Here is a 110,528-nt window from a genome sequence, read left to right as displayed (position 1 = left end):
CCTTCCCCTACGAGGAGCGGAAGATCGCCTCGGTGTCGCCGGCCCGGCTGGGCCTGACGGGCAGCGGCAGCGGTGAGGTGTTCGCGCTGGCCATCGACCCGGAGCAGGCGCTGCTGGAGTACCTGGACATGTTCTACAAGCTCGGCCGGGCGGGCAAGGCGCTGAAGAAGCTGGGCGCCATCGACTTCGCGACCACCGTCGCACCCGGGCTGCGCGACGTACTGCTCACCGGCAAGGCGTGCGAGGCCGCGCGGCGCAAGGGCCCGGACGGCCGCCGGGCCTATGACGCGGTGGTGATGGACGCCCCGCCGACCGGACGCATCACCCGCTTCCTCAACGTCAACACCGAGGTGGCCGGCCTGGCCCGGTTCGGTCCGATATACAACCAGGCGCAGGCCGTGATGCGGGTCATCAGGTCACCGGAGACCGCCGTCCACCTGGTCACCCTGCTGGAGGAGATGCCGGTGCAGGAGACCGTGGACGGCGTGGGCGAGCTGCGCGAGGCCGGGCTGCCGGTCGGTGGCATCGTGGTGAACATGGTCCGCCCGCCGGTGCTGGACGAGGCCGCCGTACGGGCGGTCGACGGCGACCACCGCGAAGAGGTGGCCCGCGCCCTGGTGGACGCCGGGCTCGGCGGCCGGTCGCGCACCGCGACGGTCACCCGCGCCCATGTCGAACCACTGCTCGACCCGCTGCTGGACCAGGCGCGGGAGCACTCGGAGCGGGTACTGCTGGAGCGCGAGCAGCGCGCCGACCTGGCGCAGCTCGATCTGCCCTCGTACGAACTGCCGCTGCTGGGCGGGGGCGTGGACCTCGGAGGTCTCTACCGGCTGGCGGCGGAGCTGAAGGAGCAGGGGGCGGCGTGACCGCGCGGACGGACAGCAAGGGCACCAAGGGCAGTACGGACAGCACGGGTGGCGGGACGGCCACCGCCGAGACCGCTCTGGACGTCGACGCGCTGCTCGACGACCGGGAGACCCGGATCATCGTCTGCTGCGGCTCCGGGGGCGTCGGCAAGACCACCACGGCGGCGGCGCTCGGGGTGCGGGCGGCGGAGCGGGGCCGCCGGGTGGTGGTGCTCACCATCGACCCGGCGCGGCGGCTGGCCCAGTCCATGGGCCTCAGCGAGCTGGACAACACCCCCCGGCCGGTCAAGGGCGTCGCCGCCGACAACGGCGGCGAGCTGTGCGCCATGATGCTGGACATGAAGCGGACGTTCGACGAGATCGTCCTGGCCCACTCCGACCCGGAGCGCGCCCGGACCATCCTGGAGAATCCCTTCTACCAGTCGCTGTCGGCCGGCTTCGCCGGGACGCAGGAGTACATGGCCATGGAGAAGCTCGGCCAGCTGCGGGCCCGGGACGAGTGGGACCTGATCGTGGTCGACACCCCGCCCAGCCGCTCCGCGCTGGACTTCCTGGACGCGCCGAACCGGCTGGGGTCGTTCCTGGACGGGCGGTTCATCCGGGTGCTGATGGCGCCGGCCAAGGTGGGCGGGCGTGGCGCGATGAAGTTCCTCGGCGTCGGGATGGGCCTGGTCACCGGGGTGCTCAACAAGGTGATCGGCGCCCATGTGCTCAGCGATGTGCAGACCTTCGTGACGGCGTTGGACTCGATGTTCGGCGGCTTCCGGGAGCGGGCCGACCGCACCTACAAGCTGCTGCAGGCGCCGGGCACCGCGTTCCTGGTGGTGGCCGCGCCGGAGCGGGACGCGCTGCGCGAGGCGGCGTACTTCGTGGACCGGCTGGCGGCGGACCGGATGCCGCTGGCCGGGCTGGTGCTCAACCGGGTGCACACCACGGGCGCCCCGCAGCTCACCGCCGAGCGGGCGTTGGCCGGCGCCGAGACCCTGGAGGAGAACGGCCACGACGAGGACGGCGGCGGTGCGGGCGAGAACGGGGGCGCGGCGGCGGCTGCCGAGGCGGTGGCCGCCGGGCTGCTGCGGCTGCACGCGGAGCGGATGCAGGTGATAGCGCGGGAGCGGCAGACCCGCGACCGCTTTGTCTCGGTCTATCCGGACGTGGCCATCACCGAGGTGCCCGCACTGCCCGGCGATGTGCACGACCTGGACGGTCTGCGGCGGATCGGGGCGCGACTGAGCACGGCGTCGGCCTGAAGGCGTCGGCCTGGACGGACCTGGTGGGGGTGGGGCGGCCGTCAGCCGGCTTGCGCGTAGTCCGGAGCGCCGACGGTCACCTGCTGCTCGTACTCGGTGCGCGCGGTCTCCAACAGCCTGCGCCAGGAGGTGACCGTCGGACGCCGGCGCAGCAGTGCCCGGCGCTCGCGCTCGGTCATCCCGCCCCAGACCCCGAACTCCACCCGGTTGTCCAGCGCGTCGGCCAGGCACTCGGTGCGCACCGGGCACCCGCTGCACACCGCCTTGGCGCGGTTCTGCGCCGCCCCCTGGACGAAGAGCTCGTCCGGATCACTCGTGCGGCAGGCGGCCTGCGCGCTCCAGTCGTCAACCCAGCTCATGCTGGCGCCGTCCTCTCCCGAATCGAGGCTCCCCCACGGCGGCAACGGCGTGTCGACCGCTGCCAGTTGAGGACGTTACGGAAGAACGAGGGCTGGCAACAGCCCCTTCAGGCCCAATCTGGGATGGTCCGAACGGACTATGCGTGCCGAAGATGTCACTCGCTGGAGTGATGCCGAACGAGGCTCAGCCCAGGTACGCCACGGCAGACGGGAGGGGGCTTCGGGGGCCTCCGACCGACGTACGACGTCTGGCATATGCCTGCGATCCGGGCAAATCTCATCACCCACAAGAGTGAACACCGAGAGATCGCGGAACTTGTCGCAAGCTTGTGACAAGCCTAGGCGAACACATGCCCACCTGTCCGGGATTCCCAGGACGTAGTCTCTTCCCATGGCACCGAAGCGATCCGGGTCTCCCGTGGACAAGGCCAAACTCGCCGTGAACTTCGCCGGCGTCAGCGTCCTGGCGGGCCTCCTCACCGCCGGACTGGCGCTGCCCGCCGTAGGCGCCCTCGGCCTGACGGCGAAGAACACCGCCAAGAGTTTCGAGGACATCCCGGACGACTTCAAGGCACCGCCGCTGTCCCAGGCGTCGTACATCTACGACGCCAAGGGCGGCCTGATCGCCAAGATCTACGACCGGGACCGCACCATCCTCAAGCTGGACGACATAGCCCCGGTGATGCGCCAGGCCCAGGTCGACATCGAGGACGCCCGCTTCTACCAGCACGGCGCCATCGACCTCAAGGGCGTGCTCCGCGCCGCCACCAAGAACGCCGAGTCCGGCGACGTCCAGGGTGCCTCCACCCTGACCCAGCAGTATGTGAAGAACGTCTTCATCGAGGAGGCGGGTGACGACAAGGACAAGTTCCTCGAAGCCACCCGGCAGACCATGGGTCGCAAGATCCAGGAGCTGAAGTACGCGATCAAGCTCGAGGAACAGCTCACCAAGGACCAGATCCTCACCAACTACCTCAACATCACCTTCTTCGGGAACCAGGCGTACGGCATCGAGGCGGCGGCCAACCGCTACTTCAGCACCCACGCCAAGGACCTCACCCTCCCGCAGGCGGCCATGCTGGCCGGTCTGGTGCAGAACCCCACGGCCTACGACCCCACCCTCCACCCGCAGGCCGCCAAGAACCGGCGCGACACGGTGATCCGGCGGATGGCCGACCTCAAGCACATCACCCAGGCCGAGGCCGACAAGGCGATAGCCACCCCGCTGACGCTGAAGTACTCCGCCCCGCAGAACGGCTGCATCACCGCGCAGAAGGGCATGGGCTTCTTCTGCGACTACGTACGGAACGTGCTCCGGACCGACCCGGTCTTCGGCAAGACGAAGGCGGACCGCACCAAGCTGCTCTCCCGTGGCGGCCTGCGGATCTACACCACGCTCGACCCCGCGACCCAGGCAGCTGCCAACGCGGGGGTCACCAGCAGGGTGTACGCGAGCGACCGTGATGTCGCGGCGATCACCATGGTGAAGCCGGGCACCGGCAAGATCCTCGCCATGGCGCAGAGCCGCCCGTACGGCCTGGACACCAAGAAGCACCAGACCCAGGTCAACTTCAGCGTCGGAAACGACCTGGGCAGCGGCAACGGCCAGCCGGTCGGCTCGACCTTCAAGCCGATCCTGGCGGCCGCGGCGATCGAGGGCGGTACGCCGCCCACCCAGGTGTTCTCCTCGCCGAACAAGATGGACTACCCGACCATGTCCACCTGCGACGGCCAGTGGGTGGCCAACGGCGACCACACGCAGAACGAGAGCGTGAGCGAGGTCGGCCCGTACAGCATGCAGGAGGCCATGAACAAGTCGATCAACACCTACTTCGTCCAGCTGGAGCAGCAGATCGGCCTCTGCCCGGTGACGAAGATGGCCGAGAAGCTGGGACTGGGCGTCCAGGCCACCGGCGCCAAGATCGACCCGGTCGCTTCCCTGACGCTCGGCGTGTTGAACTACTCGCCGGTCCAGATGGCCAGCGCCTATGCCACGTTCGCCGCCCGTGGCACCCACTGCAAGCCGATCGCCATCACCTCCGTCGTCTCCGGCAGCAAGCGGCTGGCCGTGCCCAAGGCCGACTGCCAGCAGGTGATGTCGGAGAAGACGGCGGACACCATCAACACCCTGCTGTACGGCGTGACCCAGGACGGCACCGGTACCACGGCCGGCCTGACCGACCGCGACAGCGCCGGCAAGACCGGCACCACCGACGCGGCGGGCCACACCGGCCCGATGAACGCCTGGTTCAGCGGCTACACCCCCGACCTGGCCGCCTCCGTCTGGCTCGGTGACCCCAACCAGCAGAAGACGATGCTCAATGTGACCATCGGCGGCAGGTACTACAGCCAGGTCTTCGGTGCCGACGGTCCCGGCCCGATCTGGAAGGCCGCCGTGTCGGGGGCCCTCGCCGGGACGCCCGCGAGCTCCTTCAACAAGATCTACATCCCCAAGCCGCAGCCGCCCAAGCCCGCAGACGACGGCAAGGGCAAGGGGGACGACGGCAAGGGCGACGACGGCAACACCCACGGTGGCAACACCACCATGGGCCAGACCATCGCGGGCCTCCCCGGCGGGGGGATCTCGCTGCCGCCCGGCTTCGGCGGCAACCACGGGGGCCGCAACAACACGACCGGCAACACCACCGGTGATGCGACGGGTAACGCGACCGGCAACACCACCGGCCCCTGACCACCGCTCCTCGCACGACGAAGGGGCACCCCGGATCTCCCGGGGTGCCCCTTCCGCTGTGTACGGGCTACTTCTCGTACGGGTGCTGTGTACGAGCGCTGCGTACGAGCGCTGCGTACGAGCGCGCTCAGCCGGCCAGGGCCCGCTTCACCGCCGCCGCCACCCGGCCGCCCTCGGCCCGGCCGGCGACCTTGGGGTTCACCAGCTTCATCACGGCGCCCATCGCCCGCGGCCCCTCGGCACCGCCCGCCGCCGCCTCCCGTACCGCCTCGGCCACGATGGCCGCCAGCTCGTCGTCGCCCAGCTGCTGCGGCAGGTAGCCGGCCAGCACCTCGCCCTCGGCCCGCTCCCGCGCGGCCGAGTCGGTGCGACCGGCCTGGCCGAAGGCGTCGGCGGCCTCGCGGCGCTTCTTCGCCTCGCGGGTGATGACCTTGAGCACCTCGTCGTCCGAGAGCTCGCGGGCGACCGTACCGGCGACCTCCGCATTGGTGATGGCGGTGAGCGTCAGCCGGAGCGTGGCCGAACGCAGTTCGTCCCGGGCCCTGATCGCGGCGGTGAGGTCCTCCTGGAGCTGCTTCTTGAGCGTCATGCCCACATTGTGCCCACAGCCGCCGCCGGGTCGCGCCGCATTAACCCCGCCACGTCGACGGCACGTCGACGCCCCACCGTGCCAACACCCCGTCGCGGCACGGCAGTCGGGCGCAACCCTCCCCGCTCGCGGCGCGTCGTACTTCCCGGATCAGTCCGATCATCAGCCCAGTTCCGAAACGGAGCACCCATGAGTTCCGGGTTCACCGGCGTCCGCCGTCTGGCGGCCGCCCTGACCACCACCGCCGCACTGCTGGTGGTCGTCCCGGCCGCGCCCGCCCAGGCGGCCCCCGCCGGTCCCTCCGGCATCAGCGCCAAGGGAGCCATCCTGATCGACGGCTCCAGCGGCAAGGTCCTGTGGAGCAAGGCCGCCGACACCAGCCGGCAGATGGCCAGCACCACGAAGATCATGACGGCCATGGTGGTCCTGGACACCAAGGGCGTGAACCTCAAGCGCAAGGTCACCATCAAGAAGCAGTACCGCAGCTATGTCGCCGCCAAGGGCGCCAGCACCGCGGACCTGCGCACGGGGGACAAGGTCACCGTCGGCCAGCTGCTCTACGCGCTGATGCTGCCCTCCGGCTGCGACGCCGCGTACGCGCTCGCCGACACCTTCGGCAGCGGCAAGACCACGGCCGCCCGCACCTCGAACTTCATCGCCAAGATGAACAGCAAGGCCAAGTCCATGCACCTGAAGGGCACCCACTACGACTCCTTCGACGGCATATCCGCCAAGGGGAAGAACTACACCACCCCGCGTTCGCTGGCGCTGCTGACCAAGCACGCCCTGGGCAACAAGACCTTCCGTACGGTGGTCAGCACCACCAAGACCCGGCAGAAGGTCAGCAATGGCCGTACCTACACCTGGTACAACACCAACAAGCTGCTCGGTGCCTACAAGGGCGCCATCGGCGTCAAGACCGGCACCAGCACCCCCGCCGGACCCTGCCTGGTCTTCGCGGCCAAGCGGGGCGACCGGATGGTGATCGGCGTCCTGCTGAACGACAAGGCCAACCGGTTCACCGACGCCGCCAAGGTGCTCGACTGGACGTACGGGGTCAAGAAGACCGCCACCACCTTCGCCCCGCGCAGCCTCCCGGCGGGCGCCCCCACCGACTGACCCGGCTCCCCCGTTTCGCGCCCCCGCGTACGCGCTCGGGGGGCGGCTCGGAGTGGGTCTCCGGGCCGCCCCTCGGGCCACCGCGCCCGCCCGGCGTCTGCGATCATGGAGTGATGCGACCGCTGTACGCCGTGCCCCTGGGAATCGCCGCCACCGGCGCCGCCTGCCTCGCCTACTCCGCGGGCTACGAGGTACGCGCCTTCCGCCTGCGCCGCGTGGAAGTACCGGTACTGCCGCGCGGCGCCCGGCCACTGCGCGTCCTCCAGGTCTCCGACATCCACATGGTCTCCGGCCAGCGCCGCAAGCAGCGCTGGCTGCAGAGCCTGGCGGCCCTCCGCCCCGACCTGGTCGTCAACACCGGCGACAACCTCTCCGACCCGGAGGCGGTCCCGGAGGCCCTGGACGCCCTGGGCCCGCTGCTGCGGTTCCCCGGCGCGTACGTCTTCGGCTCCAACGACTACTACGGGCCGGTCGCCAAGAACCCGCTGCGCTACATCAGCGCGCGGCTCTCCGGCAACCACGGCCTGAACGCCTCCGACGGCACCGCGCGCCGCGGCATCACCGGGGCCGTCCACAACCCCTGGGAGCAGCTGCGGGACGGCTTCGACGCCGCCGGCTGGCTCAACCTGACCAACACCCGGGGCCGGCTCCGGATCAACGACCTGGAGATCGCCTTCACCGGGCTGGACGACCCGCACATCCGCCGGGACCGCTACACCGCGGTCGAGGGCGGCCCCGACCCGTCCGCCGACCTCTCGCTCGCGGTCGTCCACGCGCCCTACCTGCGGGTACTCGACGCCTTCACGGCCGACGGCTACCCGCTCATCCTGGCCGGGCATACCCACGGCGGCCAGGTCTGCATCCCCTTCTACGGCGCCCTGGTCACCAACTGCGACATCGACCCCGACCGCGTCAAGGGCCTCTCCACCCACACCGCCGCCGGCCACCGCGCCCACCTGCACGTCTCGGCCGGCTGCGGCACCAACCGCTACACCCCGATCCGCTTCGCCTGCCCCCCCGAGGCCACCCTCCTCACCCTCCTCCCCCGCCCCTGACCACCCAGCCGCCCCACCCCCGCAAACCGGATTTCGTCTCCCGCCGCAGGTCCGGTAGAGTTCTACTCGTTCCGCCGGAGACGGCGGGACACCGGGGTGTGGCGCAGCTTGGCAGCGCGCTTCGTTCGGGACGAAGAGGCCGTGGGTTCAAATCCCGCCACCCCGACCCAATGCAGAGGGCCCACCGGAGAGATCCGGTGGGCCCTCTTGGCGTTGTGCGTCGCGGCGTCGCGGCGGTGCGGCTGGGTCCGGCTGGATGGGTCGGGGGCTCCTGCTTTTGCGTGGAACCTATGGCGAGGGTGGCGACTCTTACGCAGTAGGTGCCAACGGGCGCCGGATGGATGCGGCCGGTCGGGGAGCCGCGCCGAGCGGAGGGAGCCTGGCAGGGTGGCAGATCGCAGCGGGGTAGCTTGCCGCCGGTCGCTTTTGCGGGTGGTGGTTCGCTTCCGGGGGTGGTGGCGGCGGTCAGTGGCCGTCGTGCAGCAGGGTGATGTCGCCGGTGCCGCTGGCGGCGGAGATGGTGTGGGCGTCGTCCTGGGCAGTCGGCAGATCGCCCCGGTGGACGGTGCCGACGCGGCTGGAGAGGTCCAGCCGGTAGCCGGTGGGGCCGTCGGGGAGGTGCAGGGTGACGTCCCCGGACCTCGAATCGGCGCTGACCCGGGCGGGGACGGCCGCGAAGGAGAGGTCGACGTCGCCGTTGGTGGTCCGGGCGCTGATCTGCCCGGCGTGTACCGCAGTGGCGGCGATGTCGCCGTTGGTGGTGCGGAGGGTGACCGCGGCAGCGGTGCCGCCGCCGGTGGCGGCGATGTCGCCGTTGGTGCCGGTGATGCTCAGTGGCGTGCTGAAACCGCTCGCGTCGACGTCCCCGTTGCCGCCCTGCACGGTGACGGTGACATTCCTCGGTACCTGCACCACATGGTGGACGGAGCAGGAGCCGAGCCCCCAGCCGCAGTCGACCTTGAGGTTGAGCGTGCTGCCGCTGAGGGACCAGGAGACATTCGCCCCGCCGCCGGCCTTCCAGATCTTGATGCGGCGCTCCACCTTCACCTGGTCGACGTCGGCCGGGGCGAGGGTGAGGTCGGTGTTCTGGGCCACGATGGTCAGCCGGCTGCCCGAGAGGGCGAAGGACCGGTGGTCCGGGTGGGGATCGCTGTCGGCGGCGCCGGCACCGCACGCCGTGGTGGCGGCGGCAAGCAGGGCCACCAGGGCGGCGGCCCCGGCGGTGGTCCGGGTGCGCCTGCGGTGCTGGCTGTCCGTGGTCATCGTTCGCTCCCCCTTGGTGGTGTGCGAACGACACTACGGACCGAGGCAGGGCCTTCTCGATCCGGTGCGCCGGTGGATCGGGGGTGGGGGAAACCCCCGTACGCCGCCCGAGGGCACCGGGAGGGCCGGGGGTCAGACCGGCCGTACGGCAGTCGGCTCGGCGGTCCCGGTCTGGGCGGTCCCGGTCTGGACGGTCCCGGTCTGGGCGGTCCCGGTCTGGACGGCTCCGGCGTCGGCAGTCGGGCCCTCCGGCTCGGGGATGAGCCCGAGCGCCAGGTCACGGGCGGTCTCGGCCTCCCGGCGGGCCAACCGGAACCACATGAAGACCACAAAGCCCGCAAAGACGAACCACTCCAGCGTGTAGCCCAGGTTCTGGAAGGCCCGCAGGGTCAGGCCGTCCCCGCCCTCCGGCTGCACGGTGGGTACGGCGGTGAGACCCGCCGGCGCGTCGTCGGCGGCCACCCAGCCGTCGTAGACGCCGTACGGCAGGACGTTGACCAGGGTCGCCGGGCTGATCATGCCCAGCTGACCGGCGGGCAGCCCACCGGCCACCGCGCCGTCGGTGCCGCTGGTCTCCGGGGCCTGGAGACGGCCGGTGACCGTGACCCGGCCGGTGGGTGCGGCCGGCGGCGCGGCCGTGCCCGGGGCCCCGGCGTGCCAGCCGCGCACCACGGCCACGGCGGGCCCGTCCGCCGTACGCAGCGGGGTGAGGACGTAATAGCCGTCCTTGCCGTCCACGCTGCGCTGTGGGACCAGCAGTTGGTGGGCGGCGTCATAGCTGCCGATGGCGGTGACCTCCCGCCCCACGGTGTCGGTGCGGACCTGCGCCGGGCTGCCGAGGACGGTCGCCAGCGGCGCCGCCGCCACCGGGGCGGCGGCGGCCCGGTCGGTGTCGCGGTGGGTGTCGACCCGGTCCTCGAACCGTCCGAGCTGCCAGGTCCCCAACCACAGGCAGAGCAACACGGCGATCAGCGCGAACGCGTTGAGGCCGATCCAGCGCGGGGTCAGGAGGAACCGGTACATCCCCCCACGGTAACCACCGCGCCCACCGGCACTCACGCGCGGGTCCATCCGACACCCCGACCGACAACCCCGCCCGGCACCCCGGCTCGGCCCCCGCCGGCAGCCCGGCCGCTAGCCGGCGGGCAGCAGGCCCGTACGGTAGACCGTCCCCGAGCAGGCGCCCGAGATCGTCACCGGGCCCACGGTCGGGGCGCCGGTGGACGCGGTGTGGCTGAGGCTGACGCTGGTCACCGTGCTGGGTGGCGGTTCGCTGGAACCGCCGCCGTCCGGTGCCGCAGCCCCGCCGTCACCGGTGGTGGACTGGTCGGTGTCGGTACCGGCGCTGCTGCTGGTGGTCGGGGGGGTGGTAGTGGGGACGACGGTGCACGCGGTGCCGTTGGCGCCGTCCGGTACCCAGCCAAACCGCACCAGATAGGACCCACCGGGCTGGAGCACCAGGCTGTCGGAGGCCGCCGAGGGATCGGGCAGCCCCCCGGCCGGGTCGCCGCCGGTGTGCGCCAGGACGGGGACCCGCGACGCGTCGGTGCCGGATGCCCCGCTCACGTACACCGTGCCCGCGCCGTCGACCGTGCACGCCGCGTCGGACGAGTTGACCACCGAGAACGAGCCGTAGACCGTGCTCGCGCCATCGGAGGCCGACACCTGGGCCGCACCCGCGCCCAGCTGGTCGCCCCGGCAGGTCGGCACCTCCGTACCCTTCGCGGTCGACCAGTCGGTGACGTCCGGCCCCCCGGCCGGAGGCGTCGGCACGGACTGTCCGATGCCCGGTCCGCCCGCCGCTGCGGTGGCGCCGCCGCCCGGCCGGTGGTCGGGCGGCGCGGAGACGGACCCGGTGGGCTCCGGCGTCGGCGTGTCGGTGGGCAGCACCAGGGCACCGTCGGCCGACGGCTGGGAGGTCGGCCCGTCGTCGCCCAGGCCGCCCACCGGCCGGGTGGCGACGCCACGGTCCGCGACCGGGTCTCCGGTGGCCGAGCGCAGCGCGGGCACCGCGGCGACCGCCAGCAGCAGTACGGCGGCCGTCCCGGCCCACGCCTGGCGGCGACGGGCCCGGCGGCGCGGTACGGCGCGCTGGATGTGCTCCAGCGTGCCCGGTGTCGGGTGCAGGTCGCCCACCGCGCGGTGCAGCATGCGGCGCAGCTCCTGCTCGGCGGCGTCCATCCCGGCCTCGCCGCTGTGCAGGTCGTGCACCCCGTCGAGGTCATGTGGGCGGTCGAGGTCGTGTGGGCGGTCGAGGTCGTGCACGCCGTCGAGGTCGCGCGGGCCGTCGGCGGCGGAGCCGCCCCGCACCAGGCGGAGCCGGACGGCCCCGGCCGGTTCGCCCGGCGAGGCCATGGGGGGCGTCGGGGGGACCGGGATGGCCGGGCTCTCCCGGTCGGCGGCGGGCCCGTCGCCGGGCGGCGGGCCGGAGCGTTCGTCGCCGCTCATGTCTGCGCCTCCATGGTGACCCGGAGCGCCGCCAGCCCACGCGAGCCGTACGCCTTGACCGAGCCCACCGACACCCCCAGCGTCTCGGCCACCTGAGCCTCCGTCATGTCGGCGAAGTAGCGCAGTACCAGGACCTCCCGCTGGCGGCGCTGGAGGCCGCGCAGGGCGGCCTTGAGCTCGTCGCGCTCCAGCGCCTCGTACGCCCCCTCCTCCGCGCTGGCCATGTCCGGCATCGGCTTGGGCAGCAGCCGCAGGCCGAGGATGCGGCGGCGCAGGGCGGAGCGGGACAGGTTGACCACGGTCTGCCGCAGGTAGGCGAGCGTCTTCTCCGGTTCGCGGACCCGGCGGCGGGCGGAGTGCACCCGGATGAACGCCTCCTGGACGACGTCCTCGCAGGAGGCGGTGTCGTCCAGCAGCAGGGCGGCCAGCCCGAGCAGCGACCGGTAGTGCGCCCGGTAGGTCTCGGTGAGCAGGTCGACGGTGGTGCCCTCGGCGGTGTCGGCCGACGCCGGCTCCATGCGGTCAGCCGGTCGGCGCACGGCCGGGAAGGGCGTGATCACGGCTGCTCCACCGGCGGGCGCGGCTGACGGAGTGCGGGCTGCCCGGGGTGCTGCCACGGCGGCCGGCGCTGCCGCGAGGGCGAACAGGACGGGCTTCCTCCGGGTCGCGGGGCGGCCGGACACGGCTGCGGCGAGCAGAGCCGGACGCGGTACGCCGACCGCCCGGACGGCTCGGCCGCCCGCTCCGCCGACACTTCTGCTCTCCACTCCCAGCATCTCCGCCACGACTGTTGGACACTCGACCCCCCGTCACGGTTGCACTCACCCGGTGTGTTTCTCGTCCGGCTGCATCCCATCCGGCAGCGCTGCTCAGCCCGCGCTGCGGGGACGGCGGCTGCCCGTGGTTGCACCACCGTAGTCGGGTGCGGTCCGGCCATCACAGGGCCCCCTCCTGCTGCGCGGGGTGCATCAGTGCAGTTCCGGGGCCTATCCGGACAAAGCAGAACCCCCTCGGAAGAGCCCGGTGGACTCTTCCGAGGGGGACACGCACCAGAGGGTGCGAACGGTTGCGGCCGGACCGCCCCCGATCAGCCGGCGGTCAGCTCCGCTGCCACGACCTCGGCGATCTGGGCGGTGTTCAGCGCGGCGCCCTTGCGCAGGTTGTCGCCGCACAGGAACAGGTCCAGCGCGTACGGGTCGTCGATCGAGCGGCGAACCCGGCCGACCCAGGTCGGGTCGGTGCCGACCACGTCGTTGGGGGTCGGGAACTCCCCGGCCGCCGGGTTGTCGTACAGCACCACGCCGGGGGCGTCGCGCAGGATGCCGTGCGCCCGCTCGACGCCGACCTCGTTCTCGAAGACCGCGTGCACGGCCAGCGAGTGGGTGGTGATCACCGGGATGCGGACGCAGGTCGCGGAGACCTTGAGGTCCGGCAGGCCGAGGATCTTGCGCGACTCGTTGCGGACCTTGAGCTCCTCGGAGGACCAGCCGTCCTCCTTGAGCGAGCCCGCCCACGGCACCGCGTTGAGCACCAGCGGCGCCGGGAAGGGGCCGGTGTCGCCGACGGCGGCGCGCAGGTCGCCGGTGGCGGTGCCCAGGTCCGTACCGGCGACCTTGGCGATCTGGTCGCGCAGGGTGTCGATGCCGGGCTGGCCGGCGCCGGAGGCCGCCTGGTAGGAGGCGACGACCAGCTCCTTGAGGCCGAACTCGGCGTGCAGCGCGCCCAGGGCGACGATCATGGAGAGGGTGGTGCAGTTGGGGTTGGCGATGATGCCGCGCGGCCGGTTGCGGGCCGCCGGGGCGTTCACCTCGGGCACCACCAGCGGTACGTCGTCGTCCATCCGGAAGGCGCCGGAGTTGTCGACCGCGATCACGCCCTTGGCGGCGGCGATCGGCGCCCACTGCGCGGAGACCTCGTCCGGCACGTCGAACATGGCGACGTCGACGCCGTCGAACGCCTCCTCGGAGAGCGCGATGACCTCGACCTCCTCGCCGCGCACGACCAGCTTCTTGCCGGCCGACCGGGGCGAGGCGAGGAGGCGGATCTCGCCCCAGACGTTCTCCCGGGTGGAGAGGATCTCCAGCATGACCGTGCCGACGGCGCCGGTGGCGCCGACGACGGCCAGGGTGGGCTTGCGGGCGGGGTCTGCGGCGCTCATCGGCCGGTACCTCCGTAGACGACGGCCTCGTCGGACTCGCTGTCCAGGCCGAAAGCGGTGTGAACGGCGCGTACGGCCTCGTTGACGTCCTCCGCGCGGGTCACCACCGAGATGCGGATCTCGGAGGTGGAGATGAGCTCGATGTTGACGCCGGAGCCCGACAGCGCCTCGAAGAAGGCCGCGGTGACGCCCGGGTTGGAGCGCATGCCCGCGCCGACCAGCGAGATCTTGGCGATCTGGTCGTCGTAGCGGAGCGACTCGAAGCCGACCACGGCTCGGGCCTTCTCCAGCGACTCGATGGCCTTGTGGCCCTCGGTCTTCGGCACGGTGAAGGAGATGTCGGTGAGACCGGTGGCGGCCGCCGAGACGTTCTGCACCACCATGTCGATGTTGATCTCGGAGTCCGCGATGGCGCGGAAGATGCGGGCCGCCTCGCCCGGCTTGTCCGGCACGCCGACGACCGTGACCTTGGCCTCGGACGTGTCGTGGGCGACTCCGGAGATGATCGCCTGCTCCATCTCGCCCCCTTCGGGCTTCGTCGGCTTCTCGTTGCTGACCCAGGTACCCACGTGGCCGGAGAACGACGACCGTACGTGGATGGGCATGTTGTAGCGGCGCGCGTACTCCACGCAGCGGTGCAGCAGCACCTTGGAACCGGACGAGGCAAGCTCCAGCATGTCCTCGTAGCCGATCCAGTCGATCTTGCGGGCCTTCTTCACCACCCGGGGATCGGCGGTGAAGACGCCGTCCACGTCGGTGTAGATCTCGCAGACCTCGGCGTCCAGCGCGGCGGCCAGTGCCACCGCGGTGGTGTCCGAGCCGCCGCGGCCCAGGGTGGTGATGTCCTTGCTGTCCTGGGACACACCCTGGAAACCGGCCACGATCGCGATGTTGCCCAGATCCAGGGCATTGCGAATGCGGCCCGGTGTCACGTCGATGATGCGCGCCCGGTTGTGGACCGAGTCGGTGATCACGCCGGCCTGGCTGCCGGTGAACGACTGGGCCTCGGGGCCCAGCGATTTGATCGCCATCGCCAGCAGCGCCATGGAGATGCGCTCTCCGGCGGTCAGCAGCATGTCGAGCTCGCGGCCGGCAGGGATGGGGGACACCTGCTCCGCGAGGTCGATGAGCTCGTCCGTAGTGTCGCCCATCGCGGACACCACGACGACGACCTCATGGCCGGCCTTCTTGGTGTCCACGATTCGGCGGGCGACGCGCTTGATGCCCTCGGCATCGGCAACGGAGGAGCCGCCGTACTTCTGCACGACAAGGCCCACGTGCGCTCCTCGATCGGTGTGTCTTGCGGTCGACCCAGTCTAACGACGGAGCCCCCCGTACCACCTGGATTCCATATGATGAGACGCCTGTTCCAGTGGGCGGTCCGGAGACCCGCCGCAAACCCCCGTGACCAGCCCCACGACCCGCCCGCCCGCCGCACCGGCCCGGCTCAGCGGGAGCCGTCGCCCGGCCGGCCCAGCTCGGCCGCCATCAGCGCGCCGGCCTGCGCCTCCAGCTGCTCGTCGGTGAGGCCGTCGTCATCGGTGTCGGTGCCGTCCGGGATGTCGCCCAGCGGGCTGTCCAGCCGGACGTGGGCCACCAGCGACTGCAGGGCGCGCAGCACGCCCGTACAGGTCGAGCCCCAGTTGGACAGGTACGAGAACTGCCACCACCACATGGCCTCGCTGACCCGGCCCTCCCGGTAGTGGGTCAGGCCGTGCCGCAGGTCGGTCACCACCCCGGCCAGGTCGTCGGAGATCCGGAAGGTGGCGGGCTTCTCCGGCGGTCCGTACGGGTCGAATACCTCGTGGTACACGTCGATCGGCGCCAGCAGCTCGGCGAGCAGCTCGCGCAGCTCGTCGCCGTCCGGCTCCGGGCCGGTGTCCGGCTCGAACCGGTCGTCCGGCAGCACGTCCTCGATCGCGCCCAGCCGGCCGCCGGCCAGCAGCAGCTGCGAGACCTCCAGCAGGAGCAGCGAGACCACGCTGCCGGGCTCGTCGCCCTTGGCGACCTCGTGCACGGCCAGCACAAAGCTGTTGATCGAGTCTGCGATCTGCACCGCGAACTCGTCCGGCTCCGCCTCCGGGGCGTGCCCAGAGGTGTGCTCCAGCGTCTGGTCTCCGGTGATTCCCACGGTGTGTTCCAAGGTGTCCTTCGAGGGGTGTCCCGGGGAGCGCCCGGCGGCGGTCCGCGGCGAGTGCTCCGGCGAGTGCTTCGAGGAGTGCTTCAGGGAGCGTTCCGAGGCGGTTTCCGGAGAGTGTTCCGGGGTGTGTACGGCGTCAGACATCGAGCAGTCGTCTCCCTTCGAAGGCCCGGCCGAGGGTGACCTCGTCGGCGTACTCCAGGTCTCCGCCCACCGGCAGCCCGCTGGCCAGGCGGGTCACCTTCAGGCCCATCGGCTTGCACAGCCGGGCCAGGTAGGTGGCGGTGGCCTCCCCCTCCAGGTTGGGGTCGGTGGCCAGGATCAGCTCGGTCACGGTGCCGTCCGCGAGCCGGGCCAGCAGCTCGCGGATGCGCAGATCGTCGGGGCCGACGCCCTCGATCGGGCTGATCGCGCCGCCGAGCACGTGGTAGCGGCCGCGGAACTCGCGGGTGCGCTCGACCGCGACCACGTCCTTGGGCTCCTCGACCACGCAGATCAGCGCCGGGTCGCGGCGCGGATCGCTGCAGACACGGCACTGCTCGGACTCCGCCACATTGCCGCAGACGGTGCAGAACCGCACCTTCTCCTTGACCTGCTGGAGCGCGTGGGCCAGCCGCCGCACATCCACCGGGTCCGCCTGCAGGATGTGGAAGGCGATCCGCTGCGCGCTCTTGGGCCCGACGCCGGGCAGCCTGCCCAGTTCGTCGATCAGGTCCTGAACCACGCCTTCGTACACGCGTCATGCCTTCCGTGAGCCGCCGCCGGCGGCGGAGGTGGCCATCATCCAACGAGTCGGGCGCCGGACACACCCGTCCGACGCCCGAGAATCCTGTGCCTCTCCTCAGAATGACAGGGTCGGCACGACTGGTCAGAACGGCAGACCGGGGATACCGCTGCCGCCGCCGCCCAGGCCCTGGGCCAGCGGGCCGAGCCGGTCCGACTGCATCTTCTGCGCGGCGGCCGTCGCGTCCCGCACCGCCGCCAGCACCAGGTCGGCCAGCGTCTCGGTGTCCTCCGGGTCCACGGCGGCCGGGGCGATGGTCAGCGCCACCAGCTCACCGGCGCCGGTCACCGTCGCCTCCACCAGGCCGCCGCCGGCCGTACCGCTCACCTTCGCCTCGGCCAGCTCCTGCTGGGCCTGGGCGAGCTCCTCCTGCATCTTCTGCGCCTGCTTGAGCAGCTGCTGCATATTGGGCTGGCCACCACCGGGGAACACGGCTCACTCCTGCCTGAGAACGACTGCGTCGTACGACACGTCGAGCCTACGTGCTCGCCCGGCCGTCCGGGGGGCGGCCTCCGGGTTGGGTCGGCCACCGGGTTCTGGGGCGCCCGACCGGCCGGCGGCCCGGGTGCTGCTCACTGGTGGCGGATCTCCTCCAGGATGGTGGCGCCCAGCTCGCGGACGATGAGGTCCTGGCCGGAGAACGCCTCCACCTGGGGATCGGGGATGTCCTCCTCCGGGATGTCATCGTCCTCCGGCGGGCCGGGTGGGGGCGGTGCGGCCGACGGCGGGGCGGCCCTGGTCGGGGCGGGTGCGAGGGGCTGCGGCGCTGCCTGCGGGGTGGGGTCCGGGGCGGACGGGGGCGGGGTCGGCCCGGCGGCCGGGACGGGTGCGGGGGGCCGCGGGGCGTCGAAGCCGCCGTTGCCGCCCCAGCCACCGCCGTTACCGCCGTTGCCGCCGTTGCCACCGCCGGGGGCGGGTGGCGGTGCGGTGCCGCCGGACGGATCCACGATGCACTCGATGCGCCAGTCCGCGCGAAGGGTCTCGGCGATGACCTGGCGGAGGATGTCGTCGCTCTTGCTGTTGACGAAGCTGTCGCGGGCGCCGGGGTTGACGAAGGAGACCTGGAGCACGCTGCCGTCGAAGCCCGCCACCTGGCCGTTCTGGCTCAGCAGGATCCAGGTGAAGCGGCGCTTGCTCTTCACCGCCTCCAGGATCTGCGGCCACAGCTGGCGGATCTGGGCCGCTCCCTGCTGGGTGGCGGCCGTGGGCTGGGCGGCGGGCGGCGGCATGGTGGGCGCGGCGGGCGGCGGCGCCTGCTGGGCGGGGGCGGCGGGGGTCTGGGCGGCGGGGGTCTGGGCGGCGGTCTGGGTCGGAGCCGGCGCGGGCGCCGGGGTGCCGCCGCCCGGCGTGAAGCTGCGCGGGACCGGCCAGGCCCCGGGCGCGGCGGCGGGAGCTGCGGCCGGGGTGGGCGCGGGTGCGGGGGGTGTGGCGGGCGCGGGCGCTGCGGCCTGCGGTGGGGCGGCCGGTACGGGAGCGGCCTGGGCCGGGGCCGGCGGGAACGGCGCGGCCAGCGGCGGCGTCGCCCCGGCCGCGAATCCGCCCAGTGCGGCGCGCCGCTCCAGCTTGTCCAGCCGAGCCTGGAGGGACACCTCGTCGTCGTACGCGCCGGGCAGCATCACCCGGGCGCAGATCAGCTCCAGCTGCAGCCGGGGCGCGGCATTGCCCCGCATCTCCGTCAACCCGGTGTTGACCAGGTCGGCGGCACGGCTGAGCTCGGCCGCGCCGAACGCGGCGGCCTGCTCCCGCATGACATCCACCCGGTCGGCCGGGGCGTCGATCAGTCCCTTCTCCCCCGCGTCCGGCACGGCGGCGAGGATCACCAGGTCGCGCAGCCGCTCCAGCAGGTCGGCGACGAACCGCCGGGGATCGTGGCCGCCCTCGACCACCCGGTCCACCACCTGGAAGACGGTCGCGCCGTCGTGCGCGGCAAAGGCGTCGATCACCTCGTCCAGCAGCGTGGCGTCGGTGTACCCGAGCAGCGCGGTGGCCATGCCGTACGTCACACCCTGCTCGCCGGCCCCGGCCAGCAGCTGGTCCATCACCGACATCGAGTCGCGGACCGACCCCGCGCCGGCCCTGACGACCAGCGGGAAGACGCTCTCCTCGACCTCGATGGACTCCCGACCGCAGACCTCGGCCAGGTAGTCGCGCAGCGTGCCGGGCGGCACCAGGCGGAACGGATAGTGGTGGGTACGGGACCGGATGGTCCCGATCACCTTCTCCGGCTCGGTGGTGGCGAAGATGAACTTCAGATGCTCCGGCGGCTCCTCGACCACCTTCAGCAGCGCGTTGAAGCCGGCCGAGGTGACCATGTGGGCCTCGTCCAGGATGAAGATCTTGTACCGGCTGTGCACCGGGGCGAAGAACGCCCGTTCGCGCAGCTCACGAGCGTCGTCCACACCACCGTGCGAGGCGGCGTCGATCTCGATCACGTCGATGGAACCGGGGCCGCCCCGCGCCAGGTCCGTACAGGACTGGCACACCCCGCACGGGGTGGGCGTGGGCCCCTGCTCGCAGTTGAGACAGCGGGCCAGGATGCGCGCGCTGGTCGTCTTACCGCAGCCGCGCGGGCCGCTGAAGAGGTAGGCGTGGTTGACCCGGTTGTTGCGGAGAGCCTGCTGGAGCGGACCGGTCACATGCTCCTGACCGATGACCTCCGCGAAGGTCTCGGGGCGGTAGCGGCGGTACAGGGCGAGAGACACGCCACCGACGATATAGGGACGGACCGACAACCGGCGTACCCGGAGACGACAGGACCCCCCGTGCACCCGCCAGAGCTCACCTACCCTTGCTGCCTTCCGGCCCTGGGGGGGTTCAGCGAGATGACGCCGCACGAGGGGCTGGCACCAAGAGTAGCGGATCCCAGCCCCACCCCCCACCACCCCCAGCCGTGCACGAGCACCCTCCGGCATCTAGTAAGCTCTCCCACGGAGGATTCGCCTAGAGGCCTAGGGCGCACGCTTGGAAAGCGTGTTGGGGGCAACCCCTCACGAGTTCGAATCTCGTATCCTCCGCACCCGCCCACCTGGGCAAACGAAAGGCCCCGACCGCTCAGCGGTCGGGGCCTTCGTCGTTCGCAGTCTCATCTGTAGTCTCAATGCTCCTGTTCAGGAGCCTCCGGGTCGCTGCCGTCCGCGCCCTTGGCCACCTGCCAGATGAGCCCGCCCACGCGCTTGGCGACGTCCTTGAGGATGCCACCCGTCACGTGCTGGTAGCGCGCGGCCATGGCCGTGGACGACCACCCCATGATCTGCATGACCACGCGCTCCGGGACACCGAGGATCAGCAGCACCGTGGCGGCGGTGTGCCGGGCGTCGTGCAGCCGACCATCCCGCACCTTGGCGTCGGCGAGCAGCCGCTTCCACGTGTCGTAGTCAGTGCTCGGCACCAACGGCCGCCCAAAGGGGGAGGTGAAGACGTACCCGCTGTCGTTCCACTCCTGCCCGGCCCGGCGGCGGTCGCGCTCCTGCTCCTCCCGGTGCAGCTCCAGCAGCCGGATCAGTTCGTCCGGCAGGCCGATGACCCGGCGACCGGCCTTCGACTTGGTGTTCGCGGTGTCCTCGTTCCTCCGCAGCCGCTGCTTGCAGTAGCCCGGCTTCCGGCCGCAGTCGCCCCCGCAACCGTGCTTGTACTTCGGCCGGAGCCGGTTCTTCCGCACCCGCAAGGTCCCGGTCTTGAGGTCCACGTCCATCCAGCGCAGACCCAATGCCTCCCCCTGCCGGAGGCCCAGCGCGAGGGCGATGGACCACCGGGTGCTGTTGGGCAACTTGGTGGCCTCGGCTAGCAGGCGCTGCACCTCCTCAATGTCGTACGGCTCGACCTCCTCTTCCTCGATCCGGGGCGGCACGGCGAGGGACGCCACGTTCCGAGTCACGTGACCGCGCCGGAGTGCGTGGTTCAGCGCGGTGTGGACCGTGCGGTGGACCTGGTGGACCGTGGCCGGCTTGCTGCCCTTGGACCGCATCTTCGTATAGAAGCGCTCCAAGTGCTCCGGCTCCAGCTTGTCGAGTCGGTGCGCGCCGACGCCGGGGATCAGGTGGACCCGAACAGCTACCTCATAGCCGCTGTACGTGGTGTCCCGCACGGACGGCTTGGCGATCTCCTCGACCCAGTGCAGCAGCCACGCCTTCAACGTCCAAGGCTTCCCGGGCTTGCGGACCTTCCCTGCGTCGCGCTGCTTCTCCAACTCGCGGACCTTGCGGATGACTTCGGCCTCGCCGGCCTTGCTCATCACGTGGCGACGGTCGGGCCTGCCATCGTCGCGGACTCCAACGGTGACACGACCGTGCCAGTAGCCGTCACTGCCGAAATAGACGGACGACGTACCGTCAGGACGCTTGGAGCGCTTGGCCACAGACATTTCTCCTCACGCTGCGATGGGGGTGGTGTTCTTCTGCATGCGGCTGCGGGTGAACTCGACAACGGCCTCGGCCGGCACGCGCCGGGCCCGGCCAATCGGGATGGTCTCGATCTCGCCGTCGCGGATCAGGGCGTACATGGTGGTGCGGCCGATGCTGAGTCGGCGGGCGGCCTCTTCGACGGTGAGGGCGACGAGGGTGAGGTCGTGGTCAGGGTGGCCCCCGGGAGCGGTGACGGTCACTGCGGCTACTCCTTGGCAAAGGGGAACGGGCTCCGAGAGTTCGAGGGGCTTTTCGCGGTGCGCTGTCCGAGGTTCGGATTTCTGCGTCATTGCGTCATCAGCGTCATGCGGGTCTGTGACCTGGGGCTTTGCATGACATGGCGGTCGGGGGCTGCGTCATGGGTACGTCATGGGCTGCGTCATCGCATGACGCAGATGACGCAGGATGACGCAGCGGCCGTCTTCTGCGTCATGGCTGTCGATGCAGGCCAGGGGCCGTTTCCCCGGGCTGCATGACGTACATGACGCAGCGTCTTCCCTCTTAGGACAAAGGAGGGGGTGTCTGTAGTGGTTGGTGCCCCTCGGAGCGTGAAGAAGGAGCCGCTGCGTGGCGCGCCTGGGGCGCTCCGCCGACCAGCAAGAAGAGCACCAGCCACCGGGTGCTCTTCTTGCTTGTCCGGGCGACGTTGGCGCGGGTCAGAGCGTCTGATGCTGTTCGTGCGGGGGCTTGGTGGTCGGGCGGGCCATTTCGAGGTAGCGGCCTTCGCTCGTGCGGCCGGTGTCGATGAGGACCTGGCGGGCGGCGAGGGTCGGTTGGAGGCGCTTGAGGCGGTCGGAGAGGACTTTCCCGGTGGTCGGCCAGCCCTTGGGCAGGGGGCGCAGTTCGTCGCTGCCGTAGAGGCGGCTGAGGCGGTGCAGCCACTCGGTGGAGGTCATGCGCTGCGCCGTGCCCGGGGCGATGGTGTCGGCGTGCTTGAGGACGGTCTGCGCGAGGAGGTCGCCTTCGATCACGTCGTCGTTGAGGTCGTCCAGGCTGGCCCGGTAGGCGGCGAGCGCCCCGAGGCCGGTCGCGGCGTCGAGCTGCGCGCACAGGTGGGCGAAGTCCGCCATCCGCAGGTCGGTCGGGGTCTCCGCCTCGGCCGCGCGGACCTTGACCGCGAGGTCGAGCAACGACCCGAGGACGGCGGGCAGCACCTCCGCGTACTCCGCCCACAGCTCCGCCTCGGTGCGCCTGACGCGGGGCCGCTCCAGGCGCAGCGGTAGGAGCCGTTCAGCGAGGTCGGGGCGGATGACGCCGACGTCGATGCCGGTCAGGAGCAGGGGCCGGCGGTAGCTGGCGCGGTGCACGTCCCCGTCGGTGAACAGGGCTCGCTTGACGCTCTCGGCCCCGGTGACGATGCAGCACATGGCGTCGGAGAGGTCGGGGGTCATGTGGGAGAGGTTGTCCAGGGCGGTGACCCATCCGGCCGCGACCGCCGCGATCAGGTTCTCCTCGTCTTTCGGTGCCCGGCGCAGGTCACCGCTCATGCCTTCGATGATCCTGACGAGCATCCGGCCGCCGGTGGACTTGCCCGCGCCCTGCGGGCCGGTGAGGAACGGGGCGGGGACGGGCACGGACGGCCCGAGGCAGCCGATCAGCCAGGCGATGGCGAGGCATTCGGTCTGGGCGTCGGTGAAGTTGCACAGGCGTAGCAGGAGGTCGATGCCCTTGCCGTCGGTGTCCTTGGCGGGCACAGGGAGTTCGCCGGTGAGCTGGGTGCGCCGCCAGCAGACCTCACGCGGGTCGGGGACGGCGATGTCCCAGGCGGTGGGGTGGATGCGGACGGACAGGCCGTCGGCGCGGCCCAGGTCGAGCCAGGTCGCCCCGTCGAATCCGGGGGCGACGCGGATGTGGACGGGCTGCACGTCCTCGGACAGGGCGAGCGCTTCGATCAGGTCCAGGGCCTCCTTGAGGGCGGTCCCGTTGAACACGCCGATCCCGTCCCGGTACAGGCCGACCATGAGTTCCTGGCGGTGGCTGCCCGTCGTGCCCTGGGAGCGGATCGGACGGGCCACGGGGTGGCCGGTCTTCTGGGCGTACACGGTCCCGTCGGCGGTGCGGAAGTACCGGAAGTGCGCTTGCGCGTAGTCCGCGATGACCTCGCGCGCGGGAGTCTTGTCGTCCTCGGCCACGGCTACAGTCCCAGCCGGTCACGGGCGTTGGCCCAGGCGTCGGCGCAGTGCCGGGCGGTTTCGCCCTTGGCTTGCGCGGCGGTGAACAGCCTGGTGGTGTGCGTCTCGGTGAGGCAGCCGCACCGGCCGTGCGTGGCCAGCACCGCCAGGAACGTGCGGTACACGGTGGCGTGCACCGCACCGGACGCCTCGGTGATGCGCTGCTCGGCCATGGCGATGCCACGGTCCAGGTACGTCCGGGTGCGGTGGGGGCACGTGCCGCCCCCGGCCGGTGCGGGCACGGTGAGGGGAGCCGGCCGGACTGCGGCGGGCTCCTTCACGGCCAGGGCGCGGACGACGTCCGGCAGGACGGTGACGGGGCCGGTGCCGGGGCCGACCCACCGGGCGTAGGCCATCGTGGACTTGATGTCCACGCCGGGCCGCACCGCGTTGGCGGAGCGCATGACGCCCCGGTACAGCCAGTGCTCACCCCTTGTGGTGCGCACGGTCCGGGTGGCGGGCAGGGCGGCGTGCGCCCACGCGATGGCGCCCGCGCTGTCGAGGTCCACGACGGTCAGGCCCGCGCCGCCGGGGTGGTAGGCCACTGCGGCCGCCTCCCGCCACGCCCGCGCCCACGCCTGCGAGCTGATGACGCCGGGGTCGGTGGTGGCGGCGGCCCAGCCGTGGCAGGGGGCGGGGCAGGTGCAGGGACCGGCGGTCTTCATGTTCGGTCGGCCGCCGCACGCGTTGTCCACGCAGCACCGGCAGTTGCCGAACGGCACCTTCCCGGCTCGCAACGGCAGCACGGGCACGCCATCGGCCGCCAAGGACAGAGCGGTGGGCAACTGCTCTCCCCGAGTGCGGGTCGGTTGAGTCACGAGAGTCTCCAGTTCTCTGGGCGGGGGTGGACACCCGGCCGGTCCGGGTGTCCACCGGGGTTGTCAGGCGGTGCGGCGGGAGGCCGGGCCCGGTGGGGTCGGGTTCTGGTCAGTACCTGCGGCGGGCGCCGCGGTGGTACGCGGACCGCGCAGCTTGCGCGGCTGCGCCCCGGCCACGGCGCTGGATCTGTTCGGGGAGGACCGCCAGGTCCTCCAGGGCGACGTGCAGCTCGGCGGTGCGCGGGTGCGGGTGCCCGGCCTGCCGGTCGAAGTCGGCCAGCAGTTCGGCCACGATCGCGTGCACGCGGGCGAAGCGGGGTTCGCCAAGCGGGTCGGCGGACACCTCGGTGTACCCGGCCTTCGACACAGGACCCGCCACCTCGACGCGGTCGCCATGGTCGGCGGCTGCCCACCGGCCGGTCCCCGGGTCCTGCGACGCCGCAGTCAGTTCGTGCATCCACTGCCGGGCCTTTTCGTCGAACCGATCGCCGGTTTCCTCCCAGTGCCGGCCGTCCGGGCCGCGATAGATCGTCGTCATGGTGCTCTCCTCCTGTTGGCTTGGCGGGCGCCGCAGCCGGAGCGTCAGAACAGGCCGTCGCCGGTCCCGACATCGCGGGCACCCGCCGACAGGGGCGGGTGCCCGCATGATGGTCAGAACAGAACGTCAGTGACGGCGCCGGTGCCGGCCGCTTCGCCGCCGCGCACGGCAGCGGCGGTTTTGCGGGTGTGGTCGTGGCAGGTGGGGCACCAGGCGGCCAGCTCCCCGGCGGGGAGGGCGGCGGCGCGGTGCGCCGGGAGGCCGAGCAGGGCCGGGTCGGCGGGCGCGGCCAGCAGGCGCACCCGGCCGCCGCCGTGACGGTGGCTGTGGCCGCCGTGCTCGCGGTCGCACCGGCCACCGCCCCTCGTGTGGGGGTCGCCGCACTGGCCGGTGCACTGGCACCGGTGGCCGGCGGTGTGCATGACGGCCCGCCACGCGGGGGTGGCGGCCAGCGGCGGGCGGGCGCGGGGGGTCATGTCATGCACCACCCGGAGTCGCACAGCCCCTCCCCGCCGTCGTCTTCGAGGTCGAAGAGGGTGTCCACGCCGTCCGGGATCGCCTCCCGCAGGGGCTTGGCGAAGCGGGTCAGGAACACGTGGTCCTTGCCGAGCTGGTCGCGGCGCCGGTTCAGCAGCTCCTCAAGCTGGCACGACTTCTCGAACAGCTCGGGCTCGCTACGGCGCATCTCGTGCCAGGACTCCGCGCGTTTGAACGGGCAGAACCAGCAGGACGACTTCGGGGGGACGGGCAGCCCCGCGTCGCGGATGATCCGGGTGCAGTCGGTGCGGCGGATGCCCAGGTCCAGCAGCGGGTAGTCGATCCGCTCGTGCGGCTCGCACCGCCGCCGGTTGGCCCGGTGGATCTCATCCACCGAGATGCCGATCCCCACCGTGGCCGGGGCCTGGTCGGTGGCGCCGCGCCGCTTCAGCTCCCGGGCGATGACCTGGATCTTGTAGTCCGCCGTGCAGCTCCTGGTGCCCGGCGCCCCGTTGGACATCCGCACCGGGATCTTCAACGACTTCGATCCCTCACGGGTCAGCTCCCCGAACAGGGTCCGCCTCTCGCCGGAGCGGACCATGACCCGGTCCAGCTCCACCAGCTCGATGCCGTGCGCCTCGGCGTACGGGCGGGCGTACCGCTCGATGTACTCCAGCGTCGCGGGGTTCTCCGAGTCGAACCCGACGTTGGCGAACAGGAACAGCCGGAAGTCGATCCGGCCGGTCGCGGCCAGCACCAGCGCTGCGGTGGACTGCACCCCGCCGCCGAAGGAGAACGACCGCAGACCCCCCACACCGGCCGGGGCCGGGGCAGGCTCGGTGGGTGTGGTGGTCATGCCGCCACCTCCTCTTCCCGCACGGCCGTGCCGGCGGCGGTGGTCAGGTGGGTGGCGGCCCGGGTGCCGATCAGCTCGGTGTAGGCGGGTGGGATGGCTTCGGCGATCTCGCGGCGCACGTCGGTCCAGCCGATGCCCATCGCGGCCTGCCACTGGGCGACGGTGCCCTTGCCGCCACCTTCGCCGTACACGGCGAAGTACGGCCCCTCGTACCACCGGCCGTGGCGCATCCCGGCGACCCTGCCCCGGTGCGGCCGGTGCGCGGGCCGCGCCATCGACCAGCCGCCCAGCTCGAAGTTGCGGTGCCGGATGACGGCCAGGTCGAACATCTCGCCGCACAGACACAGGTCCACCCGCATCCGCGCGGTGGCCCGGCCCGGCGGCTGCTCGATCACGTACGGCCGCCCGGCGACGCGCAGCGCGGCCCGGGTCGGCTCCAGCAGGTCCGGATACCGGCCGCCCCGGCCGGCGTTCGTCCCGGCCGTCAGGGTGCAGTCGTGCTGGCACGGCGGGGAAGCGTGGACCAGGTCGAAACCGTGCCCGTGCCCGGCGATGAACGCGACCGCGTCACCCTGCGTGAACGCGAACGGGTAGTTCGGCTGGTCGATGATGTCCACGCCCAACACCCGGAACCCGGCCAGGTGATAGCCCATCCCGGCACCGCCCGCGCAGCAGTAGGCGTCCAGCACGGTGAGGCCGTTCCACGGCCGGGCCGGGAGCCACCCGGCCGCCGGACGCGCGGCGGCGAACAGAGCGGCCGTCATCGGACGCTCTCCGGGCCGGTGGTGGCGGGGCGGTTGCGGCGCCAGCGGCGCGGTGCGACGGGGCGGGTGGGGGTGTCGGCCAGTTTCCAGCCGCCGCCCTGGTGCTTGGCGGCGTACATGGCGGTGTCGGCGGCGGTCAGGGCGTCCGTCAGGGCGGTGCCGGGGGTGGCGAGGTGGCCGCCGATGGAGGCGCCGACCGGCAGCAGCTCCGATCCGTAGGGAACCGGCCGGGTGAGCCGGTGGTGCAGCCCGGACAGCTCCGTAAGCGGTCCCACCTGGCCGTAGGGGTCGATAGGGGCAGCAGCGGTGAACTCGTCGCCGCCGAACCGCCCGACCGCCCCAGCCGGTGTGGCCCAGGCCCGGAGGCGGGCAGCGGTCGCGGTGAGGACAGCGTCGCCGGCGGCGTGGCCGTGGGTGTCGTTGAGGGCCTTGAAGCCGTCGAGGTCCACCAGGACCACCAGCACGGCGGGGCCGTTCCGGGTCAGGCGGGTGGCCCGGGTGGTGAACGCGTCGCGGGTGTGCAGGCCGGTCAGCGGGTCACGCCGGGCAGCGTCCAGGCGGCGGGCCATGACGGTGGCGGTGGCAGCCCATCCGGCGAGCGGCAGGCTCGCGGCGAGGACGGCCGGAAGATGGCGCTGCGCGGGCAGCGCGATCGGGTGCATCCTGGGATCTCCTGTCTCGCTTACTTCGGGATCAGGGGCCCGGGGCGGTCGGGAAGTTTGGTGACCTGTCGGCCGTCCCGGGGTTGCGCTGTACGTCAGGCCGCGTGCCGCAGCGGCGTTGCGGTGGTGTGGTGGCGGTGCAGGGGGATGACGGGGGCGAGCGGGGCGGGCGCCTCGGTGGGCTGGCCGCCGTCCGGGGGCGGGGGGTCGTCGTCGGGGCCGGTGGTGGCGCGGTTGGCGCGTTCGGCGGCGAGCATGGCCAGGACGGCGGCGCCGTGGCGGGCGTTGCGGCGCCAGGCCACGGCCAGGGGCGGCAGCATGAGGGCGGCGGGGGTGGTGGCGACGACCACCGCCAGCGTCTGCGGGTTCACCGGACCCCCTCGGCGGCGGCGAGGGTGATCAGGGCTGCGAAGTCGGCGCCGAGCCAGGCGAGGCGGGCGTCGATGCCGTGCCAGGACTCGGCGTCGATGGACATCAGGGCGGCGACGGCGGTGGGCCGGTCGCCGCCCGCCAGGGCGGTGAGGGCGTCGCGGAGGTGGGCGGCGGCCAGGGGGCGGATCGGCGGCGGTGCGGTCATGGCGGTGGTCCCCCTTCCCGGGGGTCAGTGGAGGTTGGCCAGGGCGGTGAGGGCGGAGGCGAGGGCCTGGTTGACGGGTCCGGCGAGTCCGGTGGAGGCGATGGTGAAGCCGGACAGCCACACCGCCAGGGCGGTGCCGAAGCCGACCCGGCGCGTCCAGACCAGGACTGCGGTGATCAAGCCGAAGACGAACGCGGTGGACAGGGTGATGAGCACGGCGGGACTCCTGCTCTGTCGGGCGGGGTGCGGGATGCCCCACGCGTTGACGTGGGACACCGGGACCACGGGCGGTCGGGGTCAGCGGGTGCCGGCGCGGTAGGCGCGGCGCCAGAGGTTGTAGAGGTGGCGGCCGGTGCGGATGCGGTGGCCGGTGGCGTGGCAGCGGCGGCAGTCCTTGCCCCGGCGGGGCCTGCCCTTGCGGTCGGTGGTGGTGTGGAAGCCGAAGCCGCCGCAGGTGCGGCAGCGGGCGAACGGGTTCGCCGCACACAGAGCGGCGTAACCAAGAGTGACGATGCTCAGGCAGGCGAAAGCGAGCAGCAGCAGGGCCATCGGGAGCCTCCGGGACCGGAATCAAGGGTTCTCGCAGGTGGGGTGCTAAGCGCTAGATCACTGGTGGAGAACGGTTCGGGGTGCTATCGGGGGTGCTTGCGCAAGCGGGGGACGGGTGCTTGCGCAAGCACCCCCGGCCGGTCAGCCGGCGGGCCGCTTCTGGTCACGCTCCGCGATCGCCGTGGAGATGGCGGACCGGTCGTAGCCGCGCCGGTTGACGACCTTGCCGTCGATCCGGCGGGAGATCTGCCCCGGCTCGATGCCCAGCGGCCGCAGCGCCGCCGCGAGCTGCTCCGGGGCCCAGCCGTCGTAGCGTTCCGGCCGCAGTGCGGCCAGGGCGGTGGTCAGGGTCTCGCCCCATACCTTCGTCTCGCCGGTGGGCCAGACGGCGTCGAGGTCGTCCAGCAGGGTGGCGTTGGGGTCGGAGCGCTCGGGTGCCTGGCCGGCGGCGTGGCCGGTGAGGGTGCCGGCGGCCTTGCGCATGGCCAGGGCGCGCTTGGCGATGGCCTCGGTGGCGGGGGTGTCGAGGTAGGCGGTCTTGACCACGGTGGGGGTGGCGGTGGCTCCGGCGAGGTAGCCGAGCCCGGCATCCACCTCCGGGCGGAAGGTGGTGGCGCGGATGCCGTTCTTGTACGCGGACGTGCCAAGGATCATGTCGTTCTCGACCTGGCCGGCGACCCGCAGGCAGAACCGGATCGACACGTTGCCGGAGACGCCGGTGGGCAGCGAGTCCTTGTCGGGGCGCTGCGTCGCCAGGATGAGGATGACGCCGAAAGCGCGGCCGATCTTGATGATGAACTCGGCGTCGTCCCCGGCCTGCTTGCCGAACTTGGGGTGGGCGAACAGGTTCTGGCACTCGTCCACGACGCAGACCAGCGGGTGCAGCCCGCTCCGCCGGTCCGCGATCTCCCGCGTGACCCGCTTGTCCGGGCACAGGTCCCTCGGCAGCTTCTTGAGCGCCCCGGTGCGGCGCATCACCTCCTTGCGCAGCAGGGCCAGCGACTCCGACGCGTACTCGATCGAGTCGTCGTCGATCCCGGAGACGAACCGGTGGCTGACGGGCTCGAAGGGGTCGAGGTCGCCGGAACCCTTCAGCTCGTGCGTCCACATCTCGGCGGTGGGGTCCAGCGCGGCGCCGGCGGCCAGCACCCGCACCGAGCTGGTCTTGCCCTGGCCGGGCTGGGAGCCGAACAGCACGTTGTGCTGCACCAGCGGCACCGCCACCCACTGGCCGCGCGGGTTGCGGCCGAACGGCACGGGCTTGAACAGGTCGTGCCGGCCGGTCTTCTCCAGCGGCCACGCGATCTTCTCCGCCTTGGACAGGTCCCTGTCCCCGACCCACAGCACGAGCCGCCCTTCGTGCTCGTCCGCGTTGCCCTCCGGCCACACGCAGCCCAGCGGGCGGCGCAGCCCGGAGGCCAGGCGCTTGCGGCGCTCCATGATGTCCCCGGCCGTCACCCCGTGCGGGAGGTCCACGTCCGCGCGCCAGCCGGGGCCGTCGCGGGTGATGGGCGCGGGGAAGGTGATCTCGCCCTTGCCCATGCCGCCGATGCCGAGCGCCAGCAGGGCGCGTTCCACGATGTCGGAGGTCAGCCGGGGCACGGCCGTCTTGGACACGGCGCGGCTGATGAGCGGCTGGTCGGCCGGGGCCCCGGCCCAGCCGAGTACGGAGACCGTGGCGGCGGCCAGCGCGAGGTGGGTCCAGCCGGGGGTCATGACCAGCAGCACCGCCACGAACGCGATGCCGAACGCCCCGGCCAGGGCGGCGAGCAGCGCCCGCAGGCGGACCTTGGCGTCGCGCTGGCGGGTGAGCCGCAGGTACAGCTCCGCGTCCTCCTTGCGGACCGCCACCGCCCGCATCGGCGCGCCCTGGGCGTCGGCCACCCAGCGGCCCGCGCCGCCGACCACCCGCACCGCCCCGCGCGGGGCACGGGCGGCCAGCCGGGCGGCGTACAGCGGGGACCGGGCCGCGTGGTAGGCCGTGGTGTGCGCGGCCTGACCAGCGGCCCAGCGGGCGGCGGCGCGGAACTCCTCCCGGTTGCTCGCCCACTTCGGCAGGACCGGCTCCCGCCGCCGCTGAACCACCCCGGGAGCCGGGTGGGCGGCCGGGTCGTCCACGTAGACGGGCTGATCGGGGTCGTCGTCCGCGTCCGGGACGGTGTCCACCGGCCCCACAGCGGAGCCGTCCGGACCGGTGCGGCGGGCGGTACGGGCCTTGTCCAGGTCCACCACCTCACCCCCACCCGTCGCGGGGCCGGCGGCGGTGGGGAAGTCGGTGTTCATGTCCGCTTCCAGACGGGCGAACAGGTCGTCGTCCGGGTCGGGGGCGTCGTGGTTCACTGCACGTGCCTCTCTGTGTGAGGTGCCCGGGGCGGCCGGTCGCTTGGCCGTGGACGGCCGCCCCGGGGCGTATTCAGGTGTCAGGCGCGGTCGGTGCAGTCGGCCTGGCCGCAGGTGCACGGCACGTCGATCCGGTCGCGGATCGGGCCGAGCGTCGCGGTGACCACGGTGTCGGCGGCCCGGCCGCCGGTCTGCCCGGCGACGGCCTTTCCGGCGGTGTGGGCGGCGGACGCGGCACCGTCGAGCGCGCGTGCGGCGGTGCGGGTGAAAAGGCCCACGGGGACGTCCTCTCGGTGGTGTGCGGGGCCGGGGCTGTCCCGGCTCCCCGCCCCGCCCGGCGCTGGTCCGGGCGGGACAGGCAGCCGGTCAGGCGGCGGCGATCAGGGCGGCGGCGGTCTCCCACCCGTGGTGCCATGCCTGGTCCAGCAGGTAGGCGCCGTTCATGCCGTGGTCGGCCAGGCCGTAGAAGCGGGCCTTGCCGGTCCGCTCGGCCAGGTGCTTGAGGGGGCGGCGGCGGTCGGCCGCGTAGTGGGTGAGTGCGGACAGCGCCAGCGCGGCGGCGGCGCGGGACGGGCGCAGCCGGATGCCGAGGGTGCGGGTGCCGAGCAGCAGGGCGGCGGCCTGTACGGCGGCGTAGGAGGCGACGTGCGCGGCGCAGGCCCGGCGTCCGGCGGCGGCGGTGTGGCCGTGCTCGGGGTCGTCGTGCTGTCCCTTGGTCGTGGCCTGGTGGTCGGACTGGACCCAGTGGTCCGCGATGTCGGCGGCGGTGCGCAGCAGGGCGTAGGAGACGGCGAAGCGCGCCGCGCGGTCGATGTGGTCGAAGCTCATCGGGGTGTCCCTTTCAGGCGGCGGGGGTCTGCTGGTTGCGTACGGCGCGGATCTGCTTGGCGCCCCATTCGGGGGACAGGCCGTAGTGGCGGCCGATGTCCGTGGGTGAGGGGGCGAGTCCGGCGGTGAGCAGGCGGCGGATGTGCTGGCGGGCGGCGGCCCGCTTGGACGCCATCTCGGTGCCGTCCGGGGTGTACGGCGATGTACGGGGCTGTACGGGGGCCGTACGGCCGGTTTCCGGCTGTGCGGGTGTACGCGCGCTGGCCTGGATGTACGGCTCCGTACGGGGCTGGTCGTCGGGGATGTACGGCCCGGTGAGCGCGGCGATGGGCCGGGCGGTGTCGAACGCGGCGTTCAGCTCGGCGGCGACCGTCACCGCCGGGGAGGTGCGGGCGATCGGCCGGGTGAGGACGTCCAGGGCGGCGGAGGTGGCGCCGTACCCGTCCGGGGCCTTGGCCAGGAGTTGCCCGACCGCGGCGGCGGCCTTGTGGTGCCGGGCAAGGAGGTCGGCGGTGATGCCGGGTTCGGCGCCGTGCACGGCCCGCCAGGCCAGCGTCCACGCCCCGTCGGGGTCCAGGGTGCCGACCGAGGCGGTGCGGATGCGGTCCGCGAGCCGGGCTACCGTGCGGTGGTGGCGCCTGCGGGCTCGCTCCGTGCGGGCCTCCAGCGGGGTGCGGCCGTCGTCGGCGGTGGACTGCGACCGCCGGTAGGCGTCCCACAGGATCGGCGCGGCCAGCGACCCCAGCGCGGCGACGATCCCGAACTGCGGCCCCCACATGGCGGCCCCGTGGGTGAGGTTGATCCCGGCGGCCAGCAGCGCGGACGCCCAGGTGCCGGTGTGGTGGAAGCGGGCCGACAGGCCCCGCTCCTCCCGCCGCCGCCCCTGGACCGCGAACGCCCACGTCAGCGCCTCCGGCACGATCCCGCCCGCCACCGCCATCGGCCAGACCCACGCGGTGCGCAGGAACCCGATCTGCGCCGGCAGCGCGATCGACACCGACAGCACGATCACGGCGACGGTGACCAGCAGCTCCCGCCGCCCCATCACCGCGTCCCGCGCCGCCTGCCGGGCGGCGGTGCGGCGGGCTCGGCGCTCGGCTCGCTCCCGCTCCCGCTCGGCCCGCTCCGCACGCCGGGCCTCCGCTTCGGCGGCCCGGCGCTCGCGCTCGGCGGCGAGCCGTGCGCCCTGGGCGGCGGCGTCCGCCTCCGCCCGCACCCGCGCCGCCTCGGCGCGGGCCATCTCCACCGTCGCGCCGTCCAACTGCCGGGCGGCACGCATGCTGAACACCTGCGGCTGCTCGCTCATGCCGCCACCCCCGCACCGGCGTTGGCAGCCTCACGGGCCTTGCGCGCCGCCTCAGCGGCAGCACGGGCCCGCTCGGCGGCGGCCCTGGCGGCGGCTGCGGCGCGGGCGGCAGCCTCTCGGGCGTCGGCGGTCACCGCCCCTCACCCCCCGGACGGCCACGGCCGGTCACGCGGGCCGGGGCCGACGCGTTGCCCGCCTCCGAGACGGCGTCCAGTGCCAGGCCGACGCCGACGACGGCCACCAGCAGCAGCCGGACCGGCACCGCCGGCGTCAGGCCCAGCAGCCACGCCAGCCCGGCGAGCACGGCCAGCAGCCGCACCCGCCGCACGGCGACGGAGAGCAGCGGGGTCTTCATGCCGCCACCGCCGTCCGGGCCTCGAAGCGGACGGCCACCGGCCGCCGCAGCGGGACCGGCGCGGTGGCGAGCAGGTCGGCGGCGTAGGCGGCCAGCTCCGGGTCCTCCCGGCGCAGGTCCGCCAGCACCGCGTCGGCCACGTCCAGCCGCGCCGCCCGCTCGGTCGGGGACTCCCCGCCCACCGGGCCGGTGAACAGCTCCACGTCGATGCCGAGCGCCAGCTCGGCGAACTCCGCCGCCGAAGCGGCATGCTGTCCTGCAACAATCGACTTCACGGGTCGATCTCCTTGGTGTGTTGTGGGATCGGCCCGGCGCGGGGCGGCTGCACTTTCCTTGGCCGGGAGGCAGCCGCCCCGACGCACGGACCGGGGACGAGCGGGCGTTGAGGGGCGGGGCGAGCGGCTACTTGATGCTCTCGTCGCGGCGCATCTGGTCCAGGACCTCGTTCATCGCGGCGTGGTAGCCGGCGTACTCGGCGGAGTCCTGCGGGGTGGAGGCGGCCAGCTTGGACGTCTCGGTGAGGTAGTCGCGCAGATCCTCGGTGCTGGGGTACGTGAAGTCGCGCATGGCGGGCTCCTGTGGGAGTGGTTGTGCGGGGCCGGTCTGTCCGGCTCCCCTCACCGCCCGTGCGGGACGGGCGGATCGGGCAGTCGTCAGATGCGGGGCCCGGCTGCCGCCGGGCGGGCGGCGGGGCCGGTGGTGTGCGGCGGATGGGGTCAGCGTTGGACGACGGGCAGCGCGATGTCGCGGTGCCGCAGGCGGACGGCCAGGCCGGCGGCGGTCAGCCGGTCGGCCAGGGCCATCGCGAACGTCGGCGCACGGTGGCGTCCGCCCGCACAGCCGTCCGCGACCGTCACCGGCCCGGCACTCGGGCCGGAGCGGAACGCGGCCACCGCCGACGCGGTCGCCTCGACCAGCTCCCGGATGCCCGGCGTGCCGAGCACCGCCGCGCGGACCGGCCCGTCCTGAGCCGTCATGTAGCGCAGCTCGGGGCTGACGTGCGGGTCGCGGAAGTGCACCCGCAGGTCGATCGTCAGATGCGCCACCGGGGGCGCGGCGTGCAGGTAGCCGAACGACACGATCTCGACGTCCGGAACGGTGCTGTCGGTCATGGCGCCCTCCTTGAGCCAAGCCGACTCGCCGGGGATGACGAGCGGCCATGACCCCCGACCCGCCGCACGCGGCATGGATCGGGGACCAAAGACACTCGTTCGCAAGGCTTCACCGGCCGCCGTCACCACGGCGGCCCGGTCCCGAGCCCAGATCGGGTGCGTCATCGTCACTGCTCTGACGCCAGCAGGGCGACGCGCAAGCGGGTGGCGCCCCCGAAAGGGCGTTCTCCAGAGCCGATGCGCCGAAGTGGTCGCCGACGAACATCACCCGGTCGCCACGGGGACGGGGTAGACCCGTCACTAAGCACACTGTTCAGTTCTCAACCAGCAGGCGCTTCCTTCGGGGGGCTGTCACCCCACCCCTCCAGGCGCTGACGTGCGGGAACAAGACTTAGAAGGGAGTAGTTCAACTCCACAAGAGGTCATGTCCTCAGCTCCTCATTAGGAGCTTGAGATGACTATGGAGGCTCAACAGCGCTCGCGTCAACACCTAATGAGGACTTAGGCTCAAGTCGCTCAACTCAGAAGGCGGTGTGGTGGCATATGGCCAAGTACGAGCGGATCGCGGATGATCTGCGCATAAAGATCCGCAAGGGCGAGCTACGGCCGGGCGAGCAGCTGCCGGCAGAGACCCCGGACCTCACCACTCAGTACAAGGTCAGCCTGCCGACGGTCCGCCAGGCGCTCAGAGTCCTGGTGGCGGAGGGCTTGGTGGAGAAGGAGCACGGCCGTGGCAACTTCGTCCGCAGGCAGCGGCGAACTGTCATGCGGAGCAATGACCGGCACCAGTGGGAGAAGGACCGCGCGCGCCTACCCCACGACACGCGCAAGGAGACCGGCGCTACAGAGCACGACACCGGATTGACCGTGTCGGACTTGGTGTTCAGCGCGGAGTACCGGAAGACGGAGGCCAACGAGGATCTGGCCGCCGTCTTCGAGGTGCCGGTGGGGACGCCCCTGCTGGAGCGGATCTACCGGACCCGGTACCGCGAGGAAGACGCCCCGTTCAACCTCGCGCACTCCTATCTGCGGTACGACCTGGTCGCGGCCAACCCCGAACTGCTCGAAGCAGATAACGAGCCCTGGCCAGGCGGTACGCAAAGCCAACTGCACTCCATCGGCATCGAACTGGACCGGATCGTTGAGCACGTAACGGCCCGGCCGCCGACCGCCGAAGAAGCGGAGGAGCTGGGTATCAAGGAAGGCGTTGCCGTGCTCGTGCTTCGGAAGACTTGCCTCGACACCGATGGGCGGGCGGTGGAGGTGTCGGATGTCCGGCTTCCCGGCGACCGCACCCAGATGGTCTTCACCACCCCGCTGGACAGGTGGTGACCATGGCCAACGTCGTCTCGGTCATCACCGCCGTACACGCGCCGGCCGCTGAACACCTGCCGGAGGCGTACAAGTCCTTGGTTGAACAGCGGCTGCCGGAAGGGTGGGACTGGCAGTGGGTCGTACAGGAAGACGGCGAGACCGACGTCGTAGCGCCGTTCCTGCCCGACGATTCCCGGATCAGTTTCGACCAAGGACGCCCCGGCCGGGCCGGCGTTGCCCGGACCATGGCCCTTGCACGTGCCACGGGGCAGTTCGTGAAGGTGCTCGATGCCGACGACATGCTGACCCCAGGTTGCCTGGCACGAGATGTCACGGCGTTGCTGGAACACCCCGATGTGTACTGGACTACGTCCAGGGTGCTGGATCTCCTGCCGGACGGCTCCACCGTGGGATTCGACCAGGACCCGCCGAACGGGTTCATCGAACGCGGCGCCGTCCTTGACCACTGGAAGACCCACGACTACCGGGCCCAGGTCCACCCGGCAACACTTTGCGTCCAGCGGGACCTACTGCTGGCGCTGGGCGGCTGGATGGCCCTGCCCGCGTCGGAGGACACCGGGCTCCTCATGGCCCTGAGTGCGGTCAGCCGTGGATGGTTCATCGCGGAGACCGGACTCCTGTACCGCAAGTGGCCAGGGCAGGTCACCAGCCAGGCATCCCACGCGAATGAAGGCGAGCGAGCCGCACGCATGGCCGTTGTCGAGGCCCGCGCTCAGGCTCTCGCGGCGCTTGAGGGATGGCGAGTCGGTACCGCTTGACGAATCCCGGGGCGGCCCTTCTGGCATGGTGCCGGCGGGGCCGCTCCTCAGTCGGCCTCGGGGGTCTCTTCGACGCGGGCGGTTGGCAGGATCAGCCCACGGGATGTGTGTTCCTCGCCCGCAAATCCACCAGTCACCCCCAGGTCGGCGCGGGCCTGCTGGTGGAAGCGATTGATGGCCGCGAAGACATCCGTGTGCAGCGCACGCCACCCTTCGAGCGACCCTTCGACCGCGCCACGGGCCCGCCAGTCGATCGCAAGAGCAGCCTTGTTCACCGCGTGCGCCGCCTCGATGACCTGGTCCCCCGCGAGCATCATCACCCGCTCGAACGCCAGCGCCCGGCGCCCCTCAGCTTCGGCCAGCTCCAACACCAACTCATGCTCGCTCCGCTCGATGGTGCGGATACCCTCTCTCACCTCGAAGAGCAACACCGCCGCGTAGATGCAGCGCCGCACCCTCCCGACGTACTCGGCGTACGCATCAAGCTTCTTCTCGTCCCAGCGCATCAGGAGCGTCTGCCGATGCTTCGTCCGCTCCATCAGGTGGTTCGTGACATACGTTGTCACCGCACCTAAGACCACCGCAGCGATGGTCACCAACTGACTGACCGCGTCCACACCCGCCCCCTCAACCCCGCAGAATCATAGGGGTGCCGTGCGGCGATCAACCATGATCCGGCGCAACCCACGAGCGGCGAGCACAGGCACGATAACGCCGGTGCCCAATATCCAGCTCGCGACGCGTAGCGAGCGGACCAAAACGCTAGAAAAAGAATAACCCTTGTCGCAGCCCATATGAACAAGGAAGATCAGACCCACCATGGCGTGTGCAGGCAGGCAGGGCTCGCGCAAGTTGACTTGCGCAAGCCCTGCCTGTCAGAGGGCTTCACGCCGAGGGGGTTGCGGGCGGCGCGCCCTAAAACTAATGACATTATCCAATTTGGGAGGAGCAGGGTTGGCCGCGACATCAGGCGCCAACGAACGCATCAGAACGGGATGCAGGCCAAGATCATCAGATGCTTGGATCAGCGGCGGAGGCTCCCCGTACCGACGAGCCATCATAGCGCGCATCAATGAGGGTTGCTCTGCGTGAACGATGACGGGTTCATTGATTCTCCAACCCCTTGCACTGATCTGCCTATAGAGGCTGCTTTCTCTTTCTGTGTCGATCACTTCCGTCGCTCGCGCCCGCTTGATCAGCGCCTGCATAGAAATTCCCCACCGTCGCTTGAGCATGGCAAGGTCTCTCAGCGTAAAGCCTCCACGGAACGCCTCATGAGCCCGATCCCGTGGCATGAGGAAGGCGCCGGCGAAGCGATGCGCTTCTAGTTCAGCCTGCGCCGGAGTGAGTTTGGCGCGCCTAGCCGGGTGCAGAACCAGGTGGCCGAGCTCGTGGGCAGTGGTGAAGCGTTGCCGATCTCCGCTCCCTGCTGAGAAGTAACTGACCAAAGAGGGTTCACTTTGCCCGCGCCAACAGGACACCCCTGAGTGTCCAACGACGATCTCCTCCCCCTGCCCGTCTGAGTCGACTAGTACCAAGGGGACAACAGGGATGCCAGCGCGCTCACACGCCCGGATGACGTGCCCGATCGCCCCATCACGGCCAATGCCAAGTGCATCACGCGTCTCAGCTGCAAAGGTCTCGATGTCCTCATCATCGATATCTCCCTCTGCGCGGGGAAGCTGAACGCGCTTCACCCTGGTCTCAGACAGAAGGCGGGCAGCAACGCGGTAAGCCTCGCGCACTGTGGCCTCAACCCGGTCGACCTCCTTAACGGACACGCTCGCCTTCTTCCTGAAAAGGAGCGTGTCCGTAGGAAGGTCCGTGGGATCGACGTCGAAGAAGGACAACGGGGTGCCTGTTGCCGCCGCGATCCGTTCAAGAACGTCGCTGGTGACTGCTCGGTGCCCCTTTTGCATCTGCGAGATCAGCGGCTGCGAGACCCCCGCTGCGGCGGCAAGCTCCTCCTGGGTGAGGCCCATGAGGAGCCTCAGCGTTCGGATGCGCTCCGCTGGATCACGCCCCACTGCCTTCACCCTCTTCGCGGATGTCTTCATCGAACTCGAAGGGCAGAGCGATCCCGGCGTCGTCGGGGATGAACTCCCAACCTTCGAACGCTTCGGACTCACGAGGCAGCTCGAAGTCGAGGTCGAACTTCGGCGTCCGACCAGGCTTCCAGTCCCCGATAGGTCGCACGATACGCACGGAGATCTGCCCTCCCTCTTGCGCCGGGGAGAGCCAGACTGCGAGGAGGTTGCTGGACTGCACGCCGAAGAGGTCGACCGCCGGGTTCGAGTAGTAGCTGATGCGCGCCTTGTTACGGCCCGGCGGAGGAACCATGTCGAAGGGCGCGGCATGGAGCACGCGGATGGTCAGCATCTCGTTGCGCAGGAGGATGCGACCGCTGGCGCTCTTGGCAAGCATCCAGCCTTCGAGGTCTTCCTGCTGCTCCAAGTGCCGACGAGCGTGGTCCCGGGTGAGGTCGGTACGGCCTTTGGTGTAGCCGTTGCCGACCATCCCATGGTCGTCGTAGTGGCGGTGGGCGTTGGTGAAGCCTTGATCCAATCCACCATACAAGGGGAGCGCGAGTCCCTCAACAGCGGAGGTGATGAAGGCGGCATCGTCAGGTGTGAGCACAGGCGTTATTTTATAACCGAGCTTTTCACACATGCAACGGCCGGGACGCGTGTCTCCGCAGGCAGTGGCTCCCCTTGGTCCTACCGGAGCGACTGTGATATCGGTCTGCGGATGTGCAACAAGCGTGGCCTCAAGCCGCACCGCCCCACAGGGGCCATCCAGCAGGCCAACCGTGCGGAGCGCCGAGCCTGAGCGCGCGCCGCCACTGACGCTCCTGCCCCGAGCGGGCGACAGGGCGCGCAGGGGATCGCCTTGGCCGCAGCGCACAGTCTCATCTGTAGTCTCATCCGCCGTAGTTCGCGGCAGTTCAGGTGAACATGCCACGGCAGTCTGACCGGCGGATTGAACTGGGCCGAACTGCCACGGATCGGGTCACGCAGACTTGGAAAGCGTGTTGGGGGCAACCCCTCACGAGTTCGAATCTCGTATCCTCCGCACCCGCCCACCTGGGCAAATGAAGGCCCGGACAAGCCATGCTGTCCGGGCCTTCGTCGTCTCCTGGTTGCAGTTTTGGTTGCAGTTGCGCCCGAGACCACTCGGGCCTCAGCCGTCCAAATGCCGCCGACGAACGCTCCTCCCGCCACCGGGTGGAGCGGGCCAACCACGCACGCGGAAATCGGCTCCCTGCGCGGTGGCCTTGTGGAAGGCTGCGGTGTGGACTTGGACGAGCTGTTGAACGTCATGGACCGGGCTGCCGCAAATCTGACGAAGCTCGAGAGCATCTGGGATCGAGCGGCCTCGCTCCTGCCGACTGGGCCCTCACGCGGCTCAGACCCGGAGTACGACGACCTGTGCCGGGCCTGGACTGATCTGTTGACTGGCCTGCTGGCGATCGACGGCTGGACCATCACCGAGGAGCTCCCAGACGCCGACGAGCGAGTAGTCGAGGCGTGGGCTGCGCACAGACCCTGACCGCCGCCAGGAGGTACGACGCACCCGGAGCCACGGCGTCGAAGGCGGAGGCGCGGCGGAGATGACGCGAGCCGGCCAAGGGAGCAGAGCTGGTTGCTCCCTTGGCCGGGCGGGTTGCTGGAGTAGTCGGCCAAGGGTGTGTGGAGACCGCGCCGGGCCAGGAGATGACCGAGCGGCCCCGCCTGGGCCCGATCGGTTCGGAAGGTGGTTTACGGTGACGGTCGCGGGCCGGCGGGCTCGGTGGGGGCGGACGGGCGGTCCGGGTCGAGCAGGTGCCGCTCGCTGCCGGTGGCCGGGATTCTCCTCGCTCTCATGCCAGGGCGAACTTCTGGGCGCCGGAGCCGTTGCAGTCCCAGATCTGCAGCCGGGTGCCGTTCGCGGTGGCACCCGACGGCGAGTCGATGCACCGGCCTGTGGTCGGGTTGGACATCGAGCCATCGGCGTTGGCGACCCAGTTCTGGTAACCCCCGCCGTTGCAGGTGGCCAGCTGGAGCTTTGTGCCGGCCGCGTTGACGCCGCCGGCGATGTCCAGGCACCTGCCTAGCGTGCGCAGGGTCTGGCCGCTCCAGGTCCACTTCTGGTCGAGCGAGGTCGCCTGCTGGCAGTCCCACAGCTGGACCGCGGTGCCGTCGCCGCCGGTGTCGTCACCCGCCACGTCCACACACTTGCCACCCGGGCCGTAGATCGGGGTGCCGATGGCGAACTGCTGGGCGCCGGAGCCGTTGCAGTCCCAGATCTGCAGCCGGGTGCCGTTCGCGGTGGCACCCGACGGCGAGTCGATGCACCGGCCGCTGGTCGGGTTCCGCAGCGAGCCGTCGCTCTGCCGCACCCATGCCTGGTAGCCGCCGCTGTTGCACGTGGCGAGCTGCAACTTCGTACCCGCAGCGCTGTTGCCGCCGGCGATGTCCAGGCACCTGCCGAGGGTCTGCAGGGTCTGGCCGCTCCAGGTCCAGTGCTGGTCCTTGGCCGCCGACTGGCAGTCCCACAGCTGGACCGCGGTGCCGTCGCCGCCGGTGTCGTCACCCGCCACGTCCACACACTTGCCACCCGGGCCGGTGATCGTCTGGCCGGTCACCGAGCCACCGCCGCCGCCCCCGGAGCCGGGCGCCTTGTTGTAGACGGCCACCGAGTCGATGACCAGCTTGCCGCCGGAGACCGTGGCCGCGTTCGGGCCACCGCCGAAGGCGTCCGGGAAACCGCCGCCGATCGCCAGGTCGTAGATGATGAAGAACGGGTGATCGATCGCGTCGGACCAGGTTGTCGCGTCCACCTGGTTGGCGTTGACGGTGAAGAAGTTGTTTCCGTCGAGGTAGAACCGGATTTGCTCCGGCGACACCGAGCGGTCGATCTCCGCCGCGTAGTCGTGGAAGCCGGTCTGACAGCCCGGACAGGCGCGCTCACCCGAGCCGATGCCGGTCGACTCGTTGCACGGCCCACCCGGGCTCACACCGCAGTGGACGGTGCTGAAGTCGGAGCTGCGGCCGTTGATGTCCTCCATGATGTCGACCTCGCCGGACTTCGGCCAGGTCACACCGTCACGCAGCGGTGCGCCGAGCATCCAGAACGCCGGCCAGTAGCCCGCCCCGTTGGCGGTGGTGACGTTGGGCTGCTGGAGGACGGACTCGATGCGTACCACCCCGCCCGCCGGGGCGCCGAAGGTCGCCGCCTGGGTCTCCACGCGCCCGGACGTCCATCCGCTCCGCGGGTCAGAACCGGAGTGCTGGGCCTGGAGCACCAGGTGACCCTGGCCGTCGTAGTAGACATTCGACGTGCTGTTGGTCATGGTCTCGATCTCACCGGTGCCGAAACTGCTGCCCGGCCCGGTGTCGTACTTCCACAGGCTCTGGTCGATGCCGGTGCCGGACGCACCGTTGAAGTCGTCGCTCCAGGTGAGCGTGAAGCCCGACGGCGCCGGGGGCACTGCCGCCTCGGCGTTCGGCGTCACGACGACGGTGGCCACCACCGTGACCATGACGACCGGAACCAGGGTGAGCGCTCTCTTCCACCCGCCGCGCCGCAGCCTTGCAAAATTCAAGCGCATATGTCTGACCTCCGGGGAAAAGGCATGATTTCGCGTGTCTGCTACGCCGCCGCTGGCGGGCTTCCACAAGGCGCACGATGCTGACGGACGTCAGGCCGCCTCGCAGGACGGGCACCTAAGGGTGTCATGTACACAGCTTCTCGATCGGTCCAAGGTTCGACAAGACGGCTGGCGCGTTCACCCTCTCGGAGCACCACTGATTCCGGCATACCCGCCGTGCCGGTGGCTGACGCTGGTGCGGACGTGGCTCGACGACGCCGGCGATGTCCCACCCCGGGTTGACGGCAGCAGCTCGGCTGCGGACGAGGACGGAGGCGACATGGACTTGGGCAGCTCAACCAGGTCGAATACCTCCGGGGCCGCCGTACCGCTGGTAGCCGATCGCCGTCCTCTCACGCCCCCGGGAAGGCCATGGGCTGGTCCAGGAGGATCGTGTGGTGGACGATGCGCCAGGCGCCGTCAACCCGACGCAGTCGGGGCTGGTAGTAGCCCGACTCGATCGGAGTGATCGTGCCCTGCGCGCCGAACGCCCCCACGGGCCAGTCGTCGGCCGGACGCTCGTCGCCCCGGATGCTGAAGACGACGAACTGGGCGTCAAGTGCCGCCTCGTCACCGTCGACCTCGATGATGTGGTCCTGGGTCGTGTGGTGACTCCACCCGCGCGGCGGGTGCGGCGCCATCATCCCGGCGACGGCGTTGCCGATGGCCTCGGCTCCGGTGATCTCGGCGAGCTTCTCCCGGGTACCGCCGTTGCTGTAGTGGATCTCGACAACGGCGTCCGCCACGAACAGCGCGGACATCGCCGCGCCGTCGCGATGGTCGGCCGCTCGCACGTACCGGGCCAGCACCTGGGCCACTGCGCGCTCGTCGTCCATCTTTCTCTCCTCTGACTTCCTGCCGGTCTGGGAACGAGTCCAGCGTGCCGCTCGACAGGCGGAGAGAGCGATGCCGACTTCCCCGCAGATCATTACCCTGAAGGTATGGATCGTCTTGAGGTTCGGCAGCTCGAATACTTCATCGCGGTCGCCGAGGAGCTGCACTTCAGCCGCGCCGCCGAACGACTGGGCATCGCACCCCCGCCGCTGTCCCGCGCCATCGCGCAGTTGGAGCGACGCCTCGGTGTCACCCTGTTCGAGCGGACCAGCCGACGCGTCGACCTCACACCGGCGGGCAAGGTCTTCCTGACCGACGCCCGCAAGGCATTGCAGGCGATCGACCGCGCTGCCCAGCGAGCGATCCATGCCGCGAACGGCGCCTTGCGCATCGCCGTCGCCCCGGGCATGGGCTCGGGGCTGCTGCGTGACCTCCACCGCCGCTACGAGACACGCCACGGCCACGACACCTTGCGGCTGGTCTTCACGCGTGATCAGGCCGCAGCCGTACGAGCCGGGCAAGCCGACGTCGCCCTGCTCTGTGCGACCGAGGACCTCCGCGACCTGGAGAGCAGCGATGTCGCCCAGGAGTATCCGGTGGCCCTCCTACCCGCGAACCATCCCCTGGCCGAGCGGCCCGACATCTCCCTCGCCCGCCTGCGCAGCGATCCCGCCTACGTGCCCGAGCCCCCCGTGACCAGCCTGGACGAGCTCATCGATCGCGTCGCACTCGGCAGACTCGTGGTCGTCGTGGGCCACAGCGTCACTGACCGCCTCGGCTCTGCCGTCGTAGGGGTCCCGGTCACCGGCCTGCCCCCGACCGACCTGCTGCTCGCGTGGTCGGCGGAATCGCGCGACCGCCGGATCGCGAGCCTCCTCGATCTCGCCCACCGCCCGATGCGGTCGGTGCAGGCGCCGGTACCGAGGACGGTCAAGGCCCCGGCTGCTCCCGCTGCGACGGCTGCGGCCGGCTGACCCGGTGGCGTCGTCCGCACGGCGGTGGCCGGCTTCGGGGCGCCCGTGGCTCTCTCGGAGTCCGCCGCTGCCCGGGTGGGCGAGGTCAGCGGTCCGGAAGTACTTTCGAGCCGCTGACAACCCCCCGTGCACCCACTTCCCACCGCGCACCACTGCGGTGCCGGGCGGAGGCGGCCTGTGATCCGGGCGCCGGACGAACGGGCCGTCTCCGACGTCGGCAGTGCCGGAGGCGTCTCCGTGGCGCTGGGCACCGCAGCCGTGGTGGCGGCGGTGGCGGTCGGCGGATACGGGGTGCCGCACCGACGCCGGAGGGCCGGCGCTCGGCGCCGGCTGCGGAACCGTCGCTCTGGTATCCCTCGCCGGCGCTGCCGCGGTCGATTGTCCCGGCGTCGGTCGGCACGGTCGACGCGTCGCAGCGGTCGTCGCGGCCGGGACCGTACCTCCGGTTGACCGACAGGACCGGCATCGTGAGCGATCTGTAGGTCTCGGTCGCGCGGTCCGCCGCCGACCCGTCACCGCTCCCGTCGGAGCCGGCGGAGTGCCGGGACGGCTCCGGACAGGTGCTCACCTTCCCGTGGGGCGGTCAACTCTCCAAGTGCTCGCCCGCCGAGACGAAGTCCAGGGACAGCGTGCTGGAGTACTACGGCTGGTACGCAGGTGCGCTCCCCCGCCGACGCCGCCGCCGCGCGCGCCCAAGGCCGGGCCGGTGACCGTTGTGCGTGGCCCGTCGGTCGGCCGGGGAGGCAGGGGAGTTCGGCGTCAGCCTCACCGTCGGGGGATCTGGCGGGGCCGCGCCGCTCAGCTCTCCGGGGGCGCTGGGGACCAGGTGGTGCCGTCGAAGAAGTAGCTGGGGTCGCCCTTCAGGCCGGCCGTGCGGAAGGGCTTGCCGTGGTCGCCGATACGGAGGGTGCCCTGGCGGTCGCCGCAGCTCCAGACGAGCTTCAGGTACCAGCTGACGTCGTGGTCCGCCGTGTGGGCGTCCACATCGATGACCTGCGAGTCGCTGGCGGAGACCTGGAAGGGGAAGTCGGAGATGGCGGGTGTCTCGTTGTTTCCCACGTAGCCGGCCACGGGCCGTGCGCGGGGTACGGCCGTATCGAGGTCGATGGCGAACGACGCCGGATCGAGCCCGGCGCCGCAACCGGATGCGGGGGTGTACCCCGTCCCCTTCGGGGCCGGGCGGCTGCTGACGACCTCCACGTACAGGGCGTGCAGCACCACCGGCTGACCGGGCACGCCCTGCGCGGTCAGCTCCAGCCGCAGATCCCCGGCGGGTATCCCACCGAGGGCGGCCGCCCAGGCGTTCGTCTCCTGCAACGACGGGGGCGGCGGGACCTTCGCCGGCGGCTGGGGGAGCAGGAACCACTGGCCGCACTGGGTGTCCCAGTTGTTCGACAGCACGGTCACCTGGACGGGTGGCGGGGCGCTCTCCGGGGTCCGCACGGCCGGGGTCGGGACGGGGGCGGCGGCGTGCGGGTCGTCGGAGCCGCTTCCGGTGCGCAGTACCAGCGGAAGCGCGGCGCCGACCAGGGCGAGGGCTCCCAGTACGACCACGGTCCGGCGCAGGCGACGGGCGGGCCGCCTGCCGCCGGCCTCGGGCAGCGGCGAGAGCGGCGCCGGGACTTCGGCCGCCGGCGACTGCGCCGCCGGGACATCCGGCTCCGTTGCGGCGGACGCTCCCGCAGAGGCATCAGCCGGAGTGCCTGACGCCCGGCTCGACTCCCGGCGCTTCGCGGCGTCGGCCAGCAGCCAGCGCCTGTGCAGTGCCACCAACTCCTCCGGAGTCGCGCCGCACTGCCGGGCGAACCGCTCCACCGGCGCGTAGTCACCGGGGACCGCCGCGCCGTTGCAGTAGCGGTGCAGCGTGGAGGTGCTGACATGCAGCCGGGCGGCGAGCACACCGTAGCTGCGCCCCGACCGCTCCTTGAGTTCACGCAGCTCGCGTGCGAACTCCTCGATGTACGTGGTCATCCCACCCTCCCCCTCGTCCCGGGCCGACGTTCCGGGAGAGGCCATCATCCCAGGTCAGGGTGGCTGCAATCATTCCAGCGTCCCCACCTGTGGCGAGACGGTGGCATCCGGGACCAGGCGTGGCACAGGGTTGCGGCATCCCAATCGATCACAGCGAAGGCTGACCACCATGTCCGTGAAGTCCGTCCTGTCGTCCACCGCCGTCCTCGTGCTCGGCGCCCTCGCCCTCACCGGGTGCCAGTCCGGCTCGACCACTGCGGTGGGTGGATCGGCGCCTTCGCAGCAGACCCCCGTCACGCCGGCCGTCTCCCGCAGTGCGGCGCCCGTCTCCGCACCGTCCGCCCCGGTCACCGCACCGTCCGCCACGGTGTCGGCGGTCCGGAGCAGTTCGAGCGGCAACAGTTCGGGTGGCAACAGTTCGGGTGGCAGCCGAGCGGGCGGCAACGCCGACAGCGACAGCTACGCCTACACGCACCCGTGCTCCAACCGGCAGCTGTCGGTGCACGTCGCCCGCCGGGACTCGGCGCCCACCCAGCGGGTGATCGAAGTTCGCAATGTCGGTGCGCAGTCCTGCGGCCTGAGCTACTACCCGCTGATCGACCTGGACGACTCGCACGCTGCGGACGGCAGCCAGGCGGTCAAGCCGCTGATCCCCAGCGGTCTCGGGGGCGCCCCCGCCTACCCGGTGTACGCCGGGCAGACCGCCTACGCGGTCGTCGACCTCGATCCCAGCGGCGCGACCACCGGCACCGTCAAGGGAATCGACGAGCTGAACGTCCTGGCCGACGGGAACCACATGCCCGACGCCGACACCCTCAACTTCCCCCTCGGCTCCGGTGCTCTCGTACTCAAGCCGAAGCTGGGCCTGTACCAGAGCACCGTCGTGGACGCGGTCGCCGCCATGCGCGCCGCCGACACGCAGTCCTGACCTCAGGGCCACCCACCCGGACCGGCGGCGTTCCTGCCCGGATCGCGGAGCAGGCGGCGGGTGGCGCGGTGGCGCTGCCGGTCGAGCGGGTCAGGGTGGGCCGCGTCGGCGGCACCGCCCTGCTGGGACGGGGGGAGCCCCGGGCGCGGGGCGGCCGGGGCTCCCGTCATGGCGCCGTCGGCGGCGCCGGTTGGGTCAGGTGTTCCAGACCTGGAGCTCGGAGAGCTGCCCGGCCGACCAGCCGGTGTTCGCCGTGACGTTCACCCGGATGTACCGCTGGGTGGTGGCGGGGAAGGTGATGGTCACCGTGTTGCCGGTGGCCGGGTCGAAGGTGTACGTGGCTGACGACTTGAGCGTGCTGAAGGCGCTGCCGTCCGTGCTGCCCTGGATCGACAGCGTCTGGTTGCGGGCGCCCCACGTGGCGGGGAGCTGGAGGACGACGCGGCCGACGCTCTGCCCGGAACCGAGGTCGACCTGCACCCACTGGGGGAAGGCGTTGTTGGCGCTCTCCCAGTAGGTGCTCTGGTTGCCGTCCGTCACGTTCGACGAGGGGTACACGTCGGTGTGGCTGGATTCGCTGGTGGCCTTGCCCGCCGCCAGGTTGGTGCTCACCGTGCCGGCGCCGGTACCGGTCAGCGCGACCGTGGTCGGGCTGTTGGACGCGTTGCTGCTGATGGTGAGGGTGCCGGTCCGGGTGCCGGCCGCGGTCGGGGTGAACTTGACGCCGACCGTGCAGGAGGCGCCCGCCGCGATCGAGGTCCCGCAGGTGTTGGTCTGCGAGAAGTCACCCGAGGTGGCGATGGAGGAGATGGCGGCGGCCGCCGTACCGGTGTTGGTCACCGTGACCGTCTGCGCGCCGCTCGTGGTGTTGAGGGCCTGGCCGGCGAAGGTCAACGCCGACGGGCCCGCCGACAGCGTCGCCGCCGTGCTGGAGCCGCCGCCGCTGGGGAAGACCTCGAAGTCCGACAGCTGGCCGGCGCTCCACCCCGTGTTGGCGGTGATGTTCACCCGCAGGTACCTCGCGGTGGCGGCGTTGAAGGGGATGGCTACCGTGTTCTGGTTGGCGTTGGGGTCGAAGGTGTAGCCGGCGGAGCCCACGAGCGTGGCGAAGTTCGAGCCGTCCGTGGAGCCCTGCACCGACAGGGTCTGCGTGCGGGTGGCCCAGGCCGTCGCCGGCGGGAGCTTGAGCACGACCTTGCCGACGCTGTAGCTCTGGCCGAGGTCGACCTGCGCCCACTGCGGGAAGGAGCCGTTGGCGCTCTCCCAGTACGTCGACGCGTCGCCGTCGGTGAGGTTCGCCGGGACGTACGGGCTGCTGCTGGAGCTTGCCGACGCGGGCCGGCCGGCCGCGATGTCGGTGCTGCTGTCGATGCCGCTGCCGGTCAGCGCGACCGTGGTCGGGCTGTTGTTGGCGTCACTGGTGACGGTCAGGGTGCCGGTACGGGAGCCGCCGGCGGTGGGCTTGAACGCCACACTCACCGCACAGGACCCGCCGACCGGGATGGCGGAGCAGTTGTCGGTCTGGCTGAAGTCGCCGGTCACCGCCACCTTTGACACGGTCGCGGAGGTGGTGCCCGAGTTGGTCACCGTGACGGTCTGCGCGGCGGCCGACGAGCCGACCACCGTACCGGCGAAGGACAGGGCCGCCGGGGAGGTGTTCAGTACCGGGCCCGGTGCGGTGCCGCTGCCGGAGAGGCTGACCGTGTTGGTGATTCCGCCTGCGGTGACGGTCAGGCTGCCACTGCGGGCGCCGGTCGCGGTCGGCTTGAAGGTCACGCCGACCGTGCAGGAGCCGTGCGCCGCGATCGAGGAGCCACAGGTGTTCGTCTGCGTGAAGTCGCCGCTGGTGGTGATGGCGGAGACAGTCGCAGCCGAGGCCGTCGGGTTGGCGACCGTCACGGTCTGCGCTGCGCTGGTCGCGCCGGTCGCCACCGAGCCGAAGTTCAGCGCGCCGGGGGTGGCCGTGACGCCTTCGGCGGGGTAGGGCGGGTAGACCGGGGTCGGGAAGCCTCCGCAGACCGGCGTGCCGCCGATGCCGGAGTTGCCGCCGCCGTCGGTGACCACGAAGTTGCCGCCCTCGCAGCTGTACACCGCTGCCGGCCCGTTGACGCCGGTCGCCGTGACATTGGTGAACTTGGCCGCGCCGCCGGTCTGCTCCTGGAGAGCGAAGGTCCCGGTACCGGCGATGGTCACATTGGTGAGGTTGACCCCGCTGACGGTGCCCTCCACCCACTGGATCGCCTCGTACGGACTCTGCTCGATCAGCGCGTTGCTCACATTGATCGGTCCGGTGATCGCGCCCTGACTGCCGTCGAACCAGAGTGCGCCGACGCCGAACTGCCAGTTCGGGTCGAGGCTGCCGTCGCGGATCATGGTGTTGTCGGACACCGTGGTCGTACCGACGGGCGTCGAGGTGAAGCGCTGCCCCACATGGATGCCGCCGCCCTGAGCCAAACCGGTGTCCTGCACCAGGTTGCCGCTGACGGTGTTGTCGTGGCCGCCGTAGATGGCGATGCCGTTGGCCAGGATCTGCAGTTCCACGGTGTTGTCGGAGATCGTGTCATTGGCGTCGGCGCCGAGGGCGGAGTCGGCCCAGGTGGCGATGCCGTCGTCACCGGTGTTGCGGATGTCGCTGTCGGTGACCGTGGAGTTGGTGACGCCGCCGTGGAAGTTGACGCCGTCGGCGGTGGTGTCGCGGATGCGCAACCCGCTGAAGGTCAGCTTGTCCATCGGCCCGTCCATCCAGGCGCCGACCTTCTCGTGGTCGATCCACAGGTTGGACACTGACGAGTTGCTCATCGCGCCGCCGATGCCGTTGACCTGGGCGCTGTCGTTGCGTTCCTGCACATTGCCGAAGATGGCGAAGTCCCGCAGGTGCACCCCGGTGCTCGGCGACGGCGCGGAGTTGCCGTAGAAGCCGGGGGCGGTGCCGGTGACGGTCGAGTACCACATGCCGGCGCCGGCGATCGTCACATTGTTGACGGCGATGTGGCCGGGGACATTGAAGGTGCCCGGCGGTATCCACACCGTGCCGCCGGCGCCGGCCGCGCTGATCGCGGCGTTGAACGCGCTGGTCGAGTCGCTGACGCCGCTCGCGTCCGCGCCCTTGCCGGTCACCGACACCGAGCCTGCGGGCTGGGTCTGCGCCGGTCCCACCTGCTCGAAGTCGGCGAAGTCGATGGTGTACGAGGAGGCGGTATCCCCCGGGTCGACCTGGAGCTTGAAGGTCGTACCGGCCGGATAGGTCGTGTCGAACAGCCGGTGGACCTCGTCGTAGAAGTGGTGCGGGTTGCCGCCCGGCGAGTTGGTGAACGGGTAGCTGCCGTAGTACCAGCTGTAGGCGTTGGTCAGGGTGAAGTCGGGCTGCTTGATGTCGTTGACGTACAGCGACAGCGGTGCGGTGTACACCGACCCGCCCGAGGAGTCCGGGATGCTGTAGCGGAAGTCGATCGAGTTGGTCGCCACCGGTGTGGTGAAGGTGACGTACTTGCCGGACCCCTGGAGCGTCACGGCCTTGCGGTACGACGCCTCATCGGCCAGCTGGCCCTGGGTGTAGCTCGGGCCGATGACCGTCCCGTTGGTGGCGGAGTTCTCCGCCTGCACCTCGACGTACGGCAGGCTCGCGCCGCTGCCGCCGGTGGCGGTGGCAGCCCACGCCGGCTGGGCCGCCGAGGCGACGATCCCGGCTGCGGCCAGCAGCGCGGTGGTGCCTCCCAGGGCGATCGCCCGCCCCGGATTTCGCATGAACTGGAACACGTTCTGCTCCTCTCGACACGGAACGCCCGACCTGGGCCGCTCGGATCGCCGTCAGCCGGCGGGGAGAGGTCGGGGCAGGTGGAGCCGACGCGGAAAAGGGCACGTCCAGACGCCTCGTCGGCTCCGCGAGAGACCGGTGGGCGAGGTGGTTCTCAGACCTGTGCAGGCAGTGCGAGACGGTGACGGCGCAAGGGGAACCGTAATCTCGCGGATACAGCACCGCAATATCCTTACGTAACTTTGCCTAATCTGTACTGTCTCCTGCAAAGCACTGATGATCTCCAGTCGGCAGTTCGGTCCGACCGGTGGCCCGGCGCTTCCGTAGGTAGCGGACGACGGCATAGCCGAGCAGGGCGAGGGTGATGGCCTGGAGGGCCCACCAGGCGTAGAGCAGGGGGCTCCGCTCGGTGGCCTGCGGTGGTGGTGGCGAGGCGGCCAGGGCGGCGAGGGCGAAGGGGAGATCAGCCATGGGCCCACTCTGCGGCGCCGGTCGCGGTGCTCACATTGGCCGAAGGTACGGTTCGCGCGCGACGGCTCGTACTTTCGGCCGGTTCGCTCCGGGCTCCGGGCCCCGGGGGGCACGGAGCTCACACGGGCCTGGGGTCAGCGGGGGTGACGGCGGGTGATGTGGCCGTGGGCGTCGGCTTCGAGGGATGCCGTGCCGTGGGAGTCGGTCACGGTGACCCGGATGACCAGGGCCTTGGTCCTGGCGGCGTGGCTGAAGGTGATGCTCCAGGACTCGGGGTGGTCGATGCCCAGTTTGGTGCGGGCCTCGTGGAGCAGGCCGGGCAGCCGGTCGTACGGGAGCGATCCCAGGTCGAGCAGGGGGTTGGTGAGCTTGGGGTCGGGGGTGCCGCCCCGGATCGTCATGCCGTGCGGGTCGATGGTGAGTTCGGCGGCGCTGTCATTGCCCGCCGTGGCCAGCAGCGTTTCGGCGATGAGGTGCATCTGGCTGTTGGTCAGCATCGACTCACCGGACCCCGGGAGGGTCACGGTCCAGGAGGAACTGGTCGTGGTCGTCGTGGTCGTGGTGGCGGAGCTGGTCGGGGCGGGCTGCGCCGGGCCGTCGTCCTTGAACAGCTCCGCGCGCAGCGGCAGGATGACGATCGCCGCACCGATCAGCAGCGCCACCAGGCAGACCAGGCAGAACGAACCAGCCGGTACGGGATCGGTCACCAGGGCGGATTGCGGCGCGGAGTCCACCGCCCCCTCGGCCGCCCGCTGCGCCCACTCCGGCGTCGGGCTGCTGATGATCCGGACGCACCACGGCGCCTCGGGCTGGTACTCGACCACCAGCAGACCGCCCACCGGGTAGTCGGGGAGGTCGACCAGGTTGACGCTGATGCTGACCCGGACCCGGTACGCCGGCCGGTCCTCCGGCGCGACCGTCAGCATGAACTCGACCGGCACGTCGGCCATCTCGCCCGAGGTGGCACGCCGACTCTCGATCCGCGCCAGTGCCGTCCGGACCTCACGGGTCGCCTGCTTCGACCGGCCACGGATTTCCACGCCGACCATGAGCGCGACGAGGAGTACGACCGCGCCGATGCCCGCGCCGAGCAGCGGCATCCTCCCGATGACCGCTCCGACGACGATGGCCGCCACCGCAGCACCGAACGGGCCGCTGAACAGGAACCCCCGGAGGAGGACCCATGTCGCAGCGGGCTCGGCTGCCGACGTGTTCCCCGGCTGGGTGTTGGCCATGGCGGCAATGGTGTCGCATGGAACCGGACGCCGTAAGGCGCTTGAGCAAACAACCTCTCTACCCTGCCTCACCCATTGGGGTGAAGCTGCCGGTCGGCCATTCGGTGCAGCGCGCGGCCGCGCTAGCGTGAAGCCGTATCGACCCCTCCCCCGCCGTGCCCGCCGGCCACGGCGGGGGCCGGGTCGGTCGGCGGTGTCCACCCGTGGCTTCTCGGAGCGGAGGCCACGGCCCTGGGCCGGGGGGCTGGGGGGAGCTCGGCATGGCAGAGCGTACGGCGGCCGCCCGGCTGCGCGCGCGGTACTGGTTCGACAACCTGGTGGCCCGGGGCACGGCCACCCTCATCGGGCTGCTGACCCTGGCCTGCCTGGTGGTCGTGGTCCCGGCCAGCTTCGGCCTGGTCTGGTCCGACCGCAGGACACCCGCCACCCTGTCCGGCCGGCTCGCGGCGGTCTGGGAGAGCGTCGGGGAGACCCTGCGGCTCCGGGGCGCGATCGGCACACCGCCGTACGTGGTGCTGTCGGTGCTGCTCGCCCTGGTCGCGCTGTTCTTCGTCTCCACCCTGGTCAGCCTGATCACCAGCGGGATCAACGAGAAGATCATGGCGCTGCGGCTGGGCCACTCCACCGTGCTCGAAGAACGGCACACCGTGCTGCTGGGCTGGTCCGACCAGGTCTTCCCGGTCGTCTCCGAGCTGGTGGCGGCCAACGCCAACCAGCGCCGGGCCGTCGTCGCCATCCTCTCCCCGAAGGGCAAGGCGGAGATGGAGGACGAGGTGAACACCAAGGTCGGCCGTACGGGCACCACCCGGGTCATCTGCCGCAACGGCTCGATCACCGACCCGGCGGTCCTGGCCCGGGTCAGCCCGCAGACCGCCGACGCGGTGCTGGTCCTGTCGCACGGCGACGACGGTGACGACGCCCTGGCGGTCAAGACGCTGCTCGCCCTGAACGCGGCCGTGCCCGAGCGCGGCCGGACGGTGGTGGTGGCCGCCGTACGCGATGCCCGGCACCACATGGCCGCGTCGCTGGCCGCCGGGCCGGGCGGCCGGGTGCTCAGCATTGACGACATCACCGCCCGGCTGATCGTGCAGACCTCCCGCCAGCCCGGTCTGTCCCGGGTCTACCAGGAGCTGCTGGACTTCGACGGCGACGAGTTCTACATGGTCGCCGAGCCGGCGCTCATCGGCCGCAGCTTCGGTGAGGCGCTGCTGTCGTACGCCACCTCGTCGGTGGTCGGGCTGCTGCGTCCCGGCGGGGCGGTCGATCTCAACCCGCCGTCGGCCGCCGTCATCGGCGCCGATGACCGGATCGTCGTCGTCACCCGGGACGACGACACCGCGATCCTGGCGGACCAGCCACCGTCGGTCGACGAGACCGCGATCACCTCGGCCGGGCCGCGCGCGCCGTCCGCCGAGCGGTTGCTGCTCCTGGGCTGGAACCGCCGGGCGCCGATGATCGTCGACCAGCTCGACCGGTATGTGGACCCCGGCTCCGGTCTGGACGTGGTGGCGCACGGCGATCCGGACATACTCGGCGCCGCCGCAGCGGCCCGGACGGCGGCGCAGCGGCTGGACGTCGCCTTCCACAGCGGTGACATCGCGGAGCCGCAGACCCTGGGCCACCTGGACATACCGTCGTACGACGGGGTGATCGTCCTCGGCTACGACCGGTCCGGGGACAGCACCGACCCCGACGACCAGACGCTGATCACGCTGCTGCACCTGCGGGCCTTGGAGGCGGCCACCGGGCGGGAGCTGTCCGTCGTCACCGAGCTGTCCGACGACCGCAACCGGCTGCTGGCGCCGGTCGGTGAGGGCACCGACTTCATCGTCAGCGGCAGGCTGATCAGCCTGCTGATGACCCAGATCTCGCAGAACCGGCAGCTGGCCGACCTGTTCGACCAGCTGTTCACCGCCGAGGGCGACGGCATCCACCTCCGGCCCGCCACGGACTATGTGCTGCCCGGCCGGGAGATCAGCTACGCCACGGTGGTGGAGTCGGCCCGCCGGCAGCGTCAGTGCGCCATCGGCTACCGCCTGCACGCGGATGCGGCCATCGGCCCGTACTACGGCGTACGGATCAACCCGGACAAGCGGGGGACGGTGTGCTTCGGCGCCGGAGACCGGGTGATCGTGCTCGCAGCGGACTGACCCGGCCGTCCCGGGCTCCTAAAGGTCGGGGTAGACCTCGGGGCGATTGCCGACGGCCATGACCCACACGATCAGCTGACCGTCCTCGACGGTGTACACGACGCGGTAGTCCCCGATCCGGAGCCGCCAGCGCGCACTGTGCCCCTGGAGGGCCTTGATGTCGAAGGCTGCGGTGTCCTGCCCGTCCAGTGCTCTCTGTAGGTACGCGAGGCGGCCAAGGATGCGCGGCGCGTCGGAGCGCGGGATCTTGAGCAGGTCCCGCTGGGCGTGCGGGGTGAACCGCGTGACATGACCCATCGGATGTACAACTCCGTCTCGCGGCAGGTGAGGGCCCCGGCCATGGTCGGCCGGGGCCCTCGGGGGGTCAGGGGGCGGGGGGCAGGGGGGTTACTTGGCCGTGCACTGGAGGTTGGGGAGGGTGGTGGGGGCGGTGCCGGTGCCGAGCAGGCCCAAGGTGGTGGAGCCGCCGGGGGCGAGGGCGCCGTTGTAGGTGAGGGCGGCGAGGCTGACGGCGGTGCCCGACTGGGTCGGGGTGGCGTTCCACGCCTGGGAGATGGTCTGCGAGCCGGGCCAGGAGTAGCGGACAGTCCAGTCCTTGGTGGCCGTGGTGCCGGTGTTGGCGACCGTGAAGCCGAGCTGGAATCCACCGCTCCACGAGCTGTCCACCGACCAGGTCACCCGACAGCCCGACGGCGACGTGGGCGGGGTGGTGGGGGGTGTGGTGGGCGGGGTGGTCGGCGGCGTCGTGGGAGGGGTCGTGGGCGGGGTGGTGGGGGGAGTCGTCGGCGGGGTGGTCGGCGGCGTCGTGGGAGGGGTCGTCGGCGGGGTGGTCGGCGGCGTCGTGGGGGGAGACGTCGGCGGCGTCGTGGGCGGAGTCGTGGGAGGAGTCGTCGGCGGGGTGGTGCCCTGGCCGGTGGTCAGGACGACCACCGACTCCGCCGGGACCGTCACCGAAGCACCCGAGAGGCTGCCGGTCTTGATCGTCGGCGTCGCGCTGCTGTAGGTGTACGTCGACGCCGAGGAGCCGGTGATGCCCAGGCTCGCCGCGTTCAGCGAGTACGCGTTGGCCGGGTCGGCGTTGACCAGCATGACCGCGTAGGAGCCGTCCGGCCGCTGGGAGTAGTAGCTGTAGATGTTGGGCGTGGCCACGGCCAGCGTGCCCACCTTGGCGCCCTTGACCGCCAGCTTGGCGGCCAGCGCATAGCCGTAGTAGGGCGCGTACGGGGTGTTCATGGCGGGTTCGCCGCTGGTGGCGGAGGAGAACATGCCGAAGTCGGCCTTCTGGGTGCCGTAGTTGTGCACGTCCCACCAGTCGACGCTCTGGGCGCCGTTGGCCAGCCACTCCAGGGTGTTGGCGGCGGCGAACAGCGCGCCGACGGGCTCCTCGTTCCATTCGTTGGCGGTCTGCGAGATGTTGGTCTCACCGACCAGGAAGTAAGCGCTGGGGTCGTTGGCGGCCAGCGCCGCCTTGACCTCGGCCGCCGCAGCCGGGATGTTGTCGACGGTCTCCATGATCGACTGCACGCTCTCGGTGGGCGTGCCGTTGACCGGGTACCAGTGCACGTCGGCGCAGTCGATGCTCGCGGCGTCGGCCTTCAGGATGGTGCTGTTCCAGTTCTGCCAGCCGTCGACCCCGGCGCCGGGCGCCAGGTTGCCGTCCATCGCGTAGTCGTAGCAGATCTGCGCCTTGGGGTCGGCGGCCTTCATCGCCTTCATGTAGGGCAGCGCGTTGGTGGCGTACGAGGCCGCGGTGTGCGGGGCGCTGTGGTTGTCGGTCTCCCAGGAGCCGTATTCCTCGTTGCCGATCTCCCAGAGCGTCACCCCCTGTCCGGCGGTGTGCGACTGGTTGACCCAGGCGGCGGCGCTCTCCGGGGTGTCCGAGCCGTAGTTGACGGTGACGAACTTCTGGCCGCCGGTGATGGCGTTGACCTGGGCTGAGTACTGGGCGAAGTTCACCGGCTGGGTCTCGCCGCCCTCGGTGTTGGTCTGCCACATGTACCCGTCGGCCCAGGAGCCGCCGGGGTAGCGGACCAGCCCGACGTCGGCGGCGGAGAGGTAGCTCGCGATCTCGGGATCGACGAAGTTGGTGTCCCAGGAGGCGGTGTTGATGCCCAGCGGGGCGAGCGGCCCGGAGAGGGTGGCGGCGGCGGTGCCCTGGGTGGGCCCGGAGCAGGTGATCGTGGGGATCGGGTTGCTGGTCCCGTTGAAGGTCGCGTGGAAGCCCCAGGTGGTGCTGGCGCCGACGCCCAGCGCGGCGTTGAAGCCCTGCGGGGTGGCGGTGACCCTGGTCCCGCTCTGGGTCACGTCGGCGCTGTAGGGGGAGCCGGCGATGACGGTCTGCCCGGCCGTGTAGTCCCAGCTCACCGACCAGCTGTTGATCGGATAGGCCGACTTGTTGGTGACCTTCACCTCGACGCCGAAGTCGGGCGGGCTGTTGGACGGCGTCTGCCAGGAGATGGTGTACGCGGCGGCGCAGTCGGCGCCGGTGTCGGCCGGTGCGCTGCCGGCGTTCACCAGGACCGCCACCGCGGCGGTCATGGTGAGGACCGCCGCCATGGCGGCCCTGCCCCAGCGGCGGGGGTTGCTCGCTGTCAAGAAAGACTCCTCGGGCTCAAGAAAGACTCCTCGGGTGGGTTCCTCCGCTGCGGCGCGGCAGGGGACCGCAGCCGCAGCGCACTGCGCGCAGAGGCACCTGACTGGTGGTGGGATGTGCTGCGACTGAGCAGCGACCTGCTCGCCGGGCGGGGGCGAATATGGCGCCCGAGCCCCTGCGGCCGACAGCGAGAAACTCGCCGCCGGCGGCATGCGCGCAGGTCGGAAACCCGGGGAAGCCAGTGGTCTTCCTTCGGCCGCGTGCCCGTACTGCTGGTGGGCGGACGCTGCTGCCGGTACTCGGGACACATGCGGACATGCAGGTACAACAGTTCGACTCGGCGCGAGTGTACGCCGGTGGAAGCGAGCGTCAAGGGGGCACCGACCGGCGTACGCCGGAGTGGTGCGGCTCGGCCGTACCACCCGGTTCGACGGCCGGAAGGTGACGGTGGATGAGCCCCGACCGCAGCGGCACCGGGCGACCCACGCCATAATCGCCCGGGTGACCGAAGCCCCCGCGCCACTGCCAGAAGCCGCCGCCTGGGACTCCGCCTCGGCCGCCCGCTGGGCCGCACACCGCGCGCCGCGCTGGACGCAGGCCCGCCGGCTCGGGGCGGCCCTGCTGACCGCCGTCGTCCTGGAGGTGGCGCTGGCACCGGACCAGCCCTGCACAGCCGGGGCACCCTGCGGCCCCGACTGGCTCGGCATGATCCTGTTCGGCCTGCTGTTCGGCCTGCCGTACTGGAGCTACCGCCTCCCGGAACTCGTGCCGGCCGCCGTCCCCGCGCTGTTCGCCGTCCTCGCCTACGGCGCGGCCACCGGGACCGGCGGCGACTCACTCACCGCCGACGCCGTGCTCGCCGCCGCACTGCTGCTCGGCTGGGCGGGGTCCTACCGCCGGCTGTCGGCCCGGCGCCGCCAGCGCCGCGCCGCCGAGCAGGCCGCAGCGGGACGGCGGCTGCCGCTCCCCGACGGCGTCGGCCCGCTGCGGCGCGGCGGCCCGTCGATCGCGCTCGGCCTGCTGCTGGTCGCGGTGGCGGGCCTCCTGGTCGGGCTGGCGCTGCGCGCCATCGACGCCGACCGGCGGCACGAGGCCCGCGCCGTCGCCGTCCCGGCGGTGGTGGTCAAGCAGGACGACGAGTCGCTGCGGGTGCGCACCGCCGGGGGCGAGCGGTACACCGTCCCGGCCGACTTCCCGGAGGACTACACCGGCACCGTCCCGCTGCTGGTAGACGGCGACTGGGCCCGGCTCGCCACCGAGCGGTACGACGCCGCCGGGCGCCAGCTGGTGGTACTGCTCTTCGCCGTACCGGGCGTCTCCCTGTTCGCCGCCGGACTGCTCGCCCGCCGCCGGGCCGCCGCGCTGCGGCGCGGGCCGGTGCCGGTACTGCGGGTGCGCAGACAGCGCGTGGCCGACATCGTCACGGTGCACGCCGTGGACGACACCGAGTACGCCGAGCCGCTGTTCCGCTGCGCGGTGATCGGGACGGAGCCCGACTCGCTCCGGCCCGAGCAGCATGAGGCGCTGCTCTTCGGCACCCCGTACGAGGGCGGCGAACTGGTGCTGCTCACCCCCCAGGGCGTCGAGCGCGGCTGCGGACCGCTGCGCCCCCCGGGCCAGGCGAGCGGCCGGGTGGGGCGGCCGGAGCCGGAGCCCTGGCGGCCGTCCGAGGCGGACACCGCCGAGGCCGCCGACGCCCTGGCGCCCGGGGTGGCGCCGCTGCACTGGGGCCCGACCCCGAGGATGCGGCTGGCCGGGGCGCTCATCGCGCTCATCCCGGCCGGGCTGGTCCTCGCGCTGGCCGACGAGCTGACACACCGGCGCTTCCCGCCGCAGCTGCTGCTCCTGCTGGGCCTGCCGATGCTGACCGGTCAGGCCGCGCTCGCCGCCAACTGGCGCATCACTGCCGACCGCTCCGGCCTCTGGCTGGCCGGCGCCTGGCGGCTGCGCCACGTGCCGTGGGCGGCGGTGCGGGAGGTCAGCTGCACCGCGAACGGCAGGATCGGGATACAGCCGCGCGAGGGCTCCCCCTGGTCCAGCGCCGAGTACCGGGCCTTCGGCCGCCGGGCCACCGAGGTGCCCCCGCCCAGCGCCCGCACGGCGGCCACCCTGCTCGCCCTGCGGGACAACCCCCGGCTGCGGCCGACCGCCGACCTGCCGCAGCGGGCCCGCAGCCTGCCGCTGGGACCGGTGCTGCTGGTCGGCTACGCGATCCTGCTCGCGGTGCTGGTCGCCGTCCGGTGAGGACGGTGACGACCGGTCAGCGGGCCTTGCGGGCGTCGCGCAGCGCCGTGGCCAGCCGCTCGACCAGGGGGGCGCAGCCCGCGTACGAGAAGCGGGGTTCGCTGAGCCAGGGAGTGACCTGGCCGGCCTTGACGGCGGGGAGGTCGGTCCAGGCGGGCTTGCCGGTGAGGTCGGCGGGCTGGAGGGTGGCGGTGCGGTTGTCGAGCATGATCAGGTCGGCGGGGTACTTGTCGGCCTTCTCCCAGCTGAGGTTCTCGAAGAAGCCGCCTTCGACCTTGTCCGGCGTGATGAACTCCACGCCCAGGCTGCGGAAGTAGCTCAGGTCGGGGTAGACGGCGGGGTCGGAGATGTAGAGCAGGTCGGCGCTGGCGGAGGCGGCCATGACCTTGATGCCGCCGTTGGCCTTGGCGGCGGCGCGCAGGGTTTCGGCGGCGGCCTCGAAGCGGGCCTTGGCGTCGGTGACCTGCTTGGCGTTCAGGTCGGCGCCGAGGGCGGCGGCGAGTTCGGCGTGGCGGCGCAGCGGGTCGGGCAGCGGGACGCTCGCGACGTTGAGGGCGGCGGTGGGGGCCAGGGCGAGGATCTTGGCCTTGCTGTCGTCCGGCACGTACCAGAGGGCGTCGGGCTGCCACATGTCGGTGACCAGCAGTTCGGGGCGGAGTGCGGCGTACTTCTCGATGTTGAACTCGCCCCAGGCGTTGCCGAGCACGGTCAGCTTGGCGATGTCGAGGTCGCCGGCCTGCGGGTCGGGGCTGCCGTCCTTGAGGGTGGTCGGGCCGAAGACGCCCACCAGTTGGTCGCGGACGCCGAAGTCGTAGAGGGCGGCGGCGGTTCCGGTGTAGGCGACGACGCGGCTGGGGCGGGTGGCCAGGTTGATCTTCTGCTTGCGGTCGTCGGTGAACGACCATGGACCGCTCGCCGCCTCGGACCCGGCGCCGGCCCCGGGCTCGGCCTTGGCGGTGCCGCTGCCGCAGGCGGCCGCCAGGGCGCCGAGGCCGACCAGTCCGCCTGCGGCGAGCAGGTTCCGGCGGCTGAGGCGGGCGGCGGCGACGTGCGGCATGGCGGTTCTTCTCTCGTACGTACGGGCCCCCATCCGGGGCAATTCGGAATGAGGTTAACCTAACCTAACCAGCATCGCCGCAGTTCGGAGACCCCTACGTGACCCTCACCGACACCCCGCGCGACGGGGGGAATCCAGCCGCGCCACCCGGCGAGCGGCCCCGCGACCCGGGCGGGCCGGGCAGTGCGCGGCGGGCGGCCGGGCTGCTCGGCGCCGGGCTGCTGCTGCTCGTGCTGCTGGCGCTCAGCCTCGCGGTGGGGGCCAGGCAGCTGTCGCTCGCCGAGGTCTGGCACGGCCTGTCCGACCCGAGCAGCCCCGGCTACACCGTGGTGCACCGGATGCGGCTGCCGCGCACCCTGCTCGGCCTGCTGGTCGGGGCGGCGCTGGGGCTGGCGGGCGGCGTGATGCAGGCGCTGACCCGCAATCCGCTGGCCGATCCCGGGCTGCTGGGCATCAACGCGGGGGCGTCGGCCGCCGTGGTCTCCGCGATCTCCTTCGCCGGGATCACCACCTTCGGCGGCTACGTCTGGTTCTCCTTCGCCGGGGCGGCCGTGGTGTCGGTGCTGGTGTACGCCCTGGGTGGCGGACGGAGCGCCACCCCGGCGCGGCTGGCGCTGGGCGGCACGGCGGTCAACGCGGCGCTGTACTCGTACGTCAACGCGGTGCAGCTGCTGGACACCGCCTCGCTGGACCGGATGCGCTTCTGGACGGTGGGCTCACTCGCCGGTCCGGAGGCCGGCACCGCCGCCCGGATCGCGCCGTTCGTCGCGGTCGGCGCGCTGGTCGCCCTCGCGCTGGCCAGGCCGCTCAACGCCCTGGCGCTGGGCGACGACTCGGCCCGCGCCCTGGGCGCCCGCCCGGCCGTCACCCGCGCGGCGGCCGTCGTCGCGGTCACCCTGCTGTGCGGCGCGGCCACCGCCGCCTGCGGGCCGATCGTCTTCGTCGGGCTGATGGTGCCGCACCTGGTACGCGCGCTGACCGGCCCCGACCTGCGCTGGCAGCTGCCGTACTGCGCGCTGCTGGCCCCCGCCCTGCTGCTCGGCGCGGACGTACTGGGCCGGGTGCTCGCCCGGCCCGCCGAGATCCAGGTGGGGATCGTGACGGCCGTGCTGGGCGGGCCGTTCTTCCTCTCCTTCGTACGACGGCGCAGGGGGACGGCCGCATGAGCGTCATCCGTACCCGTAGCGGACTGTCCGTCGCCTACCGCCCCCGGGCGCTGGCGGTCGGCGCGGGCTGCGCGCTGCTGGCGCTGGCCGTCGGCGTGCTGTCGATCGGCAGCGGCGACTACCCGATGAGCCCGGCGACCGTGCTGCGCACCCTGCTGGGCGGCGGCAGCCCCGGCGACGCCTTCGTGGTCAACGAACTGCGGCTGCCCCGGGTCGTCACCGCGCTGCTGGTCGGCGCGGCGCTGGCGCTGTCCGGCGCGCTCTTCCAGTCGCTGGTACGCAACCCGCTGGGCAGCCCGGATGTGCTGGGCTTCACCCAGGGCGCCGCCACCGGGGCGCTGACCGTGATCGTGGTGACCGGCGGCGGCAGCCTGGCCGTGGCGGGCGGCGCGGTGGCCGGCGGGGTGGCCACCGGCGCGCTGATCCACGCCCTGGCGTGGCGGGGCGGCGGGCACGGCTACCGGCTGGTGCTGGTCGGCATCGGGGTGGCGGCGATCCTCACCGGGGTCAACGGCTATCTGCTGACCCGGGCCCAGCTGATGGAGGCCGCGCGGGCGGTGCTGTGGCTGACCGGCAGCCTGGACGGGCGCGGCTGGCCGGACGTGCTGCCGCTGCTGGTCGGGATGGCGGTGCTGGTGCCGGTGGTGCTGCTCGGCTTCGGGCGGGCGCTGCGGATGCTGGAGTCGGGCGACGAGACCGCGTACGCGCTGGGCGTGCCGGTGGCGCGGACCCGGCTGGTGCTGCTGGGCGCGGCGGTGCTGCTGGCCGCGCTGGCGGCGGGGGCGGCCGGTCCGGTGGCGTTCGTCGCGCTGACCGCGCCGCAGCTGGCGCGGCGGCTGACCAGGTCCCCCGGGCCGAACCTGCTGCCGTCGATGTGCCTGGGGTCGGCGCTGCTGGTGAGCGCCGACTGGGTGGCGCAGCGGGTGTTCAGCGGGCATCAGCTGCCGGTGGGCGTGGTGACGGGAGTGCTGGGCGGTGGCTATCTGATCTGGCTGCTGGCCAGGGAGCGCAGGGTGGGACGGATATGAGTACGGACGAGGGCGGGAAGCGGGACATGGCACGGGAGCGGGCCGGGGCACGGCTGGTGGGGGACGTACTTACCCTGGCGTACGAGCGGCGGACCATCGCGGAGGGGCTGAGCGTCGCGATCCCGGACCGGTCCTTCACCGTGATCGTCGGGCCGAACGCCTGCGGCAAGTCCACCCTGCTGCGGGCGCTGGCCCGGATGCTGCGGCCCGCCGCCGGGTCGGTGCTGCTGGACGGGCAGGACATCGGGTCGCTGCCGACCCGGCGGGTGGCGCGGACGCTGGGGCTGCTGGCGCAGTCGTCGATCGCGCCGGACGGCATCACGGTGGCCGACCTGGTGGCGCGCGGCCGCTATCCGCACCAGGGGCTGCTGCGGCAGTGGTCGGCGGACGACGAGCGGATCGTGGCCGAGTCGATGGCCGCGACCGGCGTCGGGGAGCTGGCGGGCCGCCAGGTGGACGAGCTGTCCGGCGGTCAGCGGCAGCGGGTGTGGATCGCGATGGCGCTGGCGCAGCAGACGTCGCTGCTGCTGCTGGACGAGCCGACGACGTACCTGGACATCGCCCACCAGATGGAGGTGCTGGACCTGTGCGCCCGGCTGCACGAGGAGGAGGGCCGCACCCTGGTGGCCGTGCTGCACGACCTCAACCACGCGGCCCGCTACGCCACGCATCTGATCGCGATGCGGGACGGGCGGGTGGTGGCGGAGGGCGAGCCGGGCCGGATCGTGACGGCGGAGCTGGTGGCGGAGGTCTTCCGGCTGCCGTGCCGGGTGATCGAGGACCCGGAGACCGGGACGCCGCTGGTGGTTCCGGCCGGTCGGCGGCGGGTGGGGTGACCCGGCCGGGGGCCCGGCGGCTTTTGCCGACAGCGTGTCGGCAACCTATTGACTTAGGCATACCTAAGTTGAAAGCATTGCCGCAGGCCCGAGCCAGGAGGTTCCCCTTGTCCCCGTCGTCCCCGTCGTCGTCGCCGTCCCCGTCGTCGCCGTCCCCGTCGTCGCCGTCCCCGTTCTCGACCGTCATCCGGATGGCGAGCCACGAGCAGCACACCGAGGCCGAGAACTCGGCGTTCATGAGCAATCTGCTCGGCGGCCGGTTCGGCGTGGAGGCGTACACCCGCTACACCGAGCAGCTGTGGTTCGTCTACCGGGCGCTGGAGGACGCGGCCGACTCGCTGGCCGGCGACCCGGTCGCCGGTCCGTTCGTCCGGCCCGAGCTGATGCGGGTGGCGGAGCTGGAGCGCGACCTGCGGCATCTGCTGGGCGACGGCTGGCGCGACCAGGTCACCGCGCTGCCCGCCACCACCCGGTACGCGGCCCGGGTGGCCGAGGTCGCCGAGCAGTGGCCGGCCGGGTACGTCGCGCACCACTACACCCGCTACCTGGGCGATCTGTCCGGCGGTCAGGTGATCCGGGGCATCGCGGAGAAGACCTGGGGCTTCGAGCGCAAGGGCGACGGCGTCCGCTTCTACGTCTTCGAGGGGATCGACAACCCGGCGGCGTTCAAGCGGGAGTACCGCGAGCTGCTGGACGCGCTGGCGGTGGACGAGCTGGAGAAGCAGCGGGTGGTCGAGGAGTGCCGTACGGCCTTCGCGCTGAACAGCGCCGTCTTCGCCGACCTGGGGGGCGTCTTCCCGCTCAGCGCCTGAGCAGCGTCCGCACGGTGATGCCCGGCACCCCCGAGGGGGTGCCGGGCATCGGCATGGGTGGGCCGACCGGACGTCAGACGGTCTGACGGCGGCGACGGCTGGCGGCGAAGGTCACGCCGCCCACGACGAGCAGCGCGCCGCCCGCGCCGAGCAGCGGCAGGGTGGCGTCGGAGCCGGTCGCGGCCAGGGTGCCGTCTCCACCGCCGACCGTGGAACCGCCGACCGTGGAACCGCCGACCGTCGAGCCGCCCACCGTGGAACCGCCCACGGTGGAACCGCCGACCGTCGAGCCGCCGGCCGTGCCGGAGCCGCCGGTGCCGGAGCCACCGGTGGTGCCGGTCCCGCCGGTGGTGGAGCCGCCCGTGGTGCCGCCGGTGCCGCTGCCGCCGGTGGTGGAGCCGGACGGCAGGGTGGCGTCATCGTCGAGGGTGACGGTGACGGTGACCGGGTCGAGGGCGTCACCAGCGTGGTAGAAGCCGCCGAACGGCGCCACCCCGGCGGCGGTGAGCGTGGCGTCGGCGGCGCTGAAGGTGACGATGTCCTTGCCGGCCTGGGTGGTGACCGAGCCCAGCTTGGCCACCGCGATGTCGTTGTACTTCACGACCTTGCCGGAGGACAGGTCCTTGCTGGCGATGTCGGCGGTCAGGGTGCCGGAGCCGCCCTTGACGGCCACCTTGAGGTCGCTGAACTTCAGGTCCAGGGCGTAGGCGCCGTCCTCCTTGTGGCCGAGGAAGCGCACGCTGCCGTCGAACGCCGCGTTCAGCGCGCCGGTGGCGGCGGTGTACTTGCCGTGGCCCTTGGGGAAGCGGTACTGCTCACCGACGGTGGACGCGCCGCCGCCCAGCTCGACCTTGCCGCCCGCCGGGCCGGCGATGTAGCTGCGGAAGGACTGCTTGACGCCCCAGTCGAGGTTGCCGTCCACCACGGTCCCGTCGTTCACCGGCGGGGTGGTGATCGGGGTGCCGGTGGGGGTGCCCGTGGGCGTACCGGTCGGCGTGCCCGTGGGGGTGCCGGTCGGCGTGCCCGTCGGCGTACCGGTCGGCGTGCCGGTCGGCGTGTCGGTGGGGGTACCCGTCGGGGTGTCCGTCGGAGTGTCGGTGGGCGTGTCCGTCGGGGTGTCGGTCGGGGTGTCCGTGGGCGTACCGGTCGGCGCGCTGCCGACCTTGACCGACAGGTTGGCGGGGTCGAGCACCTCGCCTTCCTTGTACATGCCGTTGAACGCCTTGGCGCCCTCGGCGGTCAGCACCGCCGCGATCCCGGTGTAGCTCGTCGAGCCGTCCGCGCCCCGCCCGGGAGTGGCGGCGGAGAGGTCCAGCGAGGCGAAGTCCACGTCGTCGGCGGTGGAGCCCGCAGTGGTGACGTCCGCGACCAGGGTGCCGGTGGTGCCGACGGTGTTGATCTTCAGGTCGGCGATGGTGATGTCGAAGCCGTGCGCGGTGGAGGTGAAGCGGACGCTGCCGTCCAGGCCCAGCGACACGCCGTGGTTGCTGGTGTTGTAGCTGCCGCCGTCACGCCCGACGAAGTGGAAGCTGCCGTTCTCGTTGGTGCTGGCGCCGCCGCCGGTGGTTATGGTCCCGGCCGCGACCTTGGTGACATAGGAGCGGAAGGACGCCTTGACGCCCCAGTCGAAGGAGCCGCCGACCAGCGGGATCGACCCGGCGGGCGGGCCGTCGGCGGCGAACGCCGGGAGGCTCAGCATGGTCATACCGGCGACGGTGGCGGTGGCCGCTACCAGGGCCAGGCCCCGGCGGGTGGCGCGGGGGCGGGGGCGGATCTCACGCATGGTGGGAAATCTCCTCAGGAGTGGTGGGTATGGGGAGCCGCCGTGGCGCGGACGGGGCTCGGGGGGAAGGGCGGGACCGGCGGTCCCGCCGAAGGTCAGGGGGTGCGATCGGCCGCCGCCCGGCGGCGGGACCGCAGCACGAGTCCGGTGGCACCGGCCGCGACCAGCACGCCCGCGCCCACCGACACCGGCAGCACCGGGAAGCCCGAGTCGGTGGCTGCGGCAGCGACGGCGGCGGTCGGCTGCGGAGCCGGTACGGCGGACGGGCTGGCGCTCGGCGTGGAGGTGGCCGACGCCGGTGCCGAAGTGGCGCCGCTGCCGAGGTCGGGCAGCGCCGGCAGCTTCGCCGCGCCGTCCAGGGCGACGGAGAGGGTCAGCGGGTCCATCGCGGTGCCCGCCGTGTACAGGCCGCCGAACAGCTTGGCGCCCTCGGCGGTCAGCTTGGTCGGCACCTCGGCCAGCTCGATCAGGCCCTTGCGCGGCTTCAGCGCCGGGGCGGCGAAGGTGACCAGCGGGGTGCCGTCCGAGTAGAGCGTGCCCTTGCCGCCGGACACCACCGCCCGTACCCGGGTGAGCGTCAGATCCAGCCCGTACGTGCCGTCCTGCTCCATGCCGAGGAACCGCACGGCGCCGGCGAGGGTCACCTCCAGGGTGCCCTTCTTCAGGTCGTAGCGGCCCTTGCCCGCGCCGAACCGGAAGAGCGCCCCGCCGTCCTTGGCGCCCTCGGACAGCTCCCAGCGGCCCTTGGCGATGTCACCGGTGACGTACTCGCGGAAGGTGCGGCGCACCCCCCAGTCCACCGCCGCCGTCGTGACCGCGCCCGACTTGGGGTCGTCCTTGCCCGCCGGTGCGGACGGGCTGTGCGACCCCTTGGCCGGGGTGGACGCGGTGGCGGTCGCGCCGGCGGTCGGCTTGGCCGGCGGGGCCTTCACGTCCACCGACAGGCTCAGCGGGTCCAGCGCGGTGCCCGCCGTGTAGTAGCCCGCGAAGGCACCGGCGCCGTCGGCGGTCAGCGTGACCGGGACGCCGCTCAGCGCCACCACGCTGCCACCGCCGCGCATGTCCACCCCGGCCAGCGACAGCGACGCCATCGGGACCTGGTAGCGGGTGGACATCCGGCCGGTGGACTTCGCCTTGCTGGCCATGTCGGCGTAGAGGGTGCCCCGGCCGCCGGAGATCCGGATGGTGGGCCGGCTGATGGTGAGGTCCAGCTGGTTGGTGCCGTCCGCCTGGCGGTGCCCGATGAAGCGCACCCCGCCGGAGAACGCGGCGGTGAGGGCGCCGGTCTCCGGGTCGTAGCCGCCCTGCGCGGACGGGAAGCGGAACTGGCTGGAACCGACCGTCGCGGCGGCACCGAGCAGGCTCCAACTGCCGTGCGCGATCGGCCCGGTGACATAGCTCTGGAAGGACGCCTTGATCCCCCAGTCGAGCCGCCCGCCGGCCACCATGCGATCGGCCGCATGGGCCGAGGAGACAGGAAGCGAGACGGCGAGCAGCGCGCCCAGCAGGGCAGCGGCAAGCGCACGGGCTCGACGATAGGACGGCACGGAGACCCCTCCGAACGACGACTAGGTAAGGCTAACCTAATATCAACCCCAAGCCCCCGGGAACCCCGGGGTACCGCAAGTCAGAGGAAGGCAGGGTGGCCAGTGGAGACTCCGCGGTCGTCTGACGGATGCTCACACGGCCTGCGCACCGCAGGCCCGACCCGCCCCGCCCGGCGGGCCCGCGCGCTGCTCCTGGTGCTCGCGCTCGCCCTGGTACCGGCCCTGGCCGGCTGCGGCGGCCACGGCAGTGCCGGTGACGCGCACGCGGCGGCGAAGCCGTCCGCCTCCGCCGCCGCCGCCGACGACCGGGTGATACCGCTCACCCCGGCGCCCACCCCGCAGCTGCCCGCCACCGTGCACTCGGCGGACGGCCGGCAAACCACCGTGACCAGCGCGGATCGGATCGTGCCGCTCACCGGCGGCCTCTCCGAGATCGTCTTCACCCTCGGGCTCGGCAGCCATGTCGTCGCCCGGGACATCACCGCCACCTTCGACCAGGCCAAGAACCTGCCGGTGATCACCCGCGCCCATGACGTCTCCGCCGAAGGCGTCCTCTCGCTGCACCCGACCGTCGTCCTCGCCGACACCTCCACCGGACCGGCCGAGGCGGTGCAGCAGATCCGCGACGCGGGCATCCCGCTGATCGTCTTCGACGCGGCGGTACGGATGACCGACATCGACACCCGGATCAGCGCGGTCGCCGCCGCCCTCGGCGTCCCCGACGCCGGCGCCCGACTGCGGCAGCGCACCGACGAACGGATCGCCGCCGTCCAGCGGACCGTCCCGGCGGCCACCGGCCGCAAGCTCCGGGTGGCCTTCCTCTACCTGCGCGGCACCGCCTCCGTCTATCTGCTCGGCGGCGCGGGCTCCGGCGCCGATTCGCTGATCGAGGCGGCCGGTGCGGAGGACGCCGGGAAGGCGTCCGGGCTGAACAAGGACTTCACCCCGATCACCAGCGAGGCCCTGGTCAAAGCGGCTCCGGACGTCATCCTGGTGATGACCAAGGGCCTTGAGTCGGTCGGCGGCCTGGACGGACTGGAGAAGGTCCCGGGCGTCGCCCAGACCCCGGCCGGACTGGACCGCCGGGTGGTCGCCATCGACGACGGCGTCCTGCTGAACTTCGGCCCCCGTACCGACCAGGTCCTGCGGCAGCTCGTCGACGGCATCCACCGCACGGCCCAGGGGTGAGCGGCATGACCAGCACCACCACCCCGGCCACGCCCGCCACCGACCGGCCGGAACCCCCGGCGGACCGCCCCGCCCCCACCCGCCGGCGCCGCGCCACCGTACTCACCGCCGTCATGGCCGTCGCCCTGCTGGTGGTCTGCGTGCTCTCCGCCGGGATCGGCGCGTACGACATCCCGGCGGGCGATGTGATCGGCTCCGCCGCCCACCGCATCGGCCTCGGCGGCCACGCCCTGGACCGGGTCGCGGAATCCGTCCTCTGGCAGGTCCGCGCGCCCCGGGTGGTGCTGGCGCTGCTGGTCGGCGCCTCGCTCGGCTGCGCCGGCGCCCTGATGCAGGGCGTGTTCGGCAACCCGCTGGCCGAGCCGGGAGTGGTCGGCATCTCCTCCGGCGCGGCGGCCGGTGCCGTCGGGTCGATCGCGCTCGGGCTCTCCTTCTTCGGCAACTGGACGATCACCGCCTGCGCGTTCGCCGCCGGGCTGGCCACCGTCGCCGTCGTCTACACCCTGTCGCGGTCCGGCGGCCGGACCGAGGTCGTCACCCTGGTGCTGACCGGCATCGCCGTGAACGCCTTCTCCGGCGCCCTGATCGGCCTCTTCGTCTTCCTCGCCGACAACGCGCAGATCTCGCAGATCACCTTCTGGCAGCTGGGCTCCCTCGCCCAGGCCACCTGGCCGAAGGTGCTGGCCGTACTGCCCTGCGCCGCCGCCGGGCTGATCGTCGCACCGCTGTTCTCCCGGCGGCTCGACCTGCTGGCGCTCGGTGAGCGGCAGGCCCGCCACCTGGGCGTGGACGTGGAGCGGCTACGGCTGGTGCTGATCCTGGTGGTGGCCCTGCTCACCGCCGCCGCCGTCGCGGTCGCGGGCATCATCTCCTTCATCGGACTGGTCGTACCGCATCTGCTGCGGATGGCGGCCGGGCCCGGACACCGCTTCCTGGTGCCCGGCAGCGCGCTCGGCGGCGCGCTGGTCCTGGCCGGTGCCGACCTGGCGGCCCGTACCGTCGCCGCCCCCGCCGAACTGCCGCTGGGCGTGCTGACCGCGCTGGTCGGCAGCCCGTTCTTCTTCTGGCTGCTGCGCCGGACCCGGGGCCGCCAGGGAGGCTGGGCATGACCACCCGACAGACGAACCGCCCGTCCGGACTGCTCCGGCTGCTCACCCCGCGCCGCCCGGTGCCACCGGCCCCGGCCGCACCCGGCACCGCCCTCGCCGAGGCCCGCGCCCTGCGGGTGACGCTCGGACAGCGGCCGGTCCTGGACGGCGTGGACATCGCCGTACGGGCGGGCGAGGTGCTCGCCCTGGTCGGACCCAACGGCGCCGGCAAGTCCACCCTGCTGGCCGCGCTGGCGGGCGACCTGCCGGCCGAGTCCGGCGAGGTACTGGTCGACGGCGCACCCGTCGACGCCTGGAGCGCGCCCGACCTGGCGCTGCGCCGGGCGGTGCTGCCGCAGTCGGCGCCGCTGGCCTTCCCGTTCGCCGTGGAGGAGGTCGTACGGATGGGCCGGATGCCCTGGTCCGGCACCGCCGCCGCCGAGCACGACGACGCGGCCGTCGCCACGGCGATGGCCGCCACCGAGGTCGCCGCGTTCGCCGCGCGGCCCTACCCCGCCCTTTCCGGCGGGGAGCGCGCCCGTGCGGCACTGGCCCGCGTCCTGGCCCAGCACGCGCCGCTGATCCTGCTGGACGAGCCGACCGCCGCCCTCGACCTGCACCACCAGGAGCTGGTGCTGCGGATCTGCCGCGACCAGGCCGCCGAGGGCCGCGCCGTCGTGGTGGTACTCCACGACCTGGGCCTCGCCGCCGCCCACGCCGACCGGGTCGCCGTACTGGCCGGCGGCCGGATCGCCGCCGACGGCCCCCCGACCGACACCCTCACCGAGCAGCTGCTCAGCACCGTCTACCGCCACCCGGTCGAGGTCCTCCCCCACCCCCGAACCGGCACCCCCCTGATCCTCCCCCACCGCTGACCAACCCCCACCCCCACCACCCCAGGGGCGCGAGGAACTGCGCGCCCAACCCACCCCCACCCGCACCCCCGAACCAAACAGCCCCCCACCCCTCACCCCTCCACCTCCCGCCACCCCCCAAACCCCTCCCCGCCCCCACCGCCACCCCCCTCCCACGAGACCCGCAACCGCCCGTCCAGCCCAAACCCGACCAGCGCGCACCGCCCACCCGGACCCGCCACCACCGCCGGATGCGCCCCCAGCACCCCACCCAGCGACTCCCACCCCGCAGCCCCGCCCCCGGCCCGCAACCGCGCCGCCCCCATGCCACCCCCGGCGTTCCGCATGGCCAGCACCAGCCCGGCCCGCCCCGAGGCCAACGCCACCGGACCGTGCCCGACCCCCGCCAGCCGAGGGTCCTCCAGCCGTCCCCGCCCACCGCTCCAGGCGTACACGGCCGGCCGAGCCGTCAACGGCAGCCGATAGGCGACCCGTACGACCCCGTCCGGCCCCACCGCGGCGGCCGGCGGCGTCCCCGGTGCCGGCAGCCCCGTACGACCCGACGCCAGCACCGGCCCGCCCACCGCCCGCTGGGCCCAGTGGTGCAACCCCTGGTGCCCCGCCGCGAACAGCTCCAGCAGCCCGCCCGGCCCCACGGCGGCCGCCAGCCCCTCCTGGACCTCGCCGCCCCCCAGATCGGTCCAGCCGCCCCAACTGCCGCCGGGCGACCGCACCCTGCTGCTCAGCCCCTTCCCCGCGTTGCGTACGAACAGGTGCACCCGCCCGTCCGGCGTACCCACCAGGGTGGGCGAACCGGTGCGCCGCCCCCGGTCGGGCTCCGGCAGCGGGTTGCCCAGGCTGCGCCAACCCCGGAACGCCCCGCCCGGCGCGTCCTGCTCCAGCAGCACCGTCTCCCGGATGTCGCCCGCCGTGTCGGCGGCGAGCCCGGTGAAGCGCTCGGCGCAGACCAGCCAGCGGCCGTCCGGCTGCCGGAGGGCGCTGACCGCCGGGGCCAGCGGCCCACCGCCGAGGTCCAACGCGGGCGGGAACCGGCCGCTGCCGGGGGCGTCCTCGCGCCACATCGCCAGCCGGGCGCCGCGCACCGCGAAGACGGTGAGGCGGCCCTGGCCGTCGTACCCGGCCCACGGCTGCGGGCCCACCCAGCGGTAGTTGGTGCTCCACGGCCATCTGCGCTGGTCGGAGCCGTTGTGGCCCACCTCGTAGTCACCGCAGCCCGAGGGGTCGCCGCACTGCCACGACGGGTCGCCGCCGTAGGCGTTCAGCCAGTCCCGCTTGGCGGCGCGGGCCTGCGGGGAGAGGCCGGCCGGCCAGCGGTGGTTGTAGTAGCCCCGGTACGCCGTGGCCAGGGCACCCGCCGGGCCCCAGCGGGCCAGGGCGGTCCAGGCGAACAGCCCGGCGGCGGTGTGGTCGGCGTGGTCGGAGAAGCCGGGCTGCTCCGAGTCGCGGGCGTGGGCGGCGTCGTGGACCTGCTCGTCGGGGTCGGGGTCCATGGTGCGGACGACGGTCGGCCGGTAGTGCTCGTACAACTGGACCAGGGCGTCGATCAGCCGCTCGCGGGTGTACGGCTGGCGGGACCGGGTGGCGGCCGGTGCGCCGGTGGCGGGCCGGGTCAGGATGACGGTGCCCGGCCGGTGCCACAGGTCCCGCAGGGTGGTGCTGTGCGGGGTCATCGGGTCGGAGTACATGGCCAGGTTGAGGAAGACCAGGGCCACCCCGGGCCGGGCCGCCAGCTCGTCCACCTCGGCACGGGCACCGTTGGGCAGGGTCAGCACCGAGCGCCGCCATGGGTCGAACGCGCGGCCGGTGGCCATCAGGGCGTACGCCTGGCGTAGCCCCTGGTGCCGGGCGGCGGAGTACGCCTGCTGGTCGCGGCGCGGCCGCGGGCCGCCGGGCACCCGGTTGGCGCCGGAGGAGTCGCCCGCCGTGATGAAGACCGTGACGACCTGGGCTCCCTCCGCGATCGACTGCGCGATGTCGGGGTTCATGAAGTACAGGTCGTCGTCGGGGTGGGCGACCACCTGGAGCGTGGTGGCGCCGGTGGTCGGCGGGCGGGCGAGCCGGGGCCCGGACGGCGCGGGGCCGGCCAGCCGCGCGGCGCCGCCCGCGACCGTGGGCACGGCGAGTACGCCGAACGCCCACAGCACTGCGCGGCGCGGGATGACAGGGCCCTGCCGGTCCGGTGCGGTCACCCGATCACCTCCTCTCTCTTCATGAAGCCAGACCACCCTGATGATCGCGAGACGGCACGGGCCGCCCCGGCCCGCGACCGCCCGTCGACCGGCCGGGCGGCGGCCCGTACCCTCGAAACCGACGGTGCTGCCGCAGGTGCGGCGGCGCGGGGGACGAGGGGCGGAGGAGCAGCGGATGGACGGCTCGCCGGGCAGTGGGGGCGGTGGCGGCGGCAGCAGTGCCGAGCTGATGGTCGCGGAGGCGAGGCGCGCGTTCTTCGTGATGTTCGCCTTTCTGGCGGTGGTCTGGGCGGTGCAGTTGGTCAACTGGCTGGACGGCTACCGGTTGGACTCCGAATTCGGGATCGTGGCGCACGACCCGGGGCGGCTGGGCGACCTCTTCACCGCGCCGCTGCTGCATGCGAACTGGGCGCACCTGGAGGGCAACTCCGGCCCGCTGTTCATCTTCGGCTTCCTGGCGGCGTACCGGGGGGTGAAGCGGTTCCTGGGGTTGACGCTGCTGATCGCGCTGACCAGCGGCGGCGCCGTCTGGTTTTTCGAGCACGGCGAGGTGGTGACGGTCGGGGCCAGCGGGCTGATCTTCGGCTACTTCGGCTATGTGGTGCTGCGCGGGATCTTCGACCGGCATCTGATCGACACGCTGGTGGGCGTCGTGATGGCCGCCTCCTTCGCGTACCTGCTGCTGGTGGCCGTACCGGGTACGCCCGGCGTGAGCTGGCTCGGCCATCTCGGCGGGCTGGTCGGCGGTCTGGTGGGCGCCTGGGTCTTCCGCGACCGCTCCCGAGCGGCGGCCCGGTCCGCGACCGCCCGGCCCGCGACCGCCGCCACTGCGGCCACCCGCACCCCGGCGTCCGCCCCCGTCCCCGCCCCCGGCCGACCCGCGCCGCCCGGCAGCGGCAACCCGCGCGCCGACCTCCACAAGGAACTGGACGACCTCGGCCTCCTCTGAGACGGCGGCCTCCCTCTCCACCGCGCCCTCAGCCGGGACTCTTCACCGCCACCAGCAGATGCCGATGCCCCTGGTCGGCCACCCCCGCCGGCCCGCCGTCCACCGCCCGGCGCCCGGTGAGCAGCGCCCGCTGCCCGGGGCCGAGCATCGCGAACTCGACGTACGGCGTGTCCAGCGCACCCAGGGCATCGGCCAGATACGCGGGGTTGAAGGCGACCGCCGTGTCCGCACCGGCCAGCGCGGCGGGCAGCCGCTGCGAGGCGGTGTCGTCGTCCCCGACCCCGGCCTCCAGCAGCACCGCCCCGGCGGCGAAGGCCAGCCGTACCGGGGTGTGCCGCTCCGCCACCACCGCCACCCGCTTGACCGCCTCGCTCAGCGGCCGCCGCTCGACCACCGCCACCTTCGGCTGCTCCAGTGCGAAGAGCCTGTCGTGCCGGGGCAGCACGCCGTCGAGCAGCCGCAGGGTGGTGGACATCGCCGCCCCTTCGAGCCCCAGCGCGCCGTCACCGAGCGCCACCCGGACGGTGTCCGCGCCGGCCAGCGCTCGCGCCGCCTCCAGCAGCCGCCGCGCCGAGACGACCACCTCGGCGGCGGGCTGCGGCGCGACCGGCCGCCAGCCGAGGGTGCTGACCGCGAACCGGTACCGGTCGGTGGCGGCCAGCTCCAGGGTGTCGCCGTCCAGCGCCAGCCGGATGCCGGTGAGCACCGGCAGGGTGTCGTCCCGCCCGGCCGCCACCGCGACCCGGGCCACCGCCGCCGCGAACTCCGCCGCGTCCAGCGTGCCCCGGACCTCCGGCATGGCGGGCAGCGCCGGGTAGTCCTCCAGCGGCAGCGCGGCCAGGCCGAAGCGGGTGCCGCCGCCGGACACCGTCAGCCGGGCCGCGTCCAGCACGCACTCCACCGGGCCGTCCGGCAGCACCCGGCAGACGTCCAGCAGCCGACGCCCCATCACCAGCACCCGCCCGGCCCGGTCGGTCCCGGCCTCGGCCGACACCCGGGCGGAGACCTCGTGGTCGTACCCGGAGACGCACAGCCGGTCGCCGCCCGCCTCCAGCAGCAGCCCGCCGAGGACGGGCAGCGGCGATCTGGCGGGCAGCGCGCGGGCCGCCCAGGCGACCGCGTCCGCCAGTGCGCCGCGCTCGATGCGAAACCTCATGGCCGTACCCCTCCCACCGTCCGGTGTGGTCCCTCCGGACGCTAGCGGCGACCACTGACAACCGGGCCGCCACCGACCCCGACCCCCGCCCCCTCACCCCCGGCGACCGCCCCCGGCCGACCGCTAAGGTATAGACCAATCCGTCGGCAGTAGCCCTCACGGGCACCGCCGCCCGCCCGCCTCACCGCCGGAGCCGCACCGTGGAGTCGTCCGTTCTCGCGTTCGCCACCGACCTGCTGGACGAGGGGCCGGACGACTTCTTCGGCAACCTGGCCGACCGGGCCGGCGTCGGCGGGGTGACCCTGGCGTCCGTCTACCACGAGGCGCGTGACGTCTTCCCGCACAACCCCCGCCGGGTCGTGCGCTACCTGGAGCCCGGCGCCGCCTACTTCCGCCCCGACCCCGCCGCCTGGCGCGGCCGCCGACTGGCCCCGGTACCGTCCACCGCCATCGGGGACCGCGACCCGTTCGCGGAGGCGGCCGAACAGGCGCGGCGGCGCGGGCTGCGGCTGCACGCCTGGACGGTCTTCCTGCACAACGACCGGCTCGGCTTCCGGCACCCCGACTGCGCCCCCGCCAACGCCTTCGGCGACCGCCACCTCACCGAGCTGTGCCCGGCCCACCCCGAGGTGCGCGAGTACGTCCGCACGCTGGTCGCGGACCTGGGCCGCTATGGCGTGGACGCCGTCCGCGCCGAGTCGCTGCACTTCCACGGGCTGCGGCACGGCTACCACCACGAGCGCTACTTCGAGCAGCTGGGCCCGGTCGCGGAGACGCTGCTCGGCATCTGCTTCTGCGACCACTGCCGGGCGGCGGCCGACCGCGCGGGCGTGCCCGCCGACGAGGTCCGGGACGCGGTACGGGCCGAGATCCGCCGCCGGCTGGCGGACGAGGACGCCGCCGCCGAGCCCGGCGACCCGGCCGGCCCCGATGGTCCGGCCGGGGGTGCGCTGGCCGGCGGTGCGCTGGCCGGCTATCTGGACGCGTCGGCGGCCACCGTCACCTCGCTGGCCGCCGAGGCGGCCGAGGTCGCGGCGGAGCACGGCATGCGGCTGACCTTCATGTCGGGCGCCCCGGGCGGCGGCCGGTTCGCCGGGGTCGACCTGCCCATGCTGGCCGGGGCGGTGCACCAGGTGGAGACGCTGGGCTACGCCCGCTCCCCGGAGGCGGTGCGGGAGAAGGTCACCGCGTTCGCCCGGTACGGGGTGCGGCCGCAGGACATGGCGGTGATCCTGCGTCCGATGGCGGAGGACTGCGACGGCCCGGCCAACCTGGCGGCCAAGGTGGCGGCGCTGCGCGCGCTGGGCGTACCGGAGGTCGAGTTCTACCACTACGGCCTGATGCGGCTCTCCTCGCTGGACCGGATCGGCGCCGCACTGCGCGGCTGACCGCCCACCCGCCCGACCGCCGTACTGGAGGTGGCCGAGCTGGCGCGGCAACAGCTGCAATCGCCTGCAAACCACCCCATAAGGCACAGCCGCCCGACCGGCCGTCTTCGCGCGTCACTACGGGAGCCGAGGACATCACCGCAGGTGGGAGCGGACCGGCCGGTCGAGGTGGGGAGTCCTTGCTGCGCCGCCGCCCGCCGGACCGGTAGGCTCTCCGTGTGATCTTCAAGCGCATCGGCAACGGGCGGCCGTACCCGGATCACGGCCGGACCAGCACCCGCCAGTGGGCGGACGTCGCCCCACGCCCGGTGCGGCTGGACCAGCTGGTGACCACCAAGGGGCAGCTCGACCTGGAGACCCTGCTCGCGGAGGACTCCACCTTCTACGGCGACCTCTTCGCCCATGTGGTGAAGTGGCGCGGTGACCTCTACCTGGAGGACGGCCTGCACCGGGCGGTGCGCGCGGCCCTGCAGCAACGTCAGGTACTGCACGCGCGTGTCCTTGAGCTGGAGTGACCTCGTCCCCGGTCACACCCTCTATGCTCCGTTGTACATCCTTTCGGGTGCCCCGATACTCCAGGGGATGATCATTTAGTACGCTCGCGCACGGTCGGCACTATGTTGTTGACCACGGCTTCTGCGATGCCCGCGGCCGTATCGACCAGCCTGTCCCGGCGCGAGGGGGCGACACACGGTGAGCATGTTGACTCCCCCCGGCATGAAGGGGAAGCAGTACCGGGTCACCGGCAACAGCTACCCCCGGCTGGTCCCCCCCAACAAGCGCCGCCGCCGGATCGTCGCCCTGGTGGTGTCGATGCTGGTGCTGGGCACGGCCGGCTTCGGGGCGGTCCAGCTCACCGACGTCTTCGGCGGCAAGGGCGGCAAGCTCGCCGCCGGCTGCGCCTCCCCGTCCCCCACCGTCCGGGCCGCCGGGGACGGCGTCGCCCCGACGGCGGGCGCCGTGCCCAAGCCGCAGGCGGTCACGGTGAACGTCTACAACGCCACCGTGCGGTCCGGTCTGGCCGGCCGCACCGCCGACGAGCTGAAGAAGCGCGGCTTCAAGATCGGCAAGGTGGGGAACGCCACCGCCGCGCTGGACAAGAAGGTCAAGGAGTCCGCCCGGCTGATCGGCGGCCCGGCCGGCAGCAAGGCGCTGGTGCTGCTCGGCAGCCATGTCGCGGGCGCCAAGACCACGCCCGACACCCGCAAGGGCGGCACGGTCGACCTGGTGATCGGAGACGGCTTCACCGCGCTGCGCACCCCGGCCCAGGCCGAGCAGGCGCTCACCATCGCGACCAAGCCGTCCCCCAAGCCGTCCGCCGCGCACTGCTGACCCGCCCCCGCCCGCCACACGCAGCGGCCGGCGCACCCGGGGAAGGGTGCGCCGGCCGGCGGATGTCCGATGGTCAGCCCGCGGTGCCGTACAGGCGGTCGCCCGCGTCACCGAGGCCCGGCACGATGTAGCCCTGCTCGTTGAGGTGGTCGTCCACGGCGGCGGTCACCACCGTCACCGGCAGCCCGGCCAGCTCCTTCTCCATCACCGCCACCCCCTCGGGCGCGGCCAGCAGGCAGATGGCGGTCACATCGTCGGCGCCGCGCTCGATCAGCATCCGGATCGCGGCGACCAGGGTGCCGCCGGTCGCCAGCATCGGGTCCAGCACGTAGACCTGGCGGCCGGACAGGTCGTCCGGCATCCGGGTGGCGTACGCGGACGCCTGGAGCGTCTCCTCGTTGCGGACCATGCCCAGGAAGCCCACCTCGGCGGTCGGCAGCAGCCGGGTCATCCCGTCCAGCATGCCGAGCCCGGCCCGCAGGATCGGCACCACCAGCGGGCGCGGGTAGCTGAGCCGGGTGCCGATGGTGACGGCGACCGGGGTGGTGATCTCCACCTCGTCGGTGCGGACGTCCCGGGTTGCCTCGTACGCGAGGAGGGTGACCAGCTCGTCCGTGAGACGACGGAAGGTGGGCGAGTCGGTGCGCTCGTCGCGCAGCGTGGAGAGCTTGTGGGCGACCAGCGGGTGGTCGAGGACGTGGATCCGCATACTGAGACAGTAACCGAGCCCGGACACCCGTACGACTCCCCGGTCCCGGCGCCGGCCGCCGCAGTGGCGGCATCAACACCGCCGGACGGGGAAAGGCTGATCGTATGAACGGGGCGGGGGCGCGGTCGGAACCCCGCCGCGCCCCCGTACCGGGCAGAGACGGCAGGCGGGGCAGTCGGAACGCCTGGGGCACCCGGAGTACAGCGGGCGGCAGCGCGCGCGGATCGCAGGGGATCGCATGGCTGAGCAGAGCCGGTCCGGACGGGACCGCGTCCGGCGGCGTCACAGCGGTACCGCCGCCGAAGCCGGGGGTCCGGCCGAGGACGGGCGGATAGCCGAGCCCCCGGCAGGCGAGGAGGCCCCGGCGGGCGGCGCCACGCCGGAGGACCGCGCCGAGTCCGACGCCGAGCGGCGCAGACGCCGGGCGGCCTTCCTGCACGAGCTGGCCGAGGCGCGCGAACTGCGGGCCCGGGTCCATCCGAGGCGTACCAAGGAGCGCCGAATGCGTGAAGCCGCACGGATGCGCACCTTCCGTTTCTGACCGCCGCCGGTGCCCGGAAGGGCGCCGTCGCCGGTCCCCGCCCGCCCCGTGGCCGCGCCACGCCGGGGCCGACCCGTGTGCTCTCCGACACGACCTGCGAAGACGCGCTGCGGAACACCCCCCGCAGCGGCAGGGTTTCTGTCACGATTCCGATTGGGGCGTCCGAGAGGCGGGCTCCCCTTGGAGCGGGGGCGCTCTCGCCGGTTCGCCACCGGGCCGAGGCCCTGCCGGACCGTTTCCCCACCTGTGGGGTACGGGCGGCGGGATCGGCAGCCACCGCCGCTCCGGCTCTCCAACAGCCGAGACCATGGGAGTGTCCTGGTGGCGTACTTCGCTGCAGTGCTCGCTCGCACCGAGGACGGGTGGAGCGTGAGCGAGACCGAGCTCGACGACGTCGAAACCCTCGCCGACCTGGCCGACCTGGCGCGGGGCGCGACCGACGACGACGAGACGGTACTGGTCTTCATCGAGCAGGAGGACGCGTGGTTCGCCGTCATCCGGGTGGATGGCGAGGAGGACCCGCGCATCTTCGTGTCGGACGCCGCCGCGGCGGCCCGCAGCGCCTACGGGGAGATCGTGCTCACCGATGAACTGGTGGGCAGATCCCTGGGCGACGAGCTCGACGACCTCGACAGCCTGGTGGCCGAGCTGGACGACGAGGACGCGTCCGACTCGGACTCCGACGAGGACGACGAGGACGAGGACGAGGGCCCGGTCGTCGGCCCCGACGGCGTCCCGGCCGGTCCGCTGGGCGACACCGAGGTGCTGGCCGAGTTCGGTGTGTCGGCCCGGGAGCTGCTGGCCATGAGCGGCGAGGGGGCGGTGCCGGGCGACGCCCTGGCGGAGATCGCCGACTCGCTGGGCTGCGGCGAGGTGCTGGAGGCGGTGCGGTAGCCGGTCCCGGGCCTCCCGGGCGACCGGGCGGCCCGGCCCGCCGGTGCCCGACACTGGTGGTATGCAGACCGTGCCCTCCGCCGCTCCCGTACGCCCCGACCCGGTACGCGACCGGTGGGCCGCCCCCATGCGGCTCGCCCTCGCCGAGGCCGCCCTGGCCCCGCTCACCGGCGATGTGCCGGTGGGCGCCGTCGTGCTGGGCCCGGACGGCACCGTACTGGGCCGTGGCCACAACGAACGCGAGGCCGTGGGCGACCCCACCGCCCACGCCGAGGTGCTGGCCATCCGGGAGGCGGCCCGCGCCGTCGGCGAATGGCGGCTGACCGACTGCACCCTGGTCGTCACCCTGGAACCCTGCACCATGTGCGCGGGCGCCATCGTCCTCTCCCGGCTGGCCCGGGTCGTCTACGGCGCCGTCGACGAGAAGGCCGGCGCCGCCGGCTCCCTCTGGGACGTCATCCGCGACCGCCGCCTCAACCACCGCCCCGAAGTCCTCTGGGGCGTCCTCGCCACCGACTGCGGCGCCGCCCTCACCGCCTTCTTCGACACCCACCGCCCCCGCCCCTGACGCCCCCGACGATTTCCACGCCGCCCCGCCCTTCCGGTAGAGTCTCCCCCGGTAGCGTGTCCGAGCGGCCAAAGGAGCACGCCTCGAAAGCGTGTGTGGGGGCAACTCCACCGTGGGTTCGAATCCCACCGCTACCGCCACTGAGCAGCACCAACGAAGGGCCCCGACCATCACCGGTCGGGGCCCTTCGTCGCTCCGGTCTCAGTTCTGGTCTCAGTTGGCCTTGTCAGCCCCCTCCCCCGGGCCGTCCAGCTTCCCGTCTGCGGAGTCCTGGGCGACCGCCCAGATGAGCCCGCCGATCTGCTTCGCAACGTCCCGGCGGATTCGGGCTGTCACGTGCTGGTACCGCCTTGCCATGGCGGTGCTCGACCAGCCCATGATCTCCATCACGATCCGCTCCGGTACGCCGAGCAGCAGCAGGATGGTCCCGGCCGTGTGCCGAGCGTCGTGGAGTCGTCCGTCACGGATGCCGGCGGCCTTGAGCAACTGCTTCCACCGGTCCCAGTCCGTTCGGGGGATGAGCGGCTGGCCCGTCTCCGAAGCGAAGACCCAGCCCCCTTCCACCCAGATCTGCCGGGCGGCCAGCCGCTCCCGGTCCTGTTCCTCCTTGTGCAGCAGGAGCAGCTTGACGAGCTGATCCGGCAAGCCGATCAGCCGCTTCCCCGCTCGCGACTTGGTGAGGGCAGCGTCCTCGTTGATGTGGACCCGCTGCGGACACCGGCCGGCGTGCTTCCGCCCGCATGGTTCCGTGCACCCATGCCGGTACTTCGGCCGCTGCCTGGCCTGGCGGACCAGTAGGGTGCCCTGCTCCAGGTCGATGTCCCGCCACTGGAGTCCCAGCGCCTCACCCTGCCGGAGGCCGAGCGCCAGGGCGATGGCCCACCGGCCACTGTTCCGGCTCTTGCCCGCCTCCAACAGGAGTGCCTGCACCTCCTCAACCTCGTACGGCTCCACCTCCTCTTCCTCGACCCGGGGCGCGGTGGCCAGAGACGCGACGTTGCGGGTCAGGTGGCCGCGCCTCACCGCCTGGTTGAGCGCGGTACGGACGGTGCGGTGGGCCTGGTGGGCGGTGGCGGGCTTGCTGCCGTTGTCCTGCATCTTCCGGTACAGGCGCTCCAGATGCTCCGGCTCCAGCTTTTCCAACCGGTGAGCCCCCACACCGGGGACCAGGTGGACGTTCACCGCCACCCGATAGCCGGAGAGGGTGTTCGGCCGAACCGAAGGCGCCGCGATGTTCTCGACCCAGTGGGTGAGCCACGTCGCGACCGTCCACGACTTCCCGGCCTTGCGGACGTTCCCGGCGTCGCGCTGCCTCTCCAGCTCCCGGACCTTCTTGGTGACCACCGCCCGGGTCTTCCCCCGGACGTGTCGCCGGTCGGGGGTGCCGTCGTCCTTCACGCCCACGGTCACGCGGCCGTGCCAGTTTCCTTCCTTGTCCTGGTAGATGCTCGATGCGCCGTTCGGCTGACGGGTTGCCAAGTGGTCGTTTCTCCTCAGGCTGCCGTGTTGTGGGAGTGCTGCATGATCTGCTGGACGTACTCCGTCAGGGCCTCGGCAGGCACCCGGCGGAGACGGCCGATCGGGATGGTCTTCACGGCCCCGGTCCGGATCAGGGCGTACATCGTGGTGCGGCCGACGCGCAGTCGGCGGGCGGCCTCCTCGACGGTGAGGACGGGCAGGGTGGGATCGTCGGTGGGGCGGGTCTCGGGGACGGCGATGGTCACTGCGGCTTCTCCTCGCTGGGGTCGGGCCCTGTACTCCAGGTCCGCTACTTCCGCTACATCCGCTACACCGCAGGTCAGGGGCGTAGCGGATGTAGCGGATGGGGGCTGATGTAGCGGATAGGTCCGCTACACGGCGCGCAGGGCTGTAGCGGATGTAGCAGCACCGACGGGGGTCGTGAACGGCGGGTCCGCTACGGCGTCGGTGCTGGTCAGGTGGGGTTGAGCGGGGTGTGTAGCGGATGTAGCGGATTGCACGGGGGGCGGGGGGCAGTAGCGGGTCCAGGCGTCGCGCAAGTCGGTGGCGTAGTAGCCCTTGGCGACTTCGGTGCCGGTGCGGACGTTGCGGGCCTTGATGGGCTGGTTGTCGGCGGTTACGTACTCGCGCAGGCGCTTGGCCAGGCCCCGGGCGTCCAGCGGCTTGCCGTCGAGATCGGCCCAGGGGGATTCGTCCAGGGCCCACAGTCGGTTGAGGATGGCGGCGGTGGGCAGGGCGTCGGCGCCGCCGAATACCTGCCGCAGGTCGGTGAGCAGTCGGATTCCGGCTGAGCCCTTGTCGTTGGCCTTGGCGGCGGTGACGAGTTCGACGCAGGCGGCGCGGGCGCGGTCGGGCCAGTGGCCGCCGGCGGCGTCCGCGACGGCGAGCAGGGGTTCCCACACGTCGGCGGGGCGGTCGGTGATGCCGTCCGGCATGGCGGGGAACGCGCCCTCGATCCGCTCGCGGACGGTCTCGGCCCAGGCTGCGAGCCGGTCACGCAGCACGTGCCCTTCGGGCTCGTTGATGCGCTGGCGGAAGGGCTCCACCTTCTCGTTGGGGGCACGGCGGCGCATGCGGATGATGACCGAGCGGGTCATGATCGTGTCGGGCAGGTCACCGAGCCCGCCCATGGCGACGGCGGCGTAGGAGGGGAACGCCTGCACCTGCTGGTTGGAGCCGTCCCCCACGCACCGGTACGAGACCCCGGTGCGGCGGTGCCCTGCGTTGATCAGGCCCCGCAGCTCCTCATTGTCCTTGGCCGCCTTGGGGCCGAACACGGTGTCGATCTCGTCGAAGAGGATCGTCGGCCGGCCGCCCTGGAAGCCGGAGACGGCGCGGAAGATGGCGGCGGGGGTGGCGTTGACGGTCACCATCGGCCGGGGGGCGAGGGTCTCGCAGATCTCCAGCGCGCGGGTCTTGCCGCTGCCGGGTTCCGGGGAGAGGAACGCCACCCTCGGGGTGGACTCGAACGCGTCCAGCAGGTGGGTGTGCGCGTCCCACAGCACCACCGCCACGTACGCCGCCTGGGAGGGGAAGACGTTGAACCGGCGGTGGAACGCCTCCACCTCGTCCAGCAGCGCGGCGCCGTTCTCGGCATCCGGTCCGGGGGTGGGGGGATGGCTCTTAGGGCGGGGGGAGGGGGCGGGGGGGGTCATGCGGCGCGGCCCGGGTTGTGGGTGATGGACCAGTTCAGGGCGCTGGTGATGACGCTGGTGCAGTAGCCGGGCACCAGGCCGCACGCTTCCCCCGCCTCCCTAAGAGCCTCCTCGACCGTATGGCGGGGCAGGTCGCCGGAGGCCACCAGCCGCCCCAGGGCCCGTGCGGCGCGGAGCAGGGCGGCGTTGCGTCCGCCCTGCTGGGCGGTGGCGACGTTGGCGGTCTCGTTGCGGAGCGCGGCGGCGGCGTAGGCGGTCGCGTTCCTCGGCACGGCGGCAGCCGCCGGCGGCCCGGCGGGTCGCGGCACGGGCGCCAGCGCCGCCGTGAGCCATGCGGGGAGTGGGGCAGGGTCGGTGTCGTGGGTGAGGGTGTAGGTGCGGCCCGCGACGGTGCTGGCGGGGGCGACGACGTAGCCGCCGGCGGCGCGGGTGTCGATCAGCCGCCCGAGCCGTCCGGCCGTGTTGCCGAGCGCGGCCCCGGGCGGGGCGGTGAAGTACAGGTGCCATCCCCCGCCGGCGGTCCGCACGGTGCGGGTGGCGGGCAGGGGCTGCCCGGCGCGCTCGCAGAGCGCCTGAAAGTAGGTCATGCCGCAAGGCATGTCCGCACTGCCCTTGCTCTTGTCCTTGGGCGTGTCAAGGTCGATGACCAGCAGCCCGGCCGGGCCGGTGGCGACGCCGACGTTGTACGGGGCGTGCGCCCAGCACCGCTCGATGCGGGCGGGATCGGTGGTGGCGCGCTGCTCCCACTTGGTGTGGCCGGTGGCGCAGGAGCCGGTGCGGGGGCAGTGCGTTTCGCCGTGCAGGGCGGGGCGCTTGGCGCCGGGCAGCAGCGGCAGGACCGGCCAGCCGCGCTCGGCGCAGGCCAGCGCGGCGGCGGTCAGGGCAGGGTCGGGGAAAGCGCTCACGATGGGGTGCTCCCTTCTCGGGGAAGGCGGAGGCACCCCGGCCGCTGCGGGCCGGGGTGCCCCCGCGAGGAGTTCAGAACAGGGCGTCGGCGCTGGTGTCGGCCGCTTCGGCGGCACGAGCGGCGGTTTTGCGGGTGTGGTCGTGGCAGGTGGGGCACCACGCGGCCAGCTCCCCGGCGGGGAGGGCGGCGGCGCGGTGCGCCGGGAGGCCGAGCTGGGCGGGGTCGGCGGGCGCGGCCAGCAGCCGGACGGTGCCGCCGCCTCGGCGGTGGCTGTGGCCGTCGTGTTCGCGGTCGCACCGGCCACCGCCCCTCGTGTGGGGGTCGCCGCACTGGCCGGTGCACTGGCACCGGTGGCCGGCGGTGTGCATGACGGCCCGCCACGCGGGGGTGGCGGCCAGCGGCGGGCGAGGGGTCATGTCATGCACCACCCGGAGTCGCACAGCCCCTCCCCGCCGTCGTCTTCGAGGTCGAAGAGGGTGTCCACGCCGTCCGGGATCGCCTCCCGCAGGGGCTTGGCGAAGCGGGTCAGGAACACGTGGTCCTTGCCGAGCTGGTCGCGGCGCCGGTTCAGCAGCTCCTCAAGCTGGCACGACTTCTCGAACAGTTCGGGCTCGCTACGGCGCATCTCGTGCCAGGACTCCGCGCGTTTGAACGGGCAGAACCAGCAACTGCTCTTGGGCGGGACGGGCAGGCCCGCGTCGCGGATGATCCGGGTGCAGTCGGTGCGGCGGATGCCCAGGTCCAGCAGCGGGTAGGCGATCCGCTCGTGCGGCTCGCACCGCCGCCGGTTGGCCCGGTGGATCTCGTCCACCGAGATGCCGATCCCGACCGTGGCCGGGGCCTGGTCGGTGGCGCCGCGCCGCTTCAGCTCCCGGGCGATGACCTGGATCTTGTAGTCCGCCGTGCAGCTCCTGGTGCCCGGCGCCCCGTTGGACATCCGCACCGGGATCTTCAGCGACTTCGAGCCCTCACGGGTCAGCTCCCCGAGCAGGGTCCGCCTCTCGCCGGAGCGGACCATGACCCGGTCCAGCTCCACCAGCTCGATGCCATGCGCCTCGGCGTACGGGCGGGCGTACCGCTCGATGTACTCCAGCGTCGCGGGGTTCTCCGAGTCGAACCCGACGTTGGCGAACAGGAACAGCCGGAAGTCGATCCGGCCGGTCGCGGCCAGCACCAGCGCTGCGGTGGACTGCACCCCGCCGCCGAAGGAGAACGACCGCAGACCCCCCACACCGGCCGGGGCCGGGGCAGGCTCGGTGGGTGTGGTGGTCATGCCGCCACCTCCTCTTCCCGCACGGCCGTGCCGGCGGCGGTGGTCAGGTGGGTGGCGGCCCGGGTGCCGATCAGCTCGGTGTAGGCGGGTGGGATGGCTTCGGCGATCTCGCGGCGCACGTCGGTCCAGCCGATGCCCATCGCGGCCTGCCACTGGGCGACGGTGCCCTTGCCGCCACCTTCGCCGTACACGGCGACGTACGGTCCCTCGTACCACCGGCCGTGGCGCATCCCCGCGACCCTGCCCCGGTGCGGCCGGTGCACGGGCCGCACCATCGACCAGCCGCCCAGCTCGAAGTTGCGGTGCCGGATGACGGCCAGGTCGAACATCTCGCCGCACAGACACAGGTCCACCCGCATCCGCGCGGTGGCCCGGCCCGGCGGCTGCTCAATCACCCAAGGCCGCCCGGCGGCGCGCAGCGCGGCCCGGGTCGGCTCCAGCAGATCCGGATACCGGCCGCCCCGGGCGGCGTTCGTCCCGGCCGTCAGGGTGCAGTCGTGCTGGCACGGCGGGGAGGCGTGGACCAGGTCGAAACCGTGCCCGTGCCCGGCGATGAACGCGACCGCGTCACCCCGCACGAACGCGAACGGGTAGTTCGGCTGGTCGATGATGTCCACGCCCAACACCCGGAACCCCGCCAGGTGATAGCCCATCCCGGCACCGCCCGCACAGCAGTAGGCGTCCAGCACGGTGAGGCCGTTCCACGGCCGGGCCGGGAGCCACCCGGCCGCCGGACGCGCGGCGGCGAACAGAGCGGCGCTCACCGCGCCTCCCCGGCCAGGTCGTCCACCAGGTGGGCGTGGGCGTTGGCGTGCCGGACCAGCGCCTTGACGGCGTGCTTGGCCTGGCGGGTGAGGGCGGGGCCGGGGCGGTGCGCGGTCGGGACGGTCAGAACACTGTCGGGGACGGGGATCAGGAGGGTGGCGGTCAGCAGCAGGGCCGGGTGGCGGTGGGTGCCGGGTTCGGTCAGGCGCGGCCACGGGTTGCCGCTGCGGTCCCAGGGGTCGGTCTGCCAGTCGCCGGTGCTGCCGGTGGGGCGGTGGGCCAGGGCGTGGTGGCGCACGGGGACGTCGATGCGGAGCGCGAGTCCGTCGTCGGTGATGACCGGGGCCAGGCTGTGAAGGTCGGGGCGGATGCGGACGTAGCCGGGGGACATGACCGGGCTGGTGGCGATCCACCACACGGTGCGGGCGAACTCGACCGCGCCGAGCGGCCCGCCGTCGTGGAACTCGGCGGCGTGCAGGGCGAGGTAGGCGCCATAGCGGGAATCGCCGTCCGAGGACCGGTCACGGTCGTCGGCGTCGTCGATGAGGGCGAGCGTACCGAGGGTGAAGTGAGGCATGCTGGTGTCTCCGGTCTTGTGTGTACGGATCGGATTCGCCCCGCAGCAGCCGGACGCGCCCGGCAAGGTTGGCTGGCTGCTGCGGGGTTTCGTGTCGCCTGACTGGGCTTCAGTGGGCTCCGGGGTGGCGGCTGAAGGCGTTGACCACGGCGGTGAGGGCGGCGTTGACGGGTCCGGCCAGGCCGGTGGTGGCGAGGGTGAAGCCGGACAGCCACACGATCAGCGCGGCGGTGGCGCTGACGCGGCGGGTCCACACCAGCAGGGCGGATATCGCGGTGAGCAGGGACGCGGGGGAGACGGTGATGAGCACGGTGGTTCTCCTTCTGCGCTGCCGAGGGTGGTGTGGTCAGTGGTGGTGGATGGTGCCGTTGGAGCGGCCGAACATGCCGTGGGAGTGGATGTTCTGGGTGATGTGCGTCTGCGGCGCGGGGGGCTGCTCGCCGGGGCGGGGGGCGGCCGGGTCGGTGCGGTGTCCGTCCCGGTTCAGGGCCCCGCGCAGGAGTAGGACAGCGGTGGTGAGGGAGCCGGTGCCGATGGCGAGTGCGAGTGCGGCGGTCATGAGCCCTCCGGATGCGGTGGAGATCATCCCGGCGCCGTAGCCGATGCCGGTGGCGGCGGCGCCGATCCCGGTCCCGCCGGCCCCGGCGACCAGGGCGGCGCCCTTGGCCCGGCCGGAGACGCGGGTGTCCACGACGGCGGCTGGCGGTGCGGGAGCGGGCGGTGCGGGGGCGGGGTTGTGGTGGGTGAGGGCGAGGAGGAGCGCGACCTGTTCGGGGGTCAGGCCGGCCGGGAGGACGGTGCGGTCGGTGTCCTGCCGGGGCATCAGGTAGGCGGTGGCGGTGGGGTGCTGGTCGGTGCGGGCGAGGGTGGCGGGGTGGTCGCGGTAGGGGTCCACGGGTGTCCTCCCGGGCAGCGTGGGGCGGGCCGCGCGTGGTTACGGAGCGTGGCCGTACTGGGTAGTGGGTACCGGGTAGTGGGTACTGGGGAACCCGGGGGAAATGGCCCCGTGAGGGGCCCTGGGGGCCACCTGTGGGGCGGTACCGGGTAGTGGGGCGTTTTTCCCACTACCCGGTACTCGGTAGCTGTCAGTGCCGTTCAGGCGTGGTCGGGGTGGACGTAGACGGACTGCGGGCCGTTGTCGCGGTAGACCAGGAAGCCCCGTTCGACGGCGGCCTGGAGGGCGGCGCGGACAGTCTTGCGGTCGCGGCGGACCAGGTCCGCGACGGCGGAGACCTTCAGGCCCGCCGCGCCGGCGGATTCGATCGCGTCCAGCGCGTCCGGGAGCCAGTCCGGCCCGGCCGGCCCGGTCGGGGCGGTCGGGGCGGGCTCCTGCGGCCGGTCGGTGCGGGCCGGGGGTTCGTCGGTGGTGCCGTACACGATGTCGATCTGCTTCATGAGCCGGTCGGCAAGGGTGTCGGCGTCGTCCTGCCCCGGGTCGGTGGCGGCGGGGCGCTGGTAGGAGAGGTTCAGTCCCCCGGGGCGGGCGGGCCGCTGCGGGGTGGGGGCCGTGTTCGTGCTGCCGCCGGTGCTGTCGTCGCGGGTGGCGGCCGGGATGGCGGTCCAGAGCCATCCGGCGCGGTCCTCCTCCCAGCGGCGGGCGTAGTCCTCTCCCGCCGCGCGCGCGGAGACCTCGTCCAGCACGGGGCGGCGGCGGTCGGTGGCCAGGGAGACGGCGCGGACCATGGCGGGGGAGGTACGCCAGCCCTTGAACCCGGTGGGGGCGAAGCCGTCCGCTCCGGCGGCGCCGATGACGCCGGTTCCCTTGGCGGTGAGTTGCCGGGTGTCGACCTTGGCGCGGGGGAAGAGCTTGGCGAGGTTGTTGCCGCTGGACTCGCCGGAGGTGAGGGCGACCCCGACGGGGGAGAACTTGCGCACGGAGGTGTCGCCCAGGGCGGAGACGTTGCCGTCCACGGCGGTGAGGACCAGCCGGATGCCCATTGCGCGGGTGGTCCGCATGGACTTGCCGACCAGCTCTTTGAGCTGCTTCATGACCGGGTCGCGGAAGTCGGGGGTGGACAGCAGCTCCGCTCCCTCGTCCACCACGATCTGGATCTGCGGGAGAGCCGGGGAGACGGGAAGCAGGGTGGTGTCCTGCTCGTCCATCAGGCCCTGGTACTCGCGCTGCCGGGCGGCGTTCACGGCCAGCACCGCCTGGAACATCCGCAGGGCCTCGGCCGGGGTGGAGGCGATCCAGTCGACACCGGGGCGGGTGCCCGGCGGGGCCGGGGCGGCACCGGGCTTGGGGGCGATCCGGCCCTGTGCCTCCAGCCAGGGCCGCACCCAGGGGATGCCCGCTGCTCCGGCCTTGAGGTCGACCACCCAGGTGACGACATCGGTGCAGCGGGCGAACCCGGCCAGGACGACATCGATGAACGTGGACTTGCCCGATCCGGGCGGCCCGAGGATCAGCGCGCACGCCTCGCGCAGCAGGACTTCCACGACATCGGAGTTGGGGAGCAGTCCCCAGGGGATGCCGGTGAGGATGGACAGGGCGGTGTAGTCGTCGGGGTAGGGGTGGTCCTGGGCCATGATGTTCTTGGTGGCAATGTCGAGGACTACGCGGCCCTGCCGGTCGCCTTCTTCGACGTAGACGGTGCAGCCCAGCGGCAGGCGCGCGTCGGTGGCCAGGGCGCGGGCGGCGGCGGCGATGCGGTCCCAGGTGGCGCCGGAGCCGGGGAGTTCGGCGGCCAGGGAGAACCCGGCGCCGGTCTTCCAGAACTCGACCGCGAAAACGTGCACCTCCACGCCGGTCACACGCCGGACGCGGTCGGCCCATTCCCGGGCGACGGCTTCCCGCTGTCCGTCCAGGCGGCTGGACAGGGTCTTGGCCTCCGTGCTGATCCGCTCCTCCTCGGCGGCCTCTTCGTGGATGGTGGCGCCGGTGGCCATGGCGCCGATCCCGACGCCGAGGGTGGCCAGGGTTCCGGCGGCGGCCCAGGTCAGGGGGTCGGTGGCCATCGCCCAGGCGGTCCAGCCCCCGGCCAGCAGCCATGACGCGGCGCGGGTGACGGCGGTGCGGGCGGTGAGGCGGCGGCGGATGCTGTGCCCGACGCCGTGACCGATGGCTCCGGCGGTGCCGACGAGCATCGGCCAGCCGGGCGGCATGGAGGTGGCGGCGCCGAGCAGGGCGACCGCGCCGGCTCCGGTGGCGGCGGACAGGGCCCCGGTGATCGGGCCGTGCCCGGCCGTCCAGTCCAGCGACGGCAGGGCCGTGCCGGCCGACCGGCGGGTCTTCGGCCGGGCGGCGGTCTTGGAGGGCGGGATGTTGGTCAGGTTCAGGGGGCGGTGCGGCTGTGCGGCCATGCTGGCTCCCGGACAGGACAGGCGAAAGGGCGGGGAAGGGGCGGGCCGCCCCCGGAAAGGCCAGGGGCGGCCCACAGCGGTGCGTCGCGCGGGTTACTCGTCGTTGGCGGTGGTGTCCCACTTCTCCTCGCCGGCGCGGGGGTCCTCCAGCCGGGCGATGTCCGCCTCATGGACGGCGCGGAACGTCTTGACGACTTCCTCGGAGGCGGTGGCGGCCTGCATGAGGAGGTTGTAGACCTCGTTCAGGGCCTCCCCGACCAGCTTGTCGAGGGGGAATTCGCTGTCGGAGCGCTCAGCGATGACACCGAAGGTGTTGGCGATCGTGGTCAGGGCCTCGGGCATGGTCTCGAAGGCGGCGAGGACCTGCATCATGCCGTCGGGCTCGTAGGACAGGGCGGCGGCGTGCATCTCGGTGGCGGCGTCGGAGAAGTCGAAGCCGGACATGGGCTCTCCCTGGGGCTGGTGGGCGGTGTGGTTCTTCGGGGCGCGGGGCACGGTGTCCGCGACCCGCCCCGGCGCCTCGCCGGCGTCGCTGGCGTCGGCGTCGGTCTCGGCCTGGCACAGGTCGCCCCGTATGGCGGCGTCCCGTTCGGCCCGTGCCTGCCGGGCCTGGTCGACCAAGTGGCGGTAGAGGCGGCGGCCGGGGTGGACCATCCACGACCAGCCCATGCGACGGCCGATCAGGGTGGCAAGGACGCCGAGCAGTCCGACCGGGGCGGCCAGGGCTGCGGCCAGCAGTCGGCGGGCGTGGAACCGGGCGGCCGAGCGCAGCAGCGACGCGCGGGCCGCCCGGCGCGCCTTGAGCGTGCGCCGCAGCCGGCGCACCGCCGTGACCTTCTCGGCGGTGCGCCGGTCGCGGCCCGAACGGGCACGGTCGCGGGCCCGATCGGCGGCTCGACCCGCAGCACGGCGGGCCGCACGCAGCGGCGCGGCGGCAGCCTTGGCGGCAGGGCCGCGCCCGGCGTGCCGCAGGTCACGGACCTGCCGCCCGGCAGCACGCCGGGCGTCGGCGGCCTGCCGCCGGTCCGCGCTCGCCTGAAGCCGGCGGCCCTGCCGCGTCGGTGTCTCCTGCCGCGCCGCCTGCCGCAGCGCCCGCACCGTGTCCACCGCACCGGGACGGTGGGCAGGGCCTGCGGCGCCGCGCACCGCTGCCGGGCCCCCGTTCCTGACCGGGGGGCGGGTGCCCCGTCCGGCGGTGGCCGTGGGAGGGGTGGCGCTGGGGCGGCCCTGCCGGGGCACGCCCCGAGCCGCACTCTCCGGAAGGCGGGATGTGTGCGGCCCGCCGGAGACCCGTCCGTCCGCCGTGCGCCGGGTGGCGGAGGTGCGGGCGAGGGTCCGTGCCGCGCGGGCGGTCCGCGCGGCCAGGACAGCGGAGGCGGCGGCCCCCGCACCGGCCGCCAGCACGGCCACCGGACCGGTGGCCAGCGTCGCGGCCGACGCCAGTGCGACCACCGAGTTCGCGGTGGTCAGCGCCAGCGGCACAGCGGGAAGCCCGCCCGGGGTGTGCCCCCGAGCCGGGGTAGCTGCCGCACCTGCGGGTGCGGCGGCAGGGGGTTCGGTCGGGGGCGCCTGCGGGGTTGCGGCCCGCTCGGCGACGGTGTCTGTCATCGTGGTGACACCTCTCTCGAAGAGGAGCGGGGCCGGGTGGCCAGCAAGCGTCCGGCCCCGCGTTCGTCAGTCATGCAGCCGCGACCAGCGCGGCGGCGGTCTCCCACCCGTGGTGCCACGCCTGGTCGAGCAGGTAGGAGCCGCACAGGCCGTGGTCGGCCAGGGCGTAGAACTTCGCCTTGCCGGTCGCCTCGGCCAAGCGCTGGAGCGGGCGGCGGCGGTCCGCCACGTAGTGCGTGGCGGCGGACAGGGCCAGCGCGGCCACCGCCCGCGACGGACGCAGCCGGACACCCAGGGCGCGGGTGCCCAGCAGCAGCGCGGCGGCCTGAACAGCGGTGAGAGAAGCGCAGTGCGCCGCACACGCACGCCGCCCGGCCGCCGCGCTGTGTCCCCGGTCGGAGTCGGCGTGCTGGCCCTTGGTGGTGGCCTGGTGGTCGGTCTGCACCCAGTGGTCGGCCAGGTCGGCCGCCGCACGTAGCAGGGCGTAGGAGGCGGCGAACCGCGCCGCCCGGTCGAGGTCAACAGACATGAAGGGTGTCCTTGTCGAAGTCGGGGTAGCCGGTCACGGGACCAGGGCCAGCGGCGCGGTCTGCTCGTCGTCGCGCAGTTCCTGGTAGCGGGCGGCGATCCACCCGGCGGACCAGCCGGTCAGCTCCATGGCCTGCCGCTGCGGGAGGCCCTCGGCGTACGCGGCCACGACGAGCATGCGCGCCCGGCCCTCCGGCAACTTCTCGGCGGCCGGCCCGCCGGACAGCAGCTCCCGCCGCACCTGACGCTCCCGCTCCTCGGCCTCCCGGCGCTCCCGCTCGGCGGCCTCCCGGGCCTCACGCTCACGGTCCCGCCGCTGCTGCTCACGCTCACGCTCACGGCGCTCACGCTCCCGGGCCTCACGCTCACGCTCGCTCACCAGCCGCTCACGCTCGGCCCGCTCGACAGCCTCCCGACGCTCCCGCTCCTCGCGCTCCTCACGGGCCATCCGGGCCTCGTGCTCACGCTGCTCGCGCTCGCGCTCACGCTCGGCCGCCGCCTGCTCACGGGCGAGCCGCGCTTCGTGTTCCCGCCGTTCGCGCTCCCGGCGCTCGGCCGCGTCCTGCTCGGCCTGGCGCTCCTCCCGGGCCCGCCGCTGCCGCTCCTCGGCCCGGCGTTCCCGGTCCTCCCGCTCGGTGCGCTCGGCGTGCTCACGGGCGCTCACGGCGGTGGCGATCGCCCGGCGGTAGGCCAAGCTGGTCTCCGCCGTGACGATCAGCAGCAGCGGCGCCACCGCGTGGACCGCCACGCCCACCAGGTCGTGGTCCAGGGCGCTGAGCCCGACGTTCAGGGCAACCGTCATGGTCCCGGTCATCCACCGGAGCACGCCGGGCCACCGGCCGCCGTCCCCGCCGAGCCGGGCCAGGGTGCTGTCCATCCGGACCACGATCACCACCGCCGCGTCCACCACCAGCGGCAGGATCGGGGCCGTCCAGCCCCAGCCCTTGGGGGTGTGCCCGCTCATCAACGGGGTGACCGTGAGCACGCTGTAGAGCACCGCGCCGAACGTGATCGCCCACGTGCCGACGCTCAGTGCCCGCTCCGCCGAACGGACCTGCTCGGCCGTCATCGCCGCCATCACCCGGACCACCCGCCCCGGCGCGATGAGCAGCCCGTGAGCACGGACACGGCAGCCGTGAGCACCACGGGCACAGCCGTGAGCACCACCGAGAGGCAAGTCACTTTCCACCTCCGGGGAGCTTGGCGCGCGCGGCGGCGGCCCGCTGGAGAGCGGCAGCGGCGGCGCGGCGGTCAGCCTCCGCCTTCGCGGCGGCGGCAGCAGCGGCAGCGGCACGGGCCGCCTGGTCGTCGATGGCGCTCATGCCGCCACCGCCGACCGGGACTCGCACCGGGCGATGACCGCCGGGCGCCGCAGCAGCGGGACCGGTGCGCTGTCCAGCAGGTCGACGGCGTGCGCGGCCAGCTCCGGGTCCTCCCGGCGCAGGTCCGCCAACACCGCGTCCGCCACGTCCAACCGCGCCGCCCGCTCGGTCGGGGACTCCCCGCCCACCGGGCCGGTGAACAGCTCCACGTCGATACCGAGCGCCAGCTCAGCGAACTCCGCCGCCGAAGCGGCATGTTGTCCTGCAACAATCGACTTCACGGGTCGAACTCCTTCACGGGTCGGATCGGCCCGGAGCGGGGCGGCTGCTGTTTCCTTGGCCGGGATGCAGCCGCCCCGACTCATGGGCCGGGACCACTCGTTGGTCGAGCGGCCATGACCCCCGACCCGCCACAGACAGGCGCGGATCGGGGACCAAAGACACTCGCTCAGCGCGGCCCCGCACCGCCCGGTCACCCGGTGGCGCAGAGCCGCTGATGCCGTCTCCTTCGGAAGCGCGCTTCCGTCTCAGGCGAGACGACGTGACCTTTCGGTCTCATCCCTCCGGACTGCCCAGGCGCCGGGAACCTCGGCTCCACCTGTCCGGAGCCCCTTCACCCACCGGGAGGACTCCCGCCGGGCGCATTCGTGCACAAGTGGGCTCTCTCAAGGCGCAGAGATGCCCAAATCAAGCCGTTCACCTGCGGTTTTCACCGCTGGTGTTGGCCACATCACGAAGATACTCACAGAGAAACTGCGAGTCAAGAGAAACTGTTACTAGCAGCGCTGCTACGCATCTGCGAAGCTTGGTGCGACCACACCGGAGGCATGATGAGCAGCGGTTATGGACTGATCGTCCGATTCGAACTACGCGACCAAGCGGCGGCGACGGGCTTCGACGCTTTGGTCGGCCGCACCCTGGTCGGCATCCGACAGGAGGAGGGCACCCTGGCCTACGTCGTGCACTCCGTGGCCAACGAGCCGAACGTGCGGGTGTTCTACGAGCTGTACCGGGACCGCTCCGCCTTCGAGGCACACGAGGAACAGCCCCACACCAGGCGCTTCCTGACCGAGCGGGAGCAGTACCTGACAGGACTCCAGGTCACCTTTGTGGAAGCAGAGACGGGGAAGGGCCCGGTGTGCGAATGACGCAGGGGGATCGGCGCGTCTTCGGCGCGCGTGTCGCTGAGCTGCGGGAACAGCGCGGCCTCACACAGAAGGAGTTGGCAGCGGAGATCGGCCGGACCGCCAGTTGGCTGTCCCAGGTGGAGCGCGGCGTACAGCCCGTCAACCGGCTCGACGTGCTCCGACTGCTGGCTGACGGCTTGGGCGTGTCACTCCAAGTCCTGCGACCGGACGCGCCGACCGCGCCGGAGCCCCCCGTATCAGCCCCGGAGGAGCCGAACGACCTTGACCAGGCCCGATTGGTGATCTCCGGCTACCCGGTGCCAGAAGTCCTGCTGGGCAACGACACCCCGCCGGCCGTGGTGGACACCGCAGTTCTCAGAGACGCCGTGGACCGGGTGTGGGAGCTGACCCACGCGAACCGGTTCGCGGAACTCAGCGCCTCACTCGGCGTACTGGTCCCGCGCCTCGAACGAGCGGTACGGACCGCCGTGCCGGAGCAGCAGCCCGAACTCTGGGGCATGCTCGGGCGGACCTACCAAGCCCTGGCAGCGGCCTTCGTGCGGCAGGACGAACCCGATGCGGCGTGGGTCGCAGCGGACAGGGCCATCCGCGCGGCGGAGGAGTCGGGCCAGCCGCTGGAGGTGTTCGCCGGAGTCTTCCGGATGGCTCAGGCGTTCGTGCGGCTCAAGCACCTTGACCAGGCCGAGCACTGTGCCGCCACGGCGGCCAACGCACTCTCCCGGCACGTGGACCGTGGGAACGACTCGGCCGAAGCTCTCTCGGTCCTCGGCTCCCTGCACCTCGTACTCGCTCTGGTGCACGCGCGGGCCGGGTCGCGGACTGCGGCACGGAAGGAGATCGACCAGGCCCGGCAGGTCGCGCAGCGCATCGGGGAGGACCGCAACGACTTCGACTTGGAGTTCGGCCCGACCAACGTCGAGATCCAGGCCGTATCGGCCGCAGTCGATCTTGGGGACGCCGGAGAGGCCATCGACATCGGCACCCGCATCGACGCGGCCAGCCTCTCCATCGAGCGGCGCGCCCGGCTCCTGATGGACATGGGTCGCGCCTACGGTCAGCGGCGTCAAACCGGGGAAGCCCTCGACTGCCTCCTGGCAGCGGAGGAGCTTGCACCGGAGATGATCCACACCCACGTTGCCGCCAGGGGCGCGATCCGGGAGCTTGTCCTGATCGCCGGACGCTCCGCGTCTCCGGAACTCACGGCCCTTGCGAAGCGTGCCGACGCCAAGTCCTGACAGACCCACGCGGCACCTCAGTGGTCTCAGTTGTGGTCTCATTCACCCCCGTTCAGCGGGGTACACCGAGCAACTGCCCACCCCTTCCCACCTGCATGCGGAACGTCCACGAACCCCGCTGGACGGTGGCACTCAGACCTCGAAAGCGTGTGTGGGGGCAACTCCACCGTGGGTTCGAATCCCACCGCTACCGCCACTGAGCAGCACCGACGAAGGGCCCCGACCATCACCGGTCGGGGCCCTTCGTCACTCCACCCTCAGCTTTGGTCTCAGTTGACCTTGTCGGCTCCTGCGGCGGATCGCCGGCCGCCTCAGTTCCCGGGCGGTGTGGCGAAGTAGTCGCCGAGCATCCCGGTGGTCCACTCGGCCTGCCGCACGTCGCCTCGCGGGCCGAACTCCACGAACCAGGGCTTGATGTCGAGCACGGGTGTGCCGTCGACGGCGTCCAGTTCCTCGACGTGGAGGTCGAGACCTTCGACCTTGAGGAGGCGGCAGCGGGAGACGCCGAGCCAGTTGAGCCGACGCATGTTGCGGTGGCCGAAGATCCCGACCTGCGGCCAGTCGGGGTTGTCCCGCGGACGGCGGGCGCCGAGATTGAGGTCGGTGGGGTCGGTCAGGTGGAAACGGAAGACGATCTCCAGGTGCGAGAAGTCCTCCAAGCCGGCCACCGCGTCGGTGCCAAACCGGGAGCCGTCGATGCGGATGATGGAGTGAGTGCCGCCCCAGTAGTCATCGGTCGGTTCGTCGCGTCCTCCGACGACGTGGGCGATCGGTTCGACCTGGAACGACTGGCCAGTCATGGTGTGCCCTCTCATGGTTTCCGAACCGGGCTGGCGACGGCGGATGCCGCCTTCTCATCCTTCCGGGATCATCGGCCGCTGTCAGGCTCTTCCGGCCAGGAAGGAGGCTGCGCGGGTGTCCAGTTCCGCAACGGCGCGCATACCGCGCTGCCGGAAAGGGGAGAGCACCGAGCGCATGTCGACGACGGTCTGGCGGGTCCGGTCGGAGTGGATGCCGTCCATCATGTCCAGGGCACGGGACCAGGTGGCACAGGCTTCTTCGACGTTGCCCTGGCGAGCCTGCACATTTCCGAGGTAGCCGAGGGTGACGGCGTGGGTGCGGGTGAACGCCGCCGCCTTGCGTGTGCGTACGCTGCGGCGGAACTCCCGGGCGGCCGCCGACAGGTCGCCGGTGTCACGCAGGGTGCATGCCGTCTCATGAGCCAGGCTGGCCTCCCCGAAGAAGAAGACCCTGGGCGGCTCGTCACTGCCTGGTTCGGCGGCGGAAAGGTCCTTCTCGGCTCGGAGCAGGGCCGCGCCGGCGGCGTGCTTCTGCCCGGTGGCCGCGAGGGCGCGGGCGTGCACCACGCCGAGCAGGGCCCGTTCGCGCGGGCCGGCGAGGGTGTACCGGCGGCCTTCGACGGAGGCGGCGGCCAGGTCCAGGGCCTGGCGGGGGTGTCCGAGGTCGAGGGCCTGGTGTGACATGGCTCGCAGCACATGGCCGGCCATGGGCGGGTCGTCGGCTTCGGCGGCGAGCTTCACGGCTGCGGTGAAGTAGTGCTGCGCAACGGAGTGTTCCCCGTTGTCGAACGCCATCCAGCCCGCGAGGTAGGACAGTTCGCTCGCCGTGGAGAACATCTCGCGGCGGACCCGGTCGTCGGGGAAGCTGCCACGCAGATAGCCGGCGACATCCGAGGTCAGGTACTGGACTACGGCGGTGCGAACGTGGCCGCCGCCGCGTCGCTGGTCGACACGGGAGAAGACCGAAACCATGTCCCGTACGGCTTCCAGGTCCCCTGGCCCAACGTTCCGCGCTCCGGGAGAAGTGCGGTCTGCGCCCTGCTCGGCCATGCGCGTCCACCACCGCATGCCGGGGAGGGCCAGCGCCGCCACCGAGTAGGCGGTGGTGGCCAGGGCATGCCTGCGATCCATGTCCACGTCGGTTCTCCCGAGGTCGATCAGCGCGGCCAGCGTATCCACCCGCCAGTCCGGCACGTCCCGTTCCGGTGAGGACGAAGCCGCCAAACCGGTCTCTTCCAGAGTGACCATCCGGCCCAGGCGGCGAGAGAGCGTCTCACTCAGGATCAGCGGCGCCCGCCCCAACGGGACGAACACGGACGCGGTCTGCTCCTGGTCAAGGCACTAGCCGAATCCTGGGACATGGACAAGCACCTCGACGGCGGCAAGTCCGTGTGGGGGAGGAGGAGTGGCCGTGCTGACTACCACGTCTCCTCGGCTGTCTTCAAGGACTACCTCAGCAAGTACTCCCCTTCAACCATCACCTGACGTTCACTCACATTCCATAGTCTCCCGGGGAGGCCCAACTCCTCCAGCCCTATCCGTGCTCTCATCCAACTACGTTCGGTAGCGTCCGGCAGTGACTACTACTCCGCACCAACACCCTGCTCACCTGCGGAAATGAACGGCGCCGGACAGTTATGGATCACGGCAGACGGCTGATTGGATCCCCGATAGGGCAAGGTGCGGACGTCGAAAGCGTGTGTGGGGGCAACTCCACCGTGGGTTCGAATCCCACCGCTACCGCCACCGAAGCCCCGCCCACCCGGACGGGGCTTCACTGCTTCCTGGGCCCGTCGGCCCAGCTGCTGCCGACGCGACCGGTCTCGTGCTGGGTGGGACCGCTCCACTACCGTGTCGGACGACGGCAGGCGGGCGGGGGCGCCGGCTTGCGGGCCGAGCCCGGGTGACAGGAGCAGAGGTGTCCGATTTGAGCGAGGCGCTGGAAGTCGGTACGTCGCCGTTCGGGTCCATGACACCACAGGAATACCTGGACAGCAGGTTGGCCCAATACCAGAAGTGGTATGACGTAAAGGCCGTCAAGACAAAGGCCATGCACCTGCGGATGCGCACGATTTCCGTGGTCGGCGGTGCGCTGGTGCCCGTTTTCGTGAACCTGGACCTGCCGGTCTCCAGGTATATTGCCACGCTCCTCAGCCTGGTCGTGGTCGCCTCGGTGTCCCTTGAAAGCGTCTACCGCTATCGGGAGCAGTGGAAGAACTACCGGTCGACCGAGCAGCTACTCGGACATGAGCGGGTCTACTTCCAGACGGGAGTGGGGCCGTACGTGAACCTGTCGGACGGGGATTCCTTCAAGAAGCTCGTGGAGCGGGTCGAGAAGGTGATATCCAATGAGAACTCGGCCACTCTCAATGTGATGACGCTCGGCGGACAGGTCAGCACGGACCTGAATCCCCCGGCAGTGATCGACGATGCGAAGGATCGCGGGTAGTCGCCACGCACCGAGAAGCGGCTCCGGCGCTGGAGGCCGGGGGCGTCCAGAACCGGAGCCGTCGGGTGGGGGCGGGGCGGGTCAGGGGGTGTCGAATTCGCCGGTCTTGGTGGCGGCGAGGAAGGCGTGGAGTTCGGCGGCGGTGAAGGAGAGGGCCGGGCCGGTGGGGTTCTTGGAGTCGCGGATGGCGAACCCGTCGTGGTGGCGGGCGATTTCCACGCAGTCGCCGCCGCTGTCGCTGTGGCTGGACTTGGTCCACCCGGTGAGGGCGGAGGCGTCGGGGATGTGGTTGCTGGTCACAGGATCATGTCCCTCTGCTTGGCGATGAAGGCGAGCGACGCATCCAGGGGCAGGGCTTCCGCCGTGATCTTCTGGAACGCCTCTCCGTACCGGGTCACCGTCCCTTCGTCCTCGATGTACGTGGTGCTGAGAAAGTCCTCGGTCAGCACGATGTCATCGCCGGGCGCCGGGAAGGTGAGGATGTTGAACTGGCCGCCCATCCAGGGTCCGGGTGCGGCTTCCGCCGGGAGGATCTGGATGTTGACGTTGGGCAGTCGGGAGAGGTCGATCAGCCGCTGAAGCTGCTCCCGCATGGTGTCCTGGCTGGCGAACCGGGGCCGCAGGGCGGCCTCGTGGATCACCGCCCAGAAGCTCAGGGGCTGCGGGCGGGTGAGTACGTTCTGCCGGGCGATGCGGACCTCGACCAGGGCGTCGACGGTGGTGGCCGTCTCGTCCAGGCGCATGACCTCGATGATGCCGCGAGCGTAGGCCGAGGTCTGGAGCAACCCGGGGATGAGGCTGATCTGGACGGTGCGGATCTGCTTGGCGTCCGCCTCCAGGGTGATGAGATCCATGTACCGGGTGGACAGGACATCCGAGTACGTCTGCCACCAGCCGCGTCGTGATCCCTCGCGGGCGAGCGTGTGCAGGAAGTCTCGCCGCTCGCGGTCCTCGACCCGGTAGAGGTCGAGGAGTTCGTCCAGGTCGCCGGCCTTGATGCCCAGGCGGGCCGTCTCGATGCGCGACAGCCGCGTCTCCTTGACCGAGGTCCGGGCCTCCACCTCCGCGAGGGTGAAGTCCGATTCCTCACGGAGCTTGCGCAGCTGACCACCGAGCTGGCGTCGGCGGACAGTCGGTGCGGCCATGGGTCTTCTCCTTGCTGGTCATGTGTCAGTTTGCCGGTGTGGACGGCCTCCGCGCCACCGTGGGCGTCGAGGTTCGACGCTGGTCGCCCGTACGAGTGGGAATCTTCCCGATTCTCTGGAACGGGTTGCCATGGTGACTTGGATCACGTAATTCTAAGTGAGCAAGCCGTACCTGGCTGTACACCAAGCCCTTCCTACGGCCGGAACCTTGTCGCGCCCCAATGGTCGATGGCCGCCGCGATCGTGGCTGCCGCCCTCTCCTGGAGCGCGTCGGTTTCGTCGCCCGGGGCGGCCCCGATGGCAACGACTGGAGAGGTGGCGCTGTGAACGCAGCAGCTCAGCGGGTCGAACGGCAGGGAGAAGACGACGGGAAGGCGGGGCTGGACGACCGCGAGTCGCCGCCGCCCATCGGAAGTCGCGCGGTGATCTACGTCAACTCGCTGCCCGGCGAGCAGTCGAAGCGAACCGTGGAGCGCGCGCTCCTGGTGGCGAACGCGCGCCGTTGGCTCGTCGTGGGCGTGGCGCACGACCAGGACGGCGCCGGGGTACCGCTCAAGCGGCGGTGGTTGCGCGACGCCATCGAACAGGTACGGAGTGGACAAGCCTCCGTGATCCTGGTGACCAGCCGATCCGCCGTCTCCCCGCTGGCCAAGGAGTGGGACGAGATCGCGAAGCACGTCCGGCAGGCCGGCGGCGTGCTCTGGCTCGAACGGGCCGGATGAGTCCCCACCGCCCTGGCCCCCTTATCAACGGGCCCGGTGCCGTCCGCAGGGCCGGCCGGGCCGACCACCTTCGACGTCAATGGAGACGCTCATGCCTGCTCATACCTCTGCACCTTCCCAGTCGCTGTCCCGGCCGACGGTGGTGCCGTACGTGACGAAGTGGTCGGGTGAGCGGGGGGTGCGGTGGCGGGAGTTGACCGTGCGGGCGGATGGCGGGGGGTTGTGCTTTCGGCGCGAGGTGGCGGGGGACCGGGATGGGCGGGGTGTGCTGTGGGAGCGTCTGTCGCAGGCGGTGGGTGCGGGGCGGCCGGTGTACCGGGTGATGCATCCGGACCGGCAGCGGCGGGCCATGCTGGAGCTGCTGTGCCAGATCTGCGGCGGTCCCGCGTCGCGTACGTCCAGGGGGTGGCTGTTCCTGGCGAACCGCACCGGGCCGGAGCTGGCGGCGGCGGGCGGCGCGGAGGAGATGCTGACCGCCCAGCCCCCGCTGTGCCTGCCCTGCGCCGGCATCGCGGTCCGGCAGTGCCCCAGCCTCACCGGCCGCCACACGGCCGTCCGGTCGCGGAAGCCCTCCCTCTGGGGCGTGTGGGGCAGCGTCTACCGACCCGGCGGCCGCGTCCTGGAGGAGGTGGGCGAGGGCGCCTCCCTGCCCTACGGCCACCCCGGCACCCGCTGGCTCCTCGCCTCCCAGCTCATCCGCGAACTCCGCCGCGCCACCCCCGTCGACCTCACCACCGAACTCGCGGGGCAAAACGGCTAGATGACGGGTGGGCGGCCGAGGCGGGTCGTCCGCCAGACGGTGGTCCCGTGCATGGGCCGCCGGGGGTCGCACGGCGTCCGTACTCCTTCGGCGAAGCCGCCGAACCAGGCTCGCAGGCCGGTGGGGGTGCTGGTGCGGAGCAGGGTCCGTGCAGTCCGTACGCCGAGGTAGACCGGTACGAGGACAGCGGGAGCGGGAAGGTCCCGGCCCGGCGCGGCAGCTGCTTCGAGCGCCCACGGCCCAACATAACTGGCCGATGCCCCCTTGCGCCCGAGGCCATCCCCGCGTGGGTGGGGAGCAGAGTGGGTGACCTGGGGTTTTGCCGGGGTGGGGTGCTGGTTTCGAGTGCTGGTGGGGAAACGGGCATAGCGGATGTTCAGGGCTGCCCTTGGGGCGTTCGGCAAGCCGTCCCGCCGGTGAGGCTATGGCGTCGGGGTGGGGCTTGGCGGCAGGAGGGGAGCGGCCTCGGGGGACTTAGGCCGCTCCCCCGGGACGGAGTCCCACAACCGGTGCCGCGTCGGGGGGAAGCTGCGGCGGCCGGTCCCACAGCGGGGGCTCCGGTTCCGGTACCGGTGGGTTCCTGCCAGACCCCCGGTACGTCTTCATCGTGCGGTACGACCTGGGACGCGGCACCCGGGGCGGGCCATCGGGGCGGACGCTTGGCCCTTTCGGGCGCGGCGGGCCGGGAGGCGGGCGGGGAACGAGCTGGGTCCGTTGGGCCGTCAGGTGGATAGGCTGCGTGCTGCAAGTCGTTCCGGGGAGCGCGGCAGCCGCCCCGCGGCGGCCCTTCCCGGGGCTGCCGGGGCTGCCGACGGAGCGGGTCGCCGCGGGCTGCGGGACCGTGGCAGGGAGGCAGGGCAGGTTCATGGGTCAGGCAAAGAGGATCGGCATGTATCTCCTGCTCATCTTCGTGCTCTACACGATCATCAACTCCCCCACCCGGGCCGCCGCCCTGGTGGAGGTGGGCTTCAAGGGGATCTCCAGCGCGGCCAAGTCGGTGGGCACCTTCATGACCGGGTTGATCAACTGAGCCGCTGGTCGGCCGGTTACCGTGGCGGGGAGACAAGCAGTCCCCTTCCGCGAGGAGCGGCATCGTGATCCGGCACCTGGTCCTGTTCAAGCTCAATGACGGCGTCGACCGGGACGCCGATGACCGCGTCGCCGTGGGCGCCAAGGCGTTCGAGGAGCTCGGCGCGCTGATCCCGGAGCTGCGCGGCTGGGAGTGCGGTTGGAACACCACCGCCCGGGACATCGCGTACGACTACGCGCTCAACGGCCTGGTCGAGGACCGCGAGGGGCTGAACGCCTATCTGGCCCACCCCGCGCACCAGGCCGCGGTGGCGCAGTGGCGCGAGTTCGCCACCTGGGTGATCGCCGACATCGAGGTCTGACGGCGTCGCCGGACGGCCCTCCCGGGGGCGGGCCGTCCGGGCACAATCCACCAACACGCTTAACCCCGGTACTTGCCCCAGCTACTCCCGTCTTGTGATGCTATGACCGGTTTGCCGGATAGGGCGAGACGCGCAGTCGACCCCAGACCAGGTGGCACGAAGGGGTGGCGGGTCCGTGCGGGCACAGGGCAGCGCGCCGGACGCCGGCGCGGAGCAGGACGGCGGACCACGCCTCCAGGTGACCGAACCCCCGACCACGACCCCCGCACCCACAGCCCCCGCGCCCACAGCCCTCGGCACCGCACCCGCACCCGCACCCCCCGGCCCCACACCCCCTGGCACGACGCCCCCCGGCACGACGCCCCCCGGCCCCACGTTCGCCGGCCGCGCCCCGCTGGACGTCCGCGCCCTCACCCGGGTCCTCTTCGAACGGATGTCCGAGCTGACCCCGGGCACCCCCGACCACGACCGGGTCCGCGCCGCGCTGATCGAGGTCAACGTCCCGCTGGTCCGGTACGCCGCCTCCCGCTTCCGGGGCCGCAGCGAACCCATGGAGGACGTGATCCAGGTCGGCACCATCGGCCTGATCAACGCCATCGACCGCTTCGACCCCACCCGGGGCGTGCAGTTCCCGACCTACGCACTACCCACCATCCTCGGCGAGATCAAGCGGTACTTCCGGGACAATGTCCGCACCATGCACGTGCCGCGCCGGCTCCAGGAGCTGTGGGTACAGGTCAGCGGCGCGATGGAGGAGCTGACGGTGGCCCACGGCCGCACGCCGCGCATCCCGGAGATCGCGGCCCGGCTGCGCATCCCGGAGGAGGACGTACGGGACTGCCTGGACGCCGGCCGCGCCTACAACGCCGCCTCGCTGGAGGCCGCCCAGGAGAGCGAGGGCGGCCTCGCGCTGCTGGACCGGCTCGGGTACGAGGACGCGGCGCTCACCGACGTCGAGCACCGCGACATGGTGCGCCACCTGCTGGTACAGCTCCCGGAGCGGGAGCGGCGGATCATCATGCTGCGGTTCTTCGGCAATCTGACCCAGTCCCAGATCAGCAGTGAGCTGGGCATGTCCCAGATGCATGTGTCCCGACTGCTGGCCCGCATCTTCGCCCGGCTGCGCAGCAGCAACGCCTGGGAGTCCTGAAACCGTATTGCCACCCGGACCGGGACATATCCCGCCCCCGGCGCCGCATTGCACCGCGTTACCATCGCGTGACGTGTTGCGACACTCGGGTTTGCCGGTGGCGTGGTTCCGGTATTCCAGTGGACGTAGCCGGGGAACCGCCGCACGGTGGTATCCGTTGGTCAGTCAGGAGGGGGTGGGTGCATGTCTGTCGATCTGGGGAGCGCTGAGGTCCACGGTACGGCGGTCGCCACGGCCGCGCCGATGCCGGTCGGGTCCGGCCCTGCCGAGGAGGTTCCGGTCCTGGAGGCGGCCGAGGCCGCCATCGTGGACGCCGTCGTCACCGAGGCCGCCGTCACCGAGGCCACCGTCGCGGAGTCGGCCGCTGCGGAGGCGCCGGTCGAGACGGTGCTGGACACCACGGTGTTGGCCGGGGCCGCGCTGGACACCCGTACGCTGTCCCGCTCGCTCTTCCTGCGGCTCGCGGCCCTCGCGCCCGGCTGCCCGGAGCAGACCTACGTCCGGGACACCCTGATCGAGCTCAACCTGCCGCTGGTGCGCTACGCCGCTGCCCGCTTCCGCAGCCGCAATGAGCCGATGGAGGACATCATCCAGGTCGGCACGATCGGCCTGATCAAGGCGATCGACCGCTTCGACCCGGAGCGGGGCGTGGAGTTCCCCACCTTCGCGATGCCGACCGTGGTGGGCGAGATCAAGCGGTTCTTCCGGGACACCAGCTGGTCGGTGCGGGTGCCGCGCCGGCTCCAGGAGCTGCGGCTGGCCCTCACCCGGGCCGGCGACGAGCTGGCCCAGAAGCTCGACCGCTCCCCCACGGTCGCGGAGCTGGCCGAGTGCCTCGGGGTGAGCGAGGAGGAGGTGGTGGAGGGCCTGGCCGTGGGCAACGCCTACACCGCCAGCTCGCTGGACTCCAGCCCGGCCGAGGAGGACGGCGAGGGTCCGCTGGCCGAGCGGCTCGGGTACGAGGACGTGGCGCTGGAGGGCGTGGAGTACCGGGAGTCGCTCAAACCGCTGCTGGCCCGGCTGCCCGCCCGGGAGCGGCGGATCATCATGCTGCGGTTCTTCGCCAATATGACGCAGTCTCAGATCGGGGAGGACATCGGCATCTCGCAGATGCACGTCTCCCGGCTGCTGACCAAGACCCTGGCCCGGCTGCGCGAGGGCCTGATCTCCGAGGAGTAGTCGGGCGGGGTGGCGGTGGCGGATCAGCCCGTCAGCAGATTGGCGCGCAGCCCGTCCCGTACCGAGTCGTCCAGCCCCAGGCCGTCGACGAGGAAGGCGTCGAAGGACGGCCAGCCCGCCTCGACCTCGGCGAACGACGCGGCCAGATAGGCCGGTTCGGCGCGGTAGACCGGCAGGATCAGCTCCGGCTCCTGCATGATGCCCCGGGTGCCGAAGCTGTCCATGATCTGAGTGACGATCCCGGAGTGGCGCTCATTGGTGAGCAGATAGTCGTCGAAGACGGTGTCCCGGTCGACGCCGAGCGCGGTGAGCAGCAGCGCGGCGGTCCAGCCGGTGCGGTCCTTGCCCGCCGTGCAGTGGAAGAGCAGCGGGGTGCCGCCGGGCTGGGCGAGCAGCCGCAGCACCCGCGCGAAGCGGTCGCGGATCACGGCATCGGTGACGAACCACCGGTACAGGCCGTCCATGATCGCCGCACCGCCGCCGTCACCGAGCAGCGCCCGCTGGGCGGCCGGGTCGCGGGCGGCCAGCGCGTCGCGCAGCGCGACGTAGATGTCGAAGTGCTCGGAGTAGATCGGCAGATGGTGCAGGGTGACGCCGCCGGGCTCCGGCGGGGAGACGGTCACCGGTTCGGCGGAGTGCTCGGCCGCGTCCAGTTCCGCCACCGGCAGGCCCGGCACCCGGTCGGGGCCGTTCTCGCGGACCTCCGCCAGGCTGCGCAGATCCACGACCTGCCGCAGGCCGAGGGCGGTGAGGGTGTCGAGGTCCGGGCCGGTGAGCCGGTGCAGGGCGTCGCTGCGCAGCGCCACCCCATGGCGCAGCGCGCGGCCGTCGGAGGTGCGGTAGCCGCCCAGGTCGCGCGCGTTGGCGGCGCCGCGCAGCCCGAGGCTGCGGGCCGCCATCTCCCGCTGGCCCGGGGTGGGGTTCCCGGTGGCGTCGGCGGGCAGCGGCTGATGCTCGGTCACGGCATCCTCCGGGTGAGTGGACTGCGGCGCTGCGAGGGCGCGGTACGGGCAGCCGGGCATGACGGCGCCGCCGGGGTCGTTTCACGTGGAACGGTCCCGGCGTACGCCGAAGCCGCGGCCGCTGCCCACCGGTGGTGGGCGGCGGCCGCCGTTCGGCTGGGTCGCGGACTACTTGAAGGCGAGCCAGGCCACCGCGGCCACGATCACCACGACGGCGATCACTACGGCGGTGACCACGCCGGTACGGCTGCCGCCGCTGGCGGTGGCAGGGGTCTGCTGCTGCTCGGGGGTGTCGACGAACGCCCGGAACATCTGGGTGCTGGCGGCGGGGTCGATGTCGTTGTCGGCCATGGCAGAGGACTCTAACGAACCCCGGCCCGGCGTGGGACGGCGGTCCCCCGGGTGAAGCCGGCCGGCACTCCGCTCCGCATCGGCGCGGCGGCGGAACAGCCGGGCCGCCAACGGCGTTTGATCTCCGCATGACCGACAAACACACCGTTACCCTCGGCAGCTCCGACCTGGCCGTCTTCCCGCTCTGCCTGGGCGGCAACGTCTTCGGCTGGACGGCCGACGAGCAGCAGTCCTTCGCCGTCCTCGACGCCTACGCGGCGGCGGGCGGCAACTTCATCGACACCGCCGACGCGTACTCCGCCTGGGTCGAAGGGCACTCGGGCGGTGAGTCGGAGACCGTGATCGGCAAGTGGCTCAAGTCCCGGGGCAACCGGGACTCCATCGTGGTGGCCACCAAGGTAGGCCGGCACCCCGAGCACATGGGTCTGCGCGCCGACACCGTGCGGGCGGCGGCGGAGGACTCGCTGCGCCGCCTCCAGACCGACCACATCGACCTGTACTACACGCACTTCGACGACCCGGAGACGCCGGTCGAGGAGTTCCTCGGCGCGCTGGACGAGCTGGTCCGGGCCGGCAAGGTCCGGCAGATCGCCGCCTCCAACATCACCCCGGAGCGGCTGGAGGAGGCGCTCGCCGCCTCCGACCGGGAGGGGCTGGCGAAGTACGTGGCGATCCAGCCGCAGTACAACCTGGTCGCCCGCGAGGCGTACGAGGGCGCGTTGGCCGACGTGGCCGCGCGGCACGGGCTGTCGGCGGTGCCGTACTGGGCGCTCGCCTCCGGCTTCCTCACCGGCAAGTACCGTCCGGAGGGCGGCCCGGTGGAGAGCGTGCGGGCGGCCGGCGCGGCCAAGTACCTCCAGGACCCGCGCGGCCCCCGGGTGCTGGCGGCGCTGGACGAGGTGGCGGCGGCGCGCGGCGTGGCGGTCGCCACGGTGGCGCTGGCCTGGCTGTCGGCACAGCCGACGGTGGCGGCGCCGATCGCCAGCGCCCGTACGGTCGAGCAGCTGCCGGCCCTGGTCGCGATGGCCGACCTGGAGCTCACCGCCGACGAGCTGGCGGAGCTGACGGCGGCCTCGGCGGTTCCGGCGGTCTGAGCCCGGACGCGCCCCGGCCCGGCCCGTAGGAGCTTCGGGCCGGGCCGGGGGCGGTCCTGCGATCCGTTGGGGGTCCGGTCTGTCCGGGTCCAGTCAGCGGCGGCGGGGGTCGCGGCGGGGCGCCAGGCCGGGGACTCCGGCCGGGGCGATGAAGGCGACCAGCAGCTGTTGCATCAGCGCGTTGCGGGCGTGGCGGTCCAGCTCCTGCGAGGTGGCGTACTCCAGCCGCCGCACCGCCAGCGCGGCCGACTCCACGGCGTCGTCGACGATCGCGGCGCGCAGGTCCGCGTCCAGGTCCGCGACCCGGCGGCGGCGCATGCTCTCCGCGATCTCCGGGCCGTACTCCAGGGAGAGCGGCTGCACCGAGTACACCTCCAGGCCGATCGGCGCGATCTCGGCGTTCAGCCCCCGGGTGAGCTCGTCGCCGAACCACTGGCCGTCGCGCAGCGAAGGGCCGAGCCCGTCGAAGGTGTCGCAGGGCAGGGTGGCGGCGGTCCGGCTGAGCACCGCGTGCACCTGCTCGCGCAGATACTCCTCGTGGTCGAAGACCGAGAGCACCGCGCGGGCACTGTCCCGGACCCGCCAGACGACCATCAGCCCGACCCGGATGGGCGCACCGCCACGGTCCATGACGTCGATGGGGTCGCTGCGCCAGTGCCGGATGCGTACGTCGACCCGGCGGCGGCGGAGCATCGGGTTCACCCAGACCAGGCCGGTCCGGCGGATGGTGCCCCGGTAGTGGCCCCAGCAGGCCAGCACCCGGGCCTCGCCCGCGACGTTGGACATCAGCCCGGCCAGCGCGACCAGGCCGATGCAGGCGGGCAGCAGGGCGAGGCGGGCGGCGGTGATCTGCTCGGCCGGGAACGCCTCGCCGGGGCCCGGCAGCCACCACGGCAGCATGCCCGCCCGGCCGAGCAGCAGTTCCACGCCGATGGCGCAGCCCAGCAGGATCAGCAGGGCCGCCCAGCCGGGGAGCATCGCCTTGGGCTGGCTTTCCCGCAGGTCGGCGTCGGCCCGGGGTGGGCGGCGGCCGAATGTCGCCACCGGGCGGGTGTCATCCGGTGCGACGGAGGCGGAGAGGCCGCCGACCGGTTCGGCCGGGCCGGGTGGCGGCTGCTCGTCGGTCTGCGGGTCCAGGGGGACGGAGCGCTGGAGACTGCGGGGGATCACGTCCATGCACGGTCCTCATGGTCGGGTGCTGCCACGGGTGCGGGTCCGGCCCGGGGTGGACCGACTCCCCCGCCAGGCTAGGTATATAACACACCAAATCCCGGCATATCTATGAGTCCGTGTCGCCCGACGCGCCCGCTGCCGCGCGAGACGGGCAGGATGGGCCCTGTGGTGACCTCCGTACGACCCATCACTCCCGAACGGCTGACCGAGGAACTGGCCGACCGCATCGCGGCGCTGCCCGGCCACGGATGGCTCCGGGTCGCCGTCGACGGCGCGCCGGCGGCCGGGCCGGGGGCGCTCGCGGACGCGCTGGGCGAGTCGCTGCGGCTGCGCGGGCGGCCGGTGCTGCGGGTCTCGGCCGGGGACTTCCTGCGGCCGGCCTCGCTCCGGCTGGAGTACGGGCACCAGGACCCGGACTCGTACTACGACGGCTGGCTGGACACCGGCGGCCTGCTGCGTGAGGTGCTGGACCCGCTGGAGGAGGGCGGCAGCGGGCGGGTGCTCCCCTCACTCTGGGACGCGGCGGCGGACCGGGCCACCCGGGCGGCGTACGTGGAGTTGGCGGCGGGTGGGGTGCTGCTGCTGGACGGGGATCTACTGCTGGGGCGGTGGCTGCCGTTCGAGCTGACGGTGCATTTGGCGCTCACGCCGGGCGCGCTGTCCCGCCGTACGCCCCCTGACCTGCGTTGGACGCTCCCGGCGTACGCCCGCTACGCCGCCGAGGCCGACCCCGCCGGCACGGCCGACGTCGTCATCCGGGCCGACGACCCCCGCCACCCGGCCCTGGTCGACCGGAACGGCTGACGGGCCGGGGCGGCTCGGGCTACGGGTGCTTGCGGCTGCGGCTCCGGGGGTGGTTGTTCGCGCAGTTCCCCGCGCCCCTGGCGGGGCGGCGCCTCGCACGCGGGGGACAGCTGTGCACGGGATCTGGCGTGCTTACGGCTGCGGCTCCACGGGTGGCTGGGCGCGCAGTTCCCCGCGCCCCTGGCGGGACGGCACCTCGCACGCGGGGGACAGCTGTGCACGGGATCTGGCGTGCTTACGGCTGCGGCTCCACGGGTGGCTGGGCGCGCAGTTCCCCGCGCCCCTGGCGG

The 110,528-nt window shown here is 72.4% G+C and carries 111 protein-coding genes, 4 tRNA genes, 1 other RNA gene and 1 pseudogene (1 of these 117 only partly in view); 41 read left to right on the top strand and 76 right to left on the bottom strand.

The annotated features are described in order from the left end of the window. On the top strand, positions 1-866 hold the 3' portion of the coding sequence (locus ACIQGZ_RS02820; protein WP_402598919.1) for an ArsA-related P-loop ATPase. The gene continues 199 nt to the left of window position 1, outside the view; the window shows 866 of its 1,065 coding nt (coding positions 200-1,065); the start codon falls outside the window, past its left edge; the stop codon is at positions 864-866. After that, on the top strand, positions 863-2,116 hold the full coding sequence (locus ACIQGZ_RS02815; RefSeq protein WP_402598917.1) for an ArsA family ATPase: 1,254 nt from the start codon (positions 863-865) through the stop codon (positions 2,114-2,116). Before ACIQGZ_RS02820 ends, ACIQGZ_RS02815 begins: the two co-directional genes overlap by 4 nt. Positions 2,117-2,157: 41 nt before the next feature. Here ACIQGZ_RS02815 and ACIQGZ_RS02810 read toward each other — a convergent pair whose 3' ends face one another. After that, positions 2,158-2,475, bottom strand: a complete 318-nt coding sequence (locus ACIQGZ_RS02810; RefSeq protein ID WP_402598916.1) for a WhiB family transcriptional regulator — start codon at positions 2,473-2,475, stop codon at positions 2,158-2,160. Positions 2,476-2,866: 391 nt separating this feature from the next. Between ACIQGZ_RS02810 and ACIQGZ_RS02805 the strand changes: the two genes are divergently transcribed. Beyond that, positions 2,867-5,167: a transglycosylase domain-containing protein gene (locus ACIQGZ_RS02805; protein WP_402598914.1), complete on the top strand. Its 2,301-nt coding sequence runs from the start codon at positions 2,867-2,869 to the stop codon at positions 5,165-5,167. 127 nt (positions 5,168-5,294) lie between these two features. On the opposite strand, the gene ACIQGZ_RS02800 is transcribed toward ACIQGZ_RS02805, so the two are convergent. Next, positions 5,295-5,756 (bottom strand): GatB/YqeY domain-containing protein, encoded by a 462-nt coding sequence (locus ACIQGZ_RS02800; RefSeq protein WP_402598912.1) that lies wholly within the window; start codon positions 5,754-5,756, stop codon positions 5,295-5,297. 189 nt (positions 5,757-5,945) lie between these two features. Between ACIQGZ_RS02800 and ACIQGZ_RS02795 the strand changes: the two genes are divergently transcribed. From ACIQGZ_RS02795 to ACIQGZ_RS02785, 3 genes are all read left to right on the top strand, one after another. Beyond that, positions 5,946-6,875: a D-alanyl-D-alanine carboxypeptidase family protein gene (locus tag ACIQGZ_RS02795; protein ID WP_402598911.1), complete on the top strand. Its 930-nt coding sequence runs from the start codon at positions 5,946-5,948 to the stop codon at positions 6,873-6,875. 113 nt (positions 6,876-6,988) lie between these two features. Continuing rightward, positions 6,989-7,930 (top strand): metallophosphoesterase, encoded by a 942-nt coding sequence (locus tag ACIQGZ_RS02790; RefSeq protein WP_402598910.1) that lies wholly within the window; start codon positions 6,989-6,991, stop codon positions 7,928-7,930. Positions 7,931-8,022: 92 nt separating this feature from the next. Further along, a tRNA-Pro gene (locus ACIQGZ_RS02785) sits at positions 8,023-8,096 on the top strand. Positions 8,097-8,395: 299 nt separating this feature from the next. Here ACIQGZ_RS02785 and ACIQGZ_RS02780 read toward each other — a convergent pair. The 11 genes from ACIQGZ_RS02780 to ffs form a co-directional block, all read right to left on the bottom strand. Continuing rightward, positions 8,396-9,193, bottom strand: coding sequence for a DUF4097 family beta strand repeat-containing protein (locus ACIQGZ_RS02780; protein ID WP_402598909.1), 798 nt, complete (start codon positions 9,191-9,193; stop codon positions 8,396-8,398). A 132-nt stretch (positions 9,194-9,325) separates the two neighbouring features. Then, positions 9,326-10,216 carry an SURF1 family protein gene (locus ACIQGZ_RS02775; protein WP_402598908.1) on the bottom strand — a complete coding sequence of 297 codons (891 nt, stop codon included), beginning with the start codon at positions 10,214-10,216 and terminating at the stop codon, positions 9,326-9,328. A 111-nt stretch (positions 10,217-10,327) separates the two neighbouring features. Further along, a complete protein-coding gene (locus ACIQGZ_RS02770; protein WP_402598907.1) occupies positions 10,328-11,641 on the bottom strand; it encodes a DUF4232 domain-containing protein in 1,314 nt (437 codons plus the stop codon). Next, positions 11,638-12,159, bottom strand: coding sequence for a SigE family RNA polymerase sigma factor (locus tag ACIQGZ_RS02765; RefSeq protein ID WP_402599952.1), 522 nt, complete (start codon positions 12,157-12,159; stop codon positions 11,638-11,640). Before ACIQGZ_RS02765 ends, ACIQGZ_RS02770 begins: the two co-directional genes overlap by 4 nt. 569 nt (positions 12,160-12,728) lie before the next feature. Continuing rightward, a complete protein-coding gene (locus tag ACIQGZ_RS02760) occupies positions 12,729-13,799 on the bottom strand; it encodes an aspartate-semialdehyde dehydrogenase (RefSeq protein WP_402598906.1) in 1,071 nt (356 codons plus the stop codon). Next, complete coding sequence (locus ACIQGZ_RS02755; protein WP_402598905.1) at positions 13,796-15,076, bottom strand: aspartate kinase; 1,281 nt, start codon at positions 15,074-15,076, stop codon at positions 13,796-13,798. The genes ACIQGZ_RS02760 and ACIQGZ_RS02755 overlap by 4 nt, the downstream gene beginning before the upstream one ends. A 170-nt stretch (positions 15,077-15,246) precedes the next feature. Next, positions 15,247-15,930 carry a DUF5063 domain-containing protein gene (locus ACIQGZ_RS02750; RefSeq protein WP_402598903.1) on the bottom strand — a complete coding sequence of 228 codons (684 nt, stop codon included), beginning with the start codon at positions 15,928-15,930 and terminating at the stop codon, positions 15,247-15,249. A 145-nt stretch (positions 15,931-16,075) separates the two neighbouring features. Then, the gene (gene recR, locus ACIQGZ_RS02745) at positions 16,076-16,675 is read right to left on the bottom strand and encodes a recombination mediator RecR (RefSeq protein WP_402598902.1); all 600 of its coding nucleotides are present in this window, start codon (positions 16,673-16,675) and stop codon (positions 16,076-16,078) included. 132 nt (positions 16,676-16,807) lie between these two features. Further along, positions 16,808-17,155: a YbaB/EbfC family nucleoid-associated protein gene (locus ACIQGZ_RS02740; protein ID WP_402598901.1), complete on the bottom strand. Its 348-nt coding sequence runs from the start codon at positions 17,153-17,155 to the stop codon at positions 16,808-16,810. Positions 17,156-17,295: 140 nt separating this feature from the next. Next, positions 17,296-19,425, bottom strand: a complete 2,130-nt coding sequence (locus ACIQGZ_RS02735; RefSeq protein WP_402598900.1) for a DNA polymerase III subunit gamma and tau — start codon at positions 19,423-19,425, stop codon at positions 17,296-17,298. Between the two features lie 49 nt (positions 19,426-19,474). Further along, positions 19,475-19,565: signal recognition particle sRNA small type (gene ffs, locus ACIQGZ_RS02730), an RNA gene on the bottom strand. Between the two features lie 87 nt (positions 19,566-19,652). Here ffs and ACIQGZ_RS02725 point away from each other — a divergent pair. Further along, positions 19,653-19,737, top strand: a tRNA-Ser gene (locus tag ACIQGZ_RS02725). Positions 19,738-19,817: 80 nt separating this feature from the next. Here the strand turns inward: ACIQGZ_RS02725 and ACIQGZ_RS02720 are convergent. From ACIQGZ_RS02720 to ACIQGZ_RS02615, 22 genes are all read right to left on the bottom strand, one after another. Continuing rightward, positions 19,818-21,083: a tyrosine-type recombinase/integrase gene (locus tag ACIQGZ_RS02720; protein WP_402598899.1), complete on the bottom strand. Its 1,266-nt coding sequence runs from the start codon at positions 21,081-21,083 to the stop codon at positions 19,818-19,820. Between the two features lie 6 nt (positions 21,084-21,089). Further along, the gene (locus ACIQGZ_RS02715; RefSeq protein ID WP_402598897.1) at positions 21,090-21,323 is read right to left on the bottom strand and encodes a helix-turn-helix domain-containing protein; all 234 of its coding nucleotides are present in this window, start codon (positions 21,321-21,323) and stop codon (positions 21,090-21,092) included. 456 nt (positions 21,324-21,779) lie between these two features. Next, positions 21,780-23,255 (bottom strand): ATP-binding protein, encoded by a 1,476-nt coding sequence (locus tag ACIQGZ_RS02710; protein ID WP_402598896.1) that lies wholly within the window; start codon positions 23,253-23,255, stop codon positions 21,780-21,782. Between the two features lie 2 nt (positions 23,256-23,257). After that, entirely contained in the window at positions 23,258-24,112 is an 855-nt protein-coding gene (locus ACIQGZ_RS02705) for a bifunctional DNA primase/polymerase (RefSeq protein ID WP_402598894.1), read from the bottom strand. A 109-nt stretch (positions 24,113-24,221) separates the two neighbouring features. After that, the gene (locus ACIQGZ_RS02700) at positions 24,222-24,650 is read right to left on the bottom strand and encodes a hypothetical protein (protein WP_402598893.1); all 429 of its coding nucleotides are present in this window, start codon (positions 24,648-24,650) and stop codon (positions 24,222-24,224) included. A gap of 113 nt (positions 24,651-24,763) precedes the next feature. Beyond that, complete coding sequence (locus ACIQGZ_RS02695; protein WP_402598891.1) at positions 24,764-25,126, bottom strand: hypothetical protein; 363 nt, start codon at positions 25,124-25,126, stop codon at positions 24,764-24,766. Beyond that, entirely contained in the window at positions 25,123-25,983 is an 861-nt protein-coding gene (locus ACIQGZ_RS02690; protein WP_402598890.1) for a phosphoadenosine phosphosulfate reductase, read from the bottom strand. Before ACIQGZ_RS02690 ends, ACIQGZ_RS02695 begins: the two co-directional genes overlap by 4 nt. Continuing rightward, positions 25,980-26,636, bottom strand: coding sequence for a DNA methylase (locus ACIQGZ_RS02685; protein WP_402599951.1), 657 nt, complete (start codon positions 26,634-26,636; stop codon positions 25,980-25,982). Before ACIQGZ_RS02685 ends, ACIQGZ_RS02690 begins: the two co-directional genes overlap by 4 nt. Before the next feature lie 107 nt (positions 26,637-26,743). Continuing rightward, positions 26,744-27,409, bottom strand: coding sequence for a GGDEF domain-containing protein (locus ACIQGZ_RS02680; RefSeq protein WP_402598889.1), 666 nt, complete (start codon positions 27,407-27,409; stop codon positions 26,744-26,746). Between the two features lie 95 nt (positions 27,410-27,504). Further along, on the bottom strand, positions 27,505-27,780 hold the full coding sequence (locus ACIQGZ_RS02675) for a hypothetical protein (RefSeq protein WP_402598887.1): 276 nt from the start codon (positions 27,778-27,780) through the stop codon (positions 27,505-27,507). After that, the gene (locus tag ACIQGZ_RS02670; protein ID WP_402598886.1) at positions 27,777-27,986 is read right to left on the bottom strand and encodes a hypothetical protein; all 210 of its coding nucleotides are present in this window, start codon (positions 27,984-27,986) and stop codon (positions 27,777-27,779) included. The genes ACIQGZ_RS02675 and ACIQGZ_RS02670 overlap by 4 nt, the downstream gene beginning before the upstream one ends. A 24-nt stretch (positions 27,987-28,010) precedes the next feature. Then, a complete protein-coding gene (locus ACIQGZ_RS02665) occupies positions 28,011-28,202 on the bottom strand; it encodes a hypothetical protein (RefSeq protein ID WP_402598885.1) in 192 nt (63 codons plus the stop codon). Between the two features lie 81 nt (positions 28,203-28,283). After that, on the bottom strand, positions 28,284-28,535 hold the full coding sequence (locus tag ACIQGZ_RS02660; protein ID WP_402598883.1) for a hypothetical protein: 252 nt from the start codon (positions 28,533-28,535) through the stop codon (positions 28,284-28,286). Positions 28,536-28,676: 141 nt separating this feature from the next. Further along, positions 28,677-30,875, bottom strand: coding sequence for a cell division protein FtsK (locus ACIQGZ_RS02655; RefSeq protein WP_402598882.1), 2,199 nt, complete (start codon positions 30,873-30,875; stop codon positions 28,677-28,679). A gap of 80 nt (positions 30,876-30,955) precedes the next feature. After that, complete coding sequence (locus ACIQGZ_RS02650) at positions 30,956-31,153, bottom strand: hypothetical protein (RefSeq protein ID WP_402598880.1); 198 nt, start codon at positions 31,151-31,153, stop codon at positions 30,956-30,958. A gap of 88 nt (positions 31,154-31,241) precedes the next feature. Continuing rightward, positions 31,242-31,703, bottom strand: a complete 462-nt coding sequence (locus tag ACIQGZ_RS02645; RefSeq protein ID WP_402598879.1) for a hypothetical protein — start codon at positions 31,701-31,703, stop codon at positions 31,242-31,244. 13 nt (positions 31,704-31,716) lie between these two features. Next, complete coding sequence (locus ACIQGZ_RS02640; protein ID WP_402598877.1) at positions 31,717-33,009, bottom strand: hypothetical protein; 1,293 nt, start codon at positions 33,007-33,009, stop codon at positions 31,717-31,719. Further along, positions 33,006-33,143 (bottom strand): hypothetical protein, encoded by a 138-nt coding sequence (locus ACIQGZ_RS02635; protein ID WP_402598875.1) that lies wholly within the window; start codon positions 33,141-33,143, stop codon positions 33,006-33,008. Before ACIQGZ_RS02635 ends, ACIQGZ_RS02640 begins: the two co-directional genes overlap by 4 nt. Beyond that, on the bottom strand, positions 33,140-33,364 hold the full coding sequence (locus tag ACIQGZ_RS02630; RefSeq protein ID WP_402598873.1) for a hypothetical protein: 225 nt from the start codon (positions 33,362-33,364) through the stop codon (positions 33,140-33,142). The genes ACIQGZ_RS02635 and ACIQGZ_RS02630 overlap by 4 nt, the downstream gene beginning before the upstream one ends. Beyond that, a complete protein-coding gene (locus ACIQGZ_RS02625) occupies positions 33,361-33,639 on the bottom strand; it encodes a hypothetical protein (RefSeq protein ID WP_402598872.1) in 279 nt (92 codons plus the stop codon). Before ACIQGZ_RS02625 ends, ACIQGZ_RS02630 begins: the two co-directional genes overlap by 4 nt. A 127-nt stretch (positions 33,640-33,766) precedes the next feature. Then, on the bottom strand, positions 33,767-33,931 hold the full coding sequence (locus tag ACIQGZ_RS02620) for a hypothetical protein (RefSeq protein ID WP_402598870.1): 165 nt from the start codon (positions 33,929-33,931) through the stop codon (positions 33,767-33,769). A gap of 149 nt (positions 33,932-34,080) precedes the next feature. Next, positions 34,081-34,476: an ATPase gene (locus ACIQGZ_RS02615; RefSeq protein ID WP_402598869.1), complete on the bottom strand. Its 396-nt coding sequence runs from the start codon at positions 34,474-34,476 to the stop codon at positions 34,081-34,083. Positions 34,477-35,019: 543 nt separating this feature from the next. On the opposite strand from ACIQGZ_RS02615, the gene ACIQGZ_RS02610 reads away from it, so the two are divergent. Both ACIQGZ_RS02610 and ACIQGZ_RS02605 read left to right on the top strand, forming a co-directional pair. Continuing rightward, a complete protein-coding gene (locus ACIQGZ_RS02610) occupies positions 35,020-35,808 on the top strand; it encodes a GntR family transcriptional regulator (protein WP_402598868.1) in 789 nt (262 codons plus the stop codon). A gap of 2 nt (positions 35,809-35,810) precedes the next feature. Further along, the gene (locus tag ACIQGZ_RS02605) at positions 35,811-36,569 is read left to right on the top strand and encodes a glycosyltransferase family 2 protein (protein ID WP_402598867.1); all 759 of its coding nucleotides are present in this window, start codon (positions 35,811-35,813) and stop codon (positions 36,567-36,569) included. A 47-nt stretch (positions 36,570-36,616) separates the two neighbouring features. On the opposite strand, the gene ACIQGZ_RS02600 is transcribed toward ACIQGZ_RS02605, so the two are convergent. The 3 genes from ACIQGZ_RS02600 to ACIQGZ_RS02590 form a co-directional block, all read right to left on the bottom strand. Beyond that, positions 36,617-37,186 carry a hypothetical protein gene (locus tag ACIQGZ_RS02600; RefSeq protein ID WP_402598865.1) on the bottom strand — a complete coding sequence of 190 codons (570 nt, stop codon included), beginning with the start codon at positions 37,184-37,186 and terminating at the stop codon, positions 36,617-36,619. Positions 37,187-37,444: 258 nt separating this feature from the next. Beyond that, positions 37,445-38,626 carry a helix-turn-helix domain-containing protein gene (locus ACIQGZ_RS02595; RefSeq protein ID WP_402598864.1) on the bottom strand — a complete coding sequence of 394 codons (1,182 nt, stop codon included), beginning with the start codon at positions 38,624-38,626 and terminating at the stop codon, positions 37,445-37,447. Then, entirely contained in the window at positions 38,586-39,206 is a 621-nt protein-coding gene (locus ACIQGZ_RS02590) for a hypothetical protein (RefSeq protein WP_402598862.1), read from the bottom strand. The genes ACIQGZ_RS02595 and ACIQGZ_RS02590 overlap by 41 nt, the downstream gene beginning before the upstream one ends. Positions 39,207-39,542: 336 nt before the next feature. Between ACIQGZ_RS02590 and ACIQGZ_RS02585 the strand changes: the two genes are divergently transcribed. Together ACIQGZ_RS02585 and ACIQGZ_RS02580 are read left to right on the top strand one after the other, a co-directional pair. Continuing rightward, positions 39,543-39,641, top strand: a tRNA-OTHER gene (locus ACIQGZ_RS02585). A gap of 219 nt (positions 39,642-39,860) precedes the next feature. Continuing rightward, positions 39,861-40,118 (top strand): hypothetical protein, encoded by a 258-nt coding sequence (locus ACIQGZ_RS02580; protein ID WP_402598861.1) that lies wholly within the window; start codon positions 39,861-39,863, stop codon positions 40,116-40,118. A 310-nt stretch (positions 40,119-40,428) separates the two neighbouring features. On the opposite strand, the gene ACIQGZ_RS02575 is transcribed toward ACIQGZ_RS02580, so the two are convergent. Together ACIQGZ_RS02575 and ACIQGZ_RS02570 are read right to left on the bottom strand one after the other, a co-directional pair. Next, positions 40,429-42,078 (bottom strand): ricin-type beta-trefoil lectin domain protein, encoded by a 1,650-nt coding sequence (locus ACIQGZ_RS02575; protein WP_402598859.1) that lies wholly within the window; start codon positions 42,076-42,078, stop codon positions 40,429-40,431. 473 nt (positions 42,079-42,551) lie between these two features. Continuing rightward, positions 42,552-43,034 carry a nuclear transport factor 2 family protein gene (locus tag ACIQGZ_RS02570; protein WP_402598858.1) on the bottom strand — a complete coding sequence of 161 codons (483 nt, stop codon included), beginning with the start codon at positions 43,032-43,034 and terminating at the stop codon, positions 42,552-42,554. Positions 43,035-43,139: 105 nt separating this feature from the next. Between ACIQGZ_RS02570 and ACIQGZ_RS02565 the strand changes: the two genes are divergently transcribed. Continuing rightward, on the top strand, positions 43,140-44,006 hold the full coding sequence (locus ACIQGZ_RS02565) for a LysR family transcriptional regulator (RefSeq protein WP_402598856.1): 867 nt from the start codon (positions 43,140-43,142) through the stop codon (positions 44,004-44,006). Positions 44,007-44,804: 798 nt separating this feature from the next. Here ACIQGZ_RS02565 and ACIQGZ_RS02560 read toward each other — a convergent pair. Further along, a complete protein-coding gene (locus ACIQGZ_RS02560) occupies positions 44,805-45,977 on the bottom strand; it encodes a helix-turn-helix domain-containing protein (RefSeq protein ID WP_402598854.1) in 1,173 nt (390 codons plus the stop codon). A 169-nt stretch (positions 45,978-46,146) separates the two neighbouring features. Here ACIQGZ_RS02560 and ACIQGZ_RS02555 point away from each other — a divergent pair, with 169 nt between their 5' ends. Continuing rightward, the gene (locus tag ACIQGZ_RS02555; protein WP_402598853.1) at positions 46,147-46,905 is read left to right on the top strand and encodes a DUF4232 domain-containing protein; all 759 of its coding nucleotides are present in this window, start codon (positions 46,147-46,149) and stop codon (positions 46,903-46,905) included. Between the two features lie 195 nt (positions 46,906-47,100). On the opposite strand, the gene ACIQGZ_RS02550 is transcribed toward ACIQGZ_RS02555, so the two are convergent. From ACIQGZ_RS02550 to ACIQGZ_RS02540, 3 genes are all read right to left on the bottom strand, one after another. Continuing rightward, positions 47,101-50,661 (bottom strand): choice-of-anchor D domain-containing protein, encoded by a 3,561-nt coding sequence (locus ACIQGZ_RS02550; protein WP_402598852.1) that lies wholly within the window; start codon positions 50,659-50,661, stop codon positions 47,101-47,103. A 244-nt stretch (positions 50,662-50,905) separates the two neighbouring features. Continuing rightward, a complete protein-coding gene (locus tag ACIQGZ_RS02545; protein ID WP_402598850.1) occupies positions 50,906-51,130 on the bottom strand; it encodes a hypothetical protein in 225 nt (74 codons plus the stop codon). A 134-nt stretch (positions 51,131-51,264) separates the two neighbouring features. Continuing rightward, complete coding sequence (locus ACIQGZ_RS02540) at positions 51,265-52,365, bottom strand: hypothetical protein (RefSeq protein ID WP_402598849.1); 1,101 nt, start codon at positions 52,363-52,365, stop codon at positions 51,265-51,267. A gap of 260 nt (positions 52,366-52,625) precedes the next feature. Between ACIQGZ_RS02540 and ACIQGZ_RS02535 the strand changes: the two genes are divergently transcribed. After that, complete coding sequence (locus ACIQGZ_RS02535; RefSeq protein ID WP_402598848.1) at positions 52,626-54,515, top strand: NAD-binding lipoprotein; 1,890 nt, start codon at positions 52,626-52,628, stop codon at positions 54,513-54,515. 18 nt (positions 54,516-54,533) lie between these two features. Here the strand turns inward: ACIQGZ_RS02535 and ACIQGZ_RS02530 are convergent, their stop codons facing one another. Both ACIQGZ_RS02530 and ACIQGZ_RS02525 read right to left on the bottom strand, forming a co-directional pair. Beyond that, entirely contained in the window at positions 54,534-54,812 is a 279-nt protein-coding gene (locus ACIQGZ_RS02530; protein ID WP_402598847.1) for a type II toxin-antitoxin system RelE/ParE family toxin, read from the bottom strand. Positions 54,813-54,902: 90 nt separating this feature from the next. Then, positions 54,903-57,110 carry a cellulose binding domain-containing protein gene (locus ACIQGZ_RS02525; protein WP_402598846.1) on the bottom strand — a complete coding sequence of 736 codons (2,208 nt, stop codon included), beginning with the start codon at positions 57,108-57,110 and terminating at the stop codon, positions 54,903-54,905. Positions 57,111-57,609: 499 nt separating this feature from the next. Here ACIQGZ_RS02525 and ACIQGZ_RS02520 point away from each other — a divergent pair, with 499 nt between their 5' ends. After that, entirely contained in the window at positions 57,610-59,352 is a 1,743-nt protein-coding gene (locus ACIQGZ_RS02520) for a hypothetical protein (protein WP_402598845.1), read from the top strand. Between the two features lie 16 nt (positions 59,353-59,368). On the opposite strand, the gene ACIQGZ_RS02515 is transcribed toward ACIQGZ_RS02520, so the two are convergent. Beyond that, positions 59,369-60,409, bottom strand: a complete 1,041-nt coding sequence (locus ACIQGZ_RS02515) for an ABC transporter substrate-binding protein (RefSeq protein ID WP_402598844.1) — start codon at positions 60,407-60,409, stop codon at positions 59,369-59,371. Positions 60,410-60,507: 98 nt separating this feature from the next. On the opposite strand from ACIQGZ_RS02515, the gene ACIQGZ_RS02510 reads away from it, so the two are divergent. From ACIQGZ_RS02510 to ACIQGZ_RS02495, 4 genes are all read left to right on the top strand, one after another. Beyond that, on the top strand, positions 60,508-61,575 hold the full coding sequence (locus ACIQGZ_RS02510) for a FecCD family ABC transporter permease (protein WP_402598843.1): 1,068 nt from the start codon (positions 60,508-60,510) through the stop codon (positions 61,573-61,575). Further along, positions 61,572-62,603, top strand: coding sequence for a FecCD family ABC transporter permease (locus ACIQGZ_RS02505; protein WP_402598841.1), 1,032 nt, complete (start codon positions 61,572-61,574; stop codon positions 62,601-62,603). Before ACIQGZ_RS02510 ends, ACIQGZ_RS02505 begins: the two co-directional genes overlap by 4 nt. 26 nt (positions 62,604-62,629) lie before the next feature. Then, a complete protein-coding gene (locus ACIQGZ_RS02500; RefSeq protein ID WP_402599950.1) occupies positions 62,630-63,439 on the top strand; it encodes an ABC transporter ATP-binding protein in 810 nt (269 codons plus the stop codon). A gap of 107 nt (positions 63,440-63,546) precedes the next feature. Continuing rightward, entirely contained in the window at positions 63,547-64,251 is a 705-nt protein-coding gene (locus ACIQGZ_RS02495; RefSeq protein WP_402598840.1) for a heme oxygenase (biliverdin-producing), read from the top strand. Positions 64,252-64,324: 73 nt separating this feature from the next. Here ACIQGZ_RS02495 and ACIQGZ_RS02490 read toward each other — a convergent pair whose 3' ends face one another. Next, positions 64,325-66,034, bottom strand: a complete 1,710-nt coding sequence (locus ACIQGZ_RS02490) for an HtaA domain-containing protein (RefSeq protein WP_402598839.1) — start codon at positions 66,032-66,034, stop codon at positions 64,325-64,327. Between the two features lie 95 nt (positions 66,035-66,129). Continuing rightward, a complete protein-coding gene (locus ACIQGZ_RS02485) occupies positions 66,130-67,581 on the bottom strand; it encodes an HtaA domain-containing protein (protein WP_402598838.1) in 1,452 nt (483 codons plus the stop codon). A gap of 141 nt (positions 67,582-67,722) precedes the next feature. Between ACIQGZ_RS02485 and ACIQGZ_RS02480 the strand changes: the two genes are divergently transcribed. Genes ACIQGZ_RS02480 through ACIQGZ_RS02470 form a run of 3 tightly spaced genes read left to right on the top strand, consistent with a single transcriptional unit; the run spans position 67,723 to position 70,732 of the window. Beyond that, the gene (locus tag ACIQGZ_RS02480) at positions 67,723-68,769 is read left to right on the top strand and encodes a hemin ABC transporter substrate-binding protein (RefSeq protein ID WP_402599949.1); all 1,047 of its coding nucleotides are present in this window, start codon (positions 67,723-67,725) and stop codon (positions 68,767-68,769) included. Positions 68,770-68,774: 5 nt separating this feature from the next. Further along, positions 68,775-69,878, top strand: coding sequence for a FecCD family ABC transporter permease (locus tag ACIQGZ_RS02475; protein WP_402598837.1), 1,104 nt, complete (start codon positions 68,775-68,777; stop codon positions 69,876-69,878). Continuing rightward, the gene (locus tag ACIQGZ_RS02470; RefSeq protein WP_402598835.1) at positions 69,875-70,732 is read left to right on the top strand and encodes a heme ABC transporter ATP-binding protein; all 858 of its coding nucleotides are present in this window, start codon (positions 69,875-69,877) and stop codon (positions 70,730-70,732) included. Before ACIQGZ_RS02475 ends, ACIQGZ_RS02470 begins: the two co-directional genes overlap by 4 nt. A gap of 92 nt (positions 70,733-70,824) precedes the next feature. Here the strand turns inward: ACIQGZ_RS02470 and ACIQGZ_RS02465 are convergent, their stop codons facing one another. Further along, positions 70,825-72,921, bottom strand: a complete 2,097-nt coding sequence (locus ACIQGZ_RS02465) for a PIG-L family deacetylase (RefSeq protein ID WP_402598834.1) — start codon at positions 72,919-72,921, stop codon at positions 70,825-70,827. Positions 72,922-73,096: 175 nt separating this feature from the next. Between ACIQGZ_RS02465 and ACIQGZ_RS02460 the strand changes: the two genes are divergently transcribed. Beyond that, positions 73,097-73,870: a rhomboid family intramembrane serine protease gene (locus ACIQGZ_RS02460; protein ID WP_402598833.1), complete on the top strand. Its 774-nt coding sequence runs from the start codon at positions 73,097-73,099 to the stop codon at positions 73,868-73,870. A 28-nt stretch (positions 73,871-73,898) separates the two neighbouring features. Here ACIQGZ_RS02460 and dnaN read toward each other — a convergent pair whose 3' ends face one another. Beyond that, entirely contained in the window at positions 73,899-75,026 is a 1,128-nt protein-coding gene (dnaN, locus tag ACIQGZ_RS02455; RefSeq protein WP_402598832.1) for a DNA polymerase III subunit beta, read from the bottom strand. A gap of 200 nt (positions 75,027-75,226) precedes the next feature. On the opposite strand from dnaN, the gene ACIQGZ_RS02450 reads away from it, so the two are divergent. From ACIQGZ_RS02450 to ACIQGZ_RS02440, 3 genes are all read left to right on the top strand, one after another. Continuing rightward, positions 75,227-76,414 (top strand): hypothetical protein, encoded by a 1,188-nt coding sequence (locus tag ACIQGZ_RS02450; protein WP_402598831.1) that lies wholly within the window; start codon positions 75,227-75,229, stop codon positions 76,412-76,414. Positions 76,415-76,632: 218 nt separating this feature from the next. After that, entirely contained in the window at positions 76,633-76,929 is a 297-nt protein-coding gene (locus ACIQGZ_RS02445; RefSeq protein ID WP_402598830.1) for a type II toxin-antitoxin system VapB family antitoxin, read from the top strand. Positions 76,930-77,131: 202 nt separating this feature from the next. Further along, positions 77,132-77,746, top strand: coding sequence for a LytR C-terminal domain-containing protein (locus ACIQGZ_RS02440; protein WP_402598828.1), 615 nt, complete (start codon positions 77,132-77,134; stop codon positions 77,744-77,746). A 73-nt stretch (positions 77,747-77,819) separates the two neighbouring features. Here ACIQGZ_RS02440 and upp read toward each other — a convergent pair whose 3' ends face one another. Further along, positions 77,820-78,455, bottom strand: a complete 636-nt coding sequence (gene upp / locus ACIQGZ_RS02435) for a uracil phosphoribosyltransferase (RefSeq protein WP_402598827.1) — start codon at positions 78,453-78,455, stop codon at positions 77,820-77,822. A gap of 238 nt (positions 78,456-78,693) precedes the next feature. Here upp and ACIQGZ_RS02430 point away from each other — a divergent pair, with 238 nt between their 5' ends. From ACIQGZ_RS02430 to ACIQGZ_RS02415, 4 genes are all read left to right on the top strand, one after another. Beyond that, on the top strand, positions 78,694-78,996 hold the full coding sequence (locus ACIQGZ_RS02430) for a hypothetical protein (RefSeq protein WP_402598826.1): 303 nt from the start codon (positions 78,694-78,696) through the stop codon (positions 78,994-78,996). A 321-nt stretch (positions 78,997-79,317) separates the two neighbouring features. Next, positions 79,318-79,890 carry a hypothetical protein gene (locus ACIQGZ_RS02425; protein WP_402598825.1) on the top strand — a complete coding sequence of 191 codons (573 nt, stop codon included), beginning with the start codon at positions 79,318-79,320 and terminating at the stop codon, positions 79,888-79,890. 61 nt (positions 79,891-79,951) lie between these two features. Beyond that, entirely contained in the window at positions 79,952-80,458 is a 507-nt protein-coding gene (tadA, locus tag ACIQGZ_RS02420; RefSeq protein ID WP_402598824.1) for a tRNA adenosine(34) deaminase TadA, read from the top strand. 50 nt (positions 80,459-80,508) lie between these two features. Beyond that, a tRNA-Ser gene (locus ACIQGZ_RS02415) sits at positions 80,509-80,598 on the top strand. Positions 80,599-80,671: 73 nt separating this feature from the next. Here the strand turns inward: ACIQGZ_RS02415 and ACIQGZ_RS02410 are convergent. The 16 genes from ACIQGZ_RS02410 to ACIQGZ_RS02335 all read right to left on the bottom strand — a co-directional run bounded on the left by ACIQGZ_RS02410 (position 80,672) and on the right by ACIQGZ_RS02335 (position 94,156). Next, positions 80,672-81,937, bottom strand: coding sequence for a tyrosine-type recombinase/integrase (locus ACIQGZ_RS02410; protein ID WP_402598822.1), 1,266 nt, complete (start codon positions 81,935-81,937; stop codon positions 80,672-80,674). A gap of 14 nt (positions 81,938-81,951) precedes the next feature. Continuing rightward, entirely contained in the window at positions 81,952-82,182 is a 231-nt protein-coding gene (locus ACIQGZ_RS02405) for a helix-turn-helix domain-containing protein (protein ID WP_402598820.1), read from the bottom strand. A gap of 126 nt (positions 82,183-82,308) precedes the next feature. After that, positions 82,309-83,592 (bottom strand): DUF3631 domain-containing protein, encoded by a 1,284-nt coding sequence (locus tag ACIQGZ_RS02400; RefSeq protein ID WP_402598819.1) that lies wholly within the window; start codon positions 83,590-83,592, stop codon positions 82,309-82,311. Further along, a complete protein-coding gene (locus ACIQGZ_RS02395) occupies positions 83,589-84,497 on the bottom strand; it encodes a bifunctional DNA primase/polymerase (protein WP_402598817.1) in 909 nt (302 codons plus the stop codon). The genes ACIQGZ_RS02400 and ACIQGZ_RS02395 overlap by 4 nt, the downstream gene beginning before the upstream one ends. A 73-nt stretch (positions 84,498-84,570) precedes the next feature. Further along, positions 84,571-84,915 (bottom strand): hypothetical protein, encoded by a 345-nt coding sequence (locus tag ACIQGZ_RS02390; RefSeq protein WP_402598815.1) that lies wholly within the window; start codon positions 84,913-84,915, stop codon positions 84,571-84,573. Continuing rightward, positions 84,912-85,772, bottom strand: a complete 861-nt coding sequence (locus tag ACIQGZ_RS02385) for a phosphoadenosine phosphosulfate reductase (RefSeq protein WP_402598813.1) — start codon at positions 85,770-85,772, stop codon at positions 84,912-84,914. The genes ACIQGZ_RS02390 and ACIQGZ_RS02385 overlap by 4 nt, the downstream gene beginning before the upstream one ends. Continuing rightward, positions 85,769-86,425, bottom strand: a complete 657-nt coding sequence (locus tag ACIQGZ_RS02380) for a DNA methylase (protein ID WP_402599948.1) — start codon at positions 86,423-86,425, stop codon at positions 85,769-85,771. Before ACIQGZ_RS02380 ends, ACIQGZ_RS02385 begins: the two co-directional genes overlap by 4 nt. A gap of 107 nt (positions 86,426-86,532) precedes the next feature. Next, entirely contained in the window at positions 86,533-87,114 is a 582-nt protein-coding gene (locus ACIQGZ_RS02375; RefSeq protein WP_402598812.1) for a hypothetical protein, read from the bottom strand. Positions 87,115-87,223: 109 nt separating this feature from the next. Next, complete coding sequence (locus tag ACIQGZ_RS02370) at positions 87,224-87,424, bottom strand: hypothetical protein (RefSeq protein ID WP_402598811.1); 201 nt, start codon at positions 87,422-87,424, stop codon at positions 87,224-87,226. A 36-nt stretch (positions 87,425-87,460) separates the two neighbouring features. Beyond that, positions 87,461-88,009 carry a hypothetical protein gene (locus tag ACIQGZ_RS02365; RefSeq protein ID WP_402598810.1) on the bottom strand — a complete coding sequence of 183 codons (549 nt, stop codon included), beginning with the start codon at positions 88,007-88,009 and terminating at the stop codon, positions 87,461-87,463. 200 nt (positions 88,010-88,209) lie between these two features. Then, positions 88,210-90,417, bottom strand: a complete 2,208-nt coding sequence (locus tag ACIQGZ_RS02360; protein WP_402598809.1) for a hypothetical protein — start codon at positions 90,415-90,417, stop codon at positions 88,210-88,212. Between the two features lie 93 nt (positions 90,418-90,510). Then, positions 90,511-92,025, bottom strand: coding sequence for a hypothetical protein (locus ACIQGZ_RS02355; RefSeq protein WP_402598807.1), 1,515 nt, complete (start codon positions 92,023-92,025; stop codon positions 90,511-90,513). Between the two features lie 70 nt (positions 92,026-92,095). Further along, positions 92,096-92,554, bottom strand: coding sequence for a hypothetical protein (locus tag ACIQGZ_RS02350; protein WP_402598805.1), 459 nt, complete (start codon positions 92,552-92,554; stop codon positions 92,096-92,098). A 33-nt stretch (positions 92,555-92,587) separates the two neighbouring features. Next, on the bottom strand, positions 92,588-93,622 hold the full coding sequence (locus ACIQGZ_RS02345; protein ID WP_402599947.1) for a DUF2637 domain-containing protein: 1,035 nt from the start codon (positions 93,620-93,622) through the stop codon (positions 92,588-92,590). Positions 93,623-93,731: 109 nt separating this feature from the next. Then, entirely contained in the window at positions 93,732-93,875 is a 144-nt protein-coding gene (locus ACIQGZ_RS02340; RefSeq protein ID WP_402598804.1) for a hypothetical protein, read from the bottom strand. Then, positions 93,872-94,156: a hypothetical protein gene (locus ACIQGZ_RS02335; RefSeq protein WP_402598802.1), complete on the bottom strand. Its 285-nt coding sequence runs from the start codon at positions 94,154-94,156 to the stop codon at positions 93,872-93,874. The genes ACIQGZ_RS02340 and ACIQGZ_RS02335 overlap by 4 nt, the downstream gene beginning before the upstream one ends. A 549-nt stretch (positions 94,157-94,705) precedes the next feature. Here ACIQGZ_RS02335 and ACIQGZ_RS02330 point away from each other — a divergent pair. Together ACIQGZ_RS02330 and ACIQGZ_RS02325 are read left to right on the top strand one after the other, a co-directional pair. Further along, positions 94,706-95,023: a putative quinol monooxygenase gene (locus tag ACIQGZ_RS02330; protein ID WP_402598800.1), complete on the top strand. Its 318-nt coding sequence runs from the start codon at positions 94,706-94,708 to the stop codon at positions 95,021-95,023. Continuing rightward, positions 95,020-96,258, top strand: a complete 1,239-nt coding sequence (locus tag ACIQGZ_RS02325; protein ID WP_402598798.1) for a helix-turn-helix domain-containing protein — start codon at positions 95,020-95,022, stop codon at positions 96,256-96,258. Before ACIQGZ_RS02330 ends, ACIQGZ_RS02325 begins: the two co-directional genes overlap by 4 nt. Before the next feature lie 311 nt (positions 96,259-96,569). On the opposite strand, the gene ACIQGZ_RS02320 is transcribed toward ACIQGZ_RS02325, so the two are convergent. Further along, a complete protein-coding gene (locus ACIQGZ_RS02320; protein ID WP_402598796.1) occupies positions 96,570-97,058 on the bottom strand; it encodes an SAM-dependent methyltransferase in 489 nt (162 codons plus the stop codon). Between the two features lie 81 nt (positions 97,059-97,139). Then, entirely contained in the window at positions 97,140-98,189 is a 1,050-nt protein-coding gene (locus tag ACIQGZ_RS02315) for a Tat pathway signal protein (RefSeq protein WP_402598795.1), read from the bottom strand. A 787-nt stretch (positions 98,190-98,976) separates the two neighbouring features. Here ACIQGZ_RS02315 and ACIQGZ_RS02310 point away from each other — a divergent pair. Continuing rightward, positions 98,977-99,507 (top strand): DUF4231 domain-containing protein, encoded by a 531-nt coding sequence (locus ACIQGZ_RS02310; protein WP_402598793.1) that lies wholly within the window; start codon positions 98,977-98,979, stop codon positions 99,505-99,507. An 81-nt stretch (positions 99,508-99,588) separates the two neighbouring features. On the opposite strand, the gene ACIQGZ_RS02305 is transcribed toward ACIQGZ_RS02310, so the two are convergent. Both ACIQGZ_RS02305 and ACIQGZ_RS02300 read right to left on the bottom strand, forming a co-directional pair. After that, complete coding sequence (locus ACIQGZ_RS02305) at positions 99,589-99,807, bottom strand: DUF397 domain-containing protein (RefSeq protein WP_402598792.1); 219 nt, start codon at positions 99,805-99,807, stop codon at positions 99,589-99,591. After that, positions 99,804-100,652 (bottom strand): helix-turn-helix domain-containing protein, encoded by an 849-nt coding sequence (locus ACIQGZ_RS02300; protein ID WP_402598790.1) that lies wholly within the window; start codon positions 100,650-100,652, stop codon positions 99,804-99,806. The genes ACIQGZ_RS02305 and ACIQGZ_RS02300 overlap by 4 nt, the downstream gene beginning before the upstream one ends. 323 nt (positions 100,653-100,975) lie before the next feature. Here ACIQGZ_RS02300 and ACIQGZ_RS02295 point away from each other — a divergent pair, with 323 nt between their 5' ends. Together ACIQGZ_RS02295 and ACIQGZ_RS02290 are read left to right on the top strand one after the other, a co-directional pair. After that, positions 100,976-101,374, top strand: a complete 399-nt coding sequence (locus ACIQGZ_RS02295; protein WP_402598789.1) for a hypothetical protein — start codon at positions 100,976-100,978, stop codon at positions 101,372-101,374. 265 nt (positions 101,375-101,639) lie between these two features. After that, the gene (locus tag ACIQGZ_RS02290; protein WP_402598788.1) at positions 101,640-102,134 is read left to right on the top strand and encodes a hypothetical protein; all 495 of its coding nucleotides are present in this window, start codon (positions 101,640-101,642) and stop codon (positions 102,132-102,134) included. Here the strand turns inward: ACIQGZ_RS02290 and ACIQGZ_RS02285 are convergent. After that, positions 102,131-102,340: pseudogene (locus tag ACIQGZ_RS02285) on the bottom strand (glycosyltransferase family 2 protein); the annotation flags it as partial. The gene ACIQGZ_RS02290 and the pseudogene ACIQGZ_RS02285 overlap by 4 nt on opposite strands. Positions 102,341-103,023: 683 nt before the next feature. Between ACIQGZ_RS02285 and ACIQGZ_RS02280 the strand changes: the two are divergent. From ACIQGZ_RS02280 to ACIQGZ_RS02265, 4 genes are all read left to right on the top strand, one after another. Then, positions 103,024-103,164, top strand: coding sequence for a hypothetical protein (locus tag ACIQGZ_RS02280; protein WP_402600024.1), 141 nt, complete (start codon positions 103,024-103,026; stop codon positions 103,162-103,164). A gap of 64 nt (positions 103,165-103,228) precedes the next feature. Next, positions 103,229-103,525: a Dabb family protein gene (locus ACIQGZ_RS02275; RefSeq protein WP_402598787.1), complete on the top strand. Its 297-nt coding sequence runs from the start codon at positions 103,229-103,231 to the stop codon at positions 103,523-103,525. Positions 103,526-103,700: 175 nt separating this feature from the next. Next, positions 103,701-104,675, top strand: a complete 975-nt coding sequence (locus tag ACIQGZ_RS02270) for an RNA polymerase sigma factor SigF (protein ID WP_402598786.1) — start codon at positions 103,701-103,703, stop codon at positions 104,673-104,675. Positions 104,676-104,858: 183 nt separating this feature from the next. Continuing rightward, entirely contained in the window at positions 104,859-105,854 is a 996-nt protein-coding gene (locus ACIQGZ_RS02265) for an RNA polymerase sigma factor SigF (protein WP_402598784.1), read from the top strand. A gap of 23 nt (positions 105,855-105,877) precedes the next feature. Here the strand turns inward: ACIQGZ_RS02265 and ACIQGZ_RS02260 are convergent, their stop codons facing one another. Together ACIQGZ_RS02260 and ACIQGZ_RS02255 are read right to left on the bottom strand one after the other, a co-directional pair. Beyond that, the gene (locus ACIQGZ_RS02260) at positions 105,878-106,816 is read right to left on the bottom strand and encodes a tyrosine-protein phosphatase (RefSeq protein ID WP_402598783.1); all 939 of its coding nucleotides are present in this window, start codon (positions 106,814-106,816) and stop codon (positions 105,878-105,880) included. Between the two features lie 168 nt (positions 106,817-106,984). Continuing rightward, positions 106,985-107,167 (bottom strand): hypothetical protein, encoded by a 183-nt coding sequence (locus tag ACIQGZ_RS02255; protein WP_402598781.1) that lies wholly within the window; start codon positions 107,165-107,167, stop codon positions 106,985-106,987. Positions 107,168-107,295: 128 nt separating this feature from the next. Between ACIQGZ_RS02255 and ACIQGZ_RS02250 the strand changes: the two genes are divergently transcribed. After that, complete coding sequence (locus tag ACIQGZ_RS02250) at positions 107,296-108,261, top strand: aldo/keto reductase (RefSeq protein WP_402598780.1); 966 nt, start codon at positions 107,296-107,298, stop codon at positions 108,259-108,261. A 93-nt stretch (positions 108,262-108,354) separates the two neighbouring features. On the opposite strand, the gene ACIQGZ_RS02245 is transcribed toward ACIQGZ_RS02250, so the two are convergent. Next, positions 108,355-109,437, bottom strand: coding sequence for an SPFH domain-containing protein (locus tag ACIQGZ_RS02245; RefSeq protein ID WP_402598779.1), 1,083 nt, complete (start codon positions 109,435-109,437; stop codon positions 108,355-108,357). A 153-nt stretch (positions 109,438-109,590) separates the two neighbouring features. On the opposite strand from ACIQGZ_RS02245, the gene ACIQGZ_RS02240 reads away from it, so the two are divergent. Beyond that, positions 109,591-110,238, top strand: a complete 648-nt coding sequence (locus ACIQGZ_RS02240; protein WP_402598777.1) for a uridine kinase — start codon at positions 109,591-109,593, stop codon at positions 110,236-110,238. The last annotated feature ends 290 nt before the right edge of the window (positions 110,239-110,528 follow it).

This window comes from Streptomyces sp. NPDC092296 (assembly GCF_044755465.1).
Classification (GTDB): Bacteria; Actinomycetota; Actinomycetes; order Streptomycetales; family Streptomycetaceae; genus Peterkaempfera.
Note: the sequence above shows the minus strand (reverse complement) of the source record. Positions and strands in the feature narration are given on the sequence as shown.

Excerpts from the sequence above, each read along its gene's own strand:
- ACIQGZ_RS02690 (WP_402598890.1), bottom strand. The coding sequence starts at position 25,983 with ATGACCACCACACCCACCGAGCCTGCCCCGGCCCCGGCCGGTGTGGGG.
- tadA (WP_402598824.1), top strand. The coding sequence starts at position 79,952 with ATGCAGACCGTGCCCTCCGCCGCTCCCGTACGCCCCGACCCGGTACGC.
- ACIQGZ_RS02490 (WP_402598839.1), bottom strand. The coding sequence starts at position 66,034 with ATGCGTGAGATCCGCCCCCGCCCCCGCGCCACCCGCCGGGGCCTGGCC.
- ACIQGZ_RS02500 (WP_402599950.1), top strand. The coding sequence starts at position 62,630 with ATGGCACGGGAGCGGGCCGGGGCACGGCTGGTGGGGGACGTACTTACC.
- ACIQGZ_RS02685 (WP_402599951.1), bottom strand. The coding sequence starts at position 26,636 with ATGGGCTATCACCTGGCCGGGTTCCGGGTGTTGGGCGTGGACATCATC.
- ACIQGZ_RS02790 (WP_402598910.1), top strand. The coding sequence starts at position 6,989 with ATGCGACCGCTGTACGCCGTGCCCCTGGGAATCGCCGCCACCGGCGCC.
- ACIQGZ_RS02760 (WP_402598906.1), bottom strand. The coding sequence starts at position 13,799 with ATGAGCGCCGCAGACCCCGCCCGCAAGCCCACCCTGGCCGTCGTCGGC.
- ACIQGZ_RS02330 (WP_402598800.1), top strand. The coding sequence starts at position 94,706 with ATGAGCAGCGGTTATGGACTGATCGTCCGATTCGAACTACGCGACCAA.
- ACIQGZ_RS02470 (WP_402598835.1), top strand. The coding sequence starts at position 69,875 with ATGACCACCCGACAGACGAACCGCCCGTCCGGACTGCTCCGGCTGCTC.
- ACIQGZ_RS02385 (WP_402598813.1), bottom strand. The coding sequence starts at position 85,772 with ATGACCACCACACCCACCGAGCCTGCCCCGGCCCCGGCCGGTGTGGGG.
- ACIQGZ_RS02350 (WP_402598805.1), bottom strand. The coding sequence starts at position 92,554 with ATGTCTGTTGACCTCGACCGGGCGGCGCGGTTCGCCGCCTCCTACGCC.
- ACIQGZ_RS02805 (WP_402598914.1), top strand. The coding sequence starts at position 2,867 with ATGGCACCGAAGCGATCCGGGTCTCCCGTGGACAAGGCCAAACTCGCC.
- ACIQGZ_RS02320 (WP_402598796.1), bottom strand. The coding sequence starts at position 97,058 with ATGACTGGCCAGTCGTTCCAGGTCGAACCGATCGCCCACGTCGTCGGA.
- ACIQGZ_RS02695 (WP_402598891.1), bottom strand. The coding sequence starts at position 25,126 with ATGACCCCCCGCGCCCGCCCGCCGCTGGCCGCCACCCCCGCGTGGCGG.
- ACIQGZ_RS02515 (WP_402598844.1), bottom strand. The coding sequence starts at position 60,409 with ATGCCGCACGTCGCCGCCGCCCGCCTCAGCCGCCGGAACCTGCTCGCC.
- ACIQGZ_RS02265 (WP_402598784.1), top strand. The coding sequence starts at position 104,859 with ATGTCTGTCGATCTGGGGAGCGCTGAGGTCCACGGTACGGCGGTCGCC.
- ACIQGZ_RS02700 (WP_402598893.1), bottom strand. The coding sequence starts at position 24,650 with ATGACGACGATCTATCGCGGCCCGGACGGCCGGCACTGGGAGGAAACC.
- ACIQGZ_RS02780 (WP_402598909.1), bottom strand. The coding sequence starts at position 9,193 with ATGACCACGGACAGCCAGCACCGCAGGCGCACCCGGACCACCGCCGGG.
- ACIQGZ_RS02540 (WP_402598849.1), bottom strand. The coding sequence starts at position 52,365 with ATGGCCAACACCCAGCCGGGGAACACGTCGGCAGCCGAGCCCGCTGCG.
- ACIQGZ_RS02355 (WP_402598807.1), bottom strand. The coding sequence starts at position 92,025 with ATGACAGACACCGTCGCCGAGCGGGCCGCAACCCCGCAGGCGCCCCCG.
- ACIQGZ_RS02390 (WP_402598815.1), bottom strand. The coding sequence starts at position 84,915 with ATGACCCCTCGCCCGCCGCTGGCCGCCACCCCCGCGTGGCGGGCCGTC.
- ACIQGZ_RS02345 (WP_402599947.1), bottom strand. The coding sequence starts at position 93,622 with ATGACGGCCGAGCAGGTCCGTTCGGCGGAGCGGGCACTGAGCGTCGGC.
- ACIQGZ_RS02810 (WP_402598916.1), bottom strand. The coding sequence starts at position 2,475 with ATGAGCTGGGTTGACGACTGGAGCGCGCAGGCCGCCTGCCGCACGAGT.
- ACIQGZ_RS02375 (WP_402598812.1), bottom strand. The coding sequence starts at position 87,114 with ATGCCTCACTTCACCCTCGGTACGCTCGCCCTCATCGACGACGCCGAC.
- ACIQGZ_RS02250 (WP_402598780.1), top strand. The coding sequence starts at position 107,296 with ATGACCGACAAACACACCGTTACCCTCGGCAGCTCCGACCTGGCCGTC.
- ACIQGZ_RS02240 (WP_402598777.1), top strand. The coding sequence starts at position 109,591 with ATGGGCCCTGTGGTGACCTCCGTACGACCCATCACTCCCGAACGGCTG.
- ACIQGZ_RS02775 (WP_402598908.1), bottom strand. The coding sequence starts at position 10,216 with ATGTACCGGTTCCTCCTGACCCCGCGCTGGATCGGCCTCAACGCGTTC.
- ACIQGZ_RS02300 (WP_402598790.1), bottom strand. The coding sequence starts at position 100,652 with ATGGCCGCACCGACTGTCCGCCGACGCCAGCTCGGTGGTCAGCTGCGC.
- ACIQGZ_RS02680 (WP_402598889.1), bottom strand. The coding sequence starts at position 27,409 with ATGCACCCGATCGCGCTGCCCGCGCAGCGCCATCTTCCGGCCGTCCTC.
- ACIQGZ_RS02360 (WP_402598809.1), bottom strand. The coding sequence starts at position 90,417 with ATGGCCGCACAGCCGCACCGCCCCCTGAACCTGACCAACATCCCGCCC.
- ACIQGZ_RS02720 (WP_402598899.1), bottom strand. The coding sequence starts at position 21,083 with ATGTCTGTGGCCAAGCGCTCCAAGCGTCCTGACGGTACGTCGTCCGTC.
- ACIQGZ_RS02565 (WP_402598856.1), top strand. The coding sequence starts at position 43,140 with ATGGATCGTCTTGAGGTTCGGCAGCTCGAATACTTCATCGCGGTCGCC.
- ACIQGZ_RS02660 (WP_402598883.1), bottom strand. The coding sequence starts at position 28,535 with ATGGCCCTGCTGCTGCTCGCTTTCGCCTGCCTGAGCATCGTCACTCTT.
- ACIQGZ_RS02440 (WP_402598828.1), top strand. The coding sequence starts at position 77,132 with ATGAAGGGGAAGCAGTACCGGGTCACCGGCAACAGCTACCCCCGGCTG.
- upp (WP_402598827.1), bottom strand. The coding sequence starts at position 78,455 with ATGCGGATCCACGTCCTCGACCACCCGCTGGTCGCCCACAAGCTCTCC.
- ACIQGZ_RS02325 (WP_402598798.1), top strand. The coding sequence starts at position 95,020 with ATGACGCAGGGGGATCGGCGCGTCTTCGGCGCGCGTGTCGCTGAGCTG.
- ACIQGZ_RS02570 (WP_402598858.1), bottom strand. The coding sequence starts at position 43,034 with ATGGACGACGAGCGCGCAGTGGCCCAGGTGCTGGCCCGGTACGTGCGA.
- ACIQGZ_RS02315 (WP_402598795.1), bottom strand. The coding sequence starts at position 98,189 with ATGGATCGCAGGCATGCCCTGGCCACCACCGCCTACTCGGTGGCGGCG.
- ACIQGZ_RS02460 (WP_402598833.1), top strand. The coding sequence starts at position 73,097 with ATGGACGGCTCGCCGGGCAGTGGGGGCGGTGGCGGCGGCAGCAGTGCC.
- ACIQGZ_RS02610 (WP_402598868.1), top strand. The coding sequence starts at position 35,020 with ATGGCCAAGTACGAGCGGATCGCGGATGATCTGCGCATAAAGATCCGC.
- ACIQGZ_RS02620 (WP_402598870.1), bottom strand. The coding sequence starts at position 33,931 with ATGCGCGACTTCACGTACCCCAGCACCGAGGATCTGCGCGACTACCTC.
- ACIQGZ_RS02640 (WP_402598877.1), bottom strand. The coding sequence starts at position 33,009 with ATGAGCGAGCAGCCGCAGGTGTTCAGCATGCGTGCCGCCCGGCAGTTG.
- ACIQGZ_RS02255 (WP_402598781.1), bottom strand. The coding sequence starts at position 107,167 with ATGGCCGACAACGACATCGACCCCGCCGCCAGCACCCAGATGTTCCGG.
- ACIQGZ_RS02605 (WP_402598867.1), top strand. The coding sequence starts at position 35,811 with ATGGCCAACGTCGTCTCGGTCATCACCGCCGTACACGCGCCGGCCGCT.
- ACIQGZ_RS02560 (WP_402598854.1), bottom strand. The coding sequence starts at position 45,977 with ATGACCACGTACATCGAGGAGTTCGCACGCGAGCTGCGTGAACTCAAG.
- ACIQGZ_RS02765 (WP_402599952.1), bottom strand. The coding sequence starts at position 12,159 with ATGGAGCCGGCGTCGGCCGACACCGCCGAGGGCACCACCGTCGACCTG.
- ACIQGZ_RS02595 (WP_402598864.1), bottom strand. The coding sequence starts at position 38,626 with ATGAAGACATCCGCGAAGAGGGTGAAGGCAGTGGGGCGTGATCCAGCG.
- ACIQGZ_RS02535 (WP_402598848.1), top strand. The coding sequence starts at position 52,626 with ATGGCAGAGCGTACGGCGGCCGCCCGGCTGCGCGCGCGGTACTGGTTC.
- ACIQGZ_RS02555 (WP_402598853.1), top strand. The coding sequence starts at position 46,147 with ATGTCCGTGAAGTCCGTCCTGTCGTCCACCGCCGTCCTCGTGCTCGGC.
- ACIQGZ_RS02400 (WP_402598819.1), bottom strand. The coding sequence starts at position 83,592 with ATGACCCCCCCCGCCCCCTCCCCCCGCCCTAAGAGCCATCCCCCCACC.
- ACIQGZ_RS02795 (WP_402598911.1), top strand. The coding sequence starts at position 5,946 with ATGAGTTCCGGGTTCACCGGCGTCCGCCGTCTGGCGGCCGCCCTGACC.
- ACIQGZ_RS02380 (WP_402599948.1), bottom strand. The coding sequence starts at position 86,425 with ATGGGCTATCACCTGGCGGGGTTCCGGGTGTTGGGCGTGGACATCATC.
- ACIQGZ_RS02245 (WP_402598779.1), bottom strand. The coding sequence starts at position 109,437 with ATGGACGTGATCCCCCGCAGTCTCCAGCGCTCCGTCCCCCTGGACCCG.
- ACIQGZ_RS02800 (WP_402598912.1), bottom strand. The coding sequence starts at position 5,756 with ATGACGCTCAAGAAGCAGCTCCAGGAGGACCTCACCGCCGCGATCAGG.
- ACIQGZ_RS02545 (WP_402598850.1), bottom strand. The coding sequence starts at position 51,130 with ATGGCTGATCTCCCCTTCGCCCTCGCCGCCCTGGCCGCCTCGCCACCA.
- ACIQGZ_RS02530 (WP_402598847.1), bottom strand. The coding sequence starts at position 54,812 with ATGGGTCATGTCACGCGGTTCACCCCGCACGCCCAGCGGGACCTGCTC.
- ACIQGZ_RS02430 (WP_402598826.1), top strand. The coding sequence starts at position 78,694 with ATGGCTGAGCAGAGCCGGTCCGGACGGGACCGCGTCCGGCGGCGTCAC.
- ACIQGZ_RS02475 (WP_402598837.1), top strand. The coding sequence starts at position 68,775 with ATGACCAGCACCACCACCCCGGCCACGCCCGCCACCGACCGGCCGGAA.
- ACIQGZ_RS02770 (WP_402598907.1), bottom strand. The coding sequence starts at position 11,641 with ATGAGCGGCGACGAACGCTCCGGCCCGCCGCCCGGCGACGGGCCCGCC.
- ACIQGZ_RS02505 (WP_402598841.1), top strand. The coding sequence starts at position 61,572 with ATGAGCGTCATCCGTACCCGTAGCGGACTGTCCGTCGCCTACCGCCCC.
- ACIQGZ_RS02280 (WP_402600024.1), top strand. The coding sequence starts at position 103,024 with ATGTATCTCCTGCTCATCTTCGTGCTCTACACGATCATCAACTCCCCC.
- ACIQGZ_RS02645 (WP_402598879.1), bottom strand. The coding sequence starts at position 31,703 with ATGAGCTTCGACCACATCGACCGCGCGGCGCGCTTCGCCGTCTCCTAC.
- ACIQGZ_RS02670 (WP_402598886.1), bottom strand. The coding sequence starts at position 27,986 with ATGACCGCACCGCCGCCGATCCGCCCCCTGGCCGCCGCCCACCTCCGC.
- dnaN (WP_402598832.1), bottom strand. The coding sequence starts at position 75,026 with ATGAGGTTTCGCATCGAGCGCGGCGCACTGGCGGACGCGGTCGCCTGG.
- ACIQGZ_RS02630 (WP_402598873.1), bottom strand. The coding sequence starts at position 33,364 with ATGAAGACCCCGCTGCTCTCCGTCGCCGTGCGGCGGGTGCGGCTGCTG.
- ACIQGZ_RS02615 (WP_402598869.1), bottom strand. The coding sequence starts at position 34,476 with ATGACCGACAGCACCGTTCCGGACGTCGAGATCGTGTCGTTCGGCTAC.
- ACIQGZ_RS02340 (WP_402598804.1), bottom strand. The coding sequence starts at position 93,875 with ATGAGCGCCATCGACGACCAGGCGGCCCGTGCCGCTGCCGCTGCTGCC.